The sequence below is a fragment of the Rhizobium sp. CNPSo 3670 genome, assembly GCF_057784555.1.
Genome location: NZ_JBXSOL010000015.1, coordinates 1 through 109,594 on the forward strand (window position 1 = coordinate 1; position 109,594 = coordinate 109,594).

Sequence of the window (109,594 nt, forward strand, 5' to 3'; positions counted from 1 at the left end):
GGCACGTCGCGCCAGCGACGTATATTGCGCCCTCGAACCGATCGGCCTGACAAGGCCGATGCCGCTTTTCCGCAAGGCGCAGATGCGCCGCAACTCGAGCTGAGACGTTTCGGTCGATGCAAAATAGCCTGTTTAACTATTTCATTCTAGTCAGTATAATCTGGCCGCTGAGCTTGTTTTCAGGAAGGATGAATTCACTGATGGCCACAAAATCATCGATCACCGACATAGACTCCCAGATCGAGAAGCTGCGCGAGCGCAGACGCGCGATGATCGCCAAGTCCGCCGAGCGCTTTGCACGCGCCGCGATGAAGTCGGGGCTAGCGGAAATGGAGATCACCGACGAGGATGTCGATCGTCTCGTGGAGGAAATCGCCGCTCGATTTCGCAAAGGTGAGAAGAAAGAACCTGCGATCCAGGCTCCTCAAATGCATCGACCGCCAGATCGTGGCGCTGGAGCGGCGGCGGAGGTTTCACATGACGGCTGACCGGAAAAAGGAAGCGCGTGAGAAATTTCTTTTTGGCGGCCTTGTCTTGAAAGCCGGCCTGACCAGGACCGATCGAGCGTTCCTGCTTGGCGGACTGATCGAATTGGCAAGCGTGGTGCCGGGCTCGCCCGAGCATCGGCGGCTGCGCGATATCGGCGAAGAGGCATTCAGGGCTCCGTCGTCCGATAGCTCATCTTCGCATACTGTGGAGCCACTGGAATGACGTGCAAAAGAAGATTGCATACAAGCCTGCTCTGCGTTCTGGTGCCGGTGGTCGTCACTGCGACCAGTGCCTACCTCGTCAACTGGCGGTGGCCGATCCTGGCCCATGGCCTGTCTGGCAGGACCGAATACTGGTTCCTGCGTGCAGCGCCTGTGCCGGCGCTTCTGTTCGGGCCACTCGCGGGGCTATTGACGGTATGGGCTCTGCCGCTGCACCGGCGAAGACCTGTGGCAATGGCGAGTCTTGCCTGCTTTCTGATCGTGGCCGGATTTTACGCGCTGCGTGAATATAGCCGGCTGGCCCCCTTCGTGCAGGCCGGCGCCGCTTCATGGAATGGGGCTCTCTCGTATCTCGATCTCGTTGCTGTCATCGGCGCGCTCATGGGGTTCATGGCGGTGGCAGTCGCCGCCCGGTTCTCCGTCGTCGTGCCCGAGGCCGTCAAAAGAGTGAAGGGCGGAGCCTTCGGCGATGCCGATTGGCTTTCGATGTCGGCAGCGGCAAAGCTCTTTCCGCCGAACGGCGAAATCGTCGTCGGTGAGCGCTACCGCGTTGACAAGGAGATCATCCATCAGTTGCCTTTCGACCCGAACGATCACCGCACCTGGGGACAAGGCGGCAAGGCGCCGCTTCTCACCTACAGCCAGGACTTCGATTCCACCCACATGCTGTTTTTCGCAGGATCGGGAGGCTACAAAACGACGAGCAATGTCCTGCCGACCGCGCTGCGGTATACAGGTCCTCTCATCTGCCTTGATCCCTCTACCGAAGTCGCGCCGATGGTGACCGAACACCGCACGCAAGTCCTTGGGCGTGAGGTAATGGTGCTCGACCCAAACAACCCGATCAACGGATTCAATGTCCTCGATGGCATCGAGCACTCTCGGCGCAAAGAGGAGGAAATCGTCGGCGTTGCTCATATGCTCCTCTCCGAGAGCCTGCGTTTCGAATCCTCGACAGGGTCCTACTTTCAGAACCAGGCGCACAACCTTCTGACTGGCCTGCTCGCCCATGTCATGCTGTCGCCGGAATATGCCGGCCGGAGAAACTTGCGCAGTCTGCGCCAGATCGTTTCCGAGCCGGAGCCGTCGGTCCTTGCGATGCTGCGCGACATTCAGGAACATTCCAAATCTACTTTTATCCGGGAAACGCTCGGCGTCTTCACCAACATGACCGAACAGACCTTTTCCGGTGTCTATTCGACGGCCTCGAAGGATACGCAATGGCTCTCATTGGACAGTTACGCCGCCCTCGTCTGCGGCGATGCCTTCAGGCCGAGCGATATCGTTGCTGGCAGGAAAGACGTGTTCCTCAATATTCCGGCTTCAATCCTGCGCTCTTATCCCGGCATTGCGCGGGTCATCATCGGCTCTCTGGTCAACGCCATGGTCCAGGCCGACGGCGACTTCAGCCGCCGGGCGCTGTTCATTCTCGATGAGGTCGACTTGCTCGGCTATATGAGGGTGCTGGAAGAGGCCCGCGATCGCGGTCGCAAATACGGCATCAGCATGATGTTGCTATACCAGTCAGTCGGACAATTGGAGCGGCACTTCGGAAAAGACGGCGCCACCTCATGGATCGACGGCTGCGCCTTCGCCTCCTATGCCGCAATCAAGGCACTCGATACCGCCCGCAATGTCTCGGCCCAATGCGGGGAGATGACCGTCGAAGTACAGGGGCGCTCCCGCAACATTGGCTGGGATGCAAAAGGCGGCACGCGCAAATCGGAGAGCGTCAATTTTCAGCGCCGACCGCTGATCTTGCCCCATGAGATCACCCAGGCGATGCGCAAGGATGAACAGATCATCATCGTACAGGGCCACAATCCGATCCGCTGCGGTCGGGCGATCTATTTCCGGCGCAAGGAGATGGATCGGGCGGCGAAGGCGAACCGTTTCGTCAAACCGGCGCAGTGAGGACAAGACTATCGCCAGCGAAGGTCAGCGAAATCGACTGACCTCCTGAGCAGACTTGCGGCGACTGATGAATTCACGCAGCAACGGCAGGAAAAAGGCCTTGCTGAAGCGGCCGATTGATCGGCTCAGGTTCAAGGTAGAATGAATTCCCGACGATGTCGGTATTGAACTCATCAAAGATGATCCAAATCCTCCGGTCGGCATCGAGGCCGGCACGGCGCTTTTCGATCGCCGGCACTTCCGCGGCGAACCGCGATGCCTCCGGCTGCTTCGTGGTGATGGGAAAGAAGAGAACCAGATCGCCGTCCGGCCGCGGCATTCTCACGCCGACTGCGACCGGCCGCTCCTTGCGTCCTTCCGTTTCTCCGCGTTCAGCCTCTCGCGCCCAGAGATACGGATAGCGAATGACGCTCGCGGTCTGGATCAGTTCGTAGCTCACGAACGGCCTGCCTCGTCTTCGTCGGCAAAGGCCTCGACGGCTTTTTCGAACTCGGCGAATAGTTCATTGGACATCGTCTCAATGGTGCCCACGGTGCGCTGATCCGACTGCCTCATCAGCCGCTGATAATCTTCGATATTGAGGAGAACGAGGCGCGGCTTATTCCGCTGGGTGATGGTCACCGGATGACGTAGCGCCTCGGCGATGATGTCGCCTGACTTACGCGAGAGATCGCTGGTCGAATAGGACCCGCTTGATTTGGCCATATGAGCTTCCTTCTTGCAGCATTGCTGAGATATACAGCATTTGCAACATTGCTGCAATTTGGCAAATCGCTTCGAGACAATACGGACCGAGGGCGCGAAATCTGGCACTCCTCAGCATATGAAGTGCTGCTACGAGGCGCATTGCATGGCGCGCCCTGCATTTATGAAAATGCCGGTTTCCCGTGCGATGTCCTCGATGATTGGTGCAAGCGAGCCGAGCTCGGCTGCGGTCAGCGCAATGAGCTCCGGATAGTTGACGTCGACGCCATTGCCATCGGCAGACAGGGCATTTGTCCCGTCGCTGCCATTGACGCGGAATTCATGCGTGTCGCGATCGATTTCGAGATCGTCCACCAGATTGATGGTGAAGCGTGCGAAAATCGCGATCTCGCCCTCCAGCCGATAGGCGGCAAATTCATCGTCCCCGGCAAGAAGCATGCGCTCCAAAACCGCGATGGTCTGGACCCGGGCAATTGCCGCCTCGAGACCATCGATAAGCCGATCATGAAGTTGTCGGGAAAAATCGCTGTCGCAGCAAAGACGGTTTGCCAGGACGACGAGCCGGAAGCCGGCAAGCCTGGTGTAAAGCATCAGGTCCTGAACGGTTGTCATAATGTGATCTCCTTCGTTGATGACGGAGATCGGCCACTCCTGAGCAAAGAGGGGTCAAGGACCGCGAACGCGGCTTGCAAGCGGGGGAACCGATTTTTCCAGAGCGAAGTCGCAGCGTAGCGGCGGAAAAATTGGGGGAGACCGCGCCGTCCTTGACGCCGGAGTTGCTGGAGTAAAATAGGACGTCAGAGAGAGAAGAGACCCGCGGCTCCGAAGGGGACGCGACCACTTCCGGCGTGAGCCGGCGGGAGTGTCGAGGGATGAAGTCCCTGACAGCCCGGCGGCCGGTCGATCCGGCCGGCGGGCTTACGGACATGGCGATAAGCCTCCGTCAGAACGGAGGCTCGGCGCTGATGCGGCCATCCTGCTCGGCCCAGATCACCTCGCGTTCGGCCAGCGCCAACTCGAGTTCGTTTTCGATCTGTCGGCGCTCAGCCGGTTCGGCGTTTAGCAGTTCGGCGCGCAGCAGTTCGATGACTTCGTCGATGCAAGTGGTCATTGTCGTCTCCTTGACGTTGTGAAAAACGACGCCCGCGGTCATGGCGGGATGGAGGGGTCAAGGATCGCGGAACGCGACCGGCGGAGCCGGCGAGTGGGGGTGCCGATTTTGTCGGAGCGGAGGGGACCGGAGTGGAGAGAAAATTGGGGGCACCGCTCGTCCTTGAGGCCTTCATGCCGCCATGGCACCCTCGGACCGACTGAGCAGACCTTTCCTCTCCGTATGGCACCAATTTCAGGTGACGCGGGCTTGGTGCCCGCGTCTGATCTCTGGTGCGCAAGAGCGGCCAGCCCCGGTGACGGGGCCGGCCGCCCAGCTCAGGCCGGGCTGTTCCAGAGGATAACCTTCTTGCCGGGATCACCGCCAGGAGCCTGGGCGACGTTGCCGAAGATCACGCCGATCTCAGGTGCCTCCAGCTTGACGGAGAGATATTCCTCGCCGGTCTGGCGGGCGATGCGGTTCCAGGCGGCGCCGATCTCGAAGCCGGTCTTGCGATGGATGATGCGGTAGTCAGGCGCTTCCTCGCTTGCCTTGCCGGCGTTAGGGACGATTGCGATCGGGGCGTTGACCCGGATGGTGGCAAAGATGCCTTCAAAGGTTCCGTCGGTCTTCTGCGTCAGGGTTGCGATGGTGGTTGCCATTGTATGTCTCCTTCGGTTGCTCGGGACCATTCCCGATGGCGCCCGAAGAAGGGGCCGAGCCGCAGGCGTCACCGGAGCGCCAGCTCAGGGGAACCCCTTGCGGGTTGACGCTGATGGCGGCCGGTCCCTTAGAAAGGCGACAGAAAAGAACGGGAATGGCCCGGATTGAACGAAGGCGGGACAGACCATCATGGCAGCCCCCGTATCGCGCGTTGCGAGAGAGCCAGGGGGTTTTGAAATCCCCACCGCCACTCAAGTCCCCGCCGGTCCTGGCCACGACAAAGGGTAAAGCGCGCACCAGATGTACAATCATCGGTCGGCCCGGCGTAATCGACGCAGCCATCGCATCGACGCTCGGGCCATGTGCAAATGCCGTTTGGAGCTGCCGCTCCGAGGCCGAATACCGGATCTTGACCGGCACACCCAGCAGTGCCGGCTGGGGATCCGACGTTCTCCGCCGAACACCAAACCATCGTGCCCGGGAGCCGCCCAATCTCCTGGGGCCGGCTTTGCCGATGTTGCTTGCAGGTCCTGACGCGTCAATACATCACAAACTGGAATCTATCGGATGCGAAGGATTCAAAACTCTCGTTGGACGGGGCCGGTCCCAGCGGGGAAGATTCTCGACATGAGCCCGATATCTTTCCACCTCCATTGTCGCCGCATCGATGCCAGCCGCAACATGGCGCGCTATTACGTGCTTGCCATCCGACCGACCTTGTTCGGCGAGACTGCGGTGGTTCGAAGCTGGGACGGATCGGCAGGCGTGGCAGCGAGAGGACCGACGTGTTCACGACCGAACAGGAAGCCGTGGCACATTTTCTCGGCCTCGCACGACGGAAATACCGCAAAGGCTACATACCGACTGCGACGGCGCCGGTCATGACCTGATCTGGCTTCAAAAGACCGCGGCAATCGTCGCGCCAGGGATCGTCACCCGTTCCGGCGCGGTTGGTGGAGCCAGCTCGCCGGTGAAACAAAGTCCAGTCCGGCGGGCACGCGGCGTCCTCAAACCTTGAAATTGGCGGCGACATATGACATATAATTCGCGACAGGTGACGCAGGAGAAAGATCATCGCCGTCGCAGCAAAATCTTCTTCTTCAGCAGCAGTCGGTGGTGAACTGCAAAAAATCGAAGCCTTGCTCGGCGGCTCGCGCATTCTGTCGCGTCGCCTGACCAACGCACTCGACGCTCATGAACTACTTCTGCATGGCCTGCCCGCATCAGCGCTCGATCATCTTGTCGGCACGCTCGTTGTCATTGGCAAGAACGAGTCCCTGGAAAAGGCGGTGGGCATGAGCCTTCGCACATGGCAGCGGCGGAAGGACACGCCTTCCAAACCCCTCAGCCAGGAACAGAGTGGCCGTACATGGAAATTTGCCGAGATCCTGGCAAAAGCAACGGATATCTTCGGATCCCAAGCAGAAGCCGAACAATGGCTGGAACGTCCAGCGGTCGGTCTTGACCAGCGCCGGCCGATCGATCTTCTAGGGACACCTGCCGGCGTCGAACTCGTCGAGGATCATCTCGATCGTCTCGAATATGGCGTCTATGCATGACCCTTTTGCCGGTCGCGCTCGGCGGGACCGAGCTGGTCGCGTGGCGGCTCGATCAGGCCGTCCATGCGCCGACGTGGGATAGCGGGGAAGGCGCCTATAGGGTCGGCGGCCGCTGGAACAGCAAGGGGGTTCGCGCAGTCTACTGCTCGCTCGATCCCGCGACAGCGATCCTCGAGGTCGCTGTCCACAAGGGTTTCCGCGCGCTCGACACCGTGGCGCATATCATGACCGCCGCCGTCATTGCCGATGCTGGCGATGTTCATGTCGTCGATCCGGCAAGCGTACCCAATCCCAACTGGCTTCGTCCAGGCATTCCCGGCGCGGGCCAGCAAGACTTCGGCGACGATTTGCTTCGACGCCACCGTTTCGTGGCGATCCCGAGCGCCGTTTCTCCATACAGCTGGAACCTGATTTTTCTGGCCGATAAAGCGGCGGACGCCTATACGCTGAAGTTTCAAGAGGCCTTTGGCCTCGATACGCGGCTCCACCCGCCACCGACCTGAACTGGCCCTTGGTCGCACCCGTGCAATCTATAACGCGATCTCAATTGCAATCGGGCCGCCGCCGGAAGAAATGGCGCTCACGCGCCATCCTCCGCTATCTCCCAGACCGGAATGCCGAGACGGCGTGCCTTGTCAGCGAGATTGCCGGTGATTCCGGAACCCGGGACTATAATGACGCCCGCCGGCATGACGGAGAGCAGCTCGTCGTTGCGGCGAAAGGGAGCAGCCTTGGCATACTTCGTCCAGTTCGGCTTGAAGGCGATCTGCGTCACCTTGCGGGCTTCGGCCCAGCAGGCGGCGATGCGCTCGGCGCCCTTCGGCGAGCCGCCGTGCAGCAGGACCATGTCGGGATGTTTGGCGTGGGCCTGGTCGAGCCTGGCCCAGATCAGTTCATGATCGTTGTAGTCCATGCCGCCTGAGAAGGCGATCTTGGTGCCGGCAGGGATCAACACTTCGGTTTCGGCGCGGCGGCGTGCAGACAGGAAGTCCCGGGAGTCGATCATCGCCGCGGTGACGTGGGCGTGGTTGACCTTGGAGCCGGTGCGCGGCCGCCAGGCCGAACCGGTCTGCGCCTCGAAAAGATCGGCCGCATAGTCCCGCATGAACTCGAAGGCATTGCGGCGCTCCAGCAGCGTGATGCCTTCGGCAACGAGGCGCTCAAGCTCGACGCTCTTTACCTCCGAGCCGTCCTGCTCGCGCTGGCCATTGCGCTGGCCATCCTCGTTGCGCTGAAGTTCCCGCTGGATGCGCTCGCCGGCGCGATGGAAGAGATTGACCGTCGACCATAGGAGATCTTCGAGATCGGGCTCCAGACGGGTGTCGCCGAGCATTTCGAAGAGGGCGCCGAACACCTCGGTCAGCGCCGACTGGACGACCGGCTCCTCTGGCAGCGGGCGCGGGTCCGGTTCGTCCTGGAAAGGGCGATGGCCATAGATCTGCATCTCGTAGATGAAGCGGTCGGTTGGGGAAGAGCCGTGATGGGGCTCGAAGGCGTCGTCAATGGGAAGGACAAGGTTCATGATGGTCTCCGTCGGTTTGCGCCGCGCCTCTCGCGGCCTGACGGCGATCCCCGTCCAGGCGGCAGACGGCCGGAACCGCGGCGCCTGACGCCGCGGCCCAGCGCAGCGCCGGGCGGCGGAGGGAAGGTTTCCTGCCGCGCGAGGAATGGCGGGCCGCACGCGGCCCCGCCAGGGGAAGAAACCTGACTGACCCGCTGAAGGCCCACCCGCCGCATGGTAAGGGTCGCCACTCGGCAGGCCCGCGGGCGCGCGCCCGCCCGAACGGTGGCCGCCAAAGGAAGCGGCCGCCCTGCTACGCCCGCACCCTCACCTGCCCTTTCGGCGCGATTATGCGAGCAGAAAGACCGGAGCGTCTTCCGGGGCGAGTTGCGCCCGGAGATTGGCGATGAGCCGCTCCGGGCCGAGCCGGCGCAGATCCTCATTGAAGTCGCCGAGCTCCGGGGCGAGCACCAGCGGCAGGATCCCGAGCGTCTGGGCGCGGCGGCTCAATCCCTCGATGCCGTGGCGGCCGGCCGCATCGGCATCAGCAGCGATATAGAGACGCCGGCATCCATCGGGCAGCCGGAAGGCGGCAAGATGATTGGCGGTCAGCGCCGAGACCATCGGCATGCCGGGCATCACATGTGCGAGCGACAGGATGCTTTCGAGGCCTTCGCCTGCAGCCATGACTGACACCGGGCCATGGAAAGGAAAGCGAAAACGCACGGCGTTGCCGAGCAGCCCCCCGAGCGACCGGCGGGGATCATCGACCTTCGCCTTTCCCTCGCCCTCCGGATCGAGCCATGTGCGATGCACGCCGGTGATCGCGCCGGAGGGATCGGTCACAGCTGCAATCAGGGCCGGCAAGGTTCTCGTCCTGCCGGTCACAAGGTGGCGGTAGAAGCATGAGGGATGGAAGCGGAGCGCCGGGTGCAGAGCTGCCCGCAGGATGCCCCGCTGACGCAAATAGCTGTCGGCCAGTGAACCGCCAAGCGGTTCTGTCATCCGGAACAGGCGTCTTGCGCGTTCGCCAGCCGGTCTATCGATCGGCGGATCGGTATTGGCGCCGCCCCTGCGGGACGACGGGGGGATGGGCCGGGGTTCGTTTAGAAAACGCCGCGCCTCATCAGCGACGTCGCGGAAATCGACAAGGCCGCAGGTTTCCCGAACGAGGTCGAGCAGATCGCCATATTGAGAGGTTGCGGCATCTGTCCACCGTCCGGTCCTCGGGCCGGAGAGATGGACATAAAGCGACCTGCCCTGGCTATTGGCGGTATCGCCGACAATCCAGTAGTTGCCTGCCCGATGGCCGGCGGAGAGGTAATGGCGGCAGACCGCCTCGGCGTCGCGCGCGAGACGGTCCGCCAGTTCGGAGGCGGATGACATAGGGCGTTCCTCCGTCACGAGCGGCTGGGGATGGGAAAGATCATCGGTCCTGCTGTTTAGGACCGGGCAGCGGCATGTTGCAGGCTTCGAAATGAGGCCGCACGGCTCGGCCGGTCGAAGCAACCATGCAAGGACATGCCAGTGCTCACGGCCGAGGAAGAAATCACGTTCATGGGAAACCTACCGAGGGCCTGCGCCGGCGCCCTCCAACCGCCAAGCCAACCCGTCCCCTGCCCTCCTCTTCCTCTTTCACCAGCCCGACAGCTGAGGCCGGCTTGAAGGGCTGGGCAGCATGCGACTAGAACCCACTTAACGCCGGCGGCAGCCTCTACTTCTCGGTGGACTGACTTCTAATCATCGCGTCGTTGACTTCTAATTATCATGATCGATTGTTCTAATTTTCAGAGGAGAAACGGCAGACGCATGAGGTGGAGGTCGTGCTCGAGCGTGATGATGGGATGGTCGTCGGGATCAAGGTAAAGGCGAGCACCACGGTCAGGGCTACCGATTTCGGGAAGACGCTTAAGGACGCCTGCGGACAAACATTTGCCTTTGGCATCGTTTTTTACGACGGCGCCGATGTCGCGCCATTCAGCGATCGGCTCACCGCAGTTTCCCTTTCCTGCCCATGGCGATGAGATCGGCCCCAGCGACTGTGATATTCCTATACTAACTGTTTCGCGCTAGTATAATCCACGAAGCGCGGATACGGCTCGATCAGCCTTCGGTCAGGAAAGGGAGCAACGACGTGCGACAGTTTTTGATCGGCGACCAGGCATTCGACGACAGTTCTCCAGAGTTTCTGCCCCAGCTCGAACGCGCTTATGAACATAAGCTCAGGCCACTTTGCCAGTGTCGTGAGCCGCCGGTGCCGATGTACATCGCGCGGATGGATGACCAGTTCCTGATCAAACGCATGCCGCTCTCAGGCCGGCAGCACGATCCCGGATGCCCATCATACGAGCCGCCTTATGAACTGTCCGGTCTCGGTCCATTGATTGGAAATGCGATCCAGGTCGACGCGGCGACGGGTGCGACGATGCTGAAACTTGATTTCTCTCTCTCAAAACGGGCGAACCGATCGACGTCGACGGCGCCTTCAGACCCATCAGAAAGGGTACTAAGCGATCCCAAAAAACTCTCGCTGAGGGCGATGCTCCATTATCTCTGGGATATGGGAGAGCTTACGGAATGGACGTCGCTATGGGCTGGAAAGCGCGCCTGGGGCCGCGTCCGCAGCAGCCTGCAGAATGCAGCAAGACAGATGATCGTCCGCGGCGGCCCGCTCAGCGACATTCTGTTTATCCCGGAAGTGTTTCACCAAGAGGACAGGGAAGGAATTTCCGCCCGGCGTGCCGCAACCTTGGCCGGAGCCAAGGCAAATGGACCAGGACCGCGCAAACTGATGTTGATCATCGCGGACGTAAAGGAGTTTTCGCCAGCCCGCAACAGTCAGAAAATCCTGGTTCGCCACCTCCCCTTTCCTCTCATGATCGATGAGGGAGCATGGAAGCGGTTGAATGGACGATATGAGACCGAGCTGGAACTGTGGCGATCAAACGAAGTGTTCCATCTTATCGTGATCGCCACTTTCGGCATTTCGAGCGCGGGGATCGCATCCGTGGAGGAAGCGGCGATGATGGTGGTGAACGAGAACTGGATTCCGTTCGAAAACATCTACGAACAGCGGCTCCTCGAACGGCTCTCCGGGTTAAAGCGCAGAAGCAAAAAGGGATTGCGCTTCGATCTTTCACGTGGTCAGCCGATTGCCTCCGTGACATTGCCTGACGCAAGGCCGGCCCCCGTGGCTCTGTTCATCGTTCCGACGAAGGTGGACGAAGACTACGAGGTTGCACTGAGCGAGATGATTGCCGCCAGGCCAGAGATGGCGCCATGGATCTGGCGTGTGGCGGAGGGCGAAATGCCCTGTTTGCCGTGATTGAGAACTTCCTTTATCTGCTCTCGAGCCTGCGTAATGTCAGGCGAGAAGACGCGCTGACTGGCCTTGGCGGGTCACCAGTTCAACTGCCTGCTTGTCGAAAGACACAAAGCTCTCGCCGCCGAGCCATGCTCCTTCGTGGGCGATAACACCGTCGGCAAAATCGCCACCAGCCTCCAAGACGGCCAGTCCCGCTTCGACTGCGGGACGGTTCATTGCCACATTGCCAGCATTGAGCAGGCCGCGGATGGTCTGTGAAACATCGTCCTTCGACAGCTTGGCACCTCGGCGCAGAATCCAGGCGAGCTCATAGGCTCGGCAGGGAAACCGCGATCAGCGATGCTTGCTTGAGGAGTTTTGCCGCCGCCCTCCCCTGCTTCGCATTGTCTTACAGGACTGCCCAAGCGAGAATGTTGGTATCGACGGAGACCTTCATTCCTCGCCGGCCCAACCGGAGGCCGCGATTTTGTTCATTTCTTCGATGGTCGACGGCCTTTTAGCTTTGCCAGCATGCCGACCGATAAAATCGTCGATCGTCCCCGTTGGACGAGCCGCCTTTACCCGCAGCTCCCGCCCGGGCAGCTTGTCGAATTCGATCCGCTCCCCGGGGTTGACGCCAAGATGTGTCAGCAAATCCCGTCTCAGCGTGATTTGCCCCTTCATTGTGACCACCAGGGAAGCCATGGAAATCTCCTATCTCGCACATCGCGAAAGTTATGGATTTTTTGCTTACATTCAAGATTCAAACGGGAAATGCGATCGGAGCACTCGGCAACTTCAGCCCTCGCGGCCATTGTCATTCGCCTTAGCGGCATCCCGGTAGTAGAGCTCGCTCACCCGGAACCGACCATCGATGCGCTTGCATTGGACGATGATATCGATCGCGACTGTGAGCATCTCGCGGATGTCGTGCCGCTCGAGGTCCCCACCACCCTCTGATTCCTTCACCAGGAGCGTGAGCTGCTCGAAGGCGAGACGCGCGGAATCGGCATGGACCGTGGTGATCGAGCCGGGATGTCCCGAGTTGACATTGCGAATGTAGTAGAAGGCAGTGCCGTCCCGCAGTTCCTGCAGCAAGATGCGATCGGGCCGCATGCGCAGGCAGGATTCGAGCAGGTCCTTCGCGCCGACTTTGGCCAGCCCCTGGCCGTCCTTGGAGTAAAAGAGCCGAACATGGTTGGGCTGCGGCACCACCAGTTCCGGCGTGTCCTCGATGGAAATGATCCGCTCGTTTTGCGGGATGTGGCGGATCAATGCCTTCGAAAGGGTCGTCTTTCCCGACCCTGTCGCGCCGGAGATGATGATGTTCTTTCTTGCGAACACTGCCTCGCGCAGAAACGCCTTGTAGGCGCCGATCCGATAGTACTCCAGCAGCCTTTGATCTGATGGCTTTCCGTTGTCCTCGACCGGCGCGACATCGGCAAAGAGGCCCCCATGGTCGAGATCTTCAAGGGTTAAAGACACCGACGATGGCTTGCGAATGGTGATGCTCACTGTTCCCTTCATCGTTGCTGGCGGGATCACGATCTGAATCCGCTCGTCATCTGGCAAGGTCGCCGACAGGATCGGGCGTGTCTCGTCGATCGATTGATTGGAGAAACTTGCGACCGCCCGCGCGAGACGAATGAGCCTTTCATAGGACAGCTCGGCCATATCGTAGGTCTGCCATCCCTGCCTCCCCTCCGTAACAACTTGGCCGGGCCGATTGACGATGACCTCATACAGCGTCTTATCGCGAAGGAAGGGTGAAAACGGCGAAAGCAATTCACGGACAACGCCTGAATCAGCAGCTTCAGTCATCCTCGAACCTATTTCGTAACAAGCTTCGAGTCGGGCTTGAAATCTCCAAGCACGGCACGGTCGTAGATGCGATTGCGAGGTTCGGTCACGCGAAGCCGGTAGACGCTCGAAAAATCGAGATCACGCGCAACAAAGATCGAAACCAGTTCGCCCTGATGTTTCAGGAGGGTCGGCGGAATGTTGATGGACTGTTCGACCGCGATCGCTGCGGCCTGCTGACCGGCACTGGTGGTGTTTTGCGCCTCGACATCGCTGTCCTGAAGCCGGCTGCTGGCATAGGAACTCGCATCGCCAACGATCGACAGCAGGATTGCACTGCCGAAACGCTCCCACCAATGGGTGTCGACATAGCCATCGACGCCGGCCCGGCCAAGTGCATCGGTAGCTGGCGACGCCAGCGTAATGATCACGCCCTTCGGCGTCTTCGCGCGATTCCAGAGGACGAAGAGGCGCTTTTGCCCGCGACGAAGGCCGCCACGATATTCACCGACGACCTGGGTGCCTTTTTCCATCAGCACCACACGGCCGTTGTCCGACAGGACGTCTCGGTTGATGACGCAGCTCGTGAAACCTGGCTGGTCGGAGGAGAGCGCTGTTTCCAGAACACAAGGGATGGACGTTCCCATCGCGACGACAAAATCGCGGTTGCCGAGCGTTCCGGCGCGCGATCCCTGCAATTGTGTCGGCGTCAGCAGGCGGTTGAAACGCTGGTCCTCGTTTTCGCCGTGCGAGGAAAAGCTGTCCGAATTGGCGCCGAGCGGCACGTAGTTTGAGCTCTCATCGGATCTTTCGGCCTCGTCCTGCCGCGGCCTCGGCGATTTCTCGCCGCCATAGGCGATGACCGGCGCGCGGCGCGCAGCATCGAGCAACTTGTCATCGTCGCTCGGCGCCTGCTCGGTTACGCCGGGCGTCGGGAGCAGGACCTCCGCCGGCGGCGTCACCGGTTGAACCGGCTCCTTCGCCGGCTCGAAATCCGATGTCTGACGGATGACGACCCGTTCGGGCTGCGTGCCATCAGACCGCTTGTCCTGTCCGCGCATCGACCAGAGAGCGAAGGCGACAAAGACGACGATGGCCAGAGCAACCGCGCCTCGTTTGAGGATCGGATTGTTGTCGAGCCGACGGGCAGTCGAAGTCTCGGCGCGCTCACCCGGGATCTGGGTCATTTCTTGCTCGGCCATGACACCTCCTATTGCACTGGGTCGGGCGGCACTTTGACCACGCGCTCGACCGACGGTGACGTCGTGTTGGTCTCGGGATTGATGCCGATCCGGTCGTAGGCTTCGTTGAAGACGCAAAGGACGTCTGCGCCCCTGCGCAAGATGAACTTGCGGCTGATCGCGTGAACGAGGACGAGATTTCCGTTGACGGACTTGGGGACGAGGCTCTCTGTGCCATCGGAATTTTCCATGTAAATCGCCGGCATTTCCTGGTTTCCGGCAAAGGCGAAGGTGGTCACCTTGCCGTTGTCGTAGACCGCCTGCGGCTCGAGCGCTTGCGCCCCTTGCGCCGAATAGCGCCAATTGCGCGGTCCATAGGCTTCGTGAAGGGCAAGCACGTGATCGGCCTCACCGGCCTGTGCCGCCTGCGCGCGGGCGGTCGCCTCCTGCCGGCGCCGCTCCGCTTCATCGGCTGGATAGCGATATTTCAGATAGAAATAGGTGTTCTGCCCGTCCTCGACGCTGCCGTCACGGACAGTCAGTTCCATCTGGTAGCTGCGGGTCGATCCGTCCCGCCGTGTCGTCACGACCGAGATATTTGTCACCGGCTGCCTTTCCCGGGGTTTCAGGAACAGGATATTGCCTGCTGGCGCCACCTCCCACGCGACACTGTTGCCAAGCGCCACATGGGCGATTTCCTCGTCGGCTGCGAACTCGATCTGCACTGAAGACCGCAGCGTGCCGACAACCTTGGTGATGTTATAGGGTTGATAATCGACGAAGCGGATGCGGCTGTCCTGCGCCGCCCCACGTGGAGTTTCGAGGGCAACCGCTGTCGATGAAAGGCTGCCGGCCAGGATCAGCGGAAGCAGGAAATAGGCTCTCAATTGATCGCCTCCGGATCGGCGCGATATTCGCTGACGACGAAGCCGAGGGGATTGATCAGCCGATCGGTTGAGGACATCGGAGCGTTGGCATAGGAGAAGGTGAGGGTTGCGACCCAGTGCGTGGTGGCCACCTCCTCCCCGCGAGTAACGGTTCTCATGTAACGCACTGATGCCACATTGGCATTGATCAACGAGATGGAAACGATGTTGACCCGCGAGCTAGCGCTGCGGCCATAGATGTTCTGCGGGGATTGGGGATTACTGCCGCGATAGAGAGCGGCAAATCGCGTCTGTTCCGGCTGCGTCGACAGCAAGGCGACGGTGCGAAAATTCTCCTCCGCTTCACTCCAGACATACCCCTCGCGAGCACGGACATACTTGGCCGCGAAGTATTTGGTAACGGCCTCGTCGTAGGTCCCGGCTGTCGACGTCAATGCCGAGACCACGTCGACGATTCCGGTCGAGTTGTCGACCCGCACCACGAAAGGCTCGACGGTTTTCAACGGCGTGAGGCCGGCGATGGCAACTACGGAAGCGCCTGCAAGGATGCCAGCGCAGACTGCCACAAACCACGCAATCCGCGCGGACCGCTCGACCTGCATCATCCGGTCCTGGTCGAAGCGTCGGGCCCTATCGAAGTAACTCTTCAAATTGTCCGTGGTTACCATGTTCACCTGCCCTCGCATGGACGATAAGAGCCCGCGATATCGAACGGAGCAAAGGCAGCGGGTGCGGCTGATGGCAGCGGATCCTCCCCATAGGCGACAGCCAGGCCCGTCGGCTTTGCGGGCAGAGCCCCGGTCGTCGGCTGTTCTGTTCCTCCGTTATTCCGCCACTGCCACATCGCGCGGTTCAGCGGGCGACGGGAGTAACCATCACATTCGGGCAGAGGATGGGAAATCGAGCCGCAGGCTGTCAGGCCGACGCTCAGGCAAAACGATAGAGCGATACGGATCATCCAAAAAACCTATCCAGTTGTCTTCTGGGCGGTGGCCGTCATTCGGCCCGGCCTGGTGTCAGGCGGCGGCCGAGGGAACGGGCTCCGCGGCCGACCGCCGTGGCTGAACGGGAAGCGGCCCAGGCGAGCGTGCTCTCATGCGCATCGCGCGCCGCGCCATAGCCGTAGGTGAGCGACGCGCCGCCGGCAGCAAGTGCCGAAGCGATGCCCGGCAGCTGATAGAAGACGTAGAGGGCGGCAAGGCATATGGCGCAGAGCGCAATCGGACGCATCATGACATCGCTATAGCTTTCGATCGCCGTAAAGGTCGTGTCGATGCAGGTGATCAGCAGAGAGCCGATCGCAACGACCAGGATCTGCAGGATGACGAAGTTTACCAGCTGGCCGATCCATGCTTCGGTAAACCGGCGAGTCGACTGGAACATGGCGAGCGCAACGAAGATGGGGCCGATCGCCAGTACGATAGCAAGCGCCAGCCGGGCATAGAGCGAAACGATATACCCGATCGCCGCCACGATGAAGCTGGCGCCGATGACCATCATGCCGCCGATCCCGGTGACGATATCGATCGGCCACGAGGCCCGGCGCCATATCTCGTAGGCGCAGTTTTGACCCTTATCGAGCAGGCTGTCGAAAGTCGAAGCGCTCGGTGCCGTTCCCGAGTTCAGCGCCTGCGAGATCTCGCGCGGCAGTGTGTCGAAGAATATGTTGGTGACGTAGGTCTGATAGTCGCTCGCATTCTTGACCAGCATGACGATGATGGCAAGCTTCATTGCCCGGAAGGCGAATTCGAGGATGGGCTCCTGGACGGATCCGCGGAGAACAAGGTAGCCGTAGAGCACCACATAGAGTGTCAGTGCCGCGGTCAGTGGTCCACTCACCCAGCTCGCAATATTCGAGGTGCCCGAGGAAACGAAGTTTTCCAGCGGTGTCTTGAACTGACCGTCGACGAAGCTGAAGACCTGATACATCGTCAGCCTCCCAACGATTTGCCCATGCGCTCCAGCCGCCGCTTGCCGTCCGCAGCCTCGGCGTTGCGGCAATTTGGGGTTTCGCTGAGCTCACCCGGATTGTTGCGGCACTCGTCGATGATCCTGGCGAGCAGAGCGTCGTCGGCCATGAGTTCATCAACGGTATAAACCCTGTCCACTGGTGCAGAGCAGGCCGACAGGAAAAGCACGGTCACGGCAGAAAGATACCATTTCATTTGAGCGCCGCCCCCATCGCATCCATGCGTTTACGCCAGTCCTCGGCTTTGCGCTGTTCCTCGACCTGCACCTGCGTCTGCTGGACCATCTGCAGTGCCTGCATGCGAAGGACGTCGCTCTGCAGGAAGGCGCTTTCGGCCTGGAGGCGGGCCTGCAGGTCGGCGATCTCCTTGGCGTCAGCTGCACCGGAGATCTTCTGGCGCAGCTCATCGATGCCTTCGATGCGTTTGGTGGCGGCATCATAAATCTGCTGACCAAGGCTCATCTGCCCCGCATTCTGGTCTTGTATGCGCGACAACTCCTGCGCATAGAAATCATTGGCATCAGTGCGATAGGTGGAATTGTCCTGGAGGAATTTCGAGGCGGAGCTGCCAAAGACGCCGCTGCCGGTTCCTTTGAGGAGCGCCTCGATCGCATTGAAATCTTGTGGGAGCGCCTTGCGGATCGAGGGGTCGTTCAAGAGGCTGGCGACGTCGGCCATGTTGGTGATCTTGTTCAGCGATCCGTACAGCTGCTGAGCCTGCTGGAGCTGCTGGTTCAAGGTGTCGAGCTGGGACTTGAGCTGCGCGATGCTCTCGATCTGCTTGGCGATCGACGTCTGGTCGATGACGGGAATGCCCTGTGCAGACGCCAGCATTGCCGACGCAGAAAAAGCGGCAGATGCAAACAAGGGCGCCATAGTTCCTGCGCGGATCATGCTGTCCTCCTTCTCTGGTGAAATGCGGCAAGCCAGTCCTCCGGCCCGCCGCCAAGTTCCGATCGGATGGCATCGGCAAGTTCCACATTGGCTGTCCGGCCCGAGAGAATGGCGAGCTCGTCGTCGAAGCCGTTGAGGTTCAACTCGGCCACGACGCTGTTATGCCCTTGCTTGACGATGAACCGGCGGCTCTCGACGGAGAGTTCGCGTGAGACGAGCTCAAACTCGCGTTCAGTCAGCTTGAACCCATCGATATAGTCGGTGCGGTCGCCGCGCGGGTTGGCCAGGAAAATCTGCGTCGGGCACTGTTCGATGATTGTATGGGCAATTGGAGAGACGATGGCGTCGCGTGGGCTCTGGGTCGCAAACAGCATGAGCCCGTTCTGTTTGCGGATGGTCTTCAGCTTGTTTTGCGCGAGGTCACGAAAACCCTCGTCCTGCAGCGCCTTCCAGAATTCGTCGATGACAATGATGATGCGACGCCCATCGATCATCTGCTCGATGCGATAGAACAGATATGCCATCAAGGGCGTGCGGATTTCCTCGTTATCCAGGAAATCCGTCATGTCGTATCCGATGAACTTGGCGCCGACACCGATGTCATCGGCCTCATTGTCGAAGACCCAGCCAAGTGGTCCTCCCCTCTCCCATCTTCTCAGCCGCGAGGCGATTCCTTCGGGATCGGTGTTGTTGAGGAATGCGCGCAGGGCACCGATGGAGCGACGCTCCATCGGCAGGTCCGCCACCCCGTCAACCGCCGAAGCAATGTCGCGCAACTCCGTGATCGATAGTTCACCGGACGCTGATCCGACCAGCCTGGTGATCCAGCCGGTGAGGAAGAGCTTGTATTCTGGAGTGAGCTCCCGCGCCTTCAATGGAGCGCAACCGGTGGTGATGCCATTTCTAAGCGGCAAATAATTGCCGCCTGCTGCGCGCACGAAGAGCTCGGCGCCCCGGTCCTTGTCGAAGAGAACCATGTGGGGATCATGTTTTTCGAGCTGCGACAACATGAAGTTCAATAGCACCGTCTTGCCGGTGCCTGATGGGCCGCAGACAAAGGTATTGCCCAGATCGCTGTGGTGGAAATTGAAATAGAAGGGAGAGCCCGATGCGGTCTTGAGCATGGCGACCGCCGGTCCCCATTCGTTGCCGTCCTTGCGACCGGTAGGGTAGGAATGATAGGGCGCAAGAGCGGCGAAGTTGCGCGAGGTGATGGCGCCGGAGCGCGCCCGATAGCGGAAATTCCCAGGCAGCTGCGCCCACCAGGCAGCCTCGAGCCCCAGGTCCTCGCGAGCGACGACCGCGCCGCCCCCGGTGAGACAAGCGCGAGCTTTCGCCATGTGGTCGGTCAGCTCCTTGACCGAGGGGGCGAAGACCGTCAACGCAAGGTGATGTTCTCCCAGAACGAAGCGATTGGATTCGAGCTCGTCCATCGCCGCCCCCAGCTCTTCGATCTGGGTTGCTGCCTTGTCGCCGGCACTGACCATCTGGTTCTGCTTGCGGCCCATGATCGTGCGGGCGTCAGCTTTCGAGGTGAACGCGAAGGACTGCGTCAGTATGAGTTCAAAGGGGGCCGTCAGGATGCCGTCGAGCATGCCGCTGCGCGTGGTCGCCGGATACTCCTTGAATCCGAACATGCCGGCATAGCGGCTTTCTGCCTCGTGACGGATCTCGACTGTCTCGCGCCCGAAGATGACCCGATCGGAATAAATCGCCGAAGAAATCCTTCCTTCCGTCAGCGGAACTGGTTCACGCCGCCCTCCGACGATCTGATGGAGAACTTCGCTGGGTTCGGAGAACAGGATGCCGCCCTGCTCTCGAAGGGTGAGGAGACGTGGCTCGAAGCGCTGCAAGCCGGCCAGCACATCCGCCACCCGGTCGCGCAAATGCTTCAGGGCATCTTCATCAAGTTCGATACCGGATCGGCGCGCCTTGCGCAGCCGGGAGAGAAGATTGGCTGCCCTTTCGGCAGCATCCCGGCCGGGATGCCAGACGAGCACAAGATAGAGGTCATTTCGGAAAAGGTCTTCACCGATCATCCGATCGCGATATTTGGCATTGAGGCCTTCGCAGAAGGGGTTGGCGAAACGTCCCTCGGGATAGGCGTTGTCGCGACGGCGAATGACATGCGTCCAGAGCGCCAACCTTTCGTCGGCGATATTGCGGTAAAGCGTATTTAGGCTGCGGTGCAGGCCGTTGAGGTCGCGGATATCGGCGGTCTCGAAGGAAACTCCTTCCAGCGCGATCATGCTCATCAGCGCTCTGGAATCGAGCGCGATCGTTGCCTCATCGACATGCCTGACATAGGGAATGAAGGTCTCTGCGCCGAGTTCGCGAGACCGGAGCGTCGCAATACTAGGCAAGGCTGAAATCCCTTTCGTCGTAACGGCGGATGAGCGGCAAGGGGGAGAGGCTGGCGCCGCCCCAATAGGCGGTATTGCGCGATCGCCCCCGGGTCTCGATCCAGGCAATCAGGATCCGGAACCTATTGTGATCGTGCTTGACCAGTGCGCGAAACAGGGCGTGAAAGGCGACGCCAACGAGCGCATAGGCGGTCGATCCTGCGGTGATGTAAAGAATGGTCGTCAGCATGATGTTGACGCCCATGGCTTCCATGGTCACGCCGGCGATCATTGCCGGGCGGGTGCATGCGAGAAACAACGTATCGTCTTCGAGGTGCGGGGTGTTCATCACGGCGATCAGCTCCCGACGATGGTGTTGACCAGTTCGGTCGCTCCGAAAATTCCGCCAATGCCGATAATCCAGAAGCCTGCGCGCCTCAGATCCATGTAGCCAAACATCCAGGAAATGCAGATGATGATGACGGCGATGACCGCCAGCAGACGGGCGATATTGCCTGTCAGCATGTCGACAATGTTCTGCAGCACGGTTTCAATACCGGCGGCTTGGGCGAAGGCCGGCTCGACCATGAAGGCGACGATCGCGGCCGCCATGAGTGTGGATGTGGCAAGGGGGCGAAGACGGGGTTTCGAGATCATTCGCTTTGCTCCGATCTATCATTGCGGAAAACGAGAGCCGACGATTGCCGTCGGGAGTTATAAACGTCCCATGACGCGGCTTCAGCGGCCTGGGCGGTGTGTGGGGCTTGTTTCAGAGGCGCTTGACTCGGCTGATCCTGCGGCGATGGGACTGGCGGGACCTGACCGTCCGTTCCCGCAATGGAGAGCGAAGCCAGCATTGGCGAGAGTCGCCTTATTTCCTGACGCACCTGCTCGTCATACCGAACTATTGCGCCGACCGACGGATCATCGCGACCATAATAGGAGCGGAGCATGACGGTCTCGGCTCGAGCCGGATAGTCCCCCACGCGGAGAGCCTTACGATAGTATCGGTCGAGAAGCGTCGCCGTGGCCTTGAGGCTCAGGCAAGGATCGAAGGCGTCCGCAAGGGACAGATCGAGTTTCTGAAGCGCCTCGATCCCGAGGCCGCCAAGACCGACCTGGATATCCTGGCGATCAGCCATCAGGGACGTGGCCACCTCGATCGCCTCGGCTTTCGAAGCCGGCCGGTCGACAAGTGGCGGGCCGCTGTTTATGCGAATGGCAAGAGGCTGAAAGCCGCTCTCAAGGCTGACGACGGCTGCCAGCGTTTCGACCTTGACCATCGGCGCGCAGGCTTGCGCGATATCGATGAAGGCAGCGGCCATGGTCAGTACCACACCCGCTGCGTCGTCGCGCCGTCGATGGTGACGTCGATATAGTGAGGCTGCGACCTCACATTCGGGCGCATGATCGGGTAACCCATGCACCGGTAGCGCCCATCCTGATGCTGCCAATGTGGTGACAGTACCGAATTGTAGTAGGTGCCAAAGTTGTCAGCATCATTCGAGCAGAGGGCATTGCTCACCGGTTGCGGCGATGTCGCCACGCATGTCACTTGCCCGCCGAGGGAACCGTCTCCTCCCCTCAGACCGTATCCGGCATTGCAATAGTAGGGTTCATAACCGGGCCGTGAGCTGTGAAAACCGACGCCGCTGCAGGTCGGGAACGAATGACCTCTGGCAAGCTCCCGCCACAATTTTTGGATCGGCGGCCGGCATTCGCCAAATTGCGTCGGCCCTCCGGGATTCGAAAGGCACAGGATAACCTGGCATCCCCAATCTTCAGCTTGCGATTTACTGCCGGAAATAAGATAGGATAGCGTCGTGCAGCAGATCGCAAGCAATGAATTCAGCAGAAGGCTTTTCATGGACAGGCCCCTTCGATACGACGATGCTCCATCGCATTCGGGAAGGCTTGCATGGCTTCCTTCCCAACGACATACTAGCTTATATAACACAGTTAAATGACATGACAAGCGCACTTAAACAGCAATGGCAGAACCTTGCCTTCTCAGGGCTCATCCTCCATGAGATTCTCGATCATCCGCTGGAGGACGAGACGCCGCAGGCGCGACTGAAACAGGTCGGCATGATGACGATCCTCTACACGATGAGCCAAGCGCACCAGAAGCTAACCCTCTCAAACATCATCGAAATCACCGAACTGACCCGAACTGGCGTGAAGGAAACCGTCGACCTTCTGGTAAAGCGTGGAATGCTGAGCGAGACGATGGTGAAGAATTCCATGGGCAGGGGAACGGCGCGGCAGTTCGAGATTTCGGAGGATCTATTGAACAAGCTGAGCTCGTTCCGGGTCGGCCAGAAATCGGATTAAACTGACTTTTTTCGAAAACAACAGAACCGCGATGGCGAATCAATTGCGGCCTGTTCTGCTGCTGACGCGGAGTAAAGGGATGCTCGGGCAACCCGCCCCTGGCGGGTTCCAGACAGACAATGAAGAGTATCGGAGAAATCAGCATAGCGCCGCCGAAGGCGGGATTTCGGGAATTCTCGCCACGCTAAGGGCGGAACAAGGGCAGCCGCGGGAGCCTCAGCATAGCGGCCGGCAGGGAGGCGGAACCGACTGCCCCCGCCCGTGCGTTCCTTTTTTCCGAGAGTATTCTCGCGCCCTGTCGTCATCACCGCGCAGGTGCCTGGAAAGGGGTGATGCTGTTCGTGGCAATGACAATGCCGACGAGCGGGCTCGGACCGATCGACGGCATCACCTTACGAGGCGCGCTCAAACCGCACTTTCGAGTAGCCTCCTCGCATTGCCTTCCAGCTCGAGACGGACGTCCTGATGGGTCTTGTCACGTGCCAGGGCGGTGATCCCCTGAACGAAATCGAAGACCGATTCCGGCGGTCGACCTTCTTCGGAGAGAACCGTCTCGATGATCTTGCCGGTTTCGCTTTTCGAGAAGCCGCGCCGGCGCAGGAATGTTTGTCTATCTTCATCGTCGCGGGCGACGATCCGCTCGCGCGCGGCCTGGATGCCTACGACGAAAGCTGCAGGTGAGGAATTGGCAAAGCTTGCCAGCGCCGGTGCTGCTTCATGGGCGAAGCGCTCGGCGGCAAATTTGCTGTGCCGAATGCTGATCTCCTGGAAATTTTCCGTGCCCCAGATGTTTCGGTTGGCGCAAACGGCGCGCAGGTAAAAGGAGGCGATGCCAAGCGTTTTCGACCCCACCTCCGAATTCCACGCATAGAAGCCGCGGAAGAACAGGTCAGGTTCGCCATTCTGCAGGCGCCCCGCCTCGATCGGATGGGTATCGTCGACCAGGAACAGGAAGACATCTCGGTCGGATGCGTAGAGTGTGGTCGTATCCTTGGAGATATCGACGAAGGGATTATGCGTCATGCTTGCCCAGTCGAGCAGGCCCGGCACTTTCCAGATCGTGTCGCCGGTTCCATTGCCGGCGATTTTCATCACGGCGGAAACGAGCTCGTGGTCCCAGATCCTGCCGTAGTCGGGGCCGGTCACCGCCCGCAGCTCGACGCGGCCGTCGACCACTTCAAGCGTCTTGACGAGCTCGGCGCGATTTTTGAGCAGGCCATGCTGCAGATTGATCGCGGCAAGCGGCGCGGGAAGTTGGCGCATATAGGTGGCGGGGGCGCCTACCAGGGTGCACAGCTGGCCATAGCTCCAATGCGTCGGCGCAACCGGCCGCCGGTTGCCGGGTAAAATCAGCTCGAGCCGCTCGGAGTTGTCGCGACTGGCCTCGAGGCGGATCGACGAACTTTCCACCGTTCGGGCGTGGGCGCGCTCCGCACGGGACCTGACTGCACCGTAGAGTTCGCCGAGCGAAAGATAGCGCTCATCATCAGGTCGGGAGAACCATTCGGACGAGACGCGGCCATTGCGCTCACCGCGCGAGATGTCGACCTTGAAGCCGGAGGATACTGGTTGCGAGGTGGAAGTGATGGTGTCCATGACATAAGCTCCTTGAAACGAAAGCGGTCCGGCCTCCTGTCGGAGCGGGACCGTGCGAGTGGATCGGAATTGAAGGCCCGGCATACCGGCCGGACCTGATCCGGTTGGGTTAAAGCCTACTCGGCCGCGTCGAGATGCTTCTGCTCGTCCCGAAAGGCGTCATCCGGCTCTGCCATCGCTTGCTCGGCGTTCACCTCGTCACTGAGGAAAGCCGGAAGATCTGAAGCCTCGGCTTCGAGCTGAGCATCGTCGCCGGTGCGGTGGACGACATCACCGACTGCTGTTCCGGAGCTATGTGCCGATGCCTCTTCAATCGCCATTCTCAGGGGCTCGGGAAGCCAGCCGCTGCCATCGAGCAGGCGCTCGGCTTCGCGCGCCATATCGACTTTTTTCAAATGGTCGATCAGGTGAGCCGACTGCTCGCCCTTCGCCTCCCGCACAGCCTGCAGGATCTGCGCCTTGGTGACCCTTCCAAGATAGGCCCCGACCGTCGGCGCCCAGCCGGCATCGGCCATGTCGAAGCCGACTGCACGGGCAAGCTGGTCGGCATGAGCGATCGCGCGGGTGCGCTTGTTCCATGGCTCGATCACGGCATTCAGCGAAAGGGATGCGCAATGGGCAAACAATGCCAGCCGGCTCACCTCATCGAGCGCGACCAGGAAGTCCCAGAGTTCCTCGGGTAACTTCGGAAGGTCCTGGCCCCATGCTTCCTGTCGCTGATCGATCTCCTTTACCCAGACGGTATCGGAGAGCCCTTCGGTTTGGCTGAAGCCTGCACTTTGCAGCGTCAGTTCCAGGCACGTGTCCGCCCCGTAGAAGTAGAAGGTTTTCAGGACAAAGGCGTGCAGCACGGCAATGAAGGCCACAGCTGGGTTGTTGGCGAGCGCATTGCGCAGTGCCACCGTGCGGGTCGCCGTCAGATCGACAACCAAGCGGTCGGACAAGGGGCGGATGACATCGTCTTCCTCCTCTGCCTGATCATCCACAACCCGGCCGCCGATCGATACCCCGCCGGTGGACGACGCTCCGCTCACGTCGTGGGCGAAGTCGCTCCTGGAGATCTCCGCTTCGGCTCCCATTGTCTCCGGCTGCGGTTCGTCCTCCGGCCGGACAAAGCCGCGCTCGATCTTCAGTTCGCCGCCAGCGCCGAGCGAGATGAACACGCCCCCGCGGGCGACGTGCTGGGGATCGAAGACATATGGCCGTTCGTTGAACCGATCGAGTTCGCTCCCAAGTTCCTCCAGCCGATGTTCGGTCTCCTCGCACGGCTCCTCGGCCTTGGCATAGGTTGCGTCAAGTTCGTCGTATTCGGCCTTGAGCACTCCGTAGCGAGCAATCTCTTCTTCGGTCATTTCGACCTGATGGCCATAGAAGCGACGGAGCCCTGCTGTATGACCGTAAGGAAAGTCGAAGGCCGCTTCGACCCACTTCCAGCCTTCCGCAGCTTTGAGCGCCTCGGCGTCTGCCGTCAATTTCTCCAGTGCCAATTGCTCGAGCAGGGCCGGATCCTGAAGCCATCCGCCGTTGTCCTGCTCGAACAGGTCGCGCATGACAACACCGCCGGCGTCTTGGTAGGCATCGATCCCAACATACACGGAGCGGCGATCGCTCGCGCGGACCGTCGTTTCCGTCAGAAGCCTGCGGATATAATAGGGTTCGCGAAGCTGCTGGCGCGAGATCGTGTCCCAGACCTGCTCCTGCCGGACATGGTCGTTGCCGATGGAAAAGGCCATGAGCTGTTCAAGCTTGATGTCCTCGGTAGCGTAGAGTTCGAGCAGTCGCGGCGAGACCGAAGCCAGACGCAGCCGTTGCCGAACCGTCGCTGCCGAGACAAAGAAGCGGGCGGCGATTTCCTCTTCGCCGATGCCCTGCTCACGCAGTGTCTGGAAAGCGCGGTATTGGTCAAGGGGATGAAGATCGACGCGCTGGACATTTTCGGCAAGAGAATCCTCAGCTTCGGGGGTTTCGCCGCTGCTGACGATGCAAGGAATGCCCGCGGTCTTTGCGAGCCGTTTGCGTGACACGAGCAGTTCAAGCGCACGGTAGCGCCGGCCGCCAGCCGGGATGCGATAAAAGCCGGTCTCGTTGCCGTCATCATCGACTTGAGCGCGAACATTCAGGCTGGTCAGCAATCCGCGGCGGGCTATGTCCTCTGCGAGATCTTCGATCGAGACGCCTGCCTTTACCCGACGCACGTTCTGCTCGCTCAGGATCAGTTTATTGAAAGGGATGTCGCGTCCAACGTTCAATGTGATTTTCTCATTGGCCTGTGCCATATCGTTTCTCCGTGACGAGCCGGCCGGAACTTTCTCCAGCCTTCCAAACCCGCCGGAAAATCCCCCTCCCTCCTCTCCCTCTGCGGCGCCCCCGGCTTGCGAAACGCCCACCGTCGGCCTCCACCAGGAGCCTTGGCATGGCGTTTCTGTGCGAAAGACCGCGATGGCGGCGGTGCAAAATTGGAACTCCGTGAGGTATGGATGCTGATGTCTGGGATCGAGCCTTCTATGACGACGGCGAATGGGTTTCCTGCACCGATGTGGAAGAACAGCTTCGATTTCATGACTGGCGCGCCAAATACGAATTCAGACACATCCTTGATTCCGTATTTTGAGGAGCTCCTGTCGCTGGCAGAAAGCTGCCACCTTCAGACACGCCGTCATCTGAATGTCTACGGAGACATAGGAGAACTCTTCGGCGCTATCACCTACGGACTAAAGCTGTACAAGGCGAACGCACAGGGCGCCGATGGCCGGAATGGCAACGATCCTGTTGAGATAAAAACTATCACGCTCCGTCGGACCTAGGCGTAGATTTTCACCTAATGGTGCTATTTAAAACATCAGGACAAGGATAATTAACGATGCGATCGACAATCAATCTCGATGACACTCTTATGGAAAGAGCCAGGTCCCTGACCGGCACAAAAGAAACCGCGGCTCTCGTCCGCCAGGCGTTGGAGACGCTTGTCCGAGTAGAGTCCGGAAAACGCCTGATCGCGCTCGGTGGAACTATGCCCGATGCGGAGGCAGCTCCACGTCGCCGGAGCGCGGCGGCCAAGTGATACTGGCAGACACTTCTATATGGATCGATCATTTTCGCCAAGTTGATGCCGAGCTTCGGACGATCATTGAGCACGATCGTCTACTCTGCCATCCGGCTGTGGTCGGCGAACTGGCACTTGGCAGCCTCCGAGATCGCGAGCGTGTGATTACATTTCTGGCAGCCCAGCGCCAAGCGTTCGTCGCAACGCACGACGAAGTGATGACAATGATCGACCGTCACGGCATCTTCAGTATGCGCATCGGCTATACCGATGCCCACTTACTCGCCTCGATACTGCTTGATCGGCGAGCGGCATTATGGACCAAGGACAAGCGTCTGCAAGCGGCAGCGGAAAAGGCAGGCGCTTCATTGCATAAGCCCGCCCATCCCCGCAACTAAACACCAAGATAGTCCGACTTTTCGGATTCTCTGGTCTCTCGCCTTGAGAGATCTGAACGATCGACCAAGCGATTTCCCTCGTGCGGAATATCTGTGATTTAAGGAACTTATCCGCATTTGGTCAGGAAGTGCCGCCGGAAAGTTCAGCTATCTGCTGACTATCGTGGTCGCCCTTGGAGCGGCCGCCTTAGAAATAACATCACCTTTGATTCCACGCTCCGCAGCGCTTGAAAGCCAAATTCTTTGGTGCGAAGACACATTGCATCAGTCCCTCGTTTCCTTGCCTGTTGCCCGAAGGTATCTATTGTCGACGAATGCCGGGCGGTTGGGAGTATGTAATGTCGGCAGTGCCGTTCTCGAAGATCTCGACTCCGCTCAACGCGCTGTTCGCTACAATCGGTCTCTTCGTCGTTGCCGCACTGACGACGCAGGGCCTTACTGGACAGGAGAGGTTTGTCTTTGAGCTGCTACTTGCGGCAATTTGGCTGGCCTATGTCCTCCAGTTGAGCGGGACATTGCTTTCACGGCGACACCGCTGGTCGGGCGGGATGCCGGCCCTCGTGATCGATTTGCTCGCGGTGCTGGTTCCGGCTGCTGCATTCTTGTTCGTTGGGTCCCGTGATCGAAACCTCTATTGCGCCATTTGGCTTCTCAAGCCGTTGCGCGACTCGACCTTCTTCAGGCTGCTGGCAAAGGTGGTCGCGAATGAATCGCGCAATCTGCTTGGCGTGACATCGGTGTTCGGCATCGTTCTTTTTGGCGCTGCATTGGCTGGTTATATCATCGAGCGAGATGTCCAACCCGATAAGTTCGGCAGCATTCCGCAGGCGATGTGGTGGGCGGTCGTGACGCTGTCGACGACGGGCTACGGTGACGAGATCCCGCAGACCCTTGCCGGCCGAGTTCTGGCCGGATTGGTGATGATGAGCGGGATCGGTATTTTTGCACTTTGGGCCGGCATCCTCGCCACCGGCTTCTACGAAGAGGTTCGCCGCCAAGACTTCGTTCGCAACTGGCAATTGGTCGCTGCCGTACCCCTGTTCCAGAAGCTTGGTTCCGCTGCACTGATCGAGATCGTCCGGGCGCTGCGACCGCGCATTGTCCCCGCAGGTGCCGTGATCTGCCGCAAGGGCGATGTTGGCGATCAGATGTTCTTCATCGTCGAGGGGCGGGTCACCGTGGCGACACCCGACCATCCCGTGGAACTTGGTACCGGAAACTTCTTTGGCGAGATGGCGTTGATCAGTGGCGAACCTCGCTCAGCGACGGTCAGCGCAGCAACCGAGGTATCGCTGCTGTCGCTCTACGCCGTGGATTTCCAGATATTGTCGAGCAGTAGTCCGGAGATCGCGGAGACCATCCGCAAGACGGCGCTGGAGCGGCGGGGCGGGCCGCCGAAGGAATAATCAAAGCCTGATGGCTGCGGCATTGCCGCAGCCGGTGGAGGTTGCGCCTTGATCGGCTCATGGCGAGCTCCCAGGCGGTCGAAAAGTAGAGCGTCAGTTTGTCGCTTTATATCGCCTGCAACGGCATTGAGACTGACGATCGCATCGTGTCCGGTTCCGCTCCCCGGAATTCCGACCTGCTCGGAGAGCGCTCACCGTCGTTATCGCGCGGAATAGCAGTTTCCTTCCGAAGACGTCATCCGTTCGATTTCGAAGGTCTGCTTCATGGAATAAAGTCGGCATCCCAGGCCACGATCGCCAATATTGCCGAATAGGTCAGATGATGAGCGAGCTGGTCGGCGCCGTGAAGTATCCAGAATGAACGTGTATTGACCGGGTGCGGCTGACGTTGACCGTGGATGGCCTTCAAGTGGTCGATAAGGAAATGGATCAGAAACTCGCCCGAGGCAATGGCGAAAATCCACGTCGGATCCGTGACTGCAACCAAGAGGATCGGCGCGGTGGCGACGGCGTGGATGCCAGCGTGGACATAAGCGCCCGGCTTCTTGAAGTTCCCTTTGCCGGCAATCATCCATTCGGGCTGCAGGACATAGTCAGCCATGAAGTGCTTGGTTTGCAACCAGATCAGCGTTGTGAGCAGCAGCATCGTCATGCTCCTTCAGTCCGCCATATCAGCCGGATCGATCGTGTGCACACGGACCGGCGCGATCCTTCCCCGTATGCCGACGCAGCCAAGCGGCCTTGTCTGAATAAGGTCTCGGGTCTTTCGAAGCGTTTCGTCGCTTAGTGCAATTTCCACGCCTTTGTCCTTGGCCACGCCAACGAGCCGGCTCGCGAGATTGACGACGTCGCCGATCGCCGTATAGCTGAGGCGTTCAGTCGAGCCAATATTGCCGACAAGGGCCACGCCGGTGTTGATGCCGATACGCACCCGAATCTCATCATGCTTGGGCGCAATCGGCGCCATGGCATGCATCGCATCGCGAATTGCCGCTGCGGCGCGGCACGCGCGCAATGCGTGATCCGGCACATTGCCGGGGGCATTCCAGATCGCCATCACCGCATCGCCGATGAATTTGTCGACTGTGCCGCCTTCGGCATGAATAGCGGCGATCGACAGGGTCAGAAACCGCGTCAGGCTTGGTTCAACGCCAGCGCCTAACTCTTCCGTGAGTTCCGTAAAGCCTGGCAAATCCGCAAACAACACCGTTATGTCCCTGAGCTCGCCGCCGGGACGAGGCTTAAGACCGCCATCGACAAGGGGACGAACGACCTCGACGGGCATGAAGCGCGCGAACGCGGCAAGGCCGCTCGACATGCGCTTCAGGGCGGAGGAGAAATGATCGAGTTCAGTCAACAGCGCAGGGCGATGTTCCACGGCGTCGAGTTCGAACCTCTCGATCATATGCAGCTGCTCGGCAAGGCGCGACAGTGGCCGAGCGAAGAGAATTCTGGCAAACAGGATCGCCGTCACAGCGGCCAGCACAGCAATGCCCCCGATGATGAAGATCAGTCGCTCGGTATTGGCGTCGATGTCACGGGCAAAAGTCGCCCGCGGTATGGCGGTGACCAGACGCCAGTCTTCGAACGGCAACTTGCCAGATGACACGAAGATTGGGCCGAGCGCCTTGCTCGCCACCAGCGTCCGGGAACCGTCGGGCTTTTCGGGGCTGGCAGCCATGGCGACTGCCGCGGCCAGAGCGTCGGACGCGGCAAAATCCTTGAGATGAGCAGCGACCATACCGTCTGACGGCTCGGATGTCGCCAGTACCGCATTATCCCGCGCTAGCACAAAGGCCTTGCTGCCTTCCGGCATCTTGAGCCCGCCAAGTATGGCCGACAACCGATGCAGGCTGACCGCCACCATCACCACACCTTCGAAATGGCCGAACACCTCGACTTTCTTCGAGACGACGATCGCCGGTTCGAATCCGTTCGGAAGAATATTGACGAGACTCCAGGCCGGTTCTGCACTGGTCCGGCCAAGTCTGTACCATGGCGAGCCCTCCGGAACGTAGACACTCTCGGCCTTTAGCCGATTTTCGAAAAAGATATCGCCCGGAATTGGCTTATAGAGATCGCGGCGCAGCGGACGCGGCTTGCCGAGAGGTGCGTGGCCGATCTCCACCATTTCGATTTGGCCATCGGGCAGCGCGTGCGCCCCAAAGAATTGGCCGTCCGGAAAGCCGAAACCGATCCAGGCAATCGCCGGCTGTTCACGCAGCAACGACAGGAAAAGGAATTCACGCTTCACCTCGTCGTCCGGCCTGATCGCTCCCTGGAAAAAGACCGATCTGACGATCTCCGCGCTGCTCGAAACCAGCGCCAGATTAGAAGAAAGCTCGTTGCGGACCGCAGCGGTGCTCTGAGCATCAAGGCTCGCAACAACCGTTTCAATGTTCCGGCTTGCGGTACGATACCAGACCAGGTGCACGAGCGCCGCCGTCGACAACACAGCAAGCAGCAGCAGTGCAGTGACCGCACGTCCCATCTTTATGCGTGGGAATGTTCTAGCGTTCATGGCGGTCGGTAATCAGACGGGCGGCGCGGTCATACCGGACATAAGCCAGCGCCCAGTCCGCAAACACCACGACGCGATTGCGGAAGCCCACGAGAAACCAGAGATGGGCGATGTTCCAGACCAGCCAGGCGGAAAATCCTGAAAGGCGGATGCGGCGAAAGTCGGCCACCGCCGCATTGCGCCCGATGGTTGCCAGATTTCCAAAATCGCGATAGCCGAACGGGCCAAAGGCCCGGGCACCGAGACTGGCGAGAATGGCGCGAGCCGCGTGTTCGCCCATCTGCTTGGCGGCCGGTGCCACTCCGGGAACCGGCCTGCCGCTCCTGTCCGCGACCGCCGCCGTGTCGCCTATCACGAAGATCTCGTCATTGCCCGGCGGGTTGAGGTTCAGGTCGACGTGGACGCGGCCGGCGCGATCAGCGGGCACGCCGAGCCATTTGGCCGCTCTGGAGGCCATGACACCGGCCGCCCACAGCACGCAGGATGATCGGATTTGCCGGCCGCCGGCAAGTGCTACGCCTTCAGCGTCGCATCGCGTTACAGCTTCCCCCAGGGACACCTCGACGCCGAGCATCTCCAGGTGTCGCCGGGCTTCTCCCGACAATTTCGCCGGCATGGTCGGCAGAACGATATTGCCGGCTTCGACCAGCACCACGCGAGCCGAGGACGGATCAATGCGCCTGAAGTCACGGACGATAGCCTTTCTTGCCAGCTCGGCGATTGCTCCAGCCAGTTCAACGCCTGTCGGGCCGCCGCCAACAACGACGAAGGTGAGAAACCGCCGCCGCTCGGCTTCGTCCTCGGCTGCCTCGGCACGTTCGAAGGCCGACAGATCCGGGCGCGGATTTCGGTCGCATCGGCGATTGTTTTCAACCCGGGCGCGGTCTCCGCCCATTCATCCTTTCCGAGATATGCGTGCCTTGCACCGGTGGCGACGACCAGATAGTCGTAGGCGATGCGACTATTTGTGGTCTGAACGAAGCGGTTCTTCTTGTCGATCCCCTCGACACGCTCCATCAGCACAGTGACGTTGGATTGCCGAGAGAGAATGCGGCGGATCGGCATGGCGATCTGGGCGGGCGAAAGCGCGGCCGTCGCGACCTGATAAAGCAGCGGCTGAAAAAGATGATAGTTGCGCCGATCGACGACCGTCACATCCACGTCCGCATGCCGAAGACCCTTGGCGGCGGCAAGCCCACCAAATCCGGCTCCGAGGATGACGACCCTCGGGCGGTGACCCGCCGCCTGACGTGCCTCTGGGCTCATGAGTGGCGAGCCGCCACTTGTCTCTTCGACAACTGCGCGCATGGCTCAGCGCCCCCTCGGAAACAGGCGCGCTGCCAGATAATCGAGCGAAACGGCGCCTGCCCCGCGCGTCAGGATGAACAGCAACGGCGCCGTCCAGAGCAAATGGTCCGGCCAGTTCTGCGGGTAGACAAAGAGCTGGATCGTCGCGATGACGCAAAGCAGCAAAAGAGCGGCGGGACGAGAGAATAGGCCTAGAAAAATCAGGATCGAGCCAGTGACTTCAGCCGTCGTCGCAAGCACGGCGGCCACGCCGGGATCGATGACGGGCAGCTGGTATTCGAGCGTAAACAGCTGAACTGTCGCCGGCCAGGAGGCAAGCTTGCTCTGCGACGACTGCCAGAAGACGTGGGCGACCGCCAGACGGGCAACGAGCTGGACGAGCGACAAGGGCAGGCTGTTGAGGCTCTCGATAGCGGCGACATAGAGACCGATAATACCGCCTCTGTGTCGCGTCGAAGAAGGGGACATCATAGTCATGACTTCCATCCTGTTCACTTGGTTGCGGGCTTGATGTGGCGAATGCGAGCGACGAGGCCAAAGGCGAAAAGGCCGCCAAAGGCACCCTCGAGATCGAAGCCGGGAGTGCGGGCAAGCAAGCGGCTGACCGCAGCCTCCAGGCTGGCGCGCCTTTTCAGGGCATGAAGGAAGGCGAAATGGCTGGCATCGAGGCGCAGAAATCGCATGCTATCTTGGCCGCGCCAGAGCGCGATCCGCTCCGGTCGGCGGCTGAGACTCGCCAATGCTTCGATGTTTCCGCCGGCTTGATGCGCCTCCCATATGTCCAGCGCCGGCCAACGACACACCAGCAGGCGCAGCGAGGGCTGAAGAACGATCTCGGGTGAGGTGTCGGCTTCACCGTCCGCCAGCTGCTCCAAGCGACAGCCCTGCAGCGCCGGCGCATCCAGCGCCTCGGCAATCATCCATTCCAGCCGCGCCGTTTCGGCAATGAAGGGCATGGTGCGGATGCCATCGAAGTCGGCCAGGAAGCGAGGGAAACTCGTGCCATAGCGAACAAGCTGCGCTTCCTGCGGCGGATTATTCCGAATGAAGGCGCCGGCGACATGACGAAAGTAGTTTTCGCCCAGAAGCTGAACCGTAACCGGAAAAACCGCGATCAAGGTCGCTGTCAGCGAGGCGAAGGTGTTGTTGCGGTAAATGTTGAACCGACGCAGCGGGTCGAAAGCACCTTTCGCCAGCACCGGCGCAAGATCGCGGCCATCTTCACCGAGGATGGCTTGGGCGACCCGCGATTGCAGCGCGCAGTTAGAGAGCATGGCCAACCCTCCTTGCGCCCGAATGATTGGCGAAGACCGACGGCTTAATCGTCGCAAGCGCGGCGAGCGCCGGCATCGGGCCCGTCCGGTTGTCGGCCCGCAATGGCAGGATCATACCCTCGAACCGGGTCGACTGTGGTGTCGGCCTTTCAGCCAGCATGCGGTCTTCGAAGGCGATCGACTGCGCCAGCATGTCGGCCCACATGGCTTCACCGAGGAGCACGTCGAGAGCGGGCACATCCGTATCCCATTCGATGAGCGTCGGACGCGGGCCGATCTTGCGGATCGCATGAGCATAGAGCGACCAGACAGCCGCCGGAACGCGCGAACCGTGGTCGTCGATCAATACGATATCGCCTTCCACCTCGTTGATCGCGTGCCCGGCAAGATGGATCTCCCCGATGGCGCACGCGGGAAGCTGGTCGATGAAGGCTTTGGAATCGAAGCCGAGATTGCAGGCCGAGACATGCACATTGTTGATATCGAGAAGCAGCCCGCAGCCGGTGAGGCGCACGAGCTCGACCAGGAATTCCGCCTCGGTCATTGTCGAGTCCTCGAAGGCGACATAAGCAGAGAGGTTTTCGATGTAGACGCGCCGCTGGAGCGTATCCTGCAGCCGCGAGACGTTGGCGGTCACGATGGCGAGGGCCTCTGCGTCATAACGCAGCGGCAGGAGATCATTCAGATAGGCGCCGTCGGCGGCGCTCCAGGCGAGATGCTCGGAGACCAGGCCTGGCTGGAAACGCAGGCAGAGCTTGCGCATGCGCTCCAGATGGTCGCGATCGAGACCGGAACTGCTCCCGAGCGAGAGACCGACGCCATGGACGGACAGGGGATAGCTTTCCCGCAGCCGCTCCAGCGCCTCGACGGCCGCCGAGCCGCCCATGTAGTTCTCCGCATGGACTTCAAGCCATCCCGCCGCGGGGCGGCGAGACAGCATTTCGCCGATATGCTGGGAGCGAAGACCGATGCCCGCGGCGGTTGGCACCGGATTGCTCGGAAATATCTTGGACATCGATTACTCCTTTGATTGAAGTGGTGGAAAGGTCAGGCCTTGGGTTCGTTGCTTCCGCCGGTGATCTTGGTGCACGTGCCGGCCGGCACGTAGATCCATGAATCCTTGGCGTTGTCGGCGGTGGCCGTACCGGCGCAGGAATGGCTGGCCGTCTGGCAGTCGTTCAGGCCGGCCTTCACGACGCCGAAGCACTTTTCGAACGAGAAATCCGGCTTGGCAGCCGGGCCGGCAAAGGCGCTGCCCGCAGCCACGGAGGCTGCGGCGGCAAGGGCCGAACTGATGAGAAGACGAGTGGTATTCATGAGAAATCTCCTGGGTTTCGTGAGGTCAAACCGCCATCGGCTTGCCTGTCTTCACCTTCCCAGAAGTCAGCCGTCACCTGAAATGCTGTCTCTGCATGATTTCGATACGCCGTCTCTATGTGTCGACGGGCAATCTTGCAGACAAAAAAAGCCCCCGCCGGAGTGGTGGACGGGGGCTCAGGTTTCGGCGCGCGGGAGGTGGGCCTGCCGAAATGGCTGAGGATCAGAGATAACGTTCGCGGACGTCTACGGTCGATCGTTTGCCGATCTCCTGGTAATTGGCCTGCAGCCAGAGATCGGCGCATTGGCGGCCGCGATCCCTCAGGTCCATGAGCGCCCCCCAGTCGGCGTTCAGCTTGCTCGCGACGCTGAGGTTTTTCATCGCTTCGTCGTCTGAGATACCGTGCACGAAAATGCGCTTGAGATTGGAAGGCGGCGACGCTGCCGTGTCGATCAGCTGTGTGACGAAGGCCACCGCACGCATTTCCCTCAGCAACGACGAGTTGAAACTGATCTCATTGATACGGTTGAGGATTTCTCCAGCCGTACGCGGCAGTTCCGGTCGTTCTATCGGATTTATGTGAACGACGAGTACATCGGGCGTGTCGCAGCCATAAATCAGCGGGAAGATTGCGGGATTGCCCATATAGCCACCGTCCCAATAGGCTTCCCCTCCGATTTCCACGGCTTGGAACAGGAAGGGCAGGCAGGCAGATGCCATGATGGCATCGATCGAGAGCTCGTCGTTGCCGAACACCTTCACCTTGCCAGTCCGCACGTTAGTAGCACAGATGTTGAGCTTGACAGGGCAGCGTGCCATGCGGATTGCCTCCAGGTCGATCGACTGTTCCAGCACCTGGCGCAGCGGATTGAAATTGAAGGGGTTGAACTGGTACGGCGACATAAGCCGTGTCACCAGGTCGAACATGATGAACGCCGGCGAGAATTCCAGCGATTTCGAGCCTGTAATGCGGTCGAGCAAGGTTGGCTGCAAAGGTCCGGATGCAGCTGCGTGGCTGACACGGCGCCAGAAATTGGCAAGCGCCGTCTGTGCTCCGCTCCGCCCGCCCTCAGCCAGGCCATAGGCTGCGACCGCAGCATTCATCGCGCCCGCGCTGGTTGCCACAATGCCTTCGAATGACAGGCTCGGCTCGTCCAGCAACCGATCGAGCACTCCCCACGTAAAGGCGCCGTGCGCCCCGCCGCCCTGCAGCGCAAGATTGATCGTCCGCGGCTCGCGCTCGGCAGGCGACGAGTCGGGCTGCATTTTGAGCTTTGCACCCACATGTTTGTTCACGATCGCAACCTCCGTGCCTCAAATGATTGATCAGTGCGCAGTCCAACCGCCGTCGACAGGGATCGCCGTGCCGGTAATCGATCCGGCAAGATCGCTGCAGAGAAAGACGGCAAGCGCGCCCATTTCCTCAACCGTGGCAAAACGCCTCGTCGGCTGGTCCTTCAGGAAAACGTCGCGGATCACCGCGTCCCGCGGGATGTTGTGCGACTTCGCCTGATCCTCGATCTGGTGCTCGACAAGCGGCGTCCAGACGTAACCGGGGCAGATCGCGTTGGACGTCACCCCGTATTCCGCGCCTTCGAGCGCGATCGTTTTGGTGAAGCCGACAATACCGTGTTTGGCCGCCACATAGGCTGATTTGAAGGGGGACGCGACCAATCCGTGGGCGGAGGCGACGTTCACGATCCGGCCATAGCGGTTGGCGCACATGCTGTCGAACGTCGCCTGAACGAGATGGAAGGCTGAGGAAAGATTGATAGCAAGTATGGCGTCCCACTTTTCAGGCGGAAACTTTCCGAGCGGCGAAACATGCTGGATACCGGCATTGTTGACGACGATGTCCACCTGCCCAAAACGGGCGACCGCCCTCTCGACCATCATGCGGATCGCTTCCGGCTTCGACATGTCAGCGGCGTCGTAGGCAACGTCGACATCGTTATCGGTGGCAATGCCGTCGCGCAGCATCTCGATCTCGGCAGGATCGCCGAAGCCGTTCAACATCACGGCGGCCCCTGCCCTTGCAAGCGCATGTGCAATGCCAAGGCCGATGCCGCTGGTCGAGCCAGTGACTATGGCGCTACGCCCTTCCAAGGGCCTGCGGCCGACGAGAGTATCAGTTACGGGATCAAAGGCGTTCAGCATATCCGCTCTCCACTACGATCGACGACGCCGTCTGGCGTCTTACAATCACAATGATCGACCGGGCTTCGCTTTAGAAATGCCAGTCTGGTATGGAATTGATAAATCCATGGCATTGGAGGAGAATGCCGCCCGCGGAGAATATTGAGGGTATTGCAAATAGAATTCATGCCGAGGGGCGGCGATGGATATTCACCATATAAGGTATTTCCTGGCGGTGTGTGAAACGCGAAACTTCACGCGCGCGGCCGAAAAGTGCAATGTTACTCAGCCAGCTCTCAGTCGCGCCATCCAGCAGCTGGAGGATGAGGTGGGCGGACTGCTCTTCCGCCGGGAGCGCAATCTCACGCACATAACAGATCTCGGCAATCTTCTTCGCCCACGATTCCAGCAGATCCAGGACGAGTTGATGGGTGTGCGTACTGAGGCATCGCGATTTCTTTGTCTCAGCGAAGCGCATCTCAAGGTCGGCATCATGTGCACGATCGGACCGCGCCGGTTCACCGGTCTGCTCACCGAATTCAATATGCGCCACAAGGGAATCCAGCTGCAACTGATCGAGGGCGTGCCCGCCCGATTGTCCGATCTGCTCGAGACTGGCGAAATCGATGTGGCGCTCATGTCGACGGCAACGAGCTTTCCGGAACGCTTCGACGTGACCTCGCTCTTTCGCGAAAGGTTCATGCTCGCTTTCCCCGCGGGCCATCGACTCGGCGAATACGATGCCATTCCCATCGCGGCGATCGACGGTGAGATCTACCTGCGTCGCGTCAATTGCGAATACTGGGATTACCTCACGGATCTCTGCGACGCACAAGGCGTGAAGACCCTCGTCTCCTATTCCAGCGAGCGCGAGGACTGGATCCAGAACCTGGTCGCCGGTGGCCTTGGTATCTGTTTCATTCCCGAATACAGCGCCGTTATCCCAGGATTGCAGGTGCGACCTGTCGCGGACCCAGAAGTCTCGCGCGAGGTCTGCCTTGTGACGGTGGCGGGCCGACGCTTCTCCCCGGCGGTTTCGGTCTTTGTCGGCGCCGTGAAATCATACGGCTGGGCGAAAGCGTCGGGCCGTTCGCATTAAAGGCAGTATCGTAACAACCACGGGAGCACAGCCTGGCAAGCTGCCGGGCATTCGGTGTTTCCCCTGCGGCTGACAATAGCTTGCGGCTATCGAAATCAAAAGCATCTGGCATTTCTCTTTCGATCGGCGCTCCGCCAATCTTCGAACATGCTCGGCACCGTCCCCGCCGGGCTCCAACAAGGAGAAACCGCTGATGAAGCCCGTATTGAAAACCGACCGCATGTCCCTCGCCGCTCTCGCATTCGCTGCAGTGGTCCTCGGCGCCGGCCTGCCCGCCGCGTCCGCCATGGCGGGCGAATGCCCGGCTGATCAGGTCACTGAGGATGGCATGAAGCCTGGCCCGATGATGCCGAAGGGCGTCTCCGACAGCGTCGTCAAGACAATCAATCTCTCGTCCAAGGGCGAAGCCTGGAAGGGCAGCATGCTGCGCATGCGCAAGCTCGTCGTGCAGCCGGGCGGCATCGTTCCCTGGCATTCGCACGAGATGCGCCCGGCCAATATCCTGATCATCTCCGGCTCGATCACGGAATACAGCAGCACCTGCAAGGTGCCGATCCTGCACAAGAAGGGCGAGGTGACGGCCGAGTTTGGACATCTCTCCCATTGGTGGAAGAACAATGGCAAGGCTTCGGCCGTGCTCTATTCCTCCGACATACTGAGCCCGGAAATGCACACCGATGACGCAGCGATGTAACGGTTGCCCTTTGATCTGAAGCAGACCCATCGCTCGCCGGCGTTTCCCTCGCACCGGCAGGGAAACGCCGTGCATCCCCGGAGGAACAAGCATGACCGACATCGAACAGCCGCTCACGGCATCCGTTCAAGAGCGCCGGACCATTCACGCCGACAGTTGGCGCTTTGGACTGATCGCACTCATCGCCTTTTTGACCTTGGTCGACCTGTTTGCGGCGCAAGCCGTATTGCCTTCTCTGGTCGAGAGATTTCAGGTCAGCCGTGCCACGATGGGTTTCGCCGTCAATGCCAGCACCCTCGGTATGGCACTCGCCGGTCTGCTTGTTGCCTTCTTCGGCAGTGGCCTGGACCGGCGCAACGGCATCTGGGTGAGCCTCGCGATCCTGTCTGTGCCAACGACGCTTCTGGCATTTACCGATAACATCATCATCTTTGCCGCGCTGCGAGTGCTTCAGGGGCTTTGCATGTCGACGGCCTTCACGCTGACGGTCGCCTATCTGTCGGAGCATTTCTCCGCCGGAAAGGCCTCCACGGCCCTAGCCGCCTATGTCACCGGCAATGTTGCCAGCAACCTCTTCGGCCGCATGCTGTCCGCTGCCGTCGCAGGCATTGGCGGCCTCTCGATAAATTTTCTGGTGTTTGCCGCCCTCAACCTCCTCGGCGCCGCCCTGGTTTGGTTCACGCTCAAAAGGACGACTAGCATGATGCGGAGCGATGATCGCGGGAACCTCACCATGCGCGTCTGGGGCGGACATCTTGCCGATCCGGAGCTGCGACGCGTCTTCGCTATCGGCTTCCTCATCCTCTTCGTGTTCATCGGCACCTACACCTATGTCAACTTTCGGATTGTCACGCTCGGGGTACGCCCGATGGCGCTCGGCCTTGTCTATCTCGTCTTCCTTCCGTCGATCTTCACCACGCCTTTCGCCGGCAGGCTCGCAAGCGCTGTGGGGCCGGCAACCGGAATCGTGCTGACGCTTGCGATTGCCATCGTCGGACTCGTCGCGCTTCTCAGTGCGTATTTGCCGGTCATCCTGATCGGTTTGACACTGGTGGCGGTCGGCACCTTCCTCGCACAGGCAATGGCAACCGGCGTCGTCGGTCAACATGCCAGGAGCGACAAGGCTGGAGCGAGCGGCATCTACCTCGCATCCTACTATACCGGAGGCATGGCCGGCAGTGTGGTTCTCGGTCAGGTCTACGATCACGTCGGCTGGAACGCATCCGTCTACGTGCTTATTGCAGCTCTGACGGTAGCAATGCTGCTCTCGGGTTCGCTAAGCGACCCGCACCGATAGATCCCAACTTTCCGTGGTAGCCGCAATAGGGGTCGCCCCTTCCATGCGGAAGCCGGCGACGAGTTTGAATGCAGACACAACCAAAGGGAGTAACTGACATGCAAAGAATGATCAGACTATTGTTCATGGCCGCGCTTTCATTGGCAGGAATTCTGTCGGCATCAGCCACTATCGTCCAGGCAGGTGCCCGGGATGGTGTCGTTGTTCTGAAGAGTCGCTATTCGGTCGACGAGACTGTCACAAAGATCAAAGGCAGCGTCGCAGAGAAGGGCATAATGCTGTTCGATGATATCGATCAAGCAAGGCTCGGCAACGCGGCTGGCAACAAGGTCCGTCCATCGCGGCTGATCCTGTTCGGCAATCCGGCGCTCGGAACGACGTTCATCACTGCCAATCCAGTGGCCGGGCTCGATTGGCCCGTCAGAGTTCTCGTCTACGAAGCGAAGGATGGAACGGTCCGTGTTGCCTATACGGATTTTAACTGGATCGCGCGACGCCATGGCATCACCAGCCGCGAGAAGGAGTTCAAGATGGCGTCCGAGGTCATCAAAGCGGTGACGGATCCAGTCCATCAATGAGGTCACGGCGATGCAGTGATAAATGGGGAGGGAGCGACTTCCTCCTCATTGCGGATGTTGCAAAGAGGTTACCATCCGAGGCCCTGACCTTGACGGTTGGTTGAGACCCTTCCAGGCGATGCTGACTTTGGTCTAGATTCTACTGGTTCTGATGACCGTTGCTCGCCACGGACTTGGTGCGGCTGCGTAACGACCGGTCGCGGGCTTCGCAATGCCACGGTCCGCTGGTGGCCCAGACCTGCTGATCATCGTATACAACGGGAAGCTCTGCGCGTTCGCCGATTGGTTTAAGGCTGCCAACGATCTCGTGGGACGAGTTGTTCAGCAGCTTATTGAAGTGCGACTTGGGAGGCTGCTGACATCAATTCTTCGGGACTCGGCGCCCGGCATAGATTTTGGCCCCCCTCTTCGGCTTCTGTGAAACTCCAGCGCACAGTGCCTTCCCGATCGAGCAGGAACTCGCCGATAAGCGGCATGTGACCGGCGATGATAATCTGCTGGTCGGCCGCCGTCATTTCATACGGGTCCTTTTTCTCCAGAAAGTCGCCCGCCGCAGCCGGGTTCATCGGAACGGGCAACTCCCCCGGCAGATCGATCCGCATTGTCATGACCGCGTCCATTCCAAGCTTATGCGGCCATTCGGTTTCATTCTCCGTGAGTTCGAGAATGGGTAAACCGAAGGCGCGATGCGAAGCCCCCTGCGGGTCGGATGCGCTGATAAGGTTCGGTAGCGGATGGTAACGGAAGTAGAGCCGCGCCCGTTCGACGGGCGTCTTGACGATGGCGAGACACTCGATGCCTTTCTCCTTCAGGGCAGGGTTGAGCTGCGCCATCGCCGAGACATGACGCCGACAGAATGGACAGTGTAGGCCTCGAAATAGACCGATCAGTAGCGGGCTACGGCCTCGAAAGTCATCGATCGCGATCTTACCTTCGCGCGAGATCCCGTCGAGTACAACATTCGGTGCCCGGTCTCCCGGCTGCAGCGGGCGGTCGACACTATCCGTGGACATGAACAACCTCCTCTCGATCAATCAAAAAGGCAGCACACCCAGCGCTTCGGGGGTCGAGCCCCTGCTGGCGCAAACTCCCTTCGCCGGGGCAAAGTAGCGTTCGGCCTCTGCCATATTCCAGACGTCGAACTTGAGCTTTGCACGCCCATCATAGCATGGAAACGACACCCGCGGGCGAACATTCAGGCTGGTCAGCGATCCGCGGCGTGCTATGTCCTCCGAGAGATTTTTGATCGAGCTCCTGCCTTGATCCAAAGCACGTTTTGATCGCCCGGATAAGTTTATAGAAAACGATCTCAAGTCCAACACAGAGCGTGATTTTCTCAACGGCCCGTGCCACGTCGTTTCTCCCTAACGAGCCCCGGAGCTCTCTCCAGCCTCCGAGCCCTTCGAAAAACCCCTTCCCTTCTAAGTAGGCGACCATCAGCCGCAAGGATAACGCAATCTTGATCGACGGCGACAGTTTCCCGATCGCAGCATCGATCTATCTGCTTTGGCAATCACACTGAAGACGCTCGCTTTGGGCGAGCGAAGGGAGGGTTGAGGGATGCTCCGGATTCGGAAATTGCCCGCAGCGATGGCAACGCTCATCGCCGTTGCCATGTCGGCGTCGTCCTGCACGACGACCTCTACCGACCCGGAGCAGACCGGATCGGTTGGATACTCCAGCGCTGACTTCGCACTCAGGCCGGCTTGTCGCGACGGATTCGGCAACGATCGTCCTTGCAGCTATTAGCGTATATTAGACGCAGCGAGGATGATCGGCACGCCGTTGCGGTTCTCGAAAGCCGGAGCACTTCGTTACAACGACCATTGGAAAATCGTTACGAACACCGATAAGCGTGATACACACCGTCGAAGTGCTCTCAAGAAAGACGGTCATGCGGTATCTTCGGTCGGGGCCGCGTCGGCTTCACACTCAAGAGTTGGGCGCTCCCCGCGCCAAAACGGTGGGCTTGAGATCGGGTGAGATCGCCGACCGGAATATCCGCGTCATTCTGGAAGCAATCCGCCGGCACGGGCCGCTGACGCGCACCGAGCTTGGGCGGCATAGCGGGCTGACCGGGCCTGGCATCACCAATATCTTGCGTCGGCTTGCCGACGAGAAGCTCGTGACATCGAACCGGCGCACCGGGCTCGGCGGCGGGGCGACGGCCACGGAATTCGCGCTGCGGCCGGAGGGCGCGTTTTCGATCGGCGTCAAGCTTCGACGGACGCGCGGCGAGATCGTGCTGATCGATTTGAGCGGCCAAGTGCATGACCGGGTCTATTTCGACGTGGAGCCGGAAGACGGGGTCGGCGCGGTGCATGCGGCAGTCAGGGACATGGTCGATCGGCATGCGACATTGCCGATTGTCGGGCTCGGGATCGCCGCCAACGATTGGAGCGATGCCCGCAGCGAACAGCTTGCTGCGATGTCGACGATCGCACGCACCTATGTCGAAAACGAATGCACGGCGAGCCTGCTTGCCGAGCGCACGATCGGCAGCGCCATGCCGGAGGGCGGGCTCGCGATGATCATCATCGACGATGACGTTCAGGCGGGTTTCCTCATCCGAGGCATACCCTATTCCGGCGTGCATGGGCGGGCGGGCAGCATCGGCGAAATGCTGACCGGGCCCGACAATGTCCAGCTCAATACCGTCGTCGGTTTCGATTCCCTGCGCTCACGCATCGGAGACTTGGACTTCGCGCGCCTGCTCAGGGGCGAGGAGTTCTCCTCGTCGTCGCTGTCGCAATGGATACGCGAGGCCGCCGGCCATCTGCTCGACCCGATCATCGCCATGGCCGGCTTCATCGCCCCGAGCGTCGTGATGATCGGCGGCGACCTGCCGCAGGGCGTGATCGAAGCGCTGATCCATCAGCTTTCCGTCGAGCGGCGCGACACCTCGACCAGGCCGCTGCTGACGCCCTGGATTTCGCCGATGCGGCCGGCAAGCTTCAGCGGCGGCGGGGTGGCGCTCGGTGCCGCCCTCCTGCCTTTCCTCAACACGCTCCTGCTGCCGCCGGCTTCTGCCTAAGCCGAAAGTAAAGCGCGCTTCGGCTGCATCAGCCGATTGCTTCGTCGGCGTGGCTGAGATCGGAGGCGATTGCCTTGTCGAGCACCTTCTGGATGTTGGCGGCGCGCCGGAAGGACGGTTCCTGGGTCCTGCCCGCCCGTACGGCCTGAACGAAACGCTGGTAGTTCGTCTCGACGGGATCGAAGGGGATGTCGCGCCAGGTCGCGGTATGCACATCTTCGCCAAGGCAGGCGCGCAGCGTCGATTTGCCGGTGTCGTAGATCATCTCGACCGAGCCGGTTTCGCCATAGACCCGGAGACGGAGCTGATCCATCTGGCCGGCTGCCGTGCGTGTCGCCTGGATCGTGCCGATCGCGCCATTGGTGAAATCGACATTCATCGTGAAGCTGTCATTGGCATCGAGATCATATTCGCCGATCCTGTGATCCGGCGCCTTGTCGAAGGTCTTCAGCCGCGCAAAGACGTGGGCGACGTCGAGGCCGGAGCCATAAGAGGCGAAATCGACGATGTGAATGCCGATATCGCCAAGCGCGCCGTTCGAGCCGTGCTTCTTGCTCAGCCGCCAGAGCCATTTGCTTTCGCTCTTCCAATCGCCCCAGTGGCGGCCGACCAGCCAACTTTGCAGATGCGACGCCTCGACATGGCGCACGGCGCCGATCTCGCCGGCAAGCACCATCTGCCGGCCCTTCTGCAGCGCCGGCGAATTGCGATAGGTGAGATTGACCATGCCGACCTTTCCGGCCCGCTCAATCGCCTCGGTCATTTCCATCGCCTTGACGGCATCGGTGGCGAGCGGCTTTTCGCAGAAGACATGTTTGCCGGCGGCGATCGCCTGAAGCGTCGTCGGGTGGTGGAGACGATCGGGCGTGACGTTCGCCACCGCATCGAACTCGCCCCACGCGAGCGCATCCTCCAGCGAGATGAAATAATTTGCGATGCCATGTTCGGTACAAAAGGCGGCGAGCCGCTCCGGGACGACATCGACGCCGCCAACGACGCTGACGCCTTCGATCGCCTTGAAACGCGCGGCGTGCTGATTGGCCATGCCGCCGGTTCCGAGAATGAGTAAACGCATCTTCTCCTCCATGGACTTCAGTTTCCGGCTGCCGCTGCGGCCCGGAGCACGAACTGACACCATCGCGGCCATCCGCGATCGATCGGCCTTTTCGTCAGGAAAATTGCGGTTGGATGCGCCTGATGTCCCTGAGGCGCTGTCGGCAACTTATTTTGGCGCGCATCCCTTCCGAAAACCGCAGCGTGCGCTAGCTGCTGTTGAATGTCGCCAGCATCTCATCCTCCCAAGCTCTGGCTTGACATCAAATCAAAGTAACTTAATCTAATTAATGCAGCACGGAAATGAGGAGAGGTCAACCGACCGCCAGGCTGTATTCGTTCAAAATGGGGAGGAGACCCATCATGAAGAGCGCGACCGTCAGCGCATTGGCGCTGAGCACTGTCTTATTTTCAGCATCCACCATTTTTGCCCAGGAACTTGCCACCAAAGACCGGATCGGCCTTGCCGATGCGCCGAAAACGCTCGTCGTCCGCCTGACGAACGACAGCCCGAACAATTCCGATCCCGCCATTGCCGAGGGCTATCAGAAGCTCTTCGTCGATTTCATCAAGAAGCATCCGGACTGGAAATTGCAGATGCAATTCATGTCCTCCGACATCGGCACTGAACAGGCCAAGATGCTGGAGCAGGCCAAGGCCGGTAACGCGCCGGATTGTGCGGCCGTCGACTCCTTCGTGCTCTCGCAGTTCATGGTCAATCATGTGCTGGCCGATTTCACACCCTATTTCTCCAAGGAAGAAATCGACGATCTCTTCCCCTTCATCCGCGACGGCATCACCGACAAGGACAAGACCATCCGTGCCTGGTGGTGGGATACGGACCTGCGCGTTCTCTACCGCAACAAGTCTGTGGTCGCAGATGCGCCGAAGACCTGGGACGAACTGAAGAAGGCCGCCCTTGCCTCCACCAAGGAGGGCATGGAAGGCGTGCTCTTCAACGGCGGGCGCTGGGAAGGCACGACCTTCGACTGGCTCGCCAATTACTGGGCGCTCGGCGGCAAACTCGTCGACGACTCGGGCAAGCCAATCTTCGGCGAAGGCGAGAACAAGGTGAAATTCCTGAAGGCGCTGAACTACTTCAAGGATCTCGTCGATTCCGGTGCGGCGCCGAAGCGCGTTACGACGATCGCCAATTACGACGATATGAACGCTGCGGCGGCTGCCGCGACAACGGCGCTCTTCATCGGCGGCAACTGGCAATATGCACAGCTGAAGACGACGCTCGACGAAGAGGAATTCAAGAACTGGACCTTCTCGCCGATCCCGGGCCCCACGGCCGACCAGAAGTCGACGGGCACCGGCGGCTGGACGGTCGCCTCCTTCAGCAAGGACAAGGAGAAGATCGAAATGTGCGCCAACCTGGCGCGCGACGTCTATATGGGTCCTGCAAACGCGCTGCAGCAGCAGCTGCCGACGCGCAAGTCGCTCTTCGACAAGTATGAGGTCTTCTCGACGGAAGCCAACAAGACCTTCGCCAATGCGCTGGTCGATGGCCAAGCCCGGCCCGGCGTGCCGATCTATCCCGAGATCTCCAACCAGATCCAGATCATGATGGGAGACGTGCTGTCGGGGACGAAGAAACCGGAAGAGGCCCTGGATGCCGCATTCAGCGCGGCGATGGAGGCTTACAAGCGTCTCTGATCCCGGGCGTTTCCAACGCTTCCGACCGCGACGGCGCCTGGACTTGAGGCGCCGTCGACAGTGCCAAACCCGGACAGAGAAGCCAATGAGCCCTATTGCCATCGAGGCTGACAGCCCGCCTCAGAGCAGAACGTTCATGCGCCGGTTCGCCGGTGCGCCCCTGCCCTGGATCATGCCGGTGATCATCGTCATCGGCATATTCTACCTTTATCCCGTCATCGACGTTTTCCGGCTTTCCTTCACCAATGCAACACTGATCGGCGACACCCAGGACTATACGCTGGGGTCGATCACCAATGCGCTGAGCTCGCCGCAACTGCCCGACATTCTCTGGGCGACGCTGATCTTCGTCGGCGGCAGCGTCATCGGCCAGCAGATCCTCGGGCTTGCGGTCGCCGTCACCGTCGTTCGCGGCGAAAAGCGCGGCCTGTTCGGCACCACGATCCTGAGGACCACGGCGCTCGTCGCCTGGGTCGTTCCGGGCATTGCCGGCGGCATCATCTGGCAGATGCTGTTTTCCGAAGCGCCTTACGGCGCGCTGAACAGCATTTTGAGGCTGATGCACATGCCGACCGTCGCCTGGCTATCGGACCCGGCAATGGCGCCGTGGTCGACTCTGATCTCGAACATCTGGCGCGGCACCGCCTTTTCGATGGTCGTCATGTATGCGGCGCTGAAATCGATCGATCCCTCGCTCTACGAGGCGGCGGAGGTCGACGGCGCCAGCGCCTCGCAGCAGTTCTTGTTCGTCACGCTGCCGCAGCTGCGCGCCGCGATCCTCGTCAACATGATCCTGATCACCATCCAGACGGTGAACACCTTCGATGCGATCATCACACTGACAGGCGGCGGACCCGGGCGCGCGACCGAAGTGATCTCGCTCTACGTCTTCAATATCGTCTTCCGAAACTATGACCTCTCCGGCGGCAGCGTGCTCTCCGTGCTGATGCTGATCATCAGCCTCGGGCTCGCCTTCGTCTATGCGTCGTTCCTGCCGAAGGAGGAAGAGCAATGAGCGGACGCACCGGAAGCCGTTTAGGCGATGCCATGAGCTATCTCTTCATGCTGGTGATGTTCGTCTTCTTCGCCGGCCCCCTCACCTATCTGCTGTCGATGGCGCTACGCGACAAGCGCGAGGTCTATCGCGGCGCGGCGCGCTATATTCCCGACAACCCTACCATTCAGAACTTCATCACCGTTCTCAACAACAGCTATTTCCCGATCTATCTCTGGAACGGCCTGAAGCTTGCGGCTCTGAGCGGGCTCGGCGTGCTGATCGTTGCCTTGCCTGCGGCTTACGCTTTCTCCCGCTTCCAGTTCCGTGGCAAGGGCCTCTCGATGATGGGGCTGCTGCTCTTCCAGATGATCTCGCCGCTCGTCATCATGGTGCCGCTCTATCGCTACATGAACCGCCTCGGCCTGCTGGACACGCATTTCGCCGTCGTCATGGTCTATATCGCGCTCGGCGTTCCCCTGGCGACGTGGCTGTTGAAAAGTACGGTCGACGGCATTCCGCGCAGCCTCGACGAGGCGGCGATGATCGACGGCTGCAACCGCTTCTCGGTTTTCTGGCGCATCATCGTGCCCCTGTCGGCGCCGGGCATCGCCTCGGTTTTCATCATCACTGTGATTGCCGGCTGGTCGCAATTCCTGGTGCCTTTCCTGCTGCTCACCAAAAATGACCTGATGCCGATCGGCGTCGGAATCTTTAACTTCCGCGGCATGCAGACCGACTCGTCCATCCAGCTGCTTGCAGCCGCCTGCCTGATTGCGGTCGTTCCGGCGATCGTGGCCTTCCTGTCGCTCCAGAGGCTGATCCTCGGCGCGATGACCAGCGGCGCGGTGAAGGGATGAGAGGGTCTGCTTCACTCTCCACGCGCGCGGAAGGATTGAACGCATGAACCAGACACTCGGCGCTAGGCTCTCCCCCGATCTGACGGGCGCCAATGTCGAAGACGCGGGCGAGCACAACAGGGCCGTCGTGCTCCGCTGCATCCACCGCCAGGCGCCGATTTCGCGCGCCGAAATCGCCCGGCAGACGGGCTTCACCAAACCGGCGATCGCCCGCATCGTCGACCGCCTGCTGGACGAGGGCCTGATCATGGAGGCCCGCCGCCGGCATGGGCTCAGAGGCCAGCCGGCAATCGAACTCGAAATCAATCCCGACGCCTATTACGCCATCGGCATCAACATCGACCGCGACCATCTGACGATCCTGGCGGTTGACGCCGTCGGCAATGTGCGCGCCCGCGTACACCACGAGAAACGCTTCATCCTGCCGGCGGAATTCATGCAACTGACATCAGATGCGATCTCGCATTTCCAGCGCAGCCGGCTGATCGACGATGCGCGCCTTGCCGGGATCGGCCTTGCTATGCCGGATTGGCTCGGCGAAATCTCGCTGCTCGGCAAGCCCGACGCCTATCAGGAATGGACTGATTTCGACGTGCGCGCCGCACTGGAGAGCCTGACGCCGCATCCCGTCTTCACCGAAAATGAGGCTAATGCCGCTGCCCTTGCCGAGCTCAACTACGGCCTCGGCGCGGAAAGCAGCAGCTTCTTCTATATTGCCGTCAATGCCTGCCCGGGCGGCGGCCTCGTTCTCGACGGCAACGGCCATCGCGGCGCCATGGGCCTCAGTGGCGAGATCGGCTGGCTTCCGATTGCCGACGGCCGCGACGGCGAGGCGCAGAAGGTCCAGCTTCTCGGGGAGATCTTCTCGCTGTTCTTCCTCTATGATTTCCTCGCCCGGCATGGGATCAAGGTGAGCGTGCCGCAGGATCTGCTGACCCTCGACGCGCGCGGCAAGCGCCTCGTTTCGCAATGGCTGAAGGAAATGAGCGCGCATCTCGCCGTCGCGGTCAAACATATCGCCATGATCGTCGATCCCGATGCCGTGCTCGTCGGCGGCCGGCTGCCGATCCGCATCGTCGATGAATTGCTGCGTTATGTGCACGAGCATCTCGACGCCGAGGACACGAACCTGCCCTCGCTGCATCGCGCCTCGATCGGCGAGGATGCCTCGGCCATGGGTGCGGCGGCCATGCCGATGGCGGCGGCCCTGATGCTTGCATCGGCCGATGTGGCGCAGCGCACGCGCTCGCCGCTGAAATTCATGGACCGGCTGAACAGTTGAAACGGCCGCAAGGCCCCGGATTGTGATGAGGATCGGAGGATATGGTGAAAATCGGCTTCTATACCTCGACATTCAATGACCGCCCGCTGGAGGAAGTGGTAGATTTCGCCGCATCGGCGGGGTTCGAAGCGATCGAGATCGATGTCGGCGGCCACATCAAGACGCCCGACCGGGTGGAGGACGCCGTCTCGCTGGCACGAAGCCGCGGCCTCTTCGTTTCGTCGATTACTTTTTTCGGCAATCAGCTCGATGCCGACCGCGACAAGCGCCGCGAGCTCCGGGCAAGGACCTCAGAATTTGCCGAAGCGATCGGCGGCGCCGGCGTTCCGATCTTCGTGATCTTTCCCGGTCGTAACGATACGGCAAGCGACGAGGCCAATTATGACGACTTCGCCGACTTCGCGATTGGGCTGATCGCGCAAACGCAGGCAAGCGGCCTCACCATCGCGATCGAGAACTGGCCCGGACCTAGAGACAATTTCATCGGAACGACGCCTAGGGGATGGCAGGAACTTTTCCGCCGCATCGAGGACCGCCGCTTCGGCCTCGAATTCGACCCCTCGCACCTCATCCGCATCGGCGTCGATCCCTATCGGGCGCTGGAGGCGGTCAAGGACCGCATCGCCATTCTGCACGCCAAGGATACGGCGATCGACGCCGAGGCCCTGCAGGCACTCGGCTATCACGGCAAGGGCTGGTGGCAATACAAGTTGCCGGGGCTGGGTCTGCTCGACTGGCCGCGTTTCCTCAGGCAGGCCCGCGGCTACGGTTTTGACGGCACTCTGTCGATCGAGCACGAGGATGCCGCTTACGGCTGGCCGGGCAAGGACTTGGCCGCGCGCACGGAGGGTGAGCGCCTCGGCCTCGATTTTCTCAAAAGTGTCTTGAACGGACTTTGACGGCGAATTCGGGAGGAGTTTCATGGCCCATGTTTCGGTCAGCAATGCGCGCAAGGACTACGGCGCGTTCAAAGCGATCAAAGGCGTGTCCGTCGATATCGGCGACGGCGAATTCGTCGTCCTGGTCGGCCCCTCCGGCTGCGGAAAATCGACGCTGCTCAGAATGATCGCCGGCCTGGAGGGCATCACTTCGGGCAAGATCCAGATCGGCAAGCACATCGTCAACGAGCTTGCGCCCAAAGACCGCGACATCGCCATGGTGTTCCAGAACTATGCGCTCTATCCGCATATGACGGTGGCGAAGAACATGGGCTTCTCGCTGCGGATGAAGCGCATGCCGAGATCGGAGATCGATCAGCGCGTCGGCAATGCGGCAAAAATCCTCGGGCTGGAAAACCTCTTGGAGCGTTATCCGAAGCAGCTTTCGGGCGGCCAGCGTCAGCGCGTCGCCATGGGCCGGGCGATCGTGCGCGATCCGGCCGTCTTCCTGTTCGACGAGCCTTTGTCGAACCTCGATGCCAAGCTTCGGGTGCAGATGCGCTCGGAGATCAAGGAACTGCATCAGCGGCTGCAGACGACGACAATCTACGTGACCCACGACCAGATCGAAGCCATGACCATGGCAGACAAGATCGTCGTCATGAAGGACGGGCTGATCGAGCAATCGGGGTCGCCGCTCGAACTCTACGACCGCCCGAACAATCTGTTCGTCGCCGGTTTCATCGGCTCGCCGGCGATGAATTTCATCAAGGGCAGCATGAGCGAAGACGGGTTCAGGACCGTGGACGGGCTGCTGCTGCCGAGCGAACGCCGGCCGAAGGATGCCGTGACCTACGGCATTCGCCCCGAACATATCATGCTCGACCCCAACGGCATCGAAGTGACGACCGTCGTCGTCGAGCCCACAGGCTCGGAAACACTCGTGCTCGTGCGGCTCGGAGGGCAGACGCTGACCTGCGTCTTCCGCGAGCGAATCCGGGCCGCCCCCGGCGACGTGTTGAGGATCGCCCCCGGCCACGACACCGTTCACCTCTTCGGCGCCGACGAGCAGCGCATCACTACAGGCGAAGCGCCATTGAGTTAAGCCCGCCGAATGCCCCCTCCCCTTCGGCCGGGCGCCGCCGGGGGCGCGTTATCAGCGCCCCCGGCCCAAAATCCCCGGTCGTCCGGACATCACGCAGAGATCCGGCAAGTGCTTGAACGAGCATCGAAAAGGTTAATATGCGTTAACCTTAAATTTCTTGGCCGGTATCGGAGAATCGCGGATAATAACGGTTACAGGGGCTTTTGATCCCGAAAACCGTTATCCGAAAGATTGCTGCCGATGAACGCTAATTCGAATGCCGTGAAGGCCGCGCCGCTCTATTTCGAGGATCAGATTCTCGAGCACGGCGACGTGATTTCGAAGAAGCTGCATCTCCTGAGCGTGCAGCGCTTTCCGCCAAACGCGAAGAAGACCCTGCGCAGCTTTTCTCTTGCCGAGGTCGCCAGTTATGTCGGCGCGTCGCAGAGCACGCTGAAGAAACTGCATCTCGAGGGCAAAGGCCCCTGCCCGCAGACCTCGCCTTCTGGGCGGCGCTCCTACAGCGCCGAGCAGATGCTCGAGCTGAGGCGCTATCTCGATGCGCATGGCCGCTCCGAAAGCCGCATGTATGTGCCCCATCGCCGCGCTCATGAGAAGCTACAGGTCGTCGCCGTCGTCAATTTCAAGGGCGGCTCGGGCAAGACGACGACATCAGCCCATCTTGCCCAGCATCTTGCCCTGACCGGCCACCGCGTGCTTGCGGTCGATCTCGATCCGCAGGCCTCGCTCTCCTCCCTGCACGGCTTCCAGCCGGAGTTTGACCAGGCCTCGTCCCTCTATGAAGCGATCCGCTACGACGGCGAGAAAAAGCCGCTCTCTGAGATCATCCACAAGACGAATTTTCCCGGTCTCGACATCGTGCCGGCCAATCTCGACCTGCAGGAATATGAATACGATACGCCGCTTGCCATGGCCGACAAATCGACCAATGACGGCAAGACCTTCTTCACCCGCATCTCTCGCGCGCTTGCCGAAGTCGACGATATTTACGACGTCGTCGTCATCGATTGCCCGCCGCAGCTCGGTTATCTCACGCTGACGGCGCTGACGGCCGCGACCAGCGTTTTGATCACCATCCATCCGCAAATGCTCGACGTCATGTCGATGGGTCAGTTCCTTCTGATGCTCGGCGGCATCCTGAAGCCGATCCGCGCCGCCGGCGCCGAAGTGAACCTCTCCTGGTACCGCTATCTCATCACCCGCTACGAGCCGACCGATGTGCCGCAGGCGCAGATGGTCGGCTTCATGTCGACGATGTTCCACGAATTCATGCTGAAGAATCAGATGGTCAAATCCACCGCGATCTCGGATGCCGGGATCACCAAGCAAACGCTTTACGAGGTCGAGCGCGCCTCGATGAACCGGGGAACCTATGATCGCGCGCTGGAGGCGATGGACGCCGTCAACGCGGAGATCGCCGGCCTCATTCACCAGGCATGGGGGCGGCAGATTTGTCGGCTGACAAATTCGCCGTTTCCGTGAGCCAAATCAATGCAATGACCGCAATCGGAGGACGCTGATGGCACGAAAGAATCTGCTGGAAGGGCTGGCCGATATGCCTGATGAAAACGCAGGCGCGCCGAATTATCCGATGCGCGGGGCAGGCCGGTCGCTCGTCCGCTCGCTGGATGAGCTTGCCAAGCAGGCGGAAAAATTTCTGGAAGGCGAGGCGGTGGTCGATCTGGACCCCGAACTCGTCGAAGCCTCCTTCGTCAAGGACCGGCTGTCCGAGGATGACGAGGATTTTCACGCGCTGGTGGAAGCGATCCGGGCGCGCGGGCAGGACACGCCGATCCTGGTGCGTCCCCATGCCAGGATCGACGGACGTTATCAGGTGGTCTTCGGCCACCGGCGGCTGCGCGCCGCCCGCGAACTCGGCCGCAATGTCCGCGCCGTCGTCAAGGCGATCGACGACCGGACCCACGTGATCGCCCAGGGGCAAGAGAATTCGGCCCGCGCCGACCTCACCTTCATCGAGCGCGCACTCTTTGCCAGACGGCTGGAGGAGCTCGGTTACGACAGGGAGGTCGTCTCGACCGCACTTGCCGCCAATGCGGCTTTGGTCTCGAAGATGCTGTCGGTAATGGACCGCATCTCGCCGGAGGTCGTCCAGGCAATCGGGCCTGCGCCCGGCGTCGGCCGCGAGCGCTGGGTGGAGCTTTCGCTGCTCGCCGGCAAATCGGCCAATGCGGCAGGTGTCGCAAAGGTCCTGCAAGAGGACAGCTTTCATCAACTGCCTTCCGACAAGCGTTTCGAAGCGCTCTATGCGGCGCTGAACAAAAGCGCGCGGCCGGTCAAGAAAACCGTCGCCGCGAGGAAGGTGAAATGGCAGCCGCGGGATAAGGCGGTGCAGGCGGAAATGAAGAATGACGGCAAGGCGTTCTCGCTCTCGATGAAGGCGAGAAATGCCGGCCGCTTCGGAGAATTTCTCTCCGGCAGGCTGGATGCGCTCTATGAGCAATTCCTCGCCGAGGAGGGCAAACAAGGAGACTGAAACCGCAAAAGAAAAAGGCCCCCAAACGAACGAGTCGTGGAAGCCCTTCTCACATCCTTAAGCAAGACAGAGAATCGCATTTTCACGAATCCCAGTCAAGAGTCCTGCAGCGCCTCGGCGTCTTTTCAGACGCGCAAATGACGCTGCCGCACTTTTCCTCCTCGCATCGTTTCGGTGAGCGGATTTCTTTAGCCTGATGAGAGGTGAAGGAAATGGAGAGTGACTATGTGACGACGCCCTTCGGGCGGCGGCCGATGTCGCTTGCCATGCTGCTGAAACAGCGGCGTGGCGAGGCGATCGCGGCCGGAACGACGCGCAACAAATGGAAGCTGTTCCGATCGGTCTGCGAGGCGCGGGCAGGGCTGGATGTCACCGACCGGGCGCTGACGGTGCTTGATGCGCTGCTGACATTTTATCCCGAGGACGAACTCTTCAGCGACAAACCGCTGGTGGTCTTTCCCTCGAACGCGCAGCTTTCGCTCAGAGCCCGCGGCATGGCCGCCGCCACCTTGCGCCGGCATCTTGCCGTGCTCGTCGAAGCCGGCCTCATCTCCCGCAAGGACAGCCCGAACGGCAAGCGTTATGTACGTCGCGGCAGGGAAGGCGGGATCGACGAGGCCTACGGCTTCAGCCTCGCCCCGCTTCTCGCCCGCGCCGGCGAAATCGAGACGATGGCGGCGCGCATCGCAGCCGACCGGCAGATGCTGCGTGGTCTGAAGGAGCGGCTGACGATCTGCCGGCGCGACATCGGCAAGCTGATTTCCGCAGCCGTCGAGGAAGCTGTTCCCGGCGACTGGCAGCCCATCTCTTCGACGTTCCAGGCGATCCTGCAGCGTATTCCGAAGGCTGCAAGTCTGGAAAACCTCCCGCCCATCCTCAAAGAACTCGAGATAACCCGCGAGAAAATCGTCAACCTATTGGAACTGCATGAGAAAATGCAGATGCCGAGCGCCAGTGAATCCCAAATTGAGCGCCACATACAGAATTCTCACCCCGAATCCATAATTGAATTTGAAGCGGGTCTCGAAAGCGGACAGGGGGTGACGGCGGAGAGGCGGGCCGAGCGCAATGATCAGCCGGAGACGAAACCGGACGATGACAGTCCGGAAGCGCAGGCGAGTGGCGGGGAGCGATGGCGCTTCGCCGTCAGGAAGAGGGCAACCGAACTCAAATCCTTCCCGCTCACCATGATTCTCCAGGCCTGCCCCCACATTTCCGATTACGGTCCGGGCGGCGCGATCGGCAGTTGGCGGGATCTGATGACGGCTGTTATCGTGGTGCGCACGATGCTTCACGTCAGCCCATCTGCCTATGAGCAGGCGTGCGCCGTGATGGGACCGGAAAACGCCGCCACTGTCATCGCCTGCATTTTGCAGAGGGGAGGGTGCATACATTCCGCCGGCGGCTATCTTCGGGACCTCACGCGGCGCGCCGAGCGAGGTGAGTTTGCGTTGGGGCCGATGCTGATGGCGCTCCTGCGCGCAAAAGATCCACCTGTCGCCAAGCTCAGCTGACGGCGTTCTTCCTGCCGCGCAGAAGTGCGGCGCGGATCTGTTCGTTCTTGCTCAGCACAGGAGCGGGAACCACCACAGGTGCCGGCTCGGGTTCCTCGGCCTTCGCGGCGCTCTGCTTGAGGCTCAGGAAACGCTTCTGCGCAACCAATCGGTCTTCCTCCGACAGCGGCTCGACCGGTTCGCCGTCGATGTTATGGCGCATGGAATCGGGCTGAGCGCTGGCGAAATAATAGCGCCGGCAATGGACATAGGCCGCGGTCGCGCGCCGAAGCGTCGTCACGCCGGCATCGGGCTTCAGGAGCGGGCGCAGCTCGTTGAACAGGCCGACGGCGAAGGGAAGGACCGGATCTCCGGCCTTTGCCGGAAGCACGCCGACTGGCCGCACCAACAGCGTGTTGATCGCGTTGGCCTTTTCCACGTCGAGCTCGGTCGCCGCAATCGGGCCGCGGCTGATCTTCCAGGGTTTGTCCATGCATTCTCCATAGCGGCCGACTGTGATGGTATCTTGACGGAGAGGGTAGATAGAGGCGCAGGTCGCACATTGCTAGCCCTGCGGCAAGCCGGATGCGAGACAAAGATTCCCGAGCGGATATGGGTCGGTTTATCGGCCCGCCATGCATCTAATCGTTTTTTGTCACGGAAGTGCATTGACCTCCCGCTTCGATTACACTTCTTATCCGCGCCCAAGATGAGTGACCGGCCGCGGGGAGGATGTATGCGGGTTTTCTCGAATATTGAAGAGCTGCGCCACACGCTCGATGCGCTGAAGCGGCAGGGGCGCACCGTCGGCCTCGTTCCGACCATGGGCTATCTCCACGCCGGACATCTCAAGCTCGTCACGCGCGCCCGGGCCGAGAACGACATCGTCGTCGTCTCAATCTTCGTCAATCCGCTGCAATTCGGCCCGGCCGAAGACCTCGGCAAATATCCGCGCGATCTCGAGCGCGATGGCGACATGCTCAAGCAGGCCGGCGTGAATTTCCTCTTCGCGCCCGGCGTCGAGGATATGTATCCCCGCCCGATGAAGACGGTGGTCGACGTTCCCGATCTCGGCCGCGAACTCGAAGGCGCAGTTAGGCCCGGCCATTTTGCCGGCGTCGCCACCGTCGTCACCAAGCTTTTCAACATGGTCCAGCCGCAAACTGCCTATTTCGGGGAGAAGGACTACCAGCAGGTCGTCATCATCAAGCGCATGGTGGAAGATCTCGCCGTGCCGGTGCGGGTGATCTCTGTGCCGACCGTGCGCGACAGCGACGGCCTCGCCTTGTCGTCGCGCAATGTCTATCTCAGCCCCGATGAGCGGCGCGCGGCAGTGATCGTTCCGCAGGCGCTCGACGAGGCCGAGCGGCTCATCGCCGAAGGCATCACCGATGCGCAAGAACTTGAGGCGAAGCTTACCGCCTTCATCGGACGCGAGCCTCTGGCAAAACCCGAAGTCGTCGCCGTCAGGGATGCGGAAACGCTGGCGCCGGTCGCTTCACTCGAAGGCCCCATCGTCGTGGCGCTCTTCGTGAGGATCGGCACGACGCGGCTTCTCGACAACAGAGTTGTCGGCGACAATAGCAGCCCGGCGAGCGGGAACAGAATGATCCGGGACAACCGAATGAGCGGCCAGCCGGGAAAGGGAGTGACGAAATGAGCGCCACCGGATCTCAGAAGCGCCTGACGCCGACGCGAATCGCAGCCATGAAGGGCGGCAAGCCGATCGTCTGCCTCACCGCCTATACGACGCCGATGGCGCGCCTCCTCGACGAGCATTGCGACCTGCTGCTGGTCGGGGATTCGCTCGGCATGGTGCTCTACGGCATGGAGACCACGATCGGCGTGACGCTGGACATGATGATCGCCCATGGCAAGGCCGTGATGCGCGGCGTCGCCAATGCCTGCGTCGTCGTCGACATGCCCTTTGGCAGCTACCAGGAATCGAAGGAGATTGCCTTCCGCAACGCCGTGCGCATCATGCAGGAAACCGGCTGCGACGCCGTCAAGCTCGAAGGCGGCGAGGAGATGGCCGAAACCATCGCCTTCCTGACGAAGCGGGGCATTCCCGTGCTCGGCCACATCGGCCTGATGCCGCAGCTCGTCCACACCGCCGGCGGCTATCGCTCCGTCGGCCATTCCGAACACGAGACCTCGAAGATCCGCCGCGACGCGCATGCGATTGGCGGCTCGGGCGCCTTCGCCGTCGTCGTCGAGGGCACGGTGGAGCCGCTCGCCCGCGAGATGACGACTTCAATCCACATACCGACAATCGGCATCGGCGCCTCTTCCGCCTGCGACGGCCAGATCCTGGTTTCCGACGACATTCTCGGCCTCTTCAATGATTTCAAGCCGCGTTTCGTCAAGCGCTACGACGAGCTCGGCAAGAGGGTCGCGGACGCTGCCGCCTCTTATGCCGAGGAGGTGCGCGCGCGCAAATTTCCGGCAGCCGAGCATACGTTCAAGCGCCGCAGTTGAGGTGAGGGGCGGGGTCTTAGACGCTGAGATGACGGCCAAGGTCCATCACGTGAGCGGATCCTGCGCGCGCATCGTCTCAGCCGAGCGGCGCACCGCCTCGGCGACTTCCTGCAGCTGCTTGGCCATCGGGGTCGAATTGCGCCAGACCATGCCGATCGTCCGCGACGGCTGCGGCGCGGGGAAGCGGGAGATTGAGACTTGGGCCGAGCGCGTTTCGACCGGAACGGCCATCTCCGGAATCAGTGTCACGCCGATGCCGGCGCCGACCATCTGGACGAGGGTGGAGAGCGAGCTCCCTTCCATGATCTCCCGCGGGCGGGCTGGGCCGATCTTGCAGAAGGACAGCGCCTGGTCGCGGAAGCAGTGGCCCTCTTCGAGCAGCAGCAGCCGCATTTCGCGCAGCGCCTCGCGCTCGGGCACCGGCTTGTCTCCATCCTCCTGCCGCCGGACCAGCACGAATTCTTCCCTGAAAAGCTCGAGTTCGGTCAGCGAGGGCTCCGACACCGGCAGCGCGACGATCGCCATGTCAAGCTGGCCCTGTGTCAATTCCTGAACCAGCCTGCCCGTCTGTGTCTCGCGCACCTCGATCTGAATTCCGGCGAAGGTTTCGTTGAGATCGTTTATAATCGCCGGCAGCAGGTAGGGTGCGATCGTCGGGATGATGCCGATGCGCAGACGCATGAGGAAGGATTCATGCGAGGCTCGGGCAAACTCCCCTAATTCGTCGACGGCGCGCAGGATGTCTCGGACGCGCAGCGCGAAGCTCTGGCCGAACGGGGTAAGCTTCACCTCGCGCGCGCTGCGCTCGAAGAGCTCGCCGCCCAATTCCTGCTCGAGTTCTTTGATCTGCATGGAGAGCGCCGGCTGGGAGATGGCGCAGGCGTCGGCGGCACGGCGGAAGCGGCCATCCCGCGCCAGGGCTTCAAAATAGCGTAGCTGTTTCAGGGTAAGATTCTTCATAACCCTAGCTTATCGCGACAATCAGTAAATCCAACTTAAAATTATTGAACGCTTCCGATATGAAGACTCCCAGGGAGAGAGTGGGGCGCCAGCTCGGCTCATCTTTTTGAACCGCGGACCGATCAAGCAATGAAGGAGACGAACATGGACAACCCCACTGACAGCACAGGAAAATGTCCTGTAGCCCATGGCAATACGCCGCGCGGCAGAGCCAACCGCGACTGGTGGCCGAACCAGCTGAACGTGCAGATTCTTCATCACAATTCCGGCCGTGCCGACCCGATGGGCAGGGACTTCGACTATGCCGAGGAGTTCAAGAAGCTCGATCTCGACGCGCTGAAGAAGGATCTTCACGCGCTGATGACGGATTCGCAGGACTGGTGGCCGGCCGACTTCGGTCATTACGGCGGCCTCTTCATCCGCATGGCCTGGCATAGCGCCGGCACCTATCGCATCACCGACGGCCGCGGCGGCGCCGGCCAGGGCCAGCAGCGTTTCGCGCCGCTCAACAGTTGGCCTGACAACGCCAACCTCGACAAAGCCCGCCGCCTGTTGTGGCCGATCAAGCAGAAATACGGCAACCGCATCTCCTGGGCCGACCTCCTGATCCTCACCGGCAACGTTGCGCTTGAATCGATGGGCTTCAAGACCTTCGGCTTCGCCGGCGGCCGCGCCGACGTCTGGGAGCCCGAGGAGCTCTACTGGGGCCCTGAGGGAACCTGGCTCGGCGATGAGCGCTATAGCGGCGAACGCCAGCTGGCAGAGCCGCTCGGCGCCGTGCAGATGGGCCTCATCTACGTCAACCCGGAAGGCCCGAACGGCAATCCCGACCCGGTCGCTGCGGCCCGAGACATCCGTGAAACCTTCGCTCGCATGGCAATGAACGACGAGGAAACCGTGGCATTGATCGCCGGCGGCCACACCTTCGGCAAGACCCATGGCGCAGGCGACCCGTCCTTTATCGGCGCCGAGCCGGAAGGCGGCGCGATCGAAGACCAGGGCCTTGGTTGGAAGAGCACGTTCGGCACCGGCGTCGGCAAGGACGCGATCACCGCCGGCCTCGAGGTCACCTGGTCGCAGACGCCGACCAGGTGGAGCAACTATTTCTTCGAAAACCTCTTTGCCCACGAGTGGGAGCTGACGAAGAGCCCGGCCGGCGCGCATCAGTGGCGGGCCAAGAACGCCGAAGCCACCATTCCGGATGCTTATGAGGCGGGTAAGAAGCATGTTCCGACCATGCTGACCACCGATCTGTCGCTGCGCTTCGACCCGATCTATGAGAAGATCTCGCGCCGGTTCCTGGAAAATCCCGATCAGTTCGCCGACGCTTTCGCCCGCGCCTGGTTCAAGCTGACCCACCGCGACATGGGACCGAAGGTGCGCTACCTCGGCCCTGAAGTTCCGGCTGAAGACCTGATCTGGCAGGACGTGATCCCGGCCGTCGACCATCCGCTCGTCGACGACAAGGACATTGCCGACCTCAAGGCCAAGGTTCTCGCCACGGGCCTTTCCGTGCAGGAACTGGTCTCGACCGCCTGGGCGTCGGCCTCGACCTTCCGCGGTTCCGACAAGCGCGGCGGCGCCAATGGCGCGCGCATCCGTCTTGCCCCGCAGAAGGACTGGGAAGCCAACCAGCCGGCGCAGCTCGCCAAGGTGCTCGCTGTTCTCGAACGCATCCAGAAGGACTTCAACGCAGCCCAGACGGGGGCTAAGAAGATCTCGCTCGCCGATCTGATCGTGCTTGCCGGTGCTGCCGGCGTCGAAAAGGCCGCGGCAGCGGGCGGCAACGCCGTCAGCGTGCCCTTCACGCCGGGCCGCATGGACGCGTCCGAAGCCCAGACCGACGCGCATTCCTTCGCGCCGCTCGAGCCCCGCATCGACGGCTTCCGCAACTATGTGAACGACAAGCGCCATCAGTTCATGAAGCCGGAAGAAGCGCTCGTCGACCGCGCCCAGCTCTTGACGCTGACCGGGCCTGAGATGACCGTCCTCGTCGGCGGCCTGCGCGTGCTGAAGGCAGGCAATCGCGAGCACGGCGTCTTCACCTCGCGCCCCGAGACACTGACGAACGACTTCTTCGTCAACCTGCTCGACATGGCCACGCAGTGGGTTCCGGCCGCCGGCAAGGACGGCGTCTATGAAGGCCGCGACCGCAAGACGGGTGCGCCTAAGTGGACCGGTACCCGCGTCGACCTGATCTTCGGCTCGCACTCGCAGCTGCGCGCCTTCGCCGAAGTCTACGGCCAGGCCGACGCCAAGCAGAAGTTCGTCAAGGACTTCGTCGCCGCCTGGAACAAGGTCATGAACGCCGACCGCTTCGACCTCGTCTGATAAAGGCAGCCATTTCGGCCCGGGCGCGGTTTCGACCGCGCCCGGTTTTTTTTTGTAAATGTCCTGGGGCGGCTACAACCGACCAAGCTTCCGATCCTCGCCGCACGTGATGGTTCGTGGGGCGCGGGCACCACCTATCCTTCCCTCATTCCTTTGACCTCAGGCTTCGCCCGAGGGATGTCACAGGGATCCAGCGCGCCCAAGTCCTTGGGCTAGGAAACTCCGTTGTTTTCAAAATAGTCATTCAGCGCGCGGACGCGCGGTGGCTGGATTCCTGTGACAGGCACAGGAATGAGGAGTGTGGGGTTAGCCTCCGGCCACTTTTCCGCAGCCGTTTCATTTTTACTCGGCGTCGTCTTCGGCCTTGTGCCGAGGATCTGCTGCCTATCGACCGGAAGCAAGTGCTCGGGACAAGCCCGAGCTTGACGGAAGAGAGTTCAGAGGCACCACCGCCCAATCGCCCAGATCATCCCCGCCACGCCCCGAACTTCTGGCCATGACCGACCCCGCATGCGATAGATGATCGACACATTTGGAGGAGTGGACATGAAGGGTTTGCAAGGTAAAGTCGCGGCCATTACTGGAGCTGCCTCGGGTATTGGATTGGCGACGACCGAGGCGATCATCGCGGCGGGTGGCACGGTCGTGATGATCGATCGGGACGAGGCGGCGCTGAGTGCGGCCTGCGGCAGGCTCGGCGAGAGGGCGATCGCGCTGCCGCTCGACCTTCTGAAACCCGAGGATTGCGCCGGCCTGCTGGACGGCATTCTCTCGAAGGCCGGCCAGCTCGACATCTTCCATGCCAATGCCGGCACCTATATCGGCGGGGATCTGGCGGATGCCGACCTCGATGCGATCGACCGCATGCTCAATCTGAACGTCAACGTGGTCATCAAGAACGTCCGGACGGTCATGCCGCACATGATCGAGATTGGGACGGGAGACATCATCGTCACCAGTTCGGTCGCGGGCCATGCCCCGGTCCCGTGGGAGCCGGTCTATTCGCCTTCGAAATGGGCGATGCATTGCTTCGTCCAGACCATGCGGCGGCAGCTCCTCAAGAACGGCATCCGCGTCGGGTCCGTCTCGCCCGGACCTGTCAGCAGCGCTCTGCTGAAAGACTGGCCTGCGGAAAACCTGCGCAAGGCAAAAGAGGCGGGCGCGCTGATCGAACCCCGCGACGTCGCCGAAGCCGTGCTCTTCATGCTGACCCGGCCGCGCAATGTGACGATCCGCGACGTGGTGATCCTGCCGAGCGCCCTCGACATCTGATATGAGTGAAGGCAGGGTGGATTCCTCTCCGTATAAGCCGGCTGCGTGAAGAGGCGGATAGTGCGTGCCGAAACGCCGGCTGAAGCTCTCCGGAGCTACCGCCCGGTCGTCCAATTCTCGACGCGCAGGCCATCCACGCGCCGGAACTCCCCGACGTTGTTCGTAATAAGAACAAGATCCCGCGTCTTCGCCTGCGCGGCTAACAGCACATCATAAGGACCGATCGGTGTTCCCTTTGCCGCCAACGCCGCGCGGATCTCTCCAGCGGCCAGCGCATCCTCGCGCTCGAAACCGACGGTCGGGAAATCCGCCATGAACAGGCGCAGGGTTTCGAGATTGTAGGAAATTTTCGCGCTCTTGTAGGCGCCGTAATAGAGCTCGTGCATGACGATGCTCGACAGCCCGATCGATCCCTCGTCGCTGTCCATGACGTGGGCGAGCAGCATGTCGGACTTCCCGCCGATCAGAGCGATCACCGCATTGGTATCGATGAGATGAGTGATCACTTGAACAAGTCCTGAAGGCCAGTTCTCTCCTGATCTTCCGGCTGCTCACGTCCCTCCGCCATGAAATCGTCGCTGAGGCCGCGCTCCAGGGCGCTGCGCAACGAGGCCCAGCGGCCGCCGTGATCGGTCCGCGGCCGCAGAATGATCGCATCGCCTTCCCGTGTCACTTCCACCTGATCGACGTCGAAGCGAAACTCCTTCGGCAGCCGGACGGCCTGCGAATTGCCGGATTGAAAGACGCGCGCATATTGCGGCATAGAGAACGCTCCACGGATCGTATATATAGTTATGTATATACGCGGCTGGCAGCACTCATGCAAGAAGCCGTTCCGCTAGCGAGGCAGAATGCCGAAAGGCGAGAGCGTCAGCAGATCGGGATCATCGGTCGCCGTCGCTTTCGCCACCTGGGCATGGCTCATGCTGTAGCCGTAGGCAAGGACGCGGACGCCGTCGATCATGAAGAACTGCGCCTGGTCCAAGCCGGGCCGCAGGCTGCCCGTTACGGTGACGGGCTCGTACATTCTTTCGAGGTGCAGAGGCTCCTGCGGAACGACGCGGACCAGCTGATTGGGCGGAGGGGAAGGCATGTGGCTGCAGGCTCCGGCCCACGGGACCAGCATGAATTCGTAGACGAGATCACCATCCTGGTCGACCGGCAGCACGAAGCCCGTCAATGCGACGGGCTGGCCTTCGTCATGCCAGGCAAACGTTTCGCCCTGCGGGCCGCTGACCGTCTTGCCCGACAGCGGCATTGTCGCCTTGGCCTGTTCGGCCGGCCTCAAAGCGCTCCAGAAGATGGGCTGGGCTGCGGCAAAGGCATCGGAAACCGGCGGTGCGGAAGCAAATGCCAGCACCCCGAACATCAGGCGAAACAGTCTGTGCTTCATCATCGCGTCTCCCGTGGCCGGCCGTTTCGGCGACCTGCCGCTGCCGCGGATGCTACTCCTGATTTCGCTCGGCCGTCCATCCGCTTTCCCTCGGCGCAAAGGATTTCCTGACCAAGCCCTTCGAGGCGATCCAGGCGGTGCTGCGCATCTTCAACCTGCTCGAAACTCGCATCCTGACGCTGGAACTCACGGGGGCTGGCGACGCCGAAATCGGACCGCCCCCAGGGACGATTGATCGCCTCCGCTCAACGTCCGAAAGCGCGCCGATTTCAGGTCAGGGATTGACCCAGCGGCAATAAGAGAGGGCGCCGGCTTCGTCATAACAGAACAGCGCGCGTCGATTGTCCTGCTGCCGCAGTTGGAACCAGTCCAGCGTCCAGGCCCGGAAGATCAAGACGCCAAAGCGCGTCTTTCCCTCGGCCTCATCCGCAGGCTCTGCCGCGTCGATCGTTTCGAAGGCGCGCTCGTCCCCGGGCGGGCCGCCCGCATAGGTCATCCGCGTCCGCGCGGGCAGCCTCCCCCACGCGGCATTAGCACCTGCGCTTCCCGCCCCATGAAGCTCGACCGCCCCTTGAAGCCGAAGCTGCAGCCGGCTCTCGGCGCTAAAGCCGAGGATCGTGACGCGGGGATTGACTGAAAGTTCCAGCCATTTGGAGCTGCGCGTATCCGTATGAAATTCGAGACACCGCGCCAACCTATCGGCCGCACGCAGCACGACCATGCGCGCCTGCGGCTTCGCCTCGGTATCGACGGAGCAGAGGCTCACATAGCGGAAACCCGACTGCGGACCCGCCGCAGCCATTTCGAGCTCCGCCCATGCCGAGGCATCGATGTCAGTGAGATCCACCGGCAGGCCTCGCTCAGACGGAACGGGCGATGCCGCCGTCGACGCGGATGTTCTGGCCGGTGATGTAGCCCGCACCTTCCGACAGGAGGAAGGCGATGGTGGCGGCGATTTCATCGCTCGTGCCGTAGCGGCCCATCGGAACGCTGTCCCGCCGCTCGTCGGTCGCGGGCAGGCTGTCGATCCAGCCGGGCAGGACGTTGTTCATGCGGATGTTCTTGGCCGCATAGGTGTCGGCGAAAATTTTGGTGAAGCTTGCCAGTCCCGCGCGGGCGACCGCAGAGGTCGGGAACATCGGCGAAGGCTCGAAGGCCCATGCCGTCGAAATGTTAACGATCGCACCGCCGCCCTGGGCTTCCATGATCGGCGTCACCAGGCGGGTCGGCCGCACGGCGCTGAGGAAATAGACCTCCATGCCCTTGTGCCAGTCCTCGTCTGAAATTTCGAGGATCGGCGCACGCGGGCCGTGACCGGCGGAATTGACCAGCGCGTCGATCCGCCCCCATCGCTCCATCGCCAGATCGACGAGCCGCTTCAGGTCGTCGTTCGACTGGTTCGAGCCGGTGACGCCGACGCCGCCGAGCTCATTTGCCAGCGCCTCTCCCTTGCCGGAGGAAGAGAGAACAGCGACGCGATAGCCGTCCGCGGCGAGCCTCCTGGCGGCCGCCGCCCCCATGCCGGACCCGCCGGCGGTGATGAGAGCGACTTTTCCTTCAGACATTGAAACCTCCGATAACTGATTTTGCGCAGCATTATGGCAGATGCTGATGGGACTTTCGCGCGAGAAAGAAAGCTGCCAGACTGTAGAAAATCTACTGGATATGCCGATGAACCAATCCCGCCGCACGCTGCCGTCCCTCAATGCCCTGCGCGCCTTTGAGGTTTCCGGCCGCAGGCTGAATTTCCGCGCCGCCGCCGAAGAACTGGGCGTCACGCAGGGCGCGGTCGCGCAGCAGGTTCGCGCGCTGGAGGATCAGCTCGGCCTCAGGCTGTTCCAACGCCTTGCCCGCGGCCTTGCGCTCACTGCCTATGGCACTGCCTATCTGGCGGACGTGACCCGCGCCTTCGATACGCTTGCCGAAGCGACCGCGCGGCTTCTCGACCGGCCGGAAATGGTAACGATCACCGCCACCCCCACGGTCGCCACCAGGCTGTTGATCCCGCGGCTCGCCGAGCTCTACGCGGCCCTTCCCGACATCGATCTGAGGACGGTCGCCACCGAGGCGCTCGCCGATTTCGACCGCGGCCAAGTAGACATCGCGGTGCGCCTCACCCGCCCGCCTTTTCCGGCAAACCTGCAGGCGCAACTGCTGTTTCGCCAGGAACTTGTGGCGGTCGCAAGCCCGCATCTGGTCAAGGGCCTGACCTTGCCCTTAAGCGGCGAACAGCTTCGCAAGCTGCCGCTTCTGCACGACTCGCACGATCACTGGCCGTTATTCCTGCGCACGCGCGAGAAGCTGCCCGGCGCGGCCTTCAACCATACGACCCTGGCGCTCGACGCCGCACTCGCCGGCCAGGGCGTCGTGCTCGCCTGCCGGGCTTTCGTCACGGCCGATCTCGAAGCAGGGCGGCTGGTGCGGGTGACGGATGCGACGGCGACCATCGGAGCCGATTACTTCCTCGTGCGCAAACGCTCCTCATCGCCGCGAAAGGCCGTGGACGCGGTCTGGGACTGGTGTGCGGCGCAGCTGTCGCTTACCTGACGCGTGCCGCATGAAAACATCGACGGACAGTAATGCGGGTCGCAACCTCTCTCCACTCACCCAGGCGCCCCTCACGCCAGCAGCACCTTGCCACCCGTCCGGAAAGGCAGGGCAGAGCGGAGCGCATTGCCGATCTTTTCCAGCGGAAAGACCTCCCGCACCTCGGTAGCGATGACCTTGCCCTCGATCTGCGTAGCAACTTCGGAATAGGCGCGCTGGACCTCGACCATCGCCTCGGAGTGAACCCATTCCCTAAGGTGACAATAGCAAAAGGCGATGTCGGGATGGGACGACCAGAATGACGGCGGGATGCTCTCACCCGAAAGCAGACCATAATGCAGGAAGTAACCGCCAGGCTTCAGCGCATCGGCAAGTACCGAGGCGCGCGCGCCGCCGACGCAGTCGAGCACTGCATCGAGCCCGGACCTGCCGGCGAGGCCGGCGGCGAGATCGCCATCCGCCCTTTCGACGATAACCGCCTCCAGCCGGCCACGGAGGCGCGCGAGGGATTCTTCGCCGCGGACGATTGCGATCGGCTCGACGCCAACGGCGTTCGCCATGCCGATCAGGATCGATCCGATCGAGGAGGCGGCGGCATTGATGGCGATGCGCATGCCGGGCCTCAGCCCGATCTTCTTATGCAGCATCAGCCAGGCCGTCATCGGATTGACGTAGCTGGTCGCGGCTTCGAAATCGGAAAGCGCGTCGGGTACGCGAAGGCACCAGCTCGGATCGGTATCCTTGAATTCCTGCCATCCGCCGGCGCTGCGCACCGGCAGCACGCGCGTTCCCGGCACAAGTCCGTGCACCTCCTCGCCGCACGCCTCGACCACGCCGAAGGCTTCGAAGCCGGGGATGAAGGGCAGGGTCGTGCGGCCGGCATAGGCGCCTGAGATGGTAATGATATCGGAGGGATTGATCGAGCGCGCCAGCAGGCGGACGCGCACCTGGTCGCGCGAGAGCGGCGCCAGCTCGGCCCGTTCGATCCCGACGACCTCCTCGGCCGGCCCGAATTTTCGCACGACCGCCTGATATTGCATTTGCATCCCCCACACAGTCGGTTAGAACACGCCTTCGAAATTTCGGTGATCGAATGAGCGTTGACGACAGGCCTTTAGCATCGTTCCGGGTCTCGATGCGAGACATCGACATCTATGGTCATGTCCACAACTCGGTTTACCTCGATTATTGCGAGGATGCGGTCGTCGAGTTCCTGCGCCACCGCGAGATCCTCAGCCACTTCCGCCACACCACCTCGGGCGTTGCCTATCACGTCAAGAAGGCGGAGATCACCTTTCACAGCCCGATTGACGTCGACGACACCGTCCAGGCGAAGGTCAGGGTCGAGAAGATCGGGCGGTCGAGCCTTTCCTTTACGATCGAGCTCTATCGCCAGCGCGACGGCGCCCATTGCGCCTCGGGCGGCCTCGTCTGGGTCTGCGTCGGCCTCTCCGACAGCCGCCCGACGCCGATCCCCGAGGCGACCAGAGCCGCCTTGTCGCAGGGCTGACCCATGCCGATCCACGCGGAGCTTCTTCGACACGCCACGGAGAGACCGGATAAACCGGCGGTCGTGATCGGCAGCCGCTCCTTGAGTTATGGCGAACTCTATAGCCGCGCCGGCGCGATCTACCGGTTCATCCAGGCGCTTCCGCGCTCGAACCACCGTTCAATCGATCTGCCCGGCGTCGAGAAGCTCGTGGCGGTCAGCCTCGGCAATCACATCGGCTTTGCAGAGTATTTTATCGCCGCCACCGCGCTGGCGAATGCCTGCGCGGTCATCGATCCGATGATGCCGGAGGCAACGATCGAGCGCATCGTCGAGCGCCTGGCGCCTGACGCGCTTGTCGTCGATGATGCTGCCAGCCCGAGCGCCGAAATCGGTCGCAGGCTCGGCATCCCTGTCATCGTCGCCGGAGCGGAACCCTTCGACCTCACGGCGATGGGGGACGATATGCCCGTCGATGCCGAGGGGATCTTCCTGATCGGTTTTACCTCGGGCACGACAGCCGAACCGAAGGCCTATTATCGCTCGCGCGAGCAATGGCGCCGGAGCCTCGACCGGGGACGCCTCGTGTTCGAACTCCAGGACGCGCCCTCGACCCTGTGCCCGGGAGCGCTGGCGCATGGGCTCGCGCTTTACGCACTCGTCGAAGCGCTCGATGCCGGAGCAACCTTCCACTCGATCGGGAAATGGGATGCCGGCGCGGTCGCGCGCATTCTCTCCTCAGAAAAGATAGAGCGGCTGGTTGCCGTGCCCACCCATATAGCGGGCATCGCCCGGGCATGGAGCGAGCCGATGGAATCCTTACGCGAGGTGCTGACCGCCGGCGCCAAGCTGAACCTCAACGAAGTCCAATCAATGCGCCGACTTTTTCCGAAGGCGCGCATCCGGGAATATTACGGCGCCTCCGAAATCGGTTTCATGACCGTTTCGACGCTCGTTGGCGGCGCGACCGATTTTCCGATCGACCGGGTCGGGCGAGCCTATCCCGGCGTCGAAATCTCCATTCGCGACCCGGAAGAAAACGATGTCGGCACCGATGTGCCGGGCACCATCTTCGTCAACAGCGACCTGATTGCCGACGGCTATCTCTGGGGCGACGACGGCCAGGCATTCCGGGTCACCCCGGCGGGCGCGACTGTCGGCGATCTCGGCGAGATCGATGCAAACGGCATGCTGCGGGTGATCGGCCGGGCGGGCGGCATGATGATATCGGGCGGCAACAACGTCTATCCCGCCGAGGTCGAGAGCGCGCTCAAAACCTGCCGCGGCGTCGAAGATGCCGTCGTCTTCGGGCGGCCGGATCCCTATTACGGCCAAAGCATCGTTGCCGTCGTCTCGGGGGAGGCGATGGATGCGAAAATGCTTGCCGAGCATTGCGCAGGCAGGCTTGCAAGGTTCAAGATCCCCAGGCAATTCTACCATATCGGCGCCTGGCCGATGACGAGCAGCGGCAAGATCGCGCGCGGGCAGGTAGAGGCATCGGTGATTTCGGGAGACGGTCTTGTCCTACGCCTATCAGCCTGACGAGGATTGGCAGCCGGTCGTGGTCGCCGCCTACCGCACGCCGATCGGCCGGGCCTTCGGCTCGCTGTCGACGGTTGCAGCCGAAGACCTGCTTACCCCCATCATCCGCCGGATCGTCGCAGAAACAGGCGTTGCGCCTGATGCCATCGACGACGTGCTGGTCGGCAATGCCGCCGGCGGCGGCGGCAATATCGGCCGGCTGGCCGCCCTCCATGCCGGCCTGCCCATGGCCGTTCCCGGTGTTGCGATCGACCGGCAATGCGGTTCCGGCCTCGAAGCGATCATCATGGCCGCCCGGCTGATCCAGGCGAAGGCCGGTTCGTGTTTCCTTGCCGGTGGCGTCGAAAGCGTCAGCACTGCGCCGTGGCGCGTGGAACGACCGAAGACGAATGGCGCAGTGCCGCGCTTTTACGGGCGGGCGCGGTTTTCACCTGAGGCGATCGGCGATCCCGAGATGGGCATCGCCGCCGAAAATGTTGCGCGCAAATTTGAGATCTCGCGCCGGCTTCAGGATGAGTTCGCCCTACGCAGTCACCGGCTCGCCGTCGCAGCAGCCGAAGCAGGCCGCTTCCGGCCGGAGATCGTCGAGATCGCCACCGCCGGCGGCCCCGTAACGCGAGACGAATGTCCGCGCCCGACGACCTCGCTCGAGGCGCTCGCAAAGCTGAAACCCGTTTTCCTGGCGGATGGCTCGGTGACGGCAGGCAATGCTTGCCCTGTGAACGACGGCGCCTGCCTGGTGCTCGTCATGAGCCGCGGCATGGCGAAGAGCCTCGGCATCGAAAAAGGCATCGCCTTCATCGACAGCGCCGCCGCCGGCGTCGACCCCAACCTGCTCGGCATCGGCCCGGTCGCCTCGACGGACAAGCTTCTGCAGCGCCAGCCTCACCTGTCCCTTTCCGCAATCGACGCCATCGAATTCAACGAGGCTTTCGCGGCCCAGGTTCTGGCGTCGCTCGATCAGCTGGATCTATCAGCCGACACGGTCAACAAAGAGGGCGGCGCCATCGCTCTTGGCCATCCCTTCGGCGCATCCGGCGCGATCCTGGTCACCCGGCTCTACGGCCAGCTGATCCGCAGGGACGGCTGGGCACCAGGCACAACCGGCCTCGCCATGATCGGCATCGGCGGCGGCATCGGGCTCACGGCGCTTTTCGAGGCTGTCCGCCTCTTCTGAGAAGACCGCCATCAGGCACTTGCGCTGCCGGTTTCAATCCTCTTGTGATCTGGCTCGATCGATATTCGAAATCAAGGCGGCTCCGGTGCGGCGAGGGCGCCCGCAATCTGATCCCGAAGCCAGACACTCCCCGGATCGCGATCGAAACGACGAAGCCAATACATGGTCACGTCCATTTTCGGCGAATCCATTGGGGGCATGAACACGTCGAGCATCAGCCGGCCGGTCAACATGCGCGCGAAATGAACCGGAATGCTCCCCAGCATTTCGCTCGCTTCAACAGCAAGAGCGACCGCGTGGAAATGCGGCACCGTGACCATGACACGCCTGGCGAGACCCAGGCGTGCAAGGGCGGGATCGATCGTCCCCGTCCTGCTGCCATCGGCCGAGCGCAGGACGTGGGGAACAGCGCAGAAGACGTCCGCCGGTATGGCGTCTCCTGGACAAATGCCATGGCTGGCAAGGAGCGGATGTCCTTGCTTGGCGATGCATACCAGCCATGATTGAAAAAGCTTACGGCTTACAATCCATTCAGGCGGTTCGAGCGACCGATCGATAACGATATCAGCCCGGCCGTCACGCAGCATCTCGAAGACTTCCGATGATGCATGATCGATCATCTGCAGGATGATAGAGGGCGCCGCTTTGGCCAGGCGCGCAGCGAGAGGCGGCATCAACAGCGAGGAGAAGTAGTCCGATCCGACCAGCATGAAGGATCGGCTCGAGGTAGCGGGGTCGAAGGCAGCGTTCGTCGCCAATGCCTCTTCCATGCCGGCCAGGGCTTGCCTTATCGGTTCACGCAGCTCGAGCGCCCGGGCGGTCGGCATCATCTGATTGCCTTCCCGGACGAACAATTCGTCGTCCAGGAGCGTGCGCAGTCTCCCCAACGCCGAACTCACGGCCGGCTGCGACAAGCCGACACGCTCGCCGGCTCGCACGGTCGAGAGCTCCGCCATCATGGCGTCGAATACACGCAACAGATTGAGATCGAGGGCTGAGAAATTCACGAACTCAATATCCCCTATATGATCATTCAATTTCCGTGCAGCCGCTTCCAGCAATAAATTTGGACAGCAGTATAAGACTCTATTCCATTCAACCTTGGAAGGAAATTGCCATGAATGTCGTTGGGGGCATCGGGCGGACCGTAAGCTGGATGGACACTTCCTACACCATACACGTGGGGCGATTTGAGAGCGGCGGAATTGTCGGAGTTTTTGAAGGCACCGTGCCTGCCGGCGGCGGGCCGCCCGTCCACATTCATCACAACGAGGACGAAGTGATCCATGTGATCGAAGGCGACTATGAGTTCTGGCTGAACGGCGCGATCGTCCCGGTCGCCGCGGGGAGATCGATCTTCCTGCCGCGTGGCGTGCCGCACACATTTCGAGTGGCAAGCGCTTCTCCCGGACGCAACCTCACCATTCTGACGCCGGGTGGCATGGAAGAATTCTTCATCGAGGCAGCTGCGCACGCTCCTCGTCTGCCGGAGCATATGGATCGGTTGCTCCAGCTTGCGGAACGTTATGGGATCGAATTTCGCGGGCCGCCGGATTGGGACGCCGCCCGGGCGTCCTAACAACGTCACCCTGCATCAACGATTGCAAAGTGCGCGGATCGCGTCTCCCACCCCGCAACCCAACGCTTGGACGCCTCCGTCTCCGTGGCGAAGCCGGCAGGCCTGCGCGATCGTGATGATATTCTCAGCTTCGGTCATCTCCACCAACGGCACGTCCGGCCGATGCCGGATGACACCAGCCTTCTCTTCTCCGACGCCACACCTCGACCGCAGGTGAGCCGCGCTACAGCCTTGGCATAGGACGACCGCGACAGAGAGAGAATGGTTCGAACTCCCGATCCGGCGCATTCTCTTGGCGGTCGGCTGTGCTCGGCCGGCCGGAAAATCCGCGAGGCGTTTGCGGCCGCACCTTACAATCAACAGAGGACATTCCTCGAAAGCACTAGGGAGATTACCATGAAGATCGTTGTTATCGGCGGGACCGGCCTCATCGGATCGAAGACCGTGGAAAGGTTGCGCAAGACGGGACACGACGTTTTGGCGGCCTCGCCGAATTCGGGCGTCGACACGATCACCGGCAAGGGCGTCGTCGAAGCGCTTGCCGGGGCGCAGGTGGTACTCGACCTCGCCAACTCGCCTTCATTCGAAGACCAGGCCGTGCTCGAATTCTTCCAGACCTCCGGCCGCAACCTGCTCAAGGCGGGGGCTGCAGCCGGCGTGAAGCACCACATCGCTCTGTCGATCGTCGGCATGGAGCGGCTGCAGGGCAGCGGGTATATGCGGGCCAAGATGGTGCAGGAACAGCTGATCAAGGACTCCGGCATTCCCTATACCATCGTGCACTCCACCCAGTTTCATGAATTTATGGCAGGCATCGCCCAGTCGAACACGGTCGGCCAGGCGGTGCATCTGTCGCCGGCCTATCTTCAGCCGATCGCCTCGGACGACGTCGCCGACGTCATGGCGGACGTGGCGCTCTCTGCACCCGTCAACGGCATGATCGAAATCGGCGGCCCCGAGAAGATTCGGCTGACCGATATCGTCATGCGCCTCTTCAAGGCGACGAACGATCCGCGCCAGGTGATGACGGATCCGCACGCCCGCTATTTTGGCGTCGAACTCGACGACACGTCGCTGGTGGCTGGTCCTAATGCGCGGCTCGGCAAGATCCGTTTCGACGACTGGCTAAGCCAGCAGCCGCCCCAGAAGAAGAGCGCCTGATAGCAAACCGGCGCTTATCGCCATTCCCATCGACTGAGGAGACCAGACATGCTCAGGAAAATAATCTCGGCGGCGGCCTTTGCGCTTGTCCTTGCCGCCGGCACTCAGGCTGACGCCGCTGGCGGCAAAGCCAAGGTGACCGTCGTCTTTGACCAGAAGCTGCCCAATGTTCCCGGCAAGAGCATGAAGGCCGTGCTGGTGGAATATGAGCCGGGCGGTCAGTCGCCCGGCCACACCCACCCGAAATCCGCCTTCATCTACGCCACCGTTCTCGAAGGGGCGATCACCAGCAAGGTGAATGACGGGCCGGAGAAGACCTACAAGGCCGGCGAGAGCTTTCCCGAATTTCCCGGCGATCATCACGCCGTCAGCAAGAATGCCAGCAAGACAAAACCGGCGCGCCTGCTTGCGGTGTTCGTGCTCAATACCGACGAGACGGACCTGACGACAGACGACAAGTAACCTCAACCTCGATGCCCGGCGCTGCCGGGCATCGATTCCGTGCGCCGCGTTCAAACAGCCTGCAGCGCCAGCTCCAGATCGGCGATCAGATCATCCGGATGCTCGATGCCGATCGACAGCCGGATTGTCGATTCCAAGACGCCAATGCGCTCCCTGACCTCGGCCGGCACGCCGGAATGCGTCATGGCGGCGGGGTGGCTTGCGAGCGATTCCGTGCCACCGAGGCTGACGGCGAGCTTAAAGACCTGCAGCGCGTTCAGGAATTTGAAGGAGGCCGGCTGGCCACCGCGGATATCGAAGGAGAAGGTCGAGCCGGCGCCGGTGCATTGCGCGGCGAAGGTGCGGCCCGACGGCGAATCCGGATCGTGGTAGGGGAGATAATGAACCGTCTCGACCTTCGGATGATCCCGCAGAAAATCGGCCACCGCTCGCGCATTGCTGTTCGCCCGCTCCATGCGTAGCTGCAGCGTTTCGAGCGACCGGCCGAGCATCCAGCAGGAATGCGGATCGAGCTGCGTACCGATCGCGCCGCGCAGCGCCTTGACCTGTTTGATGACAGCCTTGCGCCCGAGGACTGCGCCGGCGATCAGATCGGAATGGCCTCCGACATATTTGGTCAGCGAATAGAGCGAGATATCGGCGCCATGCTCGATCGGCCGCTGGAAGACCGGCCCGAGCAGGGTATTGTCGCAGACGACGACCGGTACATGCCCCTGCGTTGCGCCGATTGCATCGGCCACGCGCCGGATCATCGCAACGTCCACCAAGCTGTTGGTCGGGTTGGCGGGCGTCTCGATCAGGATCACGGACACGCGACCCTTGCCGGCTGCCTCATCCGCCGCCTTCTGCACCGATGCCTCGCTGACGCCATCGGCAAAGCCGACCGCCGCGACGCCGAAATTGAGGAAGGTTTTCGCCAGTAAGGTTTCCGTGCCGCCATAGAGCGGCTGCGAATGCAGGATCGCATCCCCCGGCCGGACGAAGGCGAATAGAGTGGTGGCGATCGCCGCCATGCCGGAAGAGAAGAGCGCACCGCTTTCCGTCCGCTCGTAAACGGCGAGCCTGTCTTCGACGATCTCGCTGTTCGGATGATTGAAGCGCGAATAGACGAGGCCGGCGCCCTTGCCGGCCGGCGGCTCGCGACGGCCGGAGACATAATCGAAGAAATCGCGGCCATCCTCGGCGGAATTGAAGACGAAGGTGGAGGTCAGAAACACCGGCGGCTTGACCGCCCCTTCCGAAAGTTCGGGATCGTAGCCGTAGTTCAGCATCTGCGTTTCGGGATGCAGGGCATGATTGCCGATATGGGTTTTGGAAGGATGCGGGGCGGTCATGATCGTCTCCTCTGTCGAACCTGCCGAAGGACAAGATACATCAAATCGGGGAGCAGTCATCGAGACTGCTCGATTAAGAGTGGCGATGATGCAGTCCGAAAACCACTCACAGTTTTCGCCATCAGCTCGGACGCTCAGCGCACCGTCTCACCCAGCGTATCGGCGACATAGGCGCCTCGCGCGCCCATCGGCAGCGGGTGGCCCGTCGTCGTGTCCCGCGCCGTCTGATGCTCCAGCTCGGCATTGAGCTCCGCGCCGACGATGAGAATGACGACGGAAAGCCAGATCCAGATCAGAAACCCGATCAGCGCACCAAGCGTGCCGTAGGTCGCGTTGTAATTGGCGAAATGCTCGAGATAGAAGGAGAAGCCGAGCGACATGGCGGCCCAGGCGAGCGCGGTCAGAACAGCGCCCCACGTCATCCACCGGATCCTGGCGGGCTCACGGCTCGGGCCGAAACGGTAGACCAACGTAACGGCTGCCGCTACCACGAGCAGAAGCAGCGGCCATCTCAGGAGCAGCGCCATCTGCTCCTTGAACTGATCGAGCCAGAGATAGGAGAGCACGACAGGCATCACGCCGACGAGCGCCACCATGAGGACCGCAAAGATGATCGCGCATAGTGTGAAGCAGAGGCCGATCAGATTAAGCCGCAAAAAGCTCCGCTTCTCCCTCTCCTCATAGGCGACGTTCATCGCATCGAAAATCGCCAGCGTGCCACTATGGGTGCTCCAGAGCGCGATCGCCAGACCGACGAAAAAGGTAATGCCAAGCGTGCTCTCGCGATTTTCGACGAGCGCCTTGATCTGATCGGCAAGAAGATCGAAGGCGCCGGGCGGCAGGAGAACGGCCATCTCGCGCAGATGTTCGGAGATGGTGACGGGATCGGCAGCCAGTCCATAGAGCGAGACCAGGGCCGCAAGCGCCGGAAATATCGCCAGCAGAAGATAAAAGGTCACGCCCGCGGCGATCAGCGTAACTCGGTCATCCCACACTTCGTGGAAGACGCGCCAGAACACATCGCGTAGGCCGCTCATCGGAATGGCCTCGGGTGTCGCCGCGCTGCGCCCGTGATCGTCACCGGACCAGGCGACTGCCGCCGGCGGCGCCAGCGAGCTGCGCTGCCTTGCCTGCATAAACACGATCGCCCCGACAGCGGCGGCGACCATCGCCGTGGCGAGGGGATATCTCTTGAGGTGGAGCGCATCAGCCATTACCCTATCCTCCGAATTGCTTCGTGGATAACGCCGGGTGCGGCTAAAGGATGCAAGCCGTTGCTTTCCTCCGGGGATTTCGAGTGAGGGGAGGGCGCCTGCTGCCGCTACAAGCGCCGCAAGGCAGGAACTGCCTCGGCTTAGAAAATCTTAAGTCGATGATTCTACGTGTATAATTTCTCGTACGGAAGCCAAATCGACCGTTGCTTTCGTTACTTCGGCAAAGCCATGGTTCATGCTCTTTCGCGGGCATGGCATCCTTGCGGCGCCAGAAGAGCAAATTAGCGCCCGTAAACCACTGGATGGAAGGCAATATTTTATTCCGGCAGTCCGGCCTTGCGCAACGCCAACGCCAGCCCATTCATTAGCTGAGGCCGCACCACGTCCATCCGGACAAACTCGCCTATCGTCCAGCCAGGCGCGACCTGCAGGAGGCGCCCGGCAGCGGCTTGAGCGGCCTCCAGCCGATCGAGATTGGCATAACTTGCCACTAGGCTGGCATGAAGGATGCTAAAACCGGGGTTCACCTGGATGCCGAGAGCTGAATACTTTACCGCCTCCTCGAACTGCGAGGTAAACAGGCTGACCCAAGCCAATGCGAGATAGGAATGGTAGTTCATTGGATCGAGTGGGCTTAGCCGAAGCGCCTTGAATGCATGGTCGCGTGACCGGTCGTAAGTTTCGTTGAACATGTGGACCATCGCGCTTAATCCGTAAGCGAGCGACGAATTGCCGTCCAGCATCAGTGCCCTGTCAAGCGCGTTGATCGAGCGCTCGTAACCGTGGGTTATCGTGGCATGGACGAAAGCTCCGAGGCAAAGCGCCTGCGGATCGTCCCGGCCGGTCGCGAGTGCCGCGTGCGCGTGTCTAAGCGCAGCGGCTCTATCCTCGGGATGGAAGCCGCCGCGCAGGAAACGCTGCTCGTATCCCCAGGCGGCATAGCCATGTGCGCAGGCGTAGTCGGGATCAAGACGCAAGGCCTCTCTCAGCAACCGCAGGGCTTCATCAGACTCCGCCGGCGTGTTGGCATAAGTGTGCGGCAACGCGCGGAGAAAAAAATCATAGGCATCCAGGCTGCCTGGCCGTTTGCGTCGCGCGCGCTCGATCTCCGCCCGCCGGATCGTCGGCTCAAGTGTACCAACGATCCGCTCGGTTAGCTGATCCTGCAGATCGAAAATGTCCTCCGCTGCGCCCTCAAACCTGTCGGCCCAGATATGGGTTGCGTCCCGCCCTTCGATCAGTTGCGCAGTGATGCGCAACCGGTTCGCTGAGCGCCGGATACTGCCTTCCAGCACATAGCGGACACCAAGTTCTCTGGCGATCTGCCTGACGTCGATGGCCTTATGTTTGTATGCGAAGGTGGAGTTTCGCGCGATGACGAACAGGCTCGGAATTTTGGAAAGATTGGTGATGACATCCTCGACCAGTCCATCCGCAAAATACTCCTGTTCTGGATCGCCGCTCATGTTCTCAAAGGCCAACACGGCTATCGACGGCCTATTCGGCAGGGCAGGTGGCCTCGCCAATCGCGTCTCCGGTGAAGTCCCTTCCTGCACGAGGCGATGCACCGTGATCGGCTCGGTGATATTCTTGACCTGCTGCTCCCCCATCGATTCAAATCCGAAGGCAAGTGTCTTTTCGACCTCCCGCACGACTTTGCCGGAGATGCAGATGCCACCGGGATCAGCGAGTTGCTGCAGACGCGCCGACACATTGACGCCTTCTCCATAGCGGTCATCGCCGTCGACAATGACTTCACCGAGATTGAGCCCAATCCTCAGCTCCAGCCGCTCGTTTTGCGGCACCTTCGCATTGCGCTCGTTCAGCGCGCGCTGCACCGACACCGCGCATTCCACAGCATCCACGGCGCTGCCGAATTCGGCGAGCAAGCCGTCGCCCATGAGCTTGAAGATGCAGCCGCGTCGCTTGGTGACTTCTGGTTCGATCAGCGCTTTGCGCATCGCGGTGAGACGCTCGAACGTGCCCGTCTCGTCCCGCTCCATCAGCGCCGAGTACCCGACGACGTCGGCCGCTAAGATAGCCGCGAGCTTCCTGTCCATCTACCCCCTCACATGAAGACATGCCGAACATTAACATAGAAGCGGAAAGCCACCTAGGAGCCTTCCCGGCAGCAGCAGCAAATGCGGGCAAGATGAAGCATCACCACATCAGTTGTCCGCGGACAACCCATCCAGGAGATGCCTGCCGAACATGCCGAAAGAAGATCTTACAGAACCTGCGCGGACAGAAAGCCGTTGACCCGCCGCTGCAAAAGAGCAAACCGGCGGCAGGCAGCCACGACGCCAACTGGCCTCATGTGGCGACAACTAGGTGGCCCTCGTTCGCGACCGATCATAAATCGCCGCCTCCCCGGTTGTCCGCGGACAACGACGCAGGAGATCATCTGCGCGATATCGCTGGTAGATATCGGCTTGAATTCGCCGCATTGCGGCACTACCTCGTGATGAGCCGAAGCGCTGCCCTCCTAGCTGCTTTGGCCCGATAGACAGCACTCCTCCTCCCATGCTGTCGGTCACTATCGAAGCCCGGCGCACTCTCCCGCGCCGGGCTTCTGTCAGGGCGATATCAAACCCCCACGCCGTTCGAAGCCCTCATGGGGCACCGCAGGGTCACTCCCTCGTCGCCGCCGACACCCTCCAACGCCTCTCGTCGACCTCGGCACTCACCAACGGACGTCAGCCACGGCATCCTCCGCCAACCCTCATGCTGAGGTGCGCAGCCGGCAGGGCGGAGCCTCGAAGCACTCGCAGCAACGCCGCTCCTTTCGACGCAACTCGCACCCACGCCCATTGAAGTGCTCTTGAGCGCCGGCGCGGTAACCTCCTACACTTCTCATGGGACGCAGCGCTCTAACCGACCACGAACAAGATCAGCAAAAAGCAACCGAGGTGACGGATGAACAGGCTTGCGCAATGCCATTGCGGATCACTCCGCGCAAAGACATCAGGCGATCCGCTCATGGTGAGCATCTGCCACTGCCGCGATTGCCAGCGCAGAACCGGCGCAGTGGCCGGCAGCGGCGCGATCTTCGCGAAGGCGGAAGTGATGATCGAGGGGGATCGCAGGATCTTCGAGCGGGACGCCGCGCAGAGGCGCAAGGTGCGATTCCATTTCTGCCCGAACTGCGGCACGTCCCTATACTGGGAAGGCGATTTCAATCCCGACCTCTACATCGTCGCCGTTGGCGCGTTCGCCGACCCGGCATTTCCACCGCCCCTGGTTTCCGTCTACGAGGAGTCCAGGCACGATTGGTTTCACCTTCCCGATGGGGTGAAGCGCGCGCAACGCGGGCTGGTTTCGGCAGCGGCTGCGGACAAGGAGCAGGGCAGCGGCTAGCGGCCTTGGTGGCCGTGCGCCATGAGGGCGGCTCCTCTTCGGCAGCCGGTGCGGAGCGTGCGGCAACACCGCTCCTTGCCTTTGACACCTGCGCACCCGCTCCGACCTTCGAGGCCCTTACAGGCACCTCAGGGTGAGTCTCTCTTGGGCGTCGCACCCGCACAAAATCATACGGCGCCCGCCATCGACACGGCCTCGCCGACGCCCTCCAAGGCGCGGCATCCCCCAACATCCCTCATCCTTGTACGTTGCCGTTGGCGTATAAACGGGCTGCGCGACCGACGGGGATGCGTGTCATCCTTGCGTTTCGAACTCGTGCCCCAGCGAGCATCTCCGTCGCGATGTCTTCGCTCGAACGGTTGATTGGGCTTCGAGCCCGCGTTGCAAGGAAAAGCACCCATGCATATTGCCCAAGCTTTCATGGTCGGCATCGATGTCTCGAAAGCCCATTTCGACGTGGCCGCCGAGGGCAAAGCCGCGGTTGTCCGTTTCGACAACGACGCGCCAGGCCGGGCCGCGCTGGCGACGGCGATAGCCGGCGCCGAGCTGGCCGTCGTCGAGGCCACCGGCGGTTACGAGATGGCGATCGTCAGGGCGCTGATGGCCGCCGGTATTGCCGTCGCCGTTGTCAATCCCCGCCAGGTGCGCGATTTCGCCAGGGCCAGCGGCCGGCTGGCCAAGACCGATCAGGTCGACGCCCGCGTCATTCTCTACTTCGCCAGAGCGATGCGGCACAGATCCCCCATATCGACGACGGTCGCATCGCGCTTGCTGCCCTGGTCGCCCGCCGCCGCCAGCTCATCGACATGGCGGTCGCTGAGAAGAACCGCCTCGAACACGCCCCGCAAGCCGTCGCCACCCTGATCGGCGAGACCCTCGCCGCCCTCAAGAGCCAGCTCGCCCGCGTCGATGCCGCCATCGCGCTCGCCATCGAGGCCGAACCCGACATGGCTGCACGCCGCGACCTGCTGCTGACCGTGCCAGGCATCGGCGAGGTCGGCGCCGCCGTGCTCATCGCCGAACTGCCCGAACTCGGCGCCATCGACGACAAGAAACTCGCAGCCCTCGTCGGCGTCGCCCCGGTCGCCCACGACAGCGGCACCTGGCGTGGCCAGGGCCACATCGCCGGCGGCCGCGCCACCGTCCGATGCGCCCTCTACATGGCAACGCTCTCGGCCATTCGCTGCAGTCCGGCCATCAAGGCCTTCCACAAACGACTGCGCGATGCCGGCAAACCGCCCAAGGTCGCGCTCGTCGCCGCCATGCGGAAATTCATCGTCATGATCAACACTATCATCAAAAGACGAACTCCATGAAGCGAACCGCAACAACACGTTTGCTGAGGCGCGGAGGCCAAGGGCCGTAGCCTCGAAGGACACGCCGCAGCGCCGCTCCTTGCATCAATCAACGTGCGCGCCCGCTCCTTTCCGGAGCAGCAGTCGATATCCCGACGCATTTCGGTCATCAGCCGCCGCTCAGCTTCATTGCTACGAAAACTCCTCGTCTCCGCTCAAAAGTGACAGCATGCCGTGAGAAGACAGCAGAGAAGTAAAGGAACCAAACCTCGATATTACTTCCCTTTCTGGATCAATAACAAATAAATCAGCGCGTTAGCCCCTATATCGTTGCAAACTCCAGCCGCTTGGCCGGCATCACCACCCTGGTGTCCCGGCATTAAATTTGAGAAAATTCGCTTCGATGCCATCTCTGAAGATGACGCCGCGTTCAGGCATCTCGGAAAACGATGGCGAGCGGCTGATTCCCGGGAGACGATGCCCACGGCAAGGCGGTTACCAACATGGTAGGCATTTGATGAGCCTTTGAGACGACCAAAGGAAGCGACGGCTTTTCGAAGCCGCGCTACGATTTATGATCTTATAAGCCCGACCAAATCGGTCACCGCCTCTTAATTGTCGATTGCAGTGACTGCGAGGTTCGAGAAGTCAGCTGTGAATAAGGAAGACAGCCCATGAAACTATTTATTGTTCTCTTGGGCTTTCCCGGCGTCGGAAAGCTGACGATCGCGAGAGAACTAAGCCCGCTCCTGACTGCAAAGGTCATTGACAATCATTGGTTCAATAACCCGATACTGCGTCTGCTCGACGACGACGGAATGACGCCTCTCCCGAATGGAGTATGGGCATATACCGCAAGAGTCCGACAAGCCGTCCTAGATGCGATTGTCGCTTATGGCCCTCCTTCGGCGAATTTCATTTTCACGCATGCCGGCATAGAAGGTGATGAACGTAGCAATCGCACCTTTCAGCAGATTGCCGGCGCGGCCCAACAACGCGGGGCGGTGCTGGTGCCCGTGAGATTGCTCTGCGACGAGGAAGAGTTGGCGCGTCGCGTGACCACACCGGCGCGTCGCGAGCGGTTAAAGTCCGTTGACGTGCAGGCTGCCAGGGAGAAAAGCAGACGAGCCCAGGTCCTCCACCCCCAACACCCGTTTACGCTGAATTTGGATGTCACTTCAAAGACGGCGGAAGCAAGCGCAGCAGCGATTTACGATTATATCTTAAAGGTAACAGCCGGCGATCTCGGTTCGCTCCAGGACACCGGTGTCATTACCCTACCATAACCATCCGAACCTCAGCTCCCTCACACCACCAGCATCCCCTGCCGCTCAGCCAGCGTCACCTCCGCCCGCGTGCCGGCGTTGAACTCCAGAAAATCCGCCTCGATGCCGTCGCTGAAGATGACGCCGTGTTCCGGCATTTCGGAGACGATGGTGAGCGGCTGGTCCTGAGAGACGATGCCGGCGACGATGGTGGTGCCGGTGGTGCGGCTGGGGAAGGGTTCGCGCACGAAGTAGCGCAGGTAATCCGCATCCCAGGCGAAGGACATGTCGATCGTCCGGTCGGCGGGTTCGAGCCCCAGCGCGCTCGCGGCTCCGAGCCAGCCGGAATAGAGGCTCTTCAGCCAGCCAGTCGAGCCCATGCCCGTCGAGACGATGATGCCGCTCGAGGACTGGCGTTCCTCGCGCTCCTCTGCGTGAAGGATGTAGCGCGCCGAGACGTGGGTTTGCGGCCCGATGAAGAGGTCGTTGACGGCGTGGATGACGGCGCCGGTGTTGAGCGTCGCCTTGGCCATGCTGACCTGTTTGATGGGCCGCTTGTTCTTGAGCGCCTCGCCGATCACTCTCGGAAGGCTCTTCGGGTTGAAGGGCAGCAGCAGGCCGTCCCAGCGCCTGGGATCGGGGTTGACCCCGAGCACCGGCTGCCCGTCGAGATATTTCAGCGTATTGGCGACCAGGCCATCCTGGCCGAGCACCACGACAACATCGTCGGGAGCGAAGACGAAGCTCGCGAGGTAGCGGCGGTCGAGGCGCTGGACGCGGGCGACGGCGCGCAGGCTTGCTTCCACCTCTGATATAGCCGTTTCGTATCGCTTCTTCTCGGCGAGGTAGTCGCTGAAGTCGGCGCCGAGATGTTCGACATAGAACTGCGCTTGCTGCACCGTGTTGAATCGGGCGATGAGTTCGTCGAGCCGGGTCGGCCTGACGACAAGGATGATCTTGCGCTCGTCAGAGACCGGCACGGTCCTTGCCCTCCTGCGGCTGCAAGATCTCCCTGAGAAGATCGGGCGAGACGTTCAGCTGGCCGATCTTCGTCGCATTGTCGGCAAGGTCGCGGAAGGCGAGCGCCATCAGCTGGCCCGGCTGCATACCGACCGAGGCGAGTGCCTGCAGCACTTTCGGATCGGCCTCTTCGAAGGATTTCATCATCGCCGTCAGCGCATAGGCCTGCGCGTCGGCCTCGGCCCGGGCATTGGTCGCCGCCAGCGTCACCAGCTCGCGGTTCTGCTCTTCGAGCGCGATCTTGCCGGCCATTTCTTCCCGGCGGATTTGCAGCTGCCGTTCCTGCACGGCGCGTTCGGCCTCCATCTGGGCTTCGCGCACCTGCCGCCTCTTGTTCTCCAGGGTAATCTCGGTGGCGATCTCGTTTTCCTTGATCGTCCGCTCCTGCTCGATCGCCGCGTTTCGCCTGCTATAGATGGCCTCGTCGGCCTGCCGCAGCAGGGCTTCACGGGCATGTGCTTCCAGCGCCTTTGATGTCTCGGCCTTCGGCATCACGGCAAGCAGCGACAGGCCGAGAATCTCCAAGCCGAGCGCTTCGATCGTCGGATGCACCTTGAGCGCCTCGGCCACGCCGGCGACGAGCGCCTCGCCCGAAGCAAGAACCTCCTTCAGCGACAGCGTCTGCACCTCGGCGCGCATCGCCACCTGAACGCGGTCGATCACGCGGGTCGAAAGCTTCTGCGGATCCTCCGAGACATAGTGGCCCCTGCGGTCGAGCGTGAAATTCAAAAGTGCCGCCGTGCGGCGCGGCTCGGCGATGCGGTAGGTGATCTGCCCCTGCACCGTCACTTCCTGGAAGTCTGATGTCACCAGAGGAAAGATGAAAGGATCGTTGACGCTGGCCGTCGGCACGAGCACGAGAGAGCTCGAAGGCGAGAAATGCCAGAAGGCAAGGCCGGGGCCCTCGCGGACGGCCTTGCCGTTCTGATATTGGATGACGTATTGCGTGGGTTCCGTCTTGATGAAGCGAAGTCCGAACATATCCGTTTTCCTGTTCTTGGCGCGAGCCCCTCGCTCGTGTCGAAAAAGAAAAACATGACTTAGTGACAAATGTCAACTAACTTAGTTGAAGATTTACACTAAGGCTCACACCTGCTATGTTCCCATCATGACGACACACGATAATGACGCCTTCAAACCGATCGCGACCGTCGATCTCGCCATCTTCTCGCTGTCGCCGGCGGGCCTCTCCGTGCTTCTGGTGCGACGCGCGAACGCGCCCTTCACCGGCGACTGGGCTCTGCCTGGCGGCTGGATCCATATCGACGAGGATGCGGATCTGGAGGGCGCGGCGCGGCGGGTTCTGAAGGAAAAGACCGGCGTCGAAACACCCTATCTCGAACAGCTGCAAACGACGGGGAACCGCGATCGAGACCCGAGGGGCTGGAGCATCAGCATCGTCTATATCGCGCTGCTTTCGGCCGACGACGTCGCCGAACGGCAGGATGCGCTGGCTAAGGAGGCCGAATGGCGGCCGATAGAAGGCGACGGCGTCGGCTTGTCCCTTGCCTTCGACCATGCGTCCCTCCTCAAGGAGGCGCTCGGCCGCATCCGCAGCAAGGTCGAATATTCGAATATGCCCGGCCATCTGCTACCGGCCCGCTTTACACTCAGCGAGCTGCAATCGGTCTATGAAACCCTTCTCGGCCGCAAGCTGGACAAATCGGCTTTTCGAAAGCGCATGGCGGAGGCCGATTTCCTGGAGCCGGTCGAAGGCGAGATGCGCCGGGCGAGCAACCGGCCCGCCCAGATGTTCCGCTTGAAGGACGCCCAGTCGCTGGTGCTGTTCGACCGAAGGATCTGAGCCGTCCGCGCCCAGCGGGGCGCCAGATCAGGCATTCAGACGCTGCTGCTTTTGCTGGTCGAAGAAATCAACCCGTGGAGCGGTCTGCCGCTCATCCTCCCGCTTGCTGCCTGCAATCCGGGTCGCAGGCCATGGATGCATTTGTCTTCCACGGAAGCGGAACAATGATCTGCCGGCGAGGTTGTGAATAGGCCTAGCATGCAAAGATCCCCAAGGAGGACAATAGAATGCGTATGAAACTCGTAGCAGCTTCACTTTTCGCTCTCGGCATGGCCACGTCGGCTTTCGCCCAGTCCAACCCGGCACCGGCCGGCGCCACGATCGACAAGAACCAGGCCGATCAGGGCGGCGGCGCCACGACAGACACGAAGGCCAAGAAGCCGATGGCCACTGATACCACCACGACCGGCTCAACAACCAGCGGCACGATGAAAATGGACAAGACCAAGTGCCCGAACCCGGTCAACAACTCCGCCAATCTCCAGACGCAGGGCGGCACGAGCAACGCCACGCCGATGGACGAAGCCTGCGCAGCGCATAATAACTGAGCGACTTGCCTGCTCAATGAACCCCGCTTCGGCGGGGTTCATTCCGAGGGAAGGCATATCTGCCACCCTTCCACCGCTCACTTTATCCATTTCCACAGCCTCCCGTTTCCAGACATTCAGCAAAATTCTAGTTGAGATTGCAGGCGCGAGATGGTCCTATCGTACCTGCGAAGCCCTGAGTCCGCGCTCTCCTTCCGATATTTGAACCCGAGCGGCCCATGTCGATTTCAGATGCGATCTATCGTCCTTTCGAAACCCTGATCCGGCCGCTGGACATACCCTACCGGCCGCTGCCGTCGAAAGGGCCGGTGACGGTGCTCCTGCATTTCATCGGCATGTTTCGTGGCGTGCTGATTGCGCTGGCGCTTTGCTCCATGGTGTTCGAGGTGATCAACCTGACGATTGTCTGGGGGCTTTCGGTCATCGTTGACGGTGTGACTGAGGTAGGTGCTGCCGCCTTCCTGCAGAGTGAATGGCGGCTGCTGACCGTTCTCGGCCTCCTGATCTTTCCCGTAATGCCGATCGTGTCCTTCATGCTCAACACGCTGAACTCGCACACATTGGGCATAGCAATGCCGGCCGCCATCCAGTGGCAGGGGCACAAGGCGGTGGAGCGGCAGGATCTCGCCTTCTTCCACGATGTCTATGCCGGCCAGGTTTCCTCGCGGCTGCAGCAGGTCTCGTCCGCCGTCCAGCAGCAGATCCTCGCCGCTTTCCAGTCCATTCCGCGCTTCCTGATGCAGCTGGTGGGCTCGGTGATCCTGCTGAGCGCGCTTGCCTGGCAGCTTGCGCTGCCGGTCGTCGTGTGGATCGTGCTCAACGTCGCCTTCACCGCCAAGATCGTGCCCGTTTTCGTCGAGCGCTCGCGCCGCACCGCCAAGCAGCGCAGCCTGGTCGCCGGCGCCATCACCGATCTCTATACCAACATGCAGATGATCAAGCAGTTTGCGGCCGAAGACAGCGAGGCGGGCGCCATCCGCCGCATCATCGGCAAGGCGGTGCAGACGCAGCACAGCGAACAGCGCATCTACCGCTCGTCGGAAGTGACCGTCGTCATTTTCAATACGCTGCTGTGGCTGAGCATGCTGGCGGTCGGATTTTCCGGCCTCGTCAAAGGCTTCCTCACGGTCGGCGAGTTCGTCGGGGCGATCTATATCCTCCACCGGCTGTCGTCGCAGATCTTCGTCTTCCTGCAGATGGGCCAGCAGATCTTCCAGGCGATCGGCACGATCAAGGACGCCATGCCCGTCATGACGACGCCGCCCACGATCACCGACCGGCCGGATGCGACCAATCTCACGGTGCAACGAGGCGAAATCCGCTTCGAAAGCGTCCGCTTCGCCTACAAGTCCGGCAAAGCCGTGATCGACAATCTGTCGCTGACGATCCGGCCAGGCGAGAAGGTCGGTCTCGTCGGTCTGTCAGGCGCCGGCAAGACGACGCTCGCAAACCTGCTCCTGCGCTTCTACGATATCAACGAGGGCGCGATCCTGATTGATGCGCAGGATATCCGCGCGGTCACCCAAGCGAGCCTTCGCCGGGCGATCGGCGTCATCGCCCAGGATGTCGCGCTGCTGCATCGCTCGGTCGGCGACAATATCCGTTACGGCCGGCCGGAGGCGACGCGGGAAGAGATCGAGCGGGTGGCGAAGATGGCTAGCGCCGATGCCTTCATCGCCGATCTGACAGACAGCGAAGGCCGCAAGGGCTACGAGGCCTTCGTCGGCGATCGCGGCATCAAACTGTCCGGCGGCCAGCGCCAGCGCGTCGCAATCGCCCGCGTGCTCCTGAAGGACGCGCCGATCCTGGTTCTCGACGAGGCGACCTCGGCCCTCGACAGCGAATCCGAAGCCGCTATCCAGGAGCGGTTGAACCTCGTCATGGAGGGAAAGACGGTGATCGCCATCGCCCACCGCCTCTCGACGATCGCCAGAATGGACCGCATCGTCGTGCTCGATCACGGACGGATTGTGGAAGAAGGCCGGCCGGAAGAACTGGTCGAACGCGATGGGCTGTTTGCACGCCTCTGGAGGCGCCAGACCGGTGGCTTCATCCCTGAGGAGATCGATTGAGCGGGGCAGGGGACTGTCACCGCTTGACTCATCGGAAAGCGATTGATACTGATGTGGGTAATCGATAACCCAAAGCGAACCCGTGACTGCTTCACTCAACGACATAGCCGCCCGCGCAGGCGTTTCCGTCAAGACCGTGTCAGGCGCTCTGCATGGCGGTTCGGCGCGTATGTCGGACGAAACGCGCCAGCGGATCAAGGAGATCGCCGAGGAACTCGGCTATGTCACCAACTTCGCCGCGCGCAGCATGCGGCAGGGCTGGATGCCACTCGTTGGGCTCGTTGCCGATGATCTGATCACGTCACCCTTCGCGACTGAGATCATCAGGGGGCTCGACGGTGCCGTGCGCGCTTCCGACATGGCCGTCTTCGCCATGACGCTCGGCGGCCACCGCAGCGTCGGATCAATCCTCGACGAGATGCGGCGCTTTCGCCCGCGCGCGATTGCCTATGCGGCCATGTATCACAAAAGCGTCGACCTGCCGGCCGAGTTTGCCGACACGGTCGGCGTCATGATCAACTGCCGGGACGCCAATGACCGCGTGGCGTCCCTGGTGCCGGACGAAACGGGAGCGGCGATCGAAATGACGCAGTACCTGATCGAGGCAGGCCGTCGCAATATCGCCTTCATCAACCTGCCCGGCATTCTCGCTGGCGAACTGCGCGAACTCGGTTTTCGCCAGGCGCTCGATCATGCCGGCATCAACGGAGCCGGCGCCGTGGTCTTGCCGGCCGTCGGCAAGGCTGTTTACAGCGACCGGGCGCCTAGCCTCGTGGCAACGCATGTGCATGAGCTGATGAACGGTCCCCGGCCTCCCGATGCCATCCTGTGCGGCAATGACCGTGTGGCGATGGAGGTCTATGCCGCACTGCGCCGCTCGGGCGCGACCATTCCCGATGACGTTGCCGTTGCAAGCTTCGACAACCAGGTCGAGATCGCCTCACGCCTCGATCCGCCGCTGACAACAATGGCGCTGCCGCACCGCGCCATGGGTCGCCAGGCCGCGCACATCCTGCTTGCCGAAGACCGGCCTCCGGTCGGGGTGCAGAAACTGCCGTTCCAGTTGGTGGAACGGGCATCCGTGTAAATTGAGGAAGGCCCATTCAATTGAGGAGGAATTCTAATGGGTAAACGTTTACTTTGGTCTCTCGTCCTGTCTTCGGCACTTGCCGCCACTTGGGCTGACGCAGCCGAAAAGACCGCGATCCAGGTCATGCATCAGGGCGATCCGGGCTTCGTCGCCGCCTATGGCAAGGTCGCCGAGCGCTTCGAAGCCGCCAATCCCGATGTCGACGTCCAATTCATCTATGCGCCGCACGACGCCTATAACGAGAAGTTCAGCGCGGCCGTCATGGCCAAGCAACTGCCCGACGTCATGGAACTCGATGCGCCGTTCCTCGCCAATTACGTCTGGTCGGGATATCTTCAGCCGATCAAGCCGCTGATCGACAAGGACGTCCTCGACGACATGACGGAGTCCAACATCGCGCAGGGCACATATCCGATCGACAAGGATCTCTATGCGATCGGCCTGACGGACTCTTCCGTCGTTCTTTACGGCAACAAGAATTATCTCGAAGCGATCGGCGCCCGCATCCCGAAATCCGTCGACGATGCCTGGACGCGGGAGGAGTTCGAAACCTATCTCGAGAAGCTCTCGAAGCTCGATGGCGTGAAATGGCCGATTGACACCTTCCGCGGCTACGGCATCAAGACCGAATGGATAACCTATGCCTACGGCCCCATCCTGCAATCGGCCGGCTGCGATCTGATCGACCGCAAAGCCTGGAAATCCGAGGGCACGCTCGACAGCGACGCCTGCGTCGATGCACTCGCGATGATGCAGAAATGGGTTAAGAACGGCTGGGTCGTGCCACAGTCGGCCGGCACCAACCAGTTCTACGCCGAAGGCAATCCGGCGGCCCTGGCGCTCGGCGGACATTGGGTCTATGCGGAGGCGGTAGCCGCCATGAAGGACAACCTCGTCGTCCTGCCGCTTCCGAAGTTCGGCGCAAAGAGCGTAAGCCCCAATGGCACCTGGATCTGGGCGATCACCAAGACATCGAAACATCCCGATACCGCGGCTAAGTTCATCAGCTTCCTGCTGAAGGACAAGGAATACCGGGCCTATGTCGCAAGCCAATCCGGCTATCCCGGATTGAAGAGCTTCGCTGCCGAGTCTCCGCTCTATGCCGATGGCGGTCCGATGGCGATCGCCTTCGAACAGGCATCGAAGACCGCCGTCGCACGTCCGCCGCATCCAGCCTATCCCACAATCACGTCAGCCTTCATGCAAGCCGTCGACGAGGTGTTCAATGGCGGCGATCCCAGGGAGGCGCTCACAACAGCCGCCAAGAAGATCGACCAGGACATCGAGGACAATGACGGATACCCGCCGTTCGGTGACGAGCAATAATTGCCCTCGCCGACCAATCGGAGCCTTGCGATGTGTCCGTGTGACATCGCAAGGCAGAACCGACATCAAGCCTTGAGAGGAGGATCTGTATGGCCATGCAACAATCGACATCGTCGCGATCCGCCCGAATAACGCTCCGGCGTGACAAGGGACGGCTGATGCAGGAAGCGGCCATGCTCGCGCCGGCGGTCATCCTGTTAACCGTCTTTCTGATCGTGCCGTTCCTCCTGTCTTTCTGGACGGCGATGACCAACCAGCCTCTCGTGCCCCGGCCGACGCCCGTCCGCTTCGTCTGGTTCAACAATTTCATCCGCATCTTCCAGGACGATCTCTTCTGGACCGCTCTCTGGAACGTCTCGCGCTTCACCTTCTGGATCATTCCGGTGCAATGCGGCCTCGCCTTTGCGACGGCGCTGCTGCTGCATCAGAAGCTGCCGTTCCGCAATCTGCTGCGCGGCATGTTCTTCCTTCCGGCGATCACCTCGATGGTGGTGGTCTGCGTCATCTGGGGCACCCTGTTCCAATATCCGACGGGACCGTTCAACCAGATCCTCGGCTTTCTCTCCGGCGGAGCGATCCAGCCGATCGATTGGCTCGGCGATCCCGAATGGGCGATGTTTTCCATCGTCCTGCTCTCGGCCTGGCAGGCCTATGGCTTTCAGATGATCGTCTATCTCGCCGGCCTCCAGGGCATTCCCGACGAACTCTACGATGCCGCCAAGATCGACGGCGCCAACGCCTTCCGGCGATTCTGGCATGTCACGATGCCAGGCCTGCGGCCGACCCATGTCTTCGTCCTCGTGATCACAACTATCCAGGCATTCAAGCTCTACACCCAGGTCGCCATCCTCACGCAGGGCGGGCCGAAGAGCAGCACCGAGACGGTGGTGCATTACATGGTCCGCGCCGGCTTCGAAGAGCAGAAGATGGGCTATGCCTCCGCCGTGTCCGTCATCCTGTTCGTCATCGTTCTCATCATCGCGCTGATCCAGCGCCAGCTCCTGAGGCGCTTCGATGTCTGATATCGCTCTCTCGATCCCGCAGGCCCGCGTGGCGCGGCCGCGCTCCGCCGCAAGGGTTTTACGCATCGTCCAGACGGTTTCCATCTTCATCATTGCCCTGGTGATCGTCTCTCCATTGCTGCTCCTCGTCGTGGCGAGCCTCAAGGACGATCGCTTCCAGATTCTGGCCGATATGGGCAGTTTCCGCGCCTTCTGGGTTTCGAAACCGACGCTCTCCAACTATGCGGAGGTCGGCCACCTCTCGGGCGAACTCGCCTTCGGCCGTTACCTCATCAACTCGCTGATCATTCTGATCACGACGGTTTGCTCCGGCCTGATCGTCAATTCGATGGCCGGCTTCGTTCTGGCCTGGGGATCGCTCAAGGGCCGCGCCGTCATCCTGTCGATCGTGATTGCGCTTTATGTGATCCCGCAGGAAAGCATCATCATGCCCCTGGTGATGATGGTTTCGCGCGCCGGAATGGCCGATACCTTCGCAGTGCAGATCGTGCCCTGGGTCGCGAGCCCTCTCTACATCTTCCTGTTCTACCAGTTCTTCACGCAATTGCCGAAGGAACTGCTGGAAGCCGCCGAGATCGACGGCGCTTCCTTCTTCCGGGCCTATCGCTCGATTTTCCTGCCACTCAGCCTGCCCGCACTGGCCACCGTCTCGATCCTCATGGGCATCGAGACCTGGAACCAGTATCTCTGGCCGATCCTCGTCACCCAGACCGATTATGCCCGCCCGATCGCCGTCGCCATCGCGACCTTCTTCGGTCAGGACAGCATCTACTGGGATCGGGCGATGGCCGCCTCCGTATTGATGATGATCCCGATCCTGGGGCTCTACCTCGTTTTCCAGCGCTGGTTCGTGAGTTCCTTCATCGGCTCCGCCGTGAAAGGTTGAATTGATGACAAGCCAAGCGATGACTCCGTCCCATGAACGCGGGCCGGAGACGATCAGCGCCGTCCTGCCCGCGGGAGCGACGATCCACGCGTGGATCAAGGCCCGGCATGGCGCCGTGGGAAGTTTGACCGCCCATGTCGATGGCGAACCGGCCATCACTGTGGAAACGTCAAATCGCCATGAATTCGAGTTTCGGGTGCTGACGCTGGAAAGCGGTGGGGAAACCGACTTCTCCTACAATCCCGTGACGACGCAGGTCTCGGTTCTCTACGCCTTCCTTCAGCCCGGCGTTCTCGAAAAAGGCATCCGGATGCTGCATGTCGGGTCTTCCAACGTCGCACCCGAAATCTCCGGCGGCTATCACTTCCGCCCACCCTTCGGTTGGATGAACGATCCCAACGGTTTTGGTAGATTCGGCGGCAGGGTGCACCTGTTCTATCAGCACTACCCGCATAGCCTGCGGTGGAACAACATGCATTGGGGTCACGCTGTCTCGGACGATTTTCTTCATTGGACGCATCTTCCGATCTTTCTTCCGCCTTCGGACGAACTCGCGGCGCAGGCGGATGGGCGCGGCGGCGCATTTTCCGGCTCGGCGATCGCTCTTCCCAGGGATGAAGCCGGCGTTCGCATCTTCTTCACCGAGCACATGAAGGATCGGAAACCGGAGGAACAGGTTCAGTTCACAGCAACCAGCCGCGATCTTGTCAGCGTCGACCCGGCAAGCCTGATCCTGCCCGCGCGGCCCGCGGGCCTCGGCCTGACGACCGACTTCCGCGATCCCTATGTCTTCATGGGTCCCGATGACAAATGGAAGATGCTGCTCGGCACTCGGGACCGTGAGGGCGGCGTCATCCTGCTTTACGAAACGGACGATCCGGCTGCGGCGGCGGGATGGAGCTTCCTCGGCATGCTCCATCGCGAGAACCGCTTCGGGATGACGGCGGCGGAATGCCCCTGCCTGGTGCCCCTTGACGGTCCCGCAAACGACCCATCGACCCGCTGGGCACTGATCTTCGGTCTTCTCACAAGCCGCGATCCGGCAACCGGCCGGCGCAACATGACGCTTGCGACCGTCGGTCGCTTCGATGGCCGCAGCTTCGCCGTGGAATTCGAACAGGAACTGGATTTCGGCACCGACGCCTACGCGTTCCAGGCCTTCGTCGATGGCGGCGGCCCGGTCGGCATCGCATGGCTGGCGAACTGGACTGACGTCTCCAAGGATATCGACATGGCGACGGCGATGACGCTGCCGCGCCGACTGGCATTGCACGAGGGGGCTCTGATCACGCCACCGGTCGCCGGTGTCGAAAGCCTGCGGCAACGCCGGCTAGATGCCTATGGCCTTCTGGACGGCAAGGCGGTCGACCTCGCCAACGGCGCCGTCGAAATCCTGCTCACCCTCAAGGAGCCGGGCAAGGCGTTCCGCCTGGCGTTCGAACATCCGCAGGCGGCGCTCGAGGTCCTGTTGAACGACGATGGGCTGAGCATTCCCTTTTCGGTGGCGAATGCCAAGGTCTCGCCACGCTACATCGCCGCCGGCGCGCGCCCGTCGACCATCCGGATATTCCTCGATGCAGGTTCGATCGAGGTCTTCGCCGACGATGGCCGCTGGACCGGAACCAAGCGGCTGCCCGGCTTCAGCGGGGTAAGCTCGGTGCGTCTCATGGCGCCCGAGGGGAATGTGCTCGCTATCGAAATTTGGCAACTCGGTCTTTGATCTGCGAGGCAGCCCCGGGAAAAGCACGGCCGCCGGGGCGGCGGCCGTTGCGAAGGGACACCGCGGTCGAGCGGCTCAGGCTGCCTTGCCTTTGCCCTTGATATTGGCCGAGGACTCGGCGAGCCGCGTGAGCTTCTTGTCAGTCGCCTCTTCTTCGGCAAGCGTAGCCTGCAGCAGTGGCACTGCATCCTTGAGGCCGAGCTGCTTTGCCCAGGCGATCAACGTGCCGTAGCGGGCGATTTCATAATGCTCGACGGACTGTGCGGACGAAATCAGACCAGCATCGAGGGCAGCGGTGCCCTTAAATTCGTCCATGATCTCCTCGGCTTCGGCGATGATGCCCTGAATGGCCTCGCAGGTCTTGCCGCGTGCCGGTTTGCCGATCATTTCGAAAACCTGTTCGAGGCGTTCGACCTGCGCCTGGGTCTCGTCGCGATGCTGCAGAAAACCGGCCTTGCCTTCTTCCGATTCCGCGGCGCGGGCCATCTTCGGCAGGGCCTTCAGGATCTGCTTTTCGGCGTAATAGATGTCCTTGAGAGTATCGAGAAACAGATCGTTCAGAGTCTTCTCGGTTGCCATTTAATCCTCCTGTGGCGTGTCGTGACGACAATCAACTCTCGCATCGGTCGGATGTTCCGATCGGAAATATGACGCCCCCTTGGGCGGGGGCGTCATCTCTGTCCGGCCAAGGAAGAGACCGCCCGATCGAGAGTATCGGGACGGCGATCACCGAACGATTGCGGGACGCCGTTGTTCCCGTCCACGAGCCGGCGAGCAGCCGCCGGCCAAGCCGGACTTGTGTCCGGTATCGTACGGCAACGAATAGGGAGCCAGCGACTTTCCTTCTCATCCCAGGAGAGAAAAATGGCTTCCTCGTCTTCAGTACGCCCCGCATCGCATTGCAAAGAAAAATCCGCGATCGAGCGGGAGATCGTCGAGCTGACACCAGCATTGCGCGCCTTTGCCCGAAGGTTCCTGCGCAGCGATGACGACATTGACGACCTTGTTCAGGAAACCCTGCTGAAGGCGCTGAACTCGCTTCACCTCTACCAGCCCGGCACCTCGCTCAAATCCTGGCTTTTCACCATCCTGCGAAACACGTTCTGCACCAATTATCGGCGGAAGAAACGCGAGCCGGGTGGAATGGACGCGGCGATGGAACAGGTGGCGATCGCCCCGACCCAAGAGTGGGTGCTGCGGGAGCACGAATTGCAGCGGGCATTAACCCTTCTTTCCGACGACAGGCGCCGGGCTCTGACGTTGGTGGCTGCCGGAACGAGCTATGAGGACGCCGCCAAGATGTGCGGGTGCCGGATCGGCACCTTGAAAAGCCGTGTGAGCCGCGCCCGCGAGTGCCTGATTGCGATGCTCGGAAACCATCTCGTCGATTGAGCCCGCTGCGCCGGCCGCTTCGCCTCGAGCGGAACAAACGGTCGTGGTCCTGGTTCCAAGCCCAAATCGATAGGATCGGCCGATCGAATCGATATGGGCCAACCGCCGGGCCAGGCTGAAGAGTCATGAACGCGCGAAGCCACGCCATCTTTCCCAGAGTTAATCGCGCCGGATGGCTCGATACGCTGCAAGTATTGACGGTGGTCGTGGCCCCAACGGTTGCCAAGGGCATCATCATTCGCCGCCCGACAATGGAGCGTCTGGCGGAGCGGCAAGGCTTCGACAGAACCGCCGTGGAACAGATGCAGCGGCTGAGAAACAAATACGGGCCGGCTCCTCTTCTGCTGCCCATCCCATTGCGACCACAACTGCTGATCCTCGATCCGGCCGATGTCGCCACGGTGCTTCAATCGTCGCCCGAACCGTTTGCCGCGGCGACGACGGAAAAGCATGCCGCCCTTGTTCACTTCGAGCCGAAAAACGTCCTTATCTCATCGGACTCTCGGCGCGCCGAGCTTCGGCCTGCCCATGAGCACGCTTTGGCAACCGCAGACCGGCTGCATCCATATGCGATGCATTTCAAGAAGATCGTCGACGAAGAATTCCTGCAGGTCCTGAACTTACCCCGTGAGCTCGATTGGCCGGTCTTTTCGCAGGCCTGGTTCCGGATCGTCCGGCGAATTGTCCTCGGCCAACGAGCGCGCAACGACGTCACATTGACCGAGACCTTGAACGAACTTCGAGGCCGGGCGAACTGGGCATTTGCCGCCCCGGTCGATCAGCGCAAGCTTGCTCGGTTTCACGACCAGGTCGGCCGCTATCTTCGAGAGCCGGAGAAGTACAGTCTTGTCAATCGGTTTCCCAGAGGCGATGAGCTTGCTCCGGAAAACCAGGTGGCCCAATGGCTATTCGCCTTTGATGCAGCCGGAATTGCCGTTATGAGGACGCTCGCCTTGCTGGCCTGCCATGTGAGCTACTGGGGCAAAGCCGTGGAAGAGGCCGTCGGCGGGGATCTCGATCGGCCCTTCACACGCAGTTGTCTGCTAGAGGTTTTGCGTCTCTGGCCGACGACGCCCGCCATCCTCAGGCAGCTGACCAAGGAAATCCAGTCAGGCGACAGGGTCATCGCTCGCGGCACTGGCGTCATCATCTTCGTCCCCTTTTTCCATCGAGACCCCGCGCTCCTCTATGCCAATCGGATGGAACCGAGCATCTGGGGACAGAACGATGCGTTGCCGGCCGCAGGGCTCGTGCCTTTCAGCGCCGGTCCTGTCATATGCCCGGCACATAATCTCGTGCCGACGATTGCAAGCCTTGCCGTGGGCACATTCTTGTCGGCCGCCGAGATTGTGCTGCTGCATCCCCCTTTAGACGTCGCCAATCTTCCCGGCACTCTCAATCACTACGGCATCCGGCTTAAGCTGATTGCGCGGCGCAGGGAGAAATAGATGCTGCCTCAATGGCCGCGGCACATTTCAGGTCGCGCCGGCTCACAGCCTTTGCATGACCCCGTAAACGAGGATCAAGATGTAGAGCAGAAAGGCGATAGCGACCACGGTCGCGATCACAGCGATGACCAGCCACAGGGTTTTCAGCGCATCCCGCTGCCCTTCGTCGCTCGGCCGGTCCAAGCGGATCGGGTCGTCTTTCGGCCACTTCGTCAAGGATTGGCTTCCGTTGAAGATTGCGTGGGCTGACCGCTTATGCTGATCGAGTTCCACGAGAGCGTAGCGCCGAACACGATCACGAGCCCGACCAAGAGAATGGCTCCCAAATAGATCATGAAAGCGCGACGGTCCGATTCCTGGCTCATCTTCTCTCCTTCGGTCCTCGAACCAAGGGAAACCCGGAATGTTCCAGATCAAGAAATCGAGAAGGGTCACCAGCGGAGCAGGCGGGGTCCGGTGACGGCGCCGACAGCGCCGATGAGCAGGATGCCGAGTGTGTACCAGATCAACACGAAAGGAATGCCGTTTTCGGTGCAGAACCAGGAATAGACCCAAGCTCCGGCTGCTCCCGCGGCAATGCCGGCGACGAAGCCGGTCAGCCGCAGATCGACAGGCGCTGCACGGCGCAGTGCCCAGACCGTACCGGCATAGACCGGGATCGCAAAGCCTGCGATGAGCGGCGGGCAATGCAGCGCCGAGGACCCGACGATCAGCAATCGATAGCTCTCGCGCGGTGCCATCAGAAGCTGAATGGCCGCGACGGCCGTCATGGCGGCGAAGATCAAGGCGAGCAGACCGAAAAAGCGTCCCTCCGAGCCATCGGGGCGGGAAAGCCGAAAAACGGCTGCAAAGGCGGCCGCCGCAATCAGGGCATTATAGGCCGACTTGATCCAGAAGACCGGCAGCATCAGCACGTCTGAGATATCGACCCGGGGGCCGAGAATGATCAGCATCAGCAGCAGGGAAAATGCGAGGGCGGGCGCTATGCCGAGCGCAAAGCGGCGCCATAGCGCGTTGCGCGGCACCGGCTTCAGGTCGCTTGTCAATCGTTCGATGATATCGTCCGTCTTTGTCACGATGTGCCTCGCAATCTCTCTCCGAGCGCCTTGAGCGCCCGATGGATGCTGACTTTCACCGCCGATTCGGACTGGCCGGTGCGGCTTGCGGCGTCGGCAACCGAACTGCCCTCGAGCTTCACCTGCCGGATCAGTTCCTGCTGTCTCGGCGGCAAGCCGTCAAGCAACCGCTCGACGTCCAGGCGGGCAGTCAGTCTGTCCTCCCTGAAGTCGCTTTCGATCTCTTCATCAAGCTCTGTCTCAGCCAGCCTGCGTCCGCCACGGCCGCGGTGATGGTCTATCAGCTTGTAGCGGGCGATGGAGAAAAACCAGGCGGTAAAAGGTCTCGTCCGGTCATAGGTAGACCGTCGGGAATGCAGCGCCAGCAACGTCTCCTGCACCAGATCTTCCATGTCCGCTCTCGTCGCCGCAGCCATTCTGCGGCTGTAATAGCCGACAAGCAGCACACGCAAAGCCGTCAGCAAACGCCGATAGGCAGCCTCGTCCCCGTCAAGGGACAGAAGCATCAATGCTTTCAGGGCTTCTTCCGAATGGGCGGTGGTCATGCTGTCAAAGAGCTCATTCGTAGATGCAGGCAATCGGGTTACACCGTAAATCAAACAATTTCGGCACCGAACCTCTATCACATGAGTGTGAAGCTGTAACGCATCCCGACGGACCGCGAATGGATAGATGTGAGCCGGCGGCAGATCGCCGACGGACACGGTAATCTGTTCCAGGAAAATTCCCAGGACCAAGCTTTTTTGATCAAGACGCTTGATGGCAGCGGATGGTTCTATGAGAGCATCGATCTCGTAGACGCCTTCCATCCGCAGATTATCCTCGCCTAGGTGATGAACCTGGAAGTAGCGCGCCGACCAGGCTCCGGGTCGAGCGGCAGCTTGGTTAACGGATTCAAGGCAGTCGCGATCACGGGCAGCTTTACGGCGGCAATGACGGCGTCTGGGGGGATCGCGGCTCGAATGGCATGCGGGAATAGGCTGCGGTTATCCCTGTGCAGCCAATCGGTTCGAAAGAGCTGATCGCTTCGATTTTCTCAGAGGTCCAAGCAGTCGCTCATATTCGTCCTCCGCCCTGCCGTAGGCGTCGGCGGCGAATTCCTCGAGACCGGCGCGATCTCTGACGATCACCAGCCCTCGGACGGAGCGGATGAAATGGTTGCCCTCGAGCAGATGCAGCGCTGTGGTGACGCTCGGGCGTCTGACTGCCAGCATCAGTGCAATGAATTCATGGGTCAGGGCGAGCTTATCGCCGTCAATGCGATCGTGGCACATCAAGATCCAGCGAGCCAGCCGCTCATCGATGCCGTGGATCGCATTGGAGAGCGCGGTGAAACCGGCCTGAACCGCGAGGGCGTGGGTGCTCTTATGCAGCAGACTGGTAAGCACCGGCTGAGTTTTGATCAGATCCAGCAACGTGTCTTGCTGCAACCGATACGCAAAACCCGGTACCTGGACGGTGATCTCGGTAATGTTGATTCCCGCGTCGATCGCTGCCGCAGTGGGGGCAAACCCCTCACGGCCGAACAATCCGGCTTCGACGCGATTGCCCTCGGGCGAAATATTGATGACGGAACCTACCCCCGAGCACGGAAAATAGACGTAGTCGATCGCCTGGCCGGCTTCGGCCATGAGAAAGCCGCGAGGAATGTCGCAAGCTTCGAGACGAGAGACGACAGTTGCAAGCTCCTCCTTGGGTAAGAGGGCGAGCAACCGGTTCTCATTGGGCGGTGTCATAGCTTCTGCCAATGCTCGCTCTCCGGAAGACGCGGGGTTTTAAGGCAGTCTGATCTAATGCAACTCACGAGCCCGCCCACGGTTCCTGCAATGTGCGGAATCAGCGAGAGGTATCGGCAGACTTGCCGGCCTTGGCCGGATCAAGGTCGTAGCGCCCGCCTTCGGGCACAGCGATGTCGCGGAAGGCGACAGCGAGACGATGCAGCTGATTTCTGACATTCTGCCCCCTTGATAGGCCTGCCGTGCCCAGAGATGATGAGCGCCGGTTCCAGCGATGCCAGAAGCGAGACGGATTTTTGCGCCTCCTGCGAATCCGGCGTAAAATAGCGCGGCGGTCCGTGGATCTCCGGTGTCTGGGCGATCGCTTCGTAAGCCGATTCCTGTCCCGTCGTAATGATGGCGGCGCCCGCTATCAGCGTACGGTCGCTTTCACGCCAAAGCGAGATATGGCCCGGCGACCCGGCGTATGGAGCCATACCCATCCCGGCATCCCCGGCACAGTCTGGTCGGCAGGTAGCATTTCCAGCCGTGACCGCACATCGACAGGCGAGCGCGGATAGAGCTGCGATAGCAAGGTCATGGCGCCGCCGCCGGCCAGCGGATCGGCGCGAGGATAGGACGCCTCTCCCTCCAGATACGGCTTTTTCCAGCGGATGCGCGAAGACAGGCACATCCCAGTAGCTTGCGAGACTCTCGACGGATCCGGCGTGATCGGAATGCGCATGCGTCATCACGATGGCGGCAGGCGGCACATTGTCACCAAACCGCAGGGCCGCGAACTCCCTGATCCGATCGCTCGAAGTCGACAGGCCCGTATCGATGAGAACCCACGGACCTTGCCCGTCGGGTCGCCATAAAAGATGACGTTGACGATCCACATCGTTCGATAGGCAAGATCGGACGTCAGGACGACCTGCGTTCCATCAGCCGATTTCCTCGCGGGCGCAGGTCACCATCGGACAGAGGAAGCTGGTTGACCATGCCTCAGACCTTCGCCGTTTCGCCGGCCTGGCGCAGCGAAAGGAACTTGGTCGTCAGCGCGACGACGTTGTCGTTGATCCATTGCGCCATTGCCAGTTCCTCAGCGAGACTGGCTTGCAGGCCGGACATGGCGCCGCCAAAACTGCCGGCTTCGGCGATGGTGAGCAGCGATTTGTAGGCCGCGGCTTCGAAGTTTTCGAAAGCATAGTTGGCGAAGGAATTCTTCAGGATCTCGTCGCCGGCAACCGTATGGCCAAGTGCCGCCATCGATCCGCTAAAGGAAAGTGCGAGGTCCTTCAGCGTCGACTTGTCCTCATTCAAACCGTCGAGGATCTCTTCCAGGCGCACGATCTGGCCATCGGTTTCGCGGATGTGCTGATCGAGCTTTTCAGCGACTTCCGGATAATTTTCGATGCGCTTGAGCTGCGGCTTCATGATACTGAGCGCCTGGTTTTCCATGGCATGCGCGTTTCTCAAGCCGACGACGAAAATGTCGCGAATCTCGTTCTCTGCCATATCGGGCCTCCTTTTTCTCGAAGCCCCCTAACCGGAACGATACGTCTTGGTTCCCAGCAATTCCCATCCGTACGAATGAAACCAACCCTCTCGGATTACCGCGCATCGGGAACCGCCCTCCTCGTCCGGTTGTTGGGGCCGAGTCCTGATGCCTTGGCATAGACGAACACCCCAAAAAGGAGAGACTGATGTTCTATACGGATGGAAAGCTTCAATTCCCGGTGCGGGTCGATTCACCCGATCCTCAATTCGCCAGAGCTTTGCAGCAGGCAATCGGCGGCGTGGAAGGCGAGATCCGGGTCGCCATGCAATATTTCTTTCAGGCCTGCGGCGCCCGTGGCAATCCCAAGTTCCGCGATCTCCTGATGAATACGGCGGCGGAAGAACTCGGCCACATCGAGATGCTGGCGACAGCGGTTGCATTGAACCTTGAGGGCGCTCCGGTTTCGGTCAAGGAAGAAGTTGCCGGCGATCCTGTCGCGAGCGCGGTGCTTGGCGGGCTGAACATGAAGAACCTGCTCTCGGCCGGCCTCTCAGCCATGCCCGTCGATTCCGACGGCGTTCCCTTCGACATGTCGCATATCTACGCAAGCGGCAATATCGCCGCAGACATGGCGGCCAATGTCGCCGCCGAATCCACTGGTCGGGTTTTGGCCACCCGCCTGTTCAACCTCACGAACGATCCCGGGATGAAGCAGATGCTCTCCTATCTGATCGCTCGTGACACCATGCATCAGAACCAATGGATGGCAGCACTCGAAGAACTCGGCGGCCCGACAAAGGTCCTCCCGATTCCGAACAGCTTCCCCCAGGAGCAGGAACTGCAGGAATTCAGCTACGCCTATCTCGGCTTCCAGCAGGACGGCAGCGAGCCGGCGCCGGGACGCTGGTCGCAAGGTCCATCAATCGACGGTAAGGGGAATTTCAAGACAGTCGTTCCGCAGCCGATGGGACAGAAGCCGGTCCTCGGACCGGCCAAACCTAACAGCGGAGCACAGGCTGAGCAGTTGTAACTGGCGGTCAGGCTCGCCCCGCACTCATACCGGAGAACGTTCATGAAGGTGATAGCCAGACTTTGCTTTCTTTTGCTGATTGCGGCGCCCGCTCTTGCCGATGACGCCTCGCACCAGAAGGCAACCGATTTCGCCACGCGCGCGTCCATCTCGAACATGTTCGAGGTGGAAGCCGCTAGGATCGAAGTTGCCAAGGGCTCGGCTGAGGACGCCAAGCAATTTGCCAATGACATGCTGAAGGATCACGGGCGAGCGGGACCGGCATTGACGCAAGCAGCCAAAGAGGATGGTGTCGAGCTGCCATCCGCCCTCGACGAAGAGCACCAGAAGAAGCTTGAAGCACTTGGGCAAAGCCCTGAGAATGACCTCGACCAAGCCTATCTATCGACGCAGGTTTCGGCGCATCAGCAGGCTGTGTCCCTTTTCTTGGACTATTCGCAAAATGGTCCTGACGGAGCCTTGAAGCGTGCCGCCCAGAAGATCCTGCCGGATCTCAGGATGCATCTGACCCGGATTCAGGGACTGACGTCGAAGTGAAAAAGACGTCACATCGGATGGCGGCGAGCGGGAGCCCGCCGCATGTGACCTGTCACGAGATCCGACACGCGCGCGGGCTCAATGCTGTGCTCGGCTTACTTCCGCGTTACCATACCGGCCGCCGTTGGAATTCCAGGGTCATGCAGGCCGCCATTGAAGCAGCGCAGTTCTTCCTGCCCGATGGACTGCTTGCCCGCCGCGACATTGCCACCCGCACGATCAAGGCGGGCGGCAGGCGGATCAATCTGAGGCTGATCAGCCCAGGCGACGGCGTCTGCGGCCTCTACGTCCATTTCCATGGTGGCGCCTGGGTGATGGGCAACGCCCGGCTTGACGACCGCATCACCCGCCCAATCGCCAGAGACTGTCGAATACTGGTGGCCGGCGTCGATTTTCATAATGCGGCCGACGACCGGCTGGACCTCTCTCTTCAGGACAGCAAGGTCGCGATCGAATGGCTCGTCGATCATCTCGCCGAGTTTGAGGTCGAGCGGATTATCGTGGGTGGCGAATCCTCGGGCGCGCATCTCGCCGCGGAGGCGCTCCTCCACCTTCGCGAGCGCGGCAAGGCGGAGAGGGTTGTCGGATTTGTTTCCATGTGCGGTGCTTTCGATCTCGGCGGGTCGCAAAGTCTGCGGCTCTCGACCGGCAGAAGCCTGGTGATCGATGGGCCATCGGCGCTGCGCAATTTGCAGCGACTGACGCCAAGCCTTTCCGGGCGTGAGGCGAAGGGTCCGTTGTTTGCCGATCTCTCTGGCCTGCCCCCCGCCCTGCTGGTCGCCGGAGCGCTCGATCCAATCCTCGACGACAGCATCTCGATGTATGAGCGATGGCAGAGCCAAAGCGGCAATGCCGACCGCGTCATCTTCCCGGAGGCCCCGCACGGCTTCAACCGATTGCCGACCAGGCTGGCAGATAGAGCAAACAGCCTAGTCAGGTCATGGATCTCGCAGACGCTCGGCCGCACTGCGAGCGCGGGTAGTGGCTGATCGAGCGCAGGCCCTCGAGTCTGTACGCTATTGCACAATGTATTGCTGAACGATTCTAGATGGTTAGGTTCGCCCGCAGCAAGGGCCGCATTATCACTGATGCGCGTATGGACATGGATGACCAACAATTGAACTTTCGCAATGAACTTTTGCGCGCCATGGGCCCGCAGGAGCAGCAGCTCCTGCTGCCGCATCTGGAGCCCGTCGATCTCGAAGTGCCTCTGGTCATTGAAATGGAGAATAGTCCGGTCAGCGACGTCTATATTCTCGAATCAGGGCTTGCCTCGATCGTGGCGAGATTTCCGGGCGGGCGTGATATCGAAGTGGGCATTGTCGGCCGCGAGGGCATGACGGGTGCAGCAGTAATTCTGGGGGGAAATCAATCCGCGAACCGGACGTTCATGCAAGTCTCCGGCCATGGCTTCAAATTGCCGGCATCGGTCCTTTCTGCGGCGATGGAGGAAAGCCGCCCCTTGCGCAGCCTGCTTCTCGCCTATGTCCAGGCGCTGCTCGCGCAGACAACGTCGACGGTGCTCGCCAACGGCCATGCCAAGCTCGAGGAGCGGCTGGCGCGATGGCTGCTGATGGTCCATGACCGGACCGATGGCGCGACCATTTGGCTGACCCACGAGTTTCTGGCGGTGATGCTCGGCGTGCGCCGCGCAGGGGTCACGGTCGCTCTGCACCTGCTCGAAGGCAAGGGGCTGATCCGATCCACGCGGCGACAGATCGTCATCCTCAACCGGCGGGGATTGATAGAAGAGGCGCATGGATCCTACGGCGCTGCCGAAGAAGAATATCGGCGGCTGATCGGCAAGGATCTCGCCCGCTGAAAAGCATGCCGCCGCGTGAGCGCCTCAGGACCGCTCCCTCCGCTCCTTCTCGGAGGCATGCCAGGCTCTGTCGATACTGCCTTCCTCCGCCTTGTGAAAGAATTGCGAGCACACGAGCCAGCCTTTCAGCGGCCTCAGAATGAGAATGCAGGCGATGACGCTGAGGGGCAGGCTGACGATGAGATGCACCCAGATCGCCGGCTCGAACGTGAATTGGAACCAGAGGGCAAAGGCGAGCGCCGGAACGGCGACGATCGACATCGCGAAGAAGGCCGGCCCATCCGCCGGATCGGCGAATGAATAATCCAGGCCGCAGACTTCGCAGCCTCGGGCGAGCGTAAGATATCCGGAAAACAGATGACCCCGCTGGCACCGCGGGCAGCGTCCCAAAAGTCCCGTGAGGGCAGGGTTCGTCGTTACCTGATAATTGGTGGGAACTTCATTTTCGGGTTCCATTCCCCTCGAACCGCGCCCGAAGGGGCAGGTTCCGCAGCCGACGGTGTTTTTCGGCGGACCGGCGGTGGATCAGCCTGATCCTGGCGTGATGCTCTGGTCGTCCTTCTCGGACAGCGCGCCGGCGCCGGGCGTTTTGCTTTCGTCTATGAGATGATCCTTGGCGTGAGGGCCGGCGGGCGGGTTTTTCCTCGCATCGGCGGTTTCCTTTTCGGTTCCTTCGATGTCGGCTCGCGCTTTTTCACCGTCATTCATGAGCTGCTCCTCGTCAGATTGAGATGACCGAGCGGCCGTTTCGATCTCCGCCCCGCCGTGATCGCAGCAGTTCGGGAGAGCCCCCTTTTCGCCGACGCCAGACGGCCGACCGACAGCAGCTTGACCTCGTCAGTCAAACCGTGGCGATAAAGGCGAATGAGCAGAGCGGCGACCTCCTGCATTTCAGGCGAACGCACGGCTTTGCCGGCCTCGCGGCAGATCACATCCAAGACGATTTGCAGACGCTGAAGATCGGCAGAATCGAGCGCTTTCAAATGGATGGACTGAGAATCGAGCATGACCCTGGTCCCTAAGCTTTTCACCGTGCGTTTTTGAATAATGGGACTCTATTGCAGCCGAAACAACTCCTCGTCCTCCATTGTACGGAAGCGAACACCCACCGCATCGCGCGCCCGAAGGGAAGCCAGGCGCTTTAGTGATAATAGGACGGGTCCCCTCCGAACAGAGCGGCGATCATCGCGTCCACGTCGGAAGGACGCCCACTGACCACAAAGCTGCCCGGCGGTGTTTCGGATCGCTCGTCATAGGCAAAGATGAAAGGAATCCGCCGTGTCTCCAACCAATCATTTATCCAGAGCATGGCTTCGTCGGAAATCGTCACGTCGACGATCACCGCATCGAACAGCAGGCCCTCGCTCAAGCATTCCATGGCGCTGGAGATGACAAGGGGGCCGGCGAGCACCGCCTGGCGCGCGATCAACGCCTTTCTTGCACCGTCCGAAAGGAAGCCGGCTTCACCAATGATAAGGATCGTCTTGCCGGCGACCGGACTGAGCGACTTCATGGCGGACGCCTACTGTAATCCAGGTTTTAGGGTGATCATGCTGTTCAATGGCGGTTTAGAAGCATAGGCGGGTCCGCGCCTGTATCGTGCCTACCATATTCGAGCCTGTCATGCGACGTTCATTTTGCCCTGACCGCCGAACCCTTGCCGGGCCGCCTTGTTCCCCGGCGGTTGGGATCCCGGCGCCGGCCGTGCGATCCGTACGTTTTCGCACCAGCTGTTGAAATCGATGACCCTAAGTTTAGGATCGTCGCATACAAGGGGAGGAACGCGGATGATGCAGCACGCGGGAATCACGAAGCCGCCGTTACAGCCCGACGACGTGGCAATGCTGACCGCGGTCCTTGAAGACTGGTGCCAGGAAAAATCATGCGGGATCGCCAGCCGGGCAGCCGAACATATTGCCAGAGAACTCGTATCCTGGTTCGAATGCGGCATTCGAGACAAGCATAGGCTCGCAGGCCTGATGCGGCATGTGTATCTGGATCCAGAGGACCTGCTCGTCACCCCGGATGCACCGGCCTGCGCACATGTGCGCGAGAATGCCGGGCGGGCGGATGGGCACGATGGATAGAACCCGGCAAAGTGCCCCTGTCGCGGCGGGGCATTCCGAACTCGGTTTTGTCGATCGGCAGATTGCTCTGCGACAGATCGTTGCCGATCTTAGAAACCTGCGCGATGGAGTGCCGGACAACTTCGGTCGAGCTCCGGCTCTCGATCGTCTGCTTCGCATGATCGACGCTTCGGTCATATCGATTGCCAAAGCGGATGACGAGGAATGGGAGATCATTCTTATGGAGCTCCTCGATCTTCGCGCGACGATGACGCGTCTTGCCACTGGCGGCGCCGAAACGTCCCACTGATTTCGACAGCAGGATTTGAAACGAGGAAATTGTCGCCGTTTTAAAGGGCGCCCTGGTTCTTTTCCACGGAACCTTAAGACAGGCTATGGCATTGGTTCTGCAACGATGGGGCGGCTGATGCCACGATTTTATTTTAATGTCGTTTCAGACACCGGCACGGTCGTTGATCCCGATGGTTCTGAACTGGCGACCATTGAAGACGCCAGGCGCGAAGCCGTTCAGGATGCAAGAGCCCTCATGAGTCAGGCAATTCTTTCGGGAAAAGACATTTCAGCGAGAAAGATCTACATCTGCGACGAACAGGGGACCCTGGTTCTGATCGTGCCTTTCGCCGATACGATCAGGAGTGCCGATTAGTGGGGCGCCGGATCGGCAGACCGATCAAACGTTGATATTCGCGCTCCGGAACGCCGTAGCAGCCGGCTGCGATTTCTTCCAGCCGGTCCCTGTCGAGGATCCTGACATTGGCGCGCGTCGACCTGATCGCTCGAAGACCTTCAATGACGTGCAATTCGTTGGTGACGCCTGCGCGGCGCACGCCGAGCATGATGGCCAGCAGTTCATGCGTCAGCGGCAGGTCGCTGCCATTCAGCCGGTCGTGGCACATCAGCAGCCAGCGGGCGAGCCGCTCGTGCATGTTGTAGCGCCCGTTGGCAAGCGCTGACTGGGCCAGCTGAATGTCGCAGCAATGCATGTATTTGAGGAACAGTTCGTTGGCGACCGGAAATTCCGCCAGCACCTGCTTGAAGCTTTTCACTGACACCTGCACGCCGGAGCCGGCGACCTGAACGAAGGTGCGGTTGGGTGTCGTATCCGTTCTCAGCAGGACATGAAGGCCGGACATGCCGTCATGTCCGATGTGGCCGACCTCGACGGCTTCGTCATCGCCATTGGCGGCCACCATTGAGGCAAGACCGCCTTCGATGAAACAGACATACTCGTTCGGCTGATCGGCTTCGACCAGAACATGTCTGGCCGGAAGTTCGATCAGACTGCCATCGCCGGTGAGCTTTTGGAATGCCTCGGCCGGCAGGGCCTTCAACAGCAGATTCCGAATATTGCGTTGGTCCGGTACGTGCATGCGCTTCTCCTGGCGGGAGACAGCCCGTGCTCATACCGACGCCTCGTTGGCGGTAATGACAGAGATATGGGTCATGCATGCAATGATGACCATCTGTAGAAAAGTTTTGTACGGTTGTGACAAAAGCCGGGCGATAAAATTCCCAAGGGCGCCCTTGCCGACTTCATTCCCCGGCCGACACGGAACGCTCTCAAACCTCCCTCGGCAGCCTGATCACGAACCCCGTGCCGGGCTCCCGGTTTTCGATGTGAAGCTCGGCCCTCAGTTGCTGCACCAACGCACGCACGATCTTCATTCCGAGGCTTTTTCCGCCGTTCTCGCCGGACAGCACTTCCGGCGGCAGTCCTCGTCCGTCGTCGGCGACCTCGAGGCGGATCTCATCGGCAATGCTGCGGGCGCTGACTGTGACGGCGCCGGAGACATCGGGATAGGCGTGCTTGAAGGCATTGGTCACCAACTCATTGACGAGGAGGGCGATCTGGATCGCCCGGTCGGCATCGACCATGCATGGATCAGCGTTGACTGATACTGCGTGGCGGGAGGTCGATTGCTGCAGGCGCTGGCAGAGGCTCGACAGGAAATCCGCCAGATCCACCGTTTCGATATCCGGCTGACGCCATAATTGATCGTGCACCTGGGCGATGGTTCCGACACGCGCTTCCGCATCGCGAAGCGCCTGTCCGACCTCCTCCTGTTTGGTCGAACGGGCCTGCATGGCGAGCATGGCCGCAACCAGAGCCAGGCTGTTCTTGACGCGATGGCTCATCTCCCGCAGCATGATCTGCTGATGCTCGTCGGCGAAATGCCGCTCGGTATCGTCCCGGAGCACTTTGAGAAAACCGGCGCGCTGGGCGCGCAGCGGCATGGTCAAGCCGCTGCCCCAGAATGTCGAGCCG

At 61.2% G+C, this 109,594-nt stretch carries 118 protein-coding genes and 7 pseudogenes (1 of these 125 cut by a window edge); 61 read left to right on the plus strand and 64 right to left on the minus strand.

Annotated features, from left to right (window positions below):
- The first annotated feature begins 200 nt into the window (after positions 1-200).
- Genes AC13QO_RS16940 through traG form a run of 3 tightly spaced genes read left to right on the plus strand, consistent with a single transcriptional unit; the run spans position 201 to position 2,624 of the window.
- The gene (locus AC13QO_RS16940; RefSeq protein WP_488541400.1) at positions 201-488 is read left to right on the plus strand and encodes a TraC family protein; all 288 of its coding nucleotides are present in this window, start codon (positions 201-203) and stop codon (positions 486-488) included.
- Positions 478-711: a conjugal transfer protein TraD gene (locus AC13QO_RS16945; RefSeq protein WP_488541308.1), complete on the plus strand. Its 234-nt coding sequence runs from the start codon at positions 478-480 to the stop codon at positions 709-711. The genes AC13QO_RS16940 and AC13QO_RS16945 overlap by 11 nt, the downstream gene beginning before the upstream one ends.
- Entirely contained in the window at positions 708-2,624 is a 1,917-nt protein-coding gene (gene traG / locus AC13QO_RS16950) for a Ti-type conjugative transfer system protein TraG (RefSeq protein ID WP_488541309.1), read from the plus strand. The genes AC13QO_RS16945 and traG overlap by 4 nt, the downstream gene beginning before the upstream one ends.
- Before the next feature lie 24 nt (positions 2,625-2,648).
- Here the strand turns inward: traG and AC13QO_RS16955 are convergent.
- The 5 genes and pseudogenes from AC13QO_RS16955 to AC13QO_RS16975 all read right to left on the minus strand — a co-directional run bounded on the left by AC13QO_RS16955 (position 2,649) and on the right by AC13QO_RS16975 (position 5,081).
- Positions 2,649-3,063 (minus strand): annotated as a pseudogene (locus tag AC13QO_RS16955) (hypothetical protein).
- Positions 3,060-3,329 (minus strand): type II toxin-antitoxin system prevent-host-death family antitoxin, encoded by a 270-nt coding sequence (locus tag AC13QO_RS16960; protein WP_488541310.1) that lies wholly within the window; start codon positions 3,327-3,329, stop codon positions 3,060-3,062. Before AC13QO_RS16960 ends, AC13QO_RS16955 begins: the two are co-directional and overlap by 4 nt.
- A 129-nt stretch (positions 3,330-3,458) precedes the next feature.
- Positions 3,459-3,941, minus strand: a complete 483-nt coding sequence (locus AC13QO_RS16965; protein ID WP_488541311.1) for a hypothetical protein — start codon at positions 3,939-3,941, stop codon at positions 3,459-3,461.
- 331 nt (positions 3,942-4,272) lie between these two features.
- Positions 4,273-4,440: a hypothetical protein gene (locus AC13QO_RS16970; RefSeq protein WP_488541312.1), complete on the minus strand. Its 168-nt coding sequence runs from the start codon at positions 4,438-4,440 to the stop codon at positions 4,273-4,275.
- Positions 4,441-4,757: 317 nt separating this feature from the next.
- Positions 4,758-5,081, minus strand: coding sequence for a DUF736 domain-containing protein (locus AC13QO_RS16975; protein WP_221113613.1), 324 nt, complete (start codon positions 5,079-5,081; stop codon positions 4,758-4,760).
- A 628-nt stretch (positions 5,082-5,709) separates the two neighbouring features.
- Between AC13QO_RS16975 and AC13QO_RS16980 the strand changes: the two are divergent.
- Positions 5,710-5,972, plus strand: a pseudogene (locus AC13QO_RS16980) (WGR domain-containing protein).
- On the opposite strand, the gene AC13QO_RS16985 reads toward AC13QO_RS16980, so the two are convergent.
- On the minus strand, positions 5,936-6,241 hold the full coding sequence (locus tag AC13QO_RS16985) for a hypothetical protein (protein ID WP_488541408.1): 306 nt from the start codon (positions 6,239-6,241) through the stop codon (positions 5,936-5,938). The pseudogene AC13QO_RS16980 and the gene AC13QO_RS16985 sit on opposite strands and share 37 nt — an antisense overlap.
- Here AC13QO_RS16985 and parS point away from each other — a divergent pair.
- Together parS and AC13QO_RS16995 are read left to right on the plus strand one after the other, a co-directional pair.
- Positions 6,156-6,641 carry a type II RES/Xre toxin-antitoxin system antitoxin gene (gene parS / locus AC13QO_RS16990; protein WP_488541401.1) on the plus strand — a complete coding sequence of 162 codons (486 nt, stop codon included), beginning with the start codon at positions 6,156-6,158 and terminating at the stop codon, positions 6,639-6,641. The two genes, AC13QO_RS16985 and parS, sit on opposite strands and share 86 nt — an antisense overlap.
- The gene (locus AC13QO_RS16995) at positions 6,638-7,144 is read left to right on the plus strand and encodes an RES family NAD+ phosphorylase (RefSeq protein WP_488541313.1); all 507 of its coding nucleotides are present in this window, start codon (positions 6,638-6,640) and stop codon (positions 7,142-7,144) included. The genes parS and AC13QO_RS16995 overlap by 4 nt, the downstream gene beginning before the upstream one ends.
- Before the next feature lie 77 nt (positions 7,145-7,221).
- Here the strand turns inward: AC13QO_RS16995 and AC13QO_RS17000 are convergent, their stop codons facing one another.
- Both AC13QO_RS17000 and AC13QO_RS17005 read right to left on the minus strand, forming a co-directional pair.
- Complete coding sequence (locus AC13QO_RS17000; protein ID WP_488541314.1) at positions 7,222-8,163, minus strand: DUF2493 domain-containing protein; 942 nt, start codon at positions 8,161-8,163, stop codon at positions 7,222-7,224.
- Between the two features lie 327 nt (positions 8,164-8,490).
- Positions 8,491-9,528, minus strand: coding sequence for a DUF7146 domain-containing protein (locus AC13QO_RS17005; protein WP_488541315.1), 1,038 nt, complete (start codon positions 9,526-9,528; stop codon positions 8,491-8,493).
- 425 nt (positions 9,529-9,953) lie between these two features.
- On the opposite strand from AC13QO_RS17005, the pseudogene AC13QO_RS17010 reads away from it, so the two are divergent.
- Both AC13QO_RS17010 and AC13QO_RS17015 read left to right on the plus strand, forming a co-directional pair.
- A pseudogene (locus AC13QO_RS17010) lies at positions 9,954-10,166 on the plus strand (DUF4143 domain-containing protein); the annotation flags it as partial.
- A gap of 110 nt (positions 10,167-10,276) precedes the next feature.
- On the plus strand, positions 10,277-11,467 hold the full coding sequence (locus tag AC13QO_RS17015) for a DUF1173 domain-containing protein (RefSeq protein WP_488541316.1): 1,191 nt from the start codon (positions 10,277-10,279) through the stop codon (positions 11,465-11,467).
- A gap of 39 nt (positions 11,468-11,506) precedes the next feature.
- Here the strand turns inward: AC13QO_RS17015 and AC13QO_RS17020 are convergent.
- The 15 genes and pseudogenes from AC13QO_RS17020 to AC13QO_RS17090 form a co-directional block, all read right to left on the minus strand.
- Positions 11,507-11,903, minus strand: a pseudogene (locus tag AC13QO_RS17020) (type II toxin-antitoxin system VapC family toxin).
- Positions 11,900-12,151, minus strand: coding sequence for an AbrB/MazE/SpoVT family DNA-binding domain-containing protein (locus AC13QO_RS17025; protein WP_488541317.1), 252 nt, complete (start codon positions 12,149-12,151; stop codon positions 11,900-11,902). The pseudogene AC13QO_RS17020 and the gene AC13QO_RS17025 overlap by 4 nt, the downstream one beginning before the upstream one ends.
- Positions 12,152-12,244: 93 nt before the next feature.
- The gene (virB11, locus tag AC13QO_RS17030; RefSeq protein WP_488541318.1) at positions 12,245-13,267 is read right to left on the minus strand and encodes a P-type DNA transfer ATPase VirB11; all 1,023 of its coding nucleotides are present in this window, start codon (positions 13,265-13,267) and stop codon (positions 12,245-12,247) included.
- An 8-nt stretch (positions 13,268-13,275) separates the two neighbouring features.
- Complete coding sequence (virB10, locus tag AC13QO_RS17035; RefSeq protein ID WP_488541319.1) at positions 13,276-14,448, minus strand: type IV secretion system protein VirB10; 1,173 nt, start codon at positions 14,446-14,448, stop codon at positions 13,276-13,278.
- 8 nt (positions 14,449-14,456) lie between these two features.
- Positions 14,457-15,314, minus strand: a complete 858-nt coding sequence (gene virB9 / locus AC13QO_RS17040; RefSeq protein WP_488541320.1) for a P-type conjugative transfer protein VirB9 — start codon at positions 15,312-15,314, stop codon at positions 14,457-14,459.
- The gene (locus AC13QO_RS17045) at positions 15,311-15,982 is read right to left on the minus strand and encodes a VirB8 family type IV secretion system protein (RefSeq protein ID WP_488541321.1); all 672 of its coding nucleotides are present in this window, start codon (positions 15,980-15,982) and stop codon (positions 15,311-15,313) included. The genes virB9 and AC13QO_RS17045 overlap by 4 nt, the downstream gene beginning before the upstream one ends.
- A gap of 2 nt (positions 15,983-15,984) precedes the next feature.
- A complete protein-coding gene (locus tag AC13QO_RS17050) occupies positions 15,985-16,272 on the minus strand; it encodes a hypothetical protein (protein WP_488541322.1) in 288 nt (95 codons plus the stop codon).
- Between the two features lie 38 nt (positions 16,273-16,310).
- Positions 16,311-17,243: a TrbL/VirB6 family protein gene (locus tag AC13QO_RS17055; protein ID WP_488541323.1), complete on the minus strand. Its 933-nt coding sequence runs from the start codon at positions 17,241-17,243 to the stop codon at positions 16,311-16,313.
- 2 nt (positions 17,244-17,245) lie between these two features.
- Complete coding sequence (locus AC13QO_RS17060) at positions 17,246-17,479, minus strand: EexN family lipoprotein (RefSeq protein WP_488541324.1); 234 nt, start codon at positions 17,477-17,479, stop codon at positions 17,246-17,248.
- On the minus strand, positions 17,476-18,177 hold the full coding sequence (gene virB5 / locus AC13QO_RS17065; protein ID WP_488541325.1) for a P-type DNA transfer protein VirB5: 702 nt from the start codon (positions 18,175-18,177) through the stop codon (positions 17,476-17,478). The genes AC13QO_RS17060 and virB5 overlap by 4 nt, the downstream gene beginning before the upstream one ends.
- Positions 18,174-20,540, minus strand: coding sequence for a VirB4 family type IV secretion/conjugal transfer ATPase (locus tag AC13QO_RS17070; RefSeq protein WP_488541326.1), 2,367 nt, complete (start codon positions 20,538-20,540; stop codon positions 18,174-18,176). The genes virB5 and AC13QO_RS17070 overlap by 4 nt, the downstream gene beginning before the upstream one ends.
- Positions 20,533-20,868, minus strand: coding sequence for a VirB3 family type IV secretion system protein (locus tag AC13QO_RS17075; protein ID WP_488541402.1), 336 nt, complete (start codon positions 20,866-20,868; stop codon positions 20,533-20,535). The genes AC13QO_RS17070 and AC13QO_RS17075 overlap by 8 nt, the downstream gene beginning before the upstream one ends.
- An 8-nt stretch (positions 20,869-20,876) precedes the next feature.
- A complete protein-coding gene (locus tag AC13QO_RS17080) occupies positions 20,877-21,176 on the minus strand; it encodes a TrbC/VirB2 family protein (RefSeq protein ID WP_285192214.1) in 300 nt (99 codons plus the stop codon).
- Positions 21,173-21,844 carry a lysozyme family protein gene (locus AC13QO_RS17085; protein ID WP_488541327.1) on the minus strand — a complete coding sequence of 224 codons (672 nt, stop codon included), beginning with the start codon at positions 21,842-21,844 and terminating at the stop codon, positions 21,173-21,175. Before AC13QO_RS17085 ends, AC13QO_RS17080 begins: the two co-directional genes overlap by 4 nt.
- Positions 21,845-21,846: 2 nt before the next feature.
- A complete protein-coding gene (locus AC13QO_RS17090) occupies positions 21,847-22,386 on the minus strand; it encodes a hypothetical protein (RefSeq protein WP_488541328.1) in 540 nt (179 codons plus the stop codon).
- Between the two features lie 101 nt (positions 22,387-22,487).
- Here AC13QO_RS17090 and AC13QO_RS17095 point away from each other — a divergent pair, with 101 nt between their 5' ends.
- Complete coding sequence (locus AC13QO_RS17095) at positions 22,488-22,853, plus strand: MarR family transcriptional regulator (protein ID WP_168302397.1); 366 nt, start codon at positions 22,488-22,490, stop codon at positions 22,851-22,853.
- A gap of 405 nt (positions 22,854-23,258) precedes the next feature.
- Here the strand turns inward: AC13QO_RS17095 and AC13QO_RS17100 are convergent, their stop codons facing one another.
- Both AC13QO_RS17100 and AC13QO_RS17105 read right to left on the minus strand, forming a co-directional pair.
- Entirely contained in the window at positions 23,259-24,449 is a 1,191-nt protein-coding gene (locus tag AC13QO_RS17100) for a DUF932 domain-containing protein (RefSeq protein ID WP_488541329.1), read from the minus strand.
- A gap of 116 nt (positions 24,450-24,565) precedes the next feature.
- A complete protein-coding gene (locus AC13QO_RS17105) occupies positions 24,566-26,725 on the minus strand; it encodes a ParB/RepB/Spo0J family partition protein (RefSeq protein ID WP_488541330.1) in 2,160 nt (719 codons plus the stop codon).
- Positions 26,726-26,857: 132 nt separating this feature from the next.
- Here AC13QO_RS17105 and AC13QO_RS17110 point away from each other — a divergent pair, with 132 nt between their 5' ends.
- From AC13QO_RS17110 to AC13QO_RS17125, 4 genes are all read left to right on the plus strand, one after another.
- Positions 26,858-27,253 (plus strand): hypothetical protein, encoded by a 396-nt coding sequence (locus AC13QO_RS17110; protein ID WP_285192219.1) that lies wholly within the window; start codon positions 26,858-26,860, stop codon positions 27,251-27,253.
- 56 nt (positions 27,254-27,309) lie between these two features.
- Positions 27,310-27,510 (plus strand): type II toxin-antitoxin system VapB family antitoxin, encoded by a 201-nt coding sequence (locus AC13QO_RS17115; RefSeq protein ID WP_017958375.1) that lies wholly within the window; start codon positions 27,310-27,312, stop codon positions 27,508-27,510.
- Positions 27,507-27,890, plus strand: coding sequence for a PIN domain-containing protein (locus tag AC13QO_RS17120; RefSeq protein ID WP_488541331.1), 384 nt, complete (start codon positions 27,507-27,509; stop codon positions 27,888-27,890). Before AC13QO_RS17115 ends, AC13QO_RS17120 begins: the two co-directional genes overlap by 4 nt.
- 338 nt (positions 27,891-28,228) lie before the next feature.
- Positions 28,229-29,296: a cyclic nucleotide-binding domain-containing protein gene (locus AC13QO_RS17125; RefSeq protein WP_285192222.1), complete on the plus strand. Its 1,068-nt coding sequence runs from the start codon at positions 28,229-28,231 to the stop codon at positions 29,294-29,296.
- Positions 29,297-29,558: 262 nt separating this feature from the next.
- On the opposite strand, the gene AC13QO_RS17130 is transcribed toward AC13QO_RS17125, so the two are convergent.
- From AC13QO_RS17130 to AC13QO_RS17170, 9 genes and pseudogenes are all read right to left on the minus strand, one after another.
- A complete protein-coding gene (locus tag AC13QO_RS17130) occupies positions 29,559-29,942 on the minus strand; it encodes a DUF3307 domain-containing protein (RefSeq protein WP_285192223.1) in 384 nt (127 codons plus the stop codon).
- A gap of 12 nt (positions 29,943-29,954) precedes the next feature.
- Positions 29,955-31,817 carry an adenylate/guanylate cyclase domain-containing protein gene (locus AC13QO_RS17135; RefSeq protein WP_488541332.1) on the minus strand — a complete coding sequence of 621 codons (1,863 nt, stop codon included), beginning with the start codon at positions 31,815-31,817 and terminating at the stop codon, positions 29,955-29,957.
- Positions 31,807-33,083: pseudogene (locus tag AC13QO_RS17140) on the minus strand (NAD(P)/FAD-dependent oxidoreductase). Before AC13QO_RS17140 ends, AC13QO_RS17135 begins: the two are co-directional and overlap by 11 nt.
- Positions 33,084-33,128: 45 nt before the next feature.
- Complete coding sequence (locus tag AC13QO_RS17145; protein ID WP_488541333.1) at positions 33,129-33,602, minus strand: DoxX family protein; 474 nt, start codon at positions 33,600-33,602, stop codon at positions 33,129-33,131.
- 14 nt (positions 33,603-33,616) lie between these two features.
- Positions 33,617-34,399: an HvfC/BufC family peptide modification chaperone gene (locus AC13QO_RS17150; RefSeq protein ID WP_488541334.1), complete on the minus strand. Its 783-nt coding sequence runs from the start codon at positions 34,397-34,399 to the stop codon at positions 33,617-33,619.
- Complete coding sequence (gene bufB / locus AC13QO_RS17155; RefSeq protein ID WP_488541335.1) at positions 34,389-35,414, minus strand: MNIO family bufferin maturase; 1,026 nt, start codon at positions 35,412-35,414, stop codon at positions 34,389-34,391. The genes AC13QO_RS17150 and bufB overlap by 11 nt, the downstream gene beginning before the upstream one ends.
- A gap of 32 nt (positions 35,415-35,446) precedes the next feature.
- On the minus strand, positions 35,447-35,716 hold the full coding sequence (locus AC13QO_RS17160; RefSeq protein ID WP_085862087.1) for a BufA1 family periplasmic bufferin-type metallophore: 270 nt from the start codon (positions 35,714-35,716) through the stop codon (positions 35,447-35,449).
- A gap of 223 nt (positions 35,717-35,939) precedes the next feature.
- Positions 35,940-37,013, minus strand: coding sequence for a patatin-like phospholipase family protein (locus AC13QO_RS17165; RefSeq protein ID WP_488541336.1), 1,074 nt, complete (start codon positions 37,011-37,013; stop codon positions 35,940-35,942).
- Between the two features lie 30 nt (positions 37,014-37,043).
- Positions 37,044-37,874, minus strand: a complete 831-nt coding sequence (locus AC13QO_RS17170) for a 3-hydroxybutyrate dehydrogenase (protein ID WP_085862089.1) — start codon at positions 37,872-37,874, stop codon at positions 37,044-37,046.
- A 181-nt stretch (positions 37,875-38,055) separates the two neighbouring features.
- Here AC13QO_RS17170 and AC13QO_RS17175 point away from each other — a divergent pair, with 181 nt between their 5' ends.
- The 4 genes from AC13QO_RS17175 to AC13QO_RS17190 all read left to right on the plus strand — a co-directional run bounded on the left by AC13QO_RS17175 (position 38,056) and on the right by AC13QO_RS17190 (position 41,521).
- Entirely contained in the window at positions 38,056-38,952 is an 897-nt protein-coding gene (locus tag AC13QO_RS17175) for a LysR family transcriptional regulator (protein ID WP_488541337.1), read from the plus strand.
- A 193-nt stretch (positions 38,953-39,145) separates the two neighbouring features.
- Positions 39,146-39,646 carry a cupin domain-containing protein gene (locus tag AC13QO_RS17180; protein ID WP_488541338.1) on the plus strand — a complete coding sequence of 167 codons (501 nt, stop codon included), beginning with the start codon at positions 39,146-39,148 and terminating at the stop codon, positions 39,644-39,646.
- 91 nt (positions 39,647-39,737) lie between these two features.
- The gene (locus AC13QO_RS17185) at positions 39,738-40,943 is read left to right on the plus strand and encodes an MFS transporter (RefSeq protein WP_488541339.1); all 1,206 of its coding nucleotides are present in this window, start codon (positions 39,738-39,740) and stop codon (positions 40,941-40,943) included.
- 98 nt (positions 40,944-41,041) lie between these two features.
- Positions 41,042-41,521 (plus strand): DUF302 domain-containing protein, encoded by a 480-nt coding sequence (locus AC13QO_RS17190; RefSeq protein ID WP_183705088.1) that lies wholly within the window; start codon positions 41,042-41,044, stop codon positions 41,519-41,521.
- Positions 41,522-41,850: 329 nt separating this feature from the next.
- On the opposite strand, the gene AC13QO_RS17195 is transcribed toward AC13QO_RS17190, so the two are convergent.
- The gene (locus AC13QO_RS17195; RefSeq protein WP_488541340.1) at positions 41,851-42,534 is read right to left on the minus strand and encodes a peroxiredoxin-like family protein; all 684 of its coding nucleotides are present in this window, start codon (positions 42,532-42,534) and stop codon (positions 41,851-41,853) included.
- A 547-nt stretch (positions 42,535-43,081) separates the two neighbouring features.
- Between AC13QO_RS17195 and AC13QO_RS17200 the strand changes: the two genes are divergently transcribed.
- Both AC13QO_RS17200 and AC13QO_RS17205 read left to right on the plus strand, forming a co-directional pair.
- Complete coding sequence (locus tag AC13QO_RS17200) at positions 43,082-43,270, plus strand: hypothetical protein (RefSeq protein ID WP_488541341.1); 189 nt, start codon at positions 43,082-43,084, stop codon at positions 43,268-43,270.
- A 145-nt stretch (positions 43,271-43,415) separates the two neighbouring features.
- Positions 43,416-44,555: an ROK family transcriptional regulator gene (locus tag AC13QO_RS17205; protein ID WP_488541342.1), complete on the plus strand. Its 1,140-nt coding sequence runs from the start codon at positions 43,416-43,418 to the stop codon at positions 44,553-44,555.
- Between the two features lie 28 nt (positions 44,556-44,583).
- Here the strand turns inward: AC13QO_RS17205 and AC13QO_RS17210 are convergent, their stop codons facing one another.
- Positions 44,584-45,630 carry a Gfo/Idh/MocA family protein gene (locus AC13QO_RS17210; RefSeq protein WP_488541343.1) on the minus strand — a complete coding sequence of 349 codons (1,047 nt, stop codon included), beginning with the start codon at positions 45,628-45,630 and terminating at the stop codon, positions 44,584-44,586.
- Here AC13QO_RS17210 and AC13QO_RS17215 point away from each other — a divergent pair.
- The 10 genes from AC13QO_RS17215 to repC all read left to right on the plus strand — a co-directional run bounded on the left by AC13QO_RS17215 (position 45,617) and on the right by repC (position 56,397).
- Positions 45,617-45,895 carry a hypothetical protein gene (locus AC13QO_RS17215; protein ID WP_488541344.1) on the plus strand — a complete coding sequence of 93 codons (279 nt, stop codon included), beginning with the start codon at positions 45,617-45,619 and terminating at the stop codon, positions 45,893-45,895. The two genes, AC13QO_RS17210 and AC13QO_RS17215, sit on opposite strands and share 14 nt — an antisense overlap.
- A gap of 76 nt (positions 45,896-45,971) precedes the next feature.
- A complete protein-coding gene (locus tag AC13QO_RS17220) occupies positions 45,972-47,270 on the plus strand; it encodes an extracellular solute-binding protein (RefSeq protein ID WP_488541345.1) in 1,299 nt (432 codons plus the stop codon).
- Positions 47,271-47,355: 85 nt separating this feature from the next.
- Positions 47,356-48,285: a carbohydrate ABC transporter permease gene (locus AC13QO_RS17225; RefSeq protein WP_488541346.1), complete on the plus strand. Its 930-nt coding sequence runs from the start codon at positions 47,356-47,358 to the stop codon at positions 48,283-48,285.
- Entirely contained in the window at positions 48,282-49,124 is an 843-nt protein-coding gene (locus tag AC13QO_RS17230; protein ID WP_085782016.1) for a carbohydrate ABC transporter permease, read from the plus strand. The genes AC13QO_RS17225 and AC13QO_RS17230 overlap by 4 nt, the downstream gene beginning before the upstream one ends.
- A 43-nt stretch (positions 49,125-49,167) precedes the next feature.
- Positions 49,168-50,406 (plus strand): ROK family transcriptional regulator, encoded by a 1,239-nt coding sequence (locus AC13QO_RS17235; protein ID WP_097601242.1) that lies wholly within the window; start codon positions 49,168-49,170, stop codon positions 50,404-50,406.
- Positions 50,407-50,450: 44 nt separating this feature from the next.
- Positions 50,451-51,305: a sugar phosphate isomerase/epimerase family protein gene (locus tag AC13QO_RS17240; protein ID WP_488541403.1), complete on the plus strand. Its 855-nt coding sequence runs from the start codon at positions 50,451-50,453 to the stop codon at positions 51,303-51,305.
- A gap of 22 nt (positions 51,306-51,327) precedes the next feature.
- Positions 51,328-52,389: an ABC transporter ATP-binding protein gene (locus AC13QO_RS17245; RefSeq protein ID WP_085782018.1), complete on the plus strand. Its 1,062-nt coding sequence runs from the start codon at positions 51,328-51,330 to the stop codon at positions 52,387-52,389.
- Between the two features lie 240 nt (positions 52,390-52,629).
- Positions 52,630-53,871 (plus strand): plasmid partitioning protein RepA, encoded by a 1,242-nt coding sequence (repA, locus tag AC13QO_RS17250; protein ID WP_488541347.1) that lies wholly within the window; start codon positions 52,630-52,632, stop codon positions 53,869-53,871.
- 37 nt (positions 53,872-53,908) lie between these two features.
- Positions 53,909-54,883 (plus strand): plasmid partitioning protein RepB, encoded by a 975-nt coding sequence (gene repB, locus AC13QO_RS17255; RefSeq protein ID WP_488541348.1) that lies wholly within the window; start codon positions 53,909-53,911, stop codon positions 54,881-54,883.
- A gap of 212 nt (positions 54,884-55,095) precedes the next feature.
- Positions 55,096-56,397 carry a plasmid replication protein RepC gene (repC, locus tag AC13QO_RS17260; protein WP_488541349.1) on the plus strand — a complete coding sequence of 434 codons (1,302 nt, stop codon included), beginning with the start codon at positions 55,096-55,098 and terminating at the stop codon, positions 56,395-56,397.
- On the opposite strand, the gene AC13QO_RS17265 is transcribed toward repC, so the two are convergent.
- Positions 56,390-56,869, minus strand: coding sequence for a ProQ/FINO family protein (locus AC13QO_RS17265; protein WP_488541350.1), 480 nt, complete (start codon positions 56,867-56,869; stop codon positions 56,390-56,392). The genes repC and AC13QO_RS17265 overlap by 8 nt on opposite strands.
- A gap of 243 nt (positions 56,870-57,112) precedes the next feature.
- On the opposite strand from AC13QO_RS17265, the gene panC reads away from it, so the two are divergent.
- Together panC and panB are read left to right on the plus strand one after the other, a co-directional pair.
- Positions 57,113-58,036, plus strand: coding sequence for a pantoate--beta-alanine ligase (panC, locus tag AC13QO_RS17270; protein ID WP_488541351.1), 924 nt, complete (start codon positions 57,113-57,115; stop codon positions 58,034-58,036).
- Positions 58,033-58,854, plus strand: a complete 822-nt coding sequence (gene panB / locus AC13QO_RS17275) for a 3-methyl-2-oxobutanoate hydroxymethyltransferase (protein WP_184459863.1) — start codon at positions 58,033-58,035, stop codon at positions 58,852-58,854. Before panC ends, panB begins: the two co-directional genes overlap by 4 nt.
- 45 nt (positions 58,855-58,899) lie before the next feature.
- Here panB and AC13QO_RS17280 read toward each other — a convergent pair whose 3' ends face one another.
- On the minus strand, positions 58,900-59,814 hold the full coding sequence (locus AC13QO_RS17280; RefSeq protein ID WP_488541352.1) for a hydrogen peroxide-inducible genes activator: 915 nt from the start codon (positions 59,812-59,814) through the stop codon (positions 58,900-58,902).
- Between the two features lie 144 nt (positions 59,815-59,958).
- Here AC13QO_RS17280 and katG point away from each other — a divergent pair, with 144 nt between their 5' ends.
- Together katG and AC13QO_RS17290 are read left to right on the plus strand one after the other, a co-directional pair.
- Positions 59,959-62,145 (plus strand): catalase/peroxidase HPI, encoded by a 2,187-nt coding sequence (gene katG, locus AC13QO_RS17285; protein WP_488541353.1) that lies wholly within the window; start codon positions 59,959-59,961, stop codon positions 62,143-62,145.
- 546 nt (positions 62,146-62,691) lie between these two features.
- Positions 62,692-63,417, plus strand: coding sequence for an SDR family oxidoreductase (locus AC13QO_RS17290; protein ID WP_488541354.1), 726 nt, complete (start codon positions 62,692-62,694; stop codon positions 63,415-63,417).
- Positions 63,418-63,512: 95 nt separating this feature from the next.
- Here the strand turns inward: AC13QO_RS17290 and AC13QO_RS17295 are convergent, their stop codons facing one another.
- From AC13QO_RS17295 to AC13QO_RS17315, 5 genes are all read right to left on the minus strand, one after another.
- Positions 63,513-63,923: a PIN domain-containing protein gene (locus AC13QO_RS17295; RefSeq protein WP_488541355.1), complete on the minus strand. Its 411-nt coding sequence runs from the start codon at positions 63,921-63,923 to the stop codon at positions 63,513-63,515.
- Positions 63,920-64,180 (minus strand): antitoxin, encoded by a 261-nt coding sequence (locus AC13QO_RS17300; protein WP_085781307.1) that lies wholly within the window; start codon positions 64,178-64,180, stop codon positions 63,920-63,922. Before AC13QO_RS17300 ends, AC13QO_RS17295 begins: the two co-directional genes overlap by 4 nt.
- Positions 64,181-64,255: 75 nt before the next feature.
- Positions 64,256-64,813: a DUF3299 domain-containing protein gene (locus tag AC13QO_RS17305; RefSeq protein WP_488541356.1), complete on the minus strand. Its 558-nt coding sequence runs from the start codon at positions 64,811-64,813 to the stop codon at positions 64,256-64,258.
- Positions 64,814-65,084: 271 nt separating this feature from the next.
- The gene (locus AC13QO_RS17310) at positions 65,085-65,657 is read right to left on the minus strand and encodes a pyridoxamine 5'-phosphate oxidase family protein (protein WP_488541357.1); all 573 of its coding nucleotides are present in this window, start codon (positions 65,655-65,657) and stop codon (positions 65,085-65,087) included.
- Positions 65,658-65,670: 13 nt separating this feature from the next.
- Complete coding sequence (locus tag AC13QO_RS17315) at positions 65,671-66,375, minus strand: SDR family oxidoreductase (protein WP_085781310.1); 705 nt, start codon at positions 66,373-66,375, stop codon at positions 65,671-65,673.
- Between the two features lie 106 nt (positions 66,376-66,481).
- Between AC13QO_RS17315 and AC13QO_RS17320 the strand changes: the two genes are divergently transcribed.
- Positions 66,482-67,357 carry a LysR substrate-binding domain-containing protein gene (locus tag AC13QO_RS17320; RefSeq protein WP_488541358.1) on the plus strand — a complete coding sequence of 292 codons (876 nt, stop codon included), beginning with the start codon at positions 66,482-66,484 and terminating at the stop codon, positions 67,355-67,357.
- A gap of 71 nt (positions 67,358-67,428) precedes the next feature.
- On the opposite strand, the gene AC13QO_RS17325 is transcribed toward AC13QO_RS17320, so the two are convergent.
- Positions 67,429-68,397, minus strand: a complete 969-nt coding sequence (locus AC13QO_RS17325) for a zinc-dependent alcohol dehydrogenase family protein (RefSeq protein ID WP_488541359.1) — start codon at positions 68,395-68,397, stop codon at positions 67,429-67,431.
- Between the two features lie 53 nt (positions 68,398-68,450).
- Here AC13QO_RS17325 and AC13QO_RS17330 point away from each other — a divergent pair, with 53 nt between their 5' ends.
- From AC13QO_RS17330 to AC13QO_RS17340, 3 genes are read left to right on the plus strand one after another with little or no spacing between them, the layout of a single operon-like run.
- A complete protein-coding gene (locus AC13QO_RS17330) occupies positions 68,451-68,867 on the plus strand; it encodes an acyl-CoA thioesterase (protein ID WP_488541360.1) in 417 nt (138 codons plus the stop codon).
- Between the two features lie 3 nt (positions 68,868-68,870).
- Positions 68,871-70,388, plus strand: a complete 1,518-nt coding sequence (locus AC13QO_RS17335) for a class I adenylate-forming enzyme family protein (protein ID WP_488541361.1) — start codon at positions 68,871-68,873, stop codon at positions 70,386-70,388.
- Entirely contained in the window at positions 70,366-71,565 is a 1,200-nt protein-coding gene (locus AC13QO_RS17340; protein WP_488541362.1) for a thiolase family protein, read from the plus strand. Before AC13QO_RS17335 ends, AC13QO_RS17340 begins: the two co-directional genes overlap by 23 nt.
- A 71-nt stretch (positions 71,566-71,636) precedes the next feature.
- On the opposite strand, the gene AC13QO_RS17345 is transcribed toward AC13QO_RS17340, so the two are convergent.
- Positions 71,637-72,572, minus strand: coding sequence for a LysR family transcriptional regulator (locus tag AC13QO_RS17345; protein WP_488541363.1), 936 nt, complete (start codon positions 72,570-72,572; stop codon positions 71,637-71,639).
- Positions 72,573-72,682: 110 nt separating this feature from the next.
- Between AC13QO_RS17345 and AC13QO_RS17350 the strand changes: the two genes are divergently transcribed.
- From AC13QO_RS17350 to AC13QO_RS17360, 3 genes are all read left to right on the plus strand, one after another.
- The gene (locus AC13QO_RS17350; protein ID WP_085781315.1) at positions 72,683-73,144 is read left to right on the plus strand and encodes a cupin domain-containing protein; all 462 of its coding nucleotides are present in this window, start codon (positions 72,683-72,685) and stop codon (positions 73,142-73,144) included.
- 396 nt (positions 73,145-73,540) lie between these two features.
- On the plus strand, positions 73,541-74,305 hold the full coding sequence (locus tag AC13QO_RS17355; protein ID WP_488541364.1) for an SDR family oxidoreductase: 765 nt from the start codon (positions 73,541-73,543) through the stop codon (positions 74,303-74,305).
- 48 nt (positions 74,306-74,353) lie between these two features.
- Positions 74,354-74,767: a cupin domain-containing protein gene (locus AC13QO_RS17360; RefSeq protein WP_488541365.1), complete on the plus strand. Its 414-nt coding sequence runs from the start codon at positions 74,354-74,356 to the stop codon at positions 74,765-74,767.
- A 50-nt stretch (positions 74,768-74,817) separates the two neighbouring features.
- On the opposite strand, the gene AC13QO_RS17365 is transcribed toward AC13QO_RS17360, so the two are convergent.
- The 3 genes from AC13QO_RS17365 to AC13QO_RS17375 all read right to left on the minus strand — a co-directional run bounded on the left by AC13QO_RS17365 (position 74,818) and on the right by AC13QO_RS17375 (position 79,375).
- Positions 74,818-76,101, minus strand: coding sequence for a cystathionine gamma-synthase family protein (locus AC13QO_RS17365; protein ID WP_488541366.1), 1,284 nt, complete (start codon positions 76,099-76,101; stop codon positions 74,818-74,820).
- A gap of 134 nt (positions 76,102-76,235) precedes the next feature.
- A complete protein-coding gene (locus AC13QO_RS17370) occupies positions 76,236-77,315 on the minus strand; it encodes a YihY/virulence factor BrkB family protein (RefSeq protein WP_285192263.1) in 1,080 nt (359 codons plus the stop codon).
- A gap of 317 nt (positions 77,316-77,632) precedes the next feature.
- Positions 77,633-79,375, minus strand: a complete 1,743-nt coding sequence (locus tag AC13QO_RS17375; RefSeq protein WP_488541367.1) for an adenylate/guanylate cyclase domain-containing protein — start codon at positions 79,373-79,375, stop codon at positions 77,633-77,635.
- 856 nt (positions 79,376-80,231) lie between these two features.
- Here AC13QO_RS17375 and AC13QO_RS17380 point away from each other — a divergent pair.
- The 3 genes and pseudogenes from AC13QO_RS17380 to AC13QO_RS17390 all read left to right on the plus strand — a co-directional run bounded on the left by AC13QO_RS17380 (position 80,232) and on the right by AC13QO_RS17390 (position 83,253).
- Entirely contained in the window at positions 80,232-80,672 is a 441-nt protein-coding gene (locus tag AC13QO_RS17380; RefSeq protein WP_488541368.1) for a GFA family protein, read from the plus strand.
- Between the two features lie 399 nt (positions 80,673-81,071).
- Positions 81,072-81,988: pseudogene (locus tag AC13QO_RS17385) on the plus strand (IS110 family RNA-guided transposase).
- A 653-nt stretch (positions 81,989-82,641) separates the two neighbouring features.
- Positions 82,642-83,253 carry a phosphotransferase-like protein gene (locus tag AC13QO_RS17390; RefSeq protein WP_488541369.1) on the plus strand — a complete coding sequence of 204 codons (612 nt, stop codon included), beginning with the start codon at positions 82,642-82,644 and terminating at the stop codon, positions 83,251-83,253.
- A gap of 20 nt (positions 83,254-83,273) precedes the next feature.
- On the opposite strand, the gene AC13QO_RS17395 is transcribed toward AC13QO_RS17390, so the two are convergent.
- Entirely contained in the window at positions 83,274-84,212 is a 939-nt protein-coding gene (locus tag AC13QO_RS17395; protein WP_488541370.1) for a diacylglycerol kinase catalytic domain-containing protein, read from the minus strand.
- Positions 84,199-85,233, minus strand: coding sequence for an SPFH domain-containing protein (locus AC13QO_RS17400; protein WP_488541371.1), 1,035 nt, complete (start codon positions 85,231-85,233; stop codon positions 84,199-84,201). Before AC13QO_RS17400 ends, AC13QO_RS17395 begins: the two co-directional genes overlap by 14 nt.
- A gap of 127 nt (positions 85,234-85,360) precedes the next feature.
- On the opposite strand from AC13QO_RS17400, the gene AC13QO_RS17405 reads away from it, so the two are divergent.
- The 8 genes from AC13QO_RS17405 to AC13QO_RS17440 all read left to right on the plus strand — a co-directional run bounded on the left by AC13QO_RS17405 (position 85,361) and on the right by AC13QO_RS17440 (position 94,720).
- Positions 85,361-86,056, plus strand: a complete 696-nt coding sequence (locus tag AC13QO_RS17405; RefSeq protein ID WP_488541372.1) for an NUDIX hydrolase — start codon at positions 85,361-85,363, stop codon at positions 86,054-86,056.
- A gap of 227 nt (positions 86,057-86,283) precedes the next feature.
- Complete coding sequence (locus AC13QO_RS17410; RefSeq protein ID WP_085781329.1) at positions 86,284-86,604, plus strand: hypothetical protein; 321 nt, start codon at positions 86,284-86,286, stop codon at positions 86,602-86,604.
- Between the two features lie 218 nt (positions 86,605-86,822).
- On the plus strand, positions 86,823-88,676 hold the full coding sequence (locus tag AC13QO_RS17415) for an ABC transporter ATP-binding protein (protein ID WP_488541373.1): 1,854 nt from the start codon (positions 86,823-86,825) through the stop codon (positions 88,674-88,676).
- Positions 88,677-88,758: 82 nt separating this feature from the next.
- Positions 88,759-89,763 carry a LacI family DNA-binding transcriptional regulator gene (locus AC13QO_RS17420; protein ID WP_285192269.1) on the plus strand — a complete coding sequence of 335 codons (1,005 nt, stop codon included), beginning with the start codon at positions 88,759-88,761 and terminating at the stop codon, positions 89,761-89,763.
- A 36-nt stretch (positions 89,764-89,799) separates the two neighbouring features.
- Entirely contained in the window at positions 89,800-91,092 is a 1,293-nt protein-coding gene (locus AC13QO_RS17425; RefSeq protein ID WP_488541374.1) for an ABC transporter substrate-binding protein, read from the plus strand.
- 89 nt (positions 91,093-91,181) lie between these two features.
- Complete coding sequence (locus AC13QO_RS17430; RefSeq protein WP_285192271.1) at positions 91,182-92,114, plus strand: carbohydrate ABC transporter permease; 933 nt, start codon at positions 91,182-91,184, stop codon at positions 92,112-92,114.
- Entirely contained in the window at positions 92,107-93,000 is an 894-nt protein-coding gene (locus tag AC13QO_RS17435) for a carbohydrate ABC transporter permease (protein ID WP_488541375.1), read from the plus strand. Before AC13QO_RS17430 ends, AC13QO_RS17435 begins: the two co-directional genes overlap by 8 nt.
- A 4-nt stretch (positions 93,001-93,004) precedes the next feature.
- A complete protein-coding gene (locus AC13QO_RS17440; protein WP_488541376.1) occupies positions 93,005-94,720 on the plus strand; it encodes a glycoside hydrolase family protein in 1,716 nt (571 codons plus the stop codon).
- A gap of 75 nt (positions 94,721-94,795) precedes the next feature.
- Here AC13QO_RS17440 and AC13QO_RS17445 read toward each other — a convergent pair whose 3' ends face one another.
- On the minus strand, positions 94,796-95,299 hold the full coding sequence (locus AC13QO_RS17445; protein WP_085781335.1) for a YciE/YciF ferroxidase family protein: 504 nt from the start codon (positions 95,297-95,299) through the stop codon (positions 94,796-94,798).
- A gap of 285 nt (positions 95,300-95,584) precedes the next feature.
- On the opposite strand from AC13QO_RS17445, the gene AC13QO_RS17450 reads away from it, so the two are divergent.
- Together AC13QO_RS17450 and AC13QO_RS17455 are read left to right on the plus strand one after the other, a co-directional pair.
- Positions 95,585-96,112, plus strand: coding sequence for a sigma-70 family RNA polymerase sigma factor (locus AC13QO_RS17450; protein ID WP_488541377.1), 528 nt, complete (start codon positions 95,585-95,587; stop codon positions 96,110-96,112).
- A 125-nt stretch (positions 96,113-96,237) separates the two neighbouring features.
- Complete coding sequence (locus tag AC13QO_RS17455) at positions 96,238-97,560, plus strand: cytochrome P450 (protein ID WP_488541378.1); 1,323 nt, start codon at positions 96,238-96,240, stop codon at positions 97,558-97,560.
- Positions 97,561-97,602: 42 nt separating this feature from the next.
- Here AC13QO_RS17455 and AC13QO_RS17460 read toward each other — a convergent pair whose 3' ends face one another.
- The 4 genes from AC13QO_RS17460 to AC13QO_RS17475 all read right to left on the minus strand — a co-directional run bounded on the left by AC13QO_RS17460 (position 97,603) and on the right by AC13QO_RS17475 (position 99,181).
- Complete coding sequence (locus tag AC13QO_RS17460; protein ID WP_488541379.1) at positions 97,603-97,776, minus strand: hypothetical protein; 174 nt, start codon at positions 97,774-97,776, stop codon at positions 97,603-97,605.
- Complete coding sequence (locus AC13QO_RS17465) at positions 97,773-97,925, minus strand: hypothetical protein (RefSeq protein ID WP_210632049.1); 153 nt, start codon at positions 97,923-97,925, stop codon at positions 97,773-97,775. The genes AC13QO_RS17460 and AC13QO_RS17465 overlap by 4 nt, the downstream gene beginning before the upstream one ends.
- A 66-nt stretch (positions 97,926-97,991) precedes the next feature.
- Positions 97,992-98,636, minus strand: coding sequence for an NrsF family protein (locus AC13QO_RS17470; protein ID WP_488541380.1), 645 nt, complete (start codon positions 98,634-98,636; stop codon positions 97,992-97,994).
- Complete coding sequence (locus AC13QO_RS17475; protein WP_488541381.1) at positions 98,633-99,181, minus strand: sigma-70 family RNA polymerase sigma factor; 549 nt, start codon at positions 99,179-99,181, stop codon at positions 98,633-98,635. The genes AC13QO_RS17470 and AC13QO_RS17475 overlap by 4 nt, the downstream gene beginning before the upstream one ends.
- A gap of 204 nt (positions 99,182-99,385) precedes the next feature.
- On the opposite strand from AC13QO_RS17475, the pseudogene AC13QO_RS17480 reads away from it, so the two are divergent.
- A pseudogene (locus tag AC13QO_RS17480) lies at positions 99,386-99,614 on the plus strand (molybdopterin-binding protein); the annotation flags it as partial.
- 8 nt (positions 99,615-99,622) lie between these two features.
- Here AC13QO_RS17480 and AC13QO_RS17485 read toward each other — a convergent pair.
- From AC13QO_RS17485 to AC13QO_RS17495, 3 genes are all read right to left on the minus strand, one after another.
- Positions 99,623-100,372, minus strand: coding sequence for a Crp/Fnr family transcriptional regulator (locus tag AC13QO_RS17485; protein ID WP_488541382.1), 750 nt, complete (start codon positions 100,370-100,372; stop codon positions 99,623-99,625).
- Between the two features lie 140 nt (positions 100,373-100,512).
- Positions 100,513-101,250, minus strand: a complete 738-nt coding sequence (locus AC13QO_RS17490; protein ID WP_488541383.1) for an MBL fold metallo-hydrolase — start codon at positions 101,248-101,250, stop codon at positions 100,513-100,515.
- A 106-nt stretch (positions 101,251-101,356) separates the two neighbouring features.
- Complete coding sequence (locus AC13QO_RS17495; protein WP_488541384.1) at positions 101,357-101,869, minus strand: ferritin-like domain-containing protein; 513 nt, start codon at positions 101,867-101,869, stop codon at positions 101,357-101,359.
- Between the two features lie 188 nt (positions 101,870-102,057).
- On the opposite strand from AC13QO_RS17495, the gene AC13QO_RS17500 reads away from it, so the two are divergent.
- From AC13QO_RS17500 to AC13QO_RS17515, 4 genes are all read left to right on the plus strand, one after another.
- A complete protein-coding gene (locus AC13QO_RS17500; RefSeq protein WP_488541385.1) occupies positions 102,058-102,882 on the plus strand; it encodes a manganese catalase family protein in 825 nt (274 codons plus the stop codon).
- Between the two features lie 42 nt (positions 102,883-102,924).
- Positions 102,925-103,419, plus strand: coding sequence for a DUF4142 domain-containing protein (locus tag AC13QO_RS17505; protein WP_488541386.1), 495 nt, complete (start codon positions 102,925-102,927; stop codon positions 103,417-103,419).
- 140 nt (positions 103,420-103,559) lie between these two features.
- Positions 103,560-104,408: an alpha/beta hydrolase gene (locus AC13QO_RS17510; RefSeq protein ID WP_245362247.1), complete on the plus strand. Its 849-nt coding sequence runs from the start codon at positions 103,560-103,562 to the stop codon at positions 104,406-104,408.
- A gap of 113 nt (positions 104,409-104,521) precedes the next feature.
- Positions 104,522-105,241 (plus strand): Crp/Fnr family transcriptional regulator, encoded by a 720-nt coding sequence (locus AC13QO_RS17515; protein WP_085782027.1) that lies wholly within the window; start codon positions 104,522-104,524, stop codon positions 105,239-105,241.
- Positions 105,242-105,265: 24 nt separating this feature from the next.
- Here AC13QO_RS17515 and AC13QO_RS17520 read toward each other — a convergent pair whose 3' ends face one another.
- From AC13QO_RS17520 to AC13QO_RS17535, 4 genes are all read right to left on the minus strand, one after another.
- Positions 105,266-105,697, minus strand: coding sequence for a DUF983 domain-containing protein (locus tag AC13QO_RS17520; RefSeq protein ID WP_085781345.1), 432 nt, complete (start codon positions 105,695-105,697; stop codon positions 105,266-105,268).
- A 69-nt stretch (positions 105,698-105,766) separates the two neighbouring features.
- Positions 105,767-105,949 (minus strand): hypothetical protein, encoded by a 183-nt coding sequence (locus AC13QO_RS17525; RefSeq protein WP_085781346.1) that lies wholly within the window; start codon positions 105,947-105,949, stop codon positions 105,767-105,769.
- On the minus strand, positions 105,946-106,248 hold the full coding sequence (locus AC13QO_RS17530) for a hypothetical protein (protein WP_085781347.1): 303 nt from the start codon (positions 106,246-106,248) through the stop codon (positions 105,946-105,948). The genes AC13QO_RS17525 and AC13QO_RS17530 overlap by 4 nt, the downstream gene beginning before the upstream one ends.
- Before the next feature lie 134 nt (positions 106,249-106,382).
- Positions 106,383-106,754, minus strand: a complete 372-nt coding sequence (locus AC13QO_RS17535) for a hypothetical protein (protein ID WP_085781348.1) — start codon at positions 106,752-106,754, stop codon at positions 106,383-106,385.
- A gap of 274 nt (positions 106,755-107,028) precedes the next feature.
- Between AC13QO_RS17535 and AC13QO_RS17540 the strand changes: the two genes are divergently transcribed.
- The 3 genes from AC13QO_RS17540 to AC13QO_RS17550 all read left to right on the plus strand — a co-directional run bounded on the left by AC13QO_RS17540 (position 107,029) and on the right by AC13QO_RS17550 (position 107,974).
- Positions 107,029-107,328, plus strand: coding sequence for a hypothetical protein (locus tag AC13QO_RS17540; protein ID WP_085781349.1), 300 nt, complete (start codon positions 107,029-107,031; stop codon positions 107,326-107,328).
- Positions 107,321-107,617: a hypothetical protein gene (locus tag AC13QO_RS17545; RefSeq protein WP_085782028.1), complete on the plus strand. Its 297-nt coding sequence runs from the start codon at positions 107,321-107,323 to the stop codon at positions 107,615-107,617. Before AC13QO_RS17540 ends, AC13QO_RS17545 begins: the two co-directional genes overlap by 8 nt.
- Positions 107,618-107,734: 117 nt before the next feature.
- Entirely contained in the window at positions 107,735-107,974 is a 240-nt protein-coding gene (locus tag AC13QO_RS17550) for a DUF6894 family protein (protein WP_085782029.1), read from the plus strand.
- On the opposite strand, the gene AC13QO_RS17555 is transcribed toward AC13QO_RS17550, so the two are convergent.
- Both AC13QO_RS17555 and AC13QO_RS17560 read right to left on the minus strand, forming a co-directional pair.
- Positions 107,958-108,698 (minus strand): Crp/Fnr family transcriptional regulator, encoded by a 741-nt coding sequence (locus AC13QO_RS17555; protein WP_085781350.1) that lies wholly within the window; start codon positions 108,696-108,698, stop codon positions 107,958-107,960. The two genes, AC13QO_RS17550 and AC13QO_RS17555, sit on opposite strands and share 17 nt — an antisense overlap.
- Before the next feature lie 190 nt (positions 108,699-108,888).
- On the minus strand, positions 108,889-109,594 hold the 3' portion of the coding sequence (locus AC13QO_RS17560; protein ID WP_488541387.1) for a sensor histidine kinase. Its footprint extends 668 nt past the window's final position; only the last 706 of its 1,374 coding nucleotides appear in the window; its start codon lies off the right edge, out of view; the stop codon is at positions 108,889-108,891.

What these genes read in the sequence shown, in the direction of transcription:
- AC13QO_RS17505 (WP_488541386.1), top strand. Translation starts at nt 102,925, where the DNA reads ATGAAGGTGATAGCCAGACTTTGCTTTCTTTTGCTGATTGCGGCGCCC.
- AC13QO_RS17115 (WP_017958375.1), top strand. Translation starts at nt 27,310, where the DNA reads ATGCGATCGACAATCAATCTCGATGACACTCTTATGGAAAGAGCCAGG.
- AC13QO_RS16975 (WP_221113613.1), bottom strand. Translation starts at nt 5,081, where the DNA reads ATGGCAACCACCATCGCAACCCTGACGCAGAAGACCGACGGAACCTTT.
- AC13QO_RS17045 (WP_488541321.1), bottom strand. Translation starts at nt 15,982, where the DNA reads ATGGTAACCACGGACAATTTGAAGAGTTACTTCGATAGGGCCCGACGC.
- AC13QO_RS17540 (WP_085781349.1), top strand. Translation starts at nt 107,029, where the DNA reads ATGATGCAGCACGCGGGAATCACGAAGCCGCCGTTACAGCCCGACGAC.
- AC13QO_RS17235 (WP_097601242.1), top strand. Translation starts at nt 49,168, where the DNA reads ATGAACCAGACACTCGGCGCTAGGCTCTCCCCCGATCTGACGGGCGCC.
- virB10 (WP_488541319.1), bottom strand. Translation starts at nt 14,448, where the DNA reads ATGGCCGAGCAAGAAATGACCCAGATCCCGGGTGAGCGCGCCGAGACT.
- traG (WP_488541309.1), top strand. Translation starts at nt 708, where the DNA reads ATGACGTGCAAAAGAAGATTGCATACAAGCCTGCTCTGCGTTCTGGTG.
- AC13QO_RS17370 (WP_285192263.1), bottom strand. Translation starts at nt 77,315, where the DNA reads ATGGCTGATGCGCTCCACCTCAAGAGATATCCCCTCGCCACGGCGATG.
- AC13QO_RS17210 (WP_488541343.1), bottom strand. Translation starts at nt 45,630, where the DNA reads ATGCGTTTACTCATTCTCGGAACCGGCGGCATGGCCAATCAGCACGCC.
- AC13QO_RS17425 (WP_488541374.1), top strand. Translation starts at nt 89,800, where the DNA reads ATGGGTAAACGTTTACTTTGGTCTCTCGTCCTGTCTTCGGCACTTGCC.
- repC (WP_488541349.1), top strand. Translation starts at nt 55,096, where the DNA reads ATGGAGAGTGACTATGTGACGACGCCCTTCGGGCGGCGGCCGATGTCG.
- AC13QO_RS17535 (WP_085781348.1), bottom strand. Translation starts at nt 106,754, where the DNA reads ATGAAGTCGCTCAGTCCGGTCGCCGGCAAGACGATCCTTATCATTGGT.
- AC13QO_RS17305 (WP_488541356.1), bottom strand. Translation starts at nt 64,813, where the DNA reads ATGATGAAGCACAGACTGTTTCGCCTGATGTTCGGGGTGCTGGCATTT.
- AC13QO_RS17465 (WP_210632049.1), bottom strand. Translation starts at nt 97,925, where the DNA reads ATGAGCCAGGAATCGGACCGTCGCGCTTTCATGATCTATTTGGGAGCC.
- AC13QO_RS17225 (WP_488541346.1), top strand. Translation starts at nt 47,356, where the DNA reads ATGAGCCCTATTGCCATCGAGGCTGACAGCCCGCCTCAGAGCAGAACG.
- AC13QO_RS17330 (WP_488541360.1), top strand. Translation starts at nt 68,451, where the DNA reads ATGAGCGTTGACGACAGGCCTTTAGCATCGTTCCGGGTCTCGATGCGA.
- AC13QO_RS17125 (WP_285192222.1), top strand. Translation starts at nt 28,229, where the DNA reads ATGTCGGCAGTGCCGTTCTCGAAGATCTCGACTCCGCTCAACGCGCTG.
- AC13QO_RS17205 (WP_488541342.1), top strand. Translation starts at nt 43,416, where the DNA reads ATGCGGTATCTTCGGTCGGGGCCGCGTCGGCTTCACACTCAAGAGTTG.
- AC13QO_RS17455 (WP_488541378.1), top strand. Translation starts at nt 96,238, where the DNA reads ATGAACGCGCGAAGCCACGCCATCTTTCCCAGAGTTAATCGCGCCGGA.
- katG (WP_488541353.1), top strand. Translation starts at nt 59,959, where the DNA reads ATGGACAACCCCACTGACAGCACAGGAAAATGTCCTGTAGCCCATGGC.
- AC13QO_RS17145 (WP_488541333.1), bottom strand. Translation starts at nt 33,602, where the DNA reads ATGACTATGATGTCCCCTTCTTCGACGCGACACAGAGGCGGTATTATC.
- AC13QO_RS17405 (WP_488541372.1), top strand. Translation starts at nt 85,361, where the DNA reads ATGACGACACACGATAATGACGCCTTCAAACCGATCGCGACCGTCGAT.
- AC13QO_RS17095 (WP_168302397.1), top strand. Translation starts at nt 22,488, where the DNA reads ATGACAAGCGCACTTAAACAGCAATGGCAGAACCTTGCCTTCTCAGGG.
- AC13QO_RS16985 (WP_488541408.1), bottom strand. Translation starts at nt 6,241, where the DNA reads ATGCGCGAGCCGCCGAGCAAGGCTTCGATTTTTTGCAGTTCACCACCG.
- AC13QO_RS17060 (WP_488541324.1), bottom strand. Translation starts at nt 17,479, where the DNA reads ATGAAATGGTATCTTTCTGCCGTGACCGTGCTTTTCCTGTCGGCCTGC.
- AC13QO_RS17390 (WP_488541369.1), top strand. Translation starts at nt 82,642, where the DNA reads ATGAAACTATTTATTGTTCTCTTGGGCTTTCCCGGCGTCGGAAAGCTG.
- AC13QO_RS17530 (WP_085781347.1), bottom strand. Translation starts at nt 106,248, where the DNA reads ATGCTCGATTCTCAGTCCATCCATTTGAAAGCGCTCGATTCTGCCGAT.
- AC13QO_RS16960 (WP_488541310.1), bottom strand. Translation starts at nt 3,329, where the DNA reads ATGGCCAAATCAAGCGGGTCCTATTCGACCAGCGATCTCTCGCGTAAG.
- AC13QO_RS17380 (WP_488541368.1), top strand. Translation starts at nt 80,232, where the DNA reads ATGAACAGGCTTGCGCAATGCCATTGCGGATCACTCCGCGCAAAGACA.
- repB (WP_488541348.1), top strand. Translation starts at nt 53,909, where the DNA reads ATGGCACGAAAGAATCTGCTGGAAGGGCTGGCCGATATGCCTGATGAA.
- AC13QO_RS16940 (WP_488541400.1), top strand. Translation starts at nt 201, where the DNA reads ATGGCCACAAAATCATCGATCACCGACATAGACTCCCAGATCGAGAAG.
- AC13QO_RS17215 (WP_488541344.1), top strand. Translation starts at nt 45,617, where the DNA reads ATGAGTAAACGCATCTTCTCCTCCATGGACTTCAGTTTCCGGCTGCCG.
- AC13QO_RS17185 (WP_488541339.1), top strand. Translation starts at nt 39,738, where the DNA reads ATGACCGACATCGAACAGCCGCTCACGGCATCCGTTCAAGAGCGCCGG.
- AC13QO_RS17525 (WP_085781346.1), bottom strand. Translation starts at nt 105,949, where the DNA reads ATGAATGACGGTGAAAAAGCGCGAGCCGACATCGAAGGAACCGAAAAG.
- AC13QO_RS17050 (WP_488541322.1), bottom strand. Translation starts at nt 16,272, where the DNA reads ATGATCCGTATCGCTCTATCGTTTTGCCTGAGCGTCGGCCTGACAGCC.
- virB11 (WP_488541318.1), bottom strand. Translation starts at nt 13,267, where the DNA reads ATGACTGAAGCTGCTGATTCAGGCGTTGTCCGTGAATTGCTTTCGCCG.
- AC13QO_RS17475 (WP_488541381.1), bottom strand. Translation starts at nt 99,181, where the DNA reads ATGACCACCGCCCATTCGGAAGAAGCCCTGAAAGCATTGATGCTTCTG.
- AC13QO_RS17545 (WP_085782028.1), top strand. Translation starts at nt 107,321, where the DNA reads ATGGATAGAACCCGGCAAAGTGCCCCTGTCGCGGCGGGGCATTCCGAA.
- AC13QO_RS17445 (WP_085781335.1), bottom strand. Translation starts at nt 95,299, where the DNA reads ATGGCAACCGAGAAGACTCTGAACGATCTGTTTCTCGATACTCTCAAG.
- AC13QO_RS17515 (WP_085782027.1), top strand. Translation starts at nt 104,522, where the DNA reads ATGGATGACCAACAATTGAACTTTCGCAATGAACTTTTGCGCGCCATG.
- panC (WP_488541351.1), top strand. Translation starts at nt 57,113, where the DNA reads ATGCGGGTTTTCTCGAATATTGAAGAGCTGCGCCACACGCTCGATGCG.
- AC13QO_RS17320 (WP_488541358.1), top strand. Translation starts at nt 66,482, where the DNA reads ATGAACCAATCCCGCCGCACGCTGCCGTCCCTCAATGCCCTGCGCGCC.
- AC13QO_RS17090 (WP_488541328.1), bottom strand. Translation starts at nt 22,386, where the DNA reads ATGAAAAGCCTTCTGCTGAATTCATTGCTTGCGATCTGCTGCACGACG.
- AC13QO_RS17435 (WP_488541375.1), top strand. Translation starts at nt 92,107, where the DNA reads ATGTCTGATATCGCTCTCTCGATCCCGCAGGCCCGCGTGGCGCGGCCG.
- AC13QO_RS16995 (WP_488541313.1), top strand. Translation starts at nt 6,638, where the DNA reads ATGACCCTTTTGCCGGTCGCGCTCGGCGGGACCGAGCTGGTCGCGTGG.
- AC13QO_RS17365 (WP_488541366.1), bottom strand. Translation starts at nt 76,101, where the DNA reads ATGACCGCCCCGCATCCTTCCAAAACCCATATCGGCAATCATGCCCTG.
- AC13QO_RS17450 (WP_488541377.1), top strand. Translation starts at nt 95,585, where the DNA reads ATGGCTTCCTCGTCTTCAGTACGCCCCGCATCGCATTGCAAAGAAAAA.
- AC13QO_RS17245 (WP_085782018.1), top strand. Translation starts at nt 51,328, where the DNA reads ATGGCCCATGTTTCGGTCAGCAATGCGCGCAAGGACTACGGCGCGTTC.
- AC13QO_RS17500 (WP_488541385.1), top strand. Translation starts at nt 102,058, where the DNA reads ATGTTCTATACGGATGGAAAGCTTCAATTCCCGGTGCGGGTCGATTCA.
- AC13QO_RS17495 (WP_488541384.1), bottom strand. Translation starts at nt 101,869, where the DNA reads ATGGCAGAGAACGAGATTCGCGACATTTTCGTCGTCGGCTTGAGAAAC.
- AC13QO_RS17150 (WP_488541334.1), bottom strand. Translation starts at nt 34,399, where the DNA reads ATGCTCTCTAACTGCGCGCTGCAATCGCGGGTCGCCCAAGCCATCCTC.
- AC13QO_RS17055 (WP_488541323.1), bottom strand. Translation starts at nt 17,243, where the DNA reads ATGTATCAGGTCTTCAGCTTCGTCGACGGTCAGTTCAAGACACCGCTG.
- AC13QO_RS17195 (WP_488541340.1), bottom strand. Translation starts at nt 42,534, where the DNA reads ATGTCCACGGATAGTGTCGACCGCCCGCTGCAGCCGGGAGACCGGGCA.
- AC13QO_RS17550 (WP_085782029.1), top strand. Translation starts at nt 107,735, where the DNA reads ATGCCACGATTTTATTTTAATGTCGTTTCAGACACCGGCACGGTCGTT.
- AC13QO_RS17105 (WP_488541330.1), bottom strand. Translation starts at nt 26,725, where the DNA reads ATGGCACAGGCCAATGAGAAAATCACATTGAACGTTGGACGCGACATC.
- AC13QO_RS17175 (WP_488541337.1), top strand. Translation starts at nt 38,056, where the DNA reads ATGGATATTCACCATATAAGGTATTTCCTGGCGGTGTGTGAAACGCGA.
- AC13QO_RS17170 (WP_085862089.1), bottom strand. Translation starts at nt 37,874, where the DNA reads ATGCTGAACGCCTTTGATCCCGTAACTGATACTCTCGTCGGCCGCAGG.
- AC13QO_RS17230 (WP_085782016.1), top strand. Translation starts at nt 48,282, where the DNA reads ATGAGCGGACGCACCGGAAGCCGTTTAGGCGATGCCATGAGCTATCTC.
- AC13QO_RS17350 (WP_085781315.1), top strand. Translation starts at nt 72,683, where the DNA reads ATGAATGTCGTTGGGGGCATCGGGCGGACCGTAAGCTGGATGGACACT.
- panB (WP_184459863.1), top strand. Translation starts at nt 58,033, where the DNA reads ATGAGCGCCACCGGATCTCAGAAGCGCCTGACGCCGACGCGAATCGCA.
- AC13QO_RS17335 (WP_488541361.1), top strand. Translation starts at nt 68,871, where the DNA reads ATGCCGATCCACGCGGAGCTTCTTCGACACGCCACGGAGAGACCGGAT.
- AC13QO_RS17485 (WP_488541382.1), bottom strand. Translation starts at nt 100,372, where the DNA reads ATGACACCGCCCAATGAGAACCGGTTGCTCGCCCTCTTACCCAAGGAG.
- AC13QO_RS16945 (WP_488541308.1), top strand. Translation starts at nt 478, where the DNA reads ATGACGGCTGACCGGAAAAAGGAAGCGCGTGAGAAATTTCTTTTTGGC.
- AC13QO_RS17375 (WP_488541367.1), bottom strand. Translation starts at nt 79,375, where the DNA reads ATGGACAGGAAGCTCGCGGCTATCTTAGCGGCCGACGTCGTCGGGTAC.
- AC13QO_RS16970 (WP_488541312.1), bottom strand. Translation starts at nt 4,440, where the DNA reads ATGACCACTTGCATCGACGAAGTCATCGAACTGCTGCGCGCCGAACTG.
- AC13QO_RS17130 (WP_285192223.1), bottom strand. Translation starts at nt 29,942, where the DNA reads ATGCTGCTGCTCACAACGCTGATCTGGTTGCAAACCAAGCACTTCATG.
- AC13QO_RS17315 (WP_085781310.1), bottom strand. Translation starts at nt 66,375, where the DNA reads ATGTCTGAAGGAAAAGTCGCTCTCATCACCGCCGGCGGGTCCGGCATG.
- AC13QO_RS17360 (WP_488541365.1), top strand. Translation starts at nt 74,354, where the DNA reads ATGCTCAGGAAAATAATCTCGGCGGCGGCCTTTGCGCTTGTCCTTGCC.
- bufB (WP_488541335.1), bottom strand. Translation starts at nt 35,414, where the DNA reads ATGTCCAAGATATTTCCGAGCAATCCGGTGCCAACCGCCGCGGGCATC.
- AC13QO_RS17355 (WP_488541364.1), top strand. Translation starts at nt 73,541, where the DNA reads ATGAAGATCGTTGTTATCGGCGGGACCGGCCTCATCGGATCGAAGACC.
- AC13QO_RS17005 (WP_488541315.1), bottom strand. Translation starts at nt 9,528, where the DNA reads ATGTCATCCGCCTCCGAACTGGCGGACCGTCTCGCGCGCGACGCCGAG.
- AC13QO_RS17510 (WP_245362247.1), top strand. Translation starts at nt 103,560, where the DNA reads ATGCAGGCCGCCATTGAAGCAGCGCAGTTCTTCCTGCCCGATGGACTG.
- AC13QO_RS17440 (WP_488541376.1), top strand. Translation starts at nt 93,005, where the DNA reads ATGACAAGCCAAGCGATGACTCCGTCCCATGAACGCGGGCCGGAGACG.
- AC13QO_RS17000 (WP_488541314.1), bottom strand. Translation starts at nt 8,163, where the DNA reads ATGAACCTTGTCCTTCCCATTGACGACGCCTTCGAGCCCCATCACGGC.
- AC13QO_RS17100 (WP_488541329.1), bottom strand. Translation starts at nt 24,449, where the DNA reads ATGGACACCATCACTTCCACCTCGCAACCAGTATCCTCCGGCTTCAAG.
- AC13QO_RS17075 (WP_488541402.1), bottom strand. Translation starts at nt 20,868, where the DNA reads ATGAACACCCCGCACCTCGAAGACGATACGTTGTTTCTCGCATGCACC.
- AC13QO_RS17280 (WP_488541352.1), bottom strand. Translation starts at nt 59,814, where the DNA reads ATGAAGAATCTTACCCTGAAACAGCTACGCTATTTTGAAGCCCTGGCG.
- AC13QO_RS17400 (WP_488541371.1), bottom strand. Translation starts at nt 85,233, where the DNA reads ATGTTCGGACTTCGCTTCATCAAGACGGAACCCACGCAATACGTCATC.
- virB5 (WP_488541325.1), bottom strand. Translation starts at nt 18,177, where the DNA reads ATGATCCGCGCAGGAACTATGGCGCCCTTGTTTGCATCTGCCGCTTTT.
- AC13QO_RS17300 (WP_085781307.1), bottom strand. Translation starts at nt 64,180, where the DNA reads ATGCCGCAATATGCGCGCGTCTTTCAATCCGGCAATTCGCAGGCCGTC.
- AC13QO_RS17135 (WP_488541332.1), bottom strand. Translation starts at nt 31,817, where the DNA reads ATGAACGCTAGAACATTCCCACGCATAAAGATGGGACGTGCGGTCACT.
- AC13QO_RS17160 (WP_085862087.1), bottom strand. Translation starts at nt 35,716, where the DNA reads ATGAATACCACTCGTCTTCTCATCAGTTCGGCCCTTGCCGCCGCAGCC.
- AC13QO_RS17430 (WP_285192271.1), top strand. Translation starts at nt 91,182, where the DNA reads ATGGCCATGCAACAATCGACATCGTCGCGATCCGCCCGAATAACGCTC.
- AC13QO_RS17180 (WP_488541338.1), top strand. Translation starts at nt 39,146, where the DNA reads ATGAAGCCCGTATTGAAAACCGACCGCATGTCCCTCGCCGCTCTCGCA.
- AC13QO_RS17220 (WP_488541345.1), top strand. Translation starts at nt 45,972, where the DNA reads ATGAAGAGCGCGACCGTCAGCGCATTGGCGCTGAGCACTGTCTTATTT.
- AC13QO_RS17290 (WP_488541354.1), top strand. Translation starts at nt 62,692, where the DNA reads ATGAAGGGTTTGCAAGGTAAAGTCGCGGCCATTACTGGAGCTGCCTCG.
- AC13QO_RS16965 (WP_488541311.1), bottom strand. Translation starts at nt 3,941, where the DNA reads ATGACAACCGTTCAGGACCTGATGCTTTACACCAGGCTTGCCGGCTTC.
- AC13QO_RS17415 (WP_488541373.1), top strand. Translation starts at nt 86,823, where the DNA reads ATGTCGATTTCAGATGCGATCTATCGTCCTTTCGAAACCCTGATCCGG.
- AC13QO_RS17325 (WP_488541359.1), bottom strand. Translation starts at nt 68,397, where the DNA reads ATGCAATATCAGGCGGTCGTGCGAAAATTCGGGCCGGCCGAGGAGGTC.
- repA (WP_488541347.1), top strand. Translation starts at nt 52,630, where the DNA reads ATGAACGCTAATTCGAATGCCGTGAAGGCCGCGCCGCTCTATTTCGAG.
- AC13QO_RS17190 (WP_183705088.1), top strand. Translation starts at nt 41,042, where the DNA reads ATGCAAAGAATGATCAGACTATTGTTCATGGCCGCGCTTTCATTGGCA.
- AC13QO_RS17520 (WP_085781345.1), bottom strand. Translation starts at nt 105,697, where the DNA reads ATGGAACCCGAAAATGAAGTTCCCACCAATTATCAGGTAACGACGAAC.
- AC13QO_RS17410 (WP_085781329.1), top strand. Translation starts at nt 86,284, where the DNA reads ATGCGTATGAAACTCGTAGCAGCTTCACTTTTCGCTCTCGGCATGGCC.
- AC13QO_RS17200 (WP_488541341.1), top strand. Translation starts at nt 43,082, where the DNA reads ATGCTCCGGATTCGGAAATTGCCCGCAGCGATGGCAACGCTCATCGCC.
- AC13QO_RS17265 (WP_488541350.1), bottom strand. Translation starts at nt 56,869, where the DNA reads ATGGACAAACCCTGGAAGATCAGCCGCGGCCCGATTGCGGCGACCGAG.
- AC13QO_RS17085 (WP_488541327.1), bottom strand. Translation starts at nt 21,844, where the DNA reads ATGGCCGCTGCCTTCATCGATATCGCGCAAGCCTGCGCGCCGATGGTC.
- AC13QO_RS17080 (WP_285192214.1), bottom strand. Translation starts at nt 21,176, where the DNA reads ATGATCTCGAAACCCCGTCTTCGCCCCCTTGCCACATCCACACTCATG.
- AC13QO_RS17025 (WP_488541317.1), bottom strand. Translation starts at nt 12,151, where the DNA reads ATGGCTTCCCTGGTGGTCACAATGAAGGGGCAAATCACGCTGAGACGG.
- AC13QO_RS17555 (WP_085781350.1), bottom strand. Translation starts at nt 108,698, where the DNA reads ATGCACGTACCGGACCAACGCAATATTCGGAATCTGCTGTTGAAGGCC.